This window comes from Pectobacterium versatile (assembly GCF_020166435.1).
GTDB lineage: Bacteria > Pseudomonadota > Gammaproteobacteria > Enterobacterales > Enterobacteriaceae > Pectobacterium > Pectobacterium versatile.
The window spans coordinates 1-90,719 of sequence record NZ_JAINZP010000013.1 but is presented as its reverse complement, the minus strand read 5'-3'; the positions used below and the strand labels follow the sequence as shown (position 1 = coordinate 90,719).

Sequence of the window (90,719 nt, the reverse complement as noted above, 5' to 3'; positions counted from 1 at the left end):
AACGGGCTGGCTACCGTCACGCTCACCAGCGCGGTCGTTGGCGATATCACCGTCACCGCCAGAGTAGAAAACAACGCTGCCGATACCGGTAAAAGCGCCACCGTCACCTTTAGCATGGACCCTAGTATTACGATCAATCAGGATCAGACAAAAGTTAAAGTAGGGGAATCAATAAGCGTTACATTAAAAGTCACACAATCTAATGGGGTTATCTTTCCTCAGCCCATACCTGTCAGTTTTTCCGTCATCTCCGCAACAAATCGGCAAAATGGGAACTGGGCTTCCAACGTGCTAATTAATGGCACTCCAGTTAGCGCTTACAACGGTCAAACCGATGCTAATGGTGAACTGACGGTAACCTTGACGGAACCGGATGGTAAGGGTGTTAAAACCCAACTTAAAGCCATAACAGACAAGGGTGATAGTGACTCAGTAGAAGCCACATTCACCGTTATCACCAGTCCTGACACTGACAAGGCAAATATGTGGGGACATATGCCTGATAACATAGTGGCAAATGGCGAAACGATACGCAGACCAGTATTGGTTGCCGAATATCCTTCAGCTGATTATTCCAGTGAATTGGCGAATGAAGAGTGGGCACTCATGAACTACTGGGAGGCAATCGGATATTGCGCACTACCAAGCTCTGCAAGTTTGGTCGCACTTTATCAGGCAAACGACCCTGTCGGTGTAAACCTAGGCTGGCCAGTGGATAATAAATACCGTAGCAGCACGATGGGAAGTGGCACTGATGATGGGCATAACAATGTTAGCCTCAGTAATGGCGAGGTAAATACAATAGGGGGCGATACGGTATCCTACCTGTACGTAGGCTGTAAAGGCTGATAACACGATACTACGCCACAAAAAAGCAGCGCAAATGCGCTGCTTTTTTATATCAACCAAATGTAAACATTAATCTCCAGGAGCTTTCAGGTATGGCAAGCTACCCAGAGCCAAGCTTGAACGCCGCTTACGTCGGCCCTTTAGGGCTGACGAATTCCCAGAAAAAGAGGCAGGCATAGAGTTTTATGATCTACCGATATTCGGTGAAATAATCAGTCTCTCTCAGCATGGTCAATACCACTTAATTAAGGCGTGATTTAGCGATTAAGGGGTGACACAAAAAATCCGTAATCTGTCAGGGATTACGGATTTTTTATATCGCTCAGCCAGTTAACGCTTATTAGCCCTATAGTTGGCTTGAAATCCGTACATCAGAACGCCGACAGCATATCAATATGCTGAATGCCGTCTTCGTCATATTCCTCGCCGGTTGCCACAAAGCCAAACACGCCGTAGAACGCTTGCAGATGAGCCTGCGCAGACAAGAAAAGATGCTTTTGCGGCCAGTGGCGCGCGCAGGCAATCAACGCGTGTTCCATCAACTGATGTCCCAAATGCTTTCCCCGAGCGTGAGGCGCAACAATCACCCGTCCAATCGTCACCACATTGTTATTTGGATGAGGAGCGAGCAGCCGGGCATAAGCGGCCAGCTTACCGTTGCAATACGCCGTGATGTGGCGATTGCCTTCCACCAGATCACGACCATCAATATCTAAATAGGGGCAGGTTTGCTCAACCACAAATACCTGGCTGCGCAGCGCCAATATGTCATGCAGTGAATACACATTAAGATCTGCCACATCCCAGTCATGCCATGTCAGACTCATATTTCCACCCTTCCCCTATAATATACCTGTCATACTTCAAGCTGTTTGTGCGTTGGCAATACTCGGCTTATCTCTGAATCTCGCCTTAAAGGAGCAACGCTTACGTTTTGTCATACAACTCAAATCATTTAGGACATGTATTTATTTTTTACCTGCGCCAATAACACGATCGCGGCGCTTAGCCAGAATCAACCATGCCCACAGCAGCGCAATTGCCAGAGCAAACAATGCACCAAAGCCAATCCCGATAGCGATAACCGACACGCCCAGTTTCACCACCAGAGAATAGAGCCCAAGCATTAGCAGCATAGCGCCGTTCTCACCCAAATTCTGTACGGCGATCGCATTACCCGCGCCAACACTCGCTTTCCCACGCTCCTGCAACAGCGCATTCAGCGGAACGATGAAGAACCCACCGAGCGCCCCCAGCAGAATCAGCAGGGAATAGGCACTAAAGAGGTTATACTGAAGCGTGAAAATCACCACCACCACGCCGATCAGGAAACCCGCCGGCAGGCAGCGTCGCACGCTATCCAGCGTAACCAGTCTGGCAGCAGCACCGGCCCCCAGCACGATCCCAACGGCGACCATGGCATTCAGCAGCGTCGGCGTTGCATTATCCGTAATACCGAGCGCATGCGGCACCCACAGCACCAGCAGAAAGCGCAGCGTCACACCCGCCCCCCAGAACATACTGGTGCCAATCAGCGAGAGCCGGGCATCACCATCGCGCCACAGCACCCGGCAGGCGGAAAAGAAGCTGCTCGCCATCTGCACCGGATGCCACGGCTGCCCCGGTCGTGCCGCGTTGAGACGAGGAATCAGCATATTCGCCCCCAGCGCCACGCCGTACGCCACTGCGCAAACCGACAGCGCCCCGTAAATGTTCCAGTCCGCCAACACCCCACCCGCCACAGATCCGGTCAAGATCGCTGCAATAGTCGAGGCCTCCATCAGCCCGTTGGCTTTGACCAGCTGATCGCCGCGCGTGATTTCACCCAAAATGCCGTATTTCGCCGGTGAATAAGCAGCAGCGCCAACCCCCACCAGCGTGTACCCCAGAAACGGATTCCCACCGACGCAAATCAGCAACGCGCCTGCCAGCTTCAAGGTATTAGCGAACATCATCACCTGCCCTTTGGCGAAGCTATCCGCAATTTGTCCGACAAACGGTGCCAGAATGATGTAGGCAGCGACAAAGCCCATCTGTAAAAACGGCTGACTCCAGTCGGGATACACCAGCTGTTTGATCAGCGCTAGCGTGGCAAACAGCAGCGCGTTATCGCCAAACGCGGAGAAGAACTGCGCGATAATCACCGCGCTCATACTGCGCGACAGCAAAGGCGTCGCGGGTTCAGTCTGTTGACTCATGCATTGTGCTCCGACGCGTTGGTTATGGACTCTTCGGCCATGTGGCGCAGCGTGACAAAGTCAGGCTTGCCGCTGCCGAGTAACGGTAAGGCTTTCACATAGCGAATATCGCGCGGCACAGCCAACTCCGGTACACCGCTGCTGCGTGCCTGTGCAAGCAATGCGTCACGGGTTATCTGGTTGTCCGTCGTAAACAGCACCAGCGCTTCGCCTTTGCTGCTGTCGCTTTTCGCACTCGCGGCATGCTGCGCTTCCGGCGATATCTTCACCGCCAGCTGTTCCACACTTTCCAGCGACACCATCTCCCCCGCCAGCTTGGCAAAGCGCTTCACGCGGCCGATGATGGTGCAGAAGCCTCTTTCGTCCAGTTCGACAATATCGCCGGTGTCATACCAGCCCTGCTGCAACTCGCCCTGTGCGTTTTCTGCCGCAGGCGCTTCGAGCACGCCGGGGTTTTCCACCCGCAGATAGCCTTTCATGATATTCGGCCCACGCAGTTGCAGACGGCCACCGCGCGTGATGCCCGGCACCGTAATCAAACGCGATTCGATTTCCGGCAACAACTTGCCGACAGAATGGATTTTCGTCGCCATCGGCACGTTGATCGCCACCACCGGCGCGCACTCGGTCACGCCGTATCCTTCCAAAATGCGGATACCAAATTTGTCCAGCCAAACCTGACGCGTGATTTCAGACAGTTTTTCCGCCCCCGCAACCACATAGCGCAGACGAGCAAAATCATACGGATGGGCAAAACGCGCGTAGTTGCCTAAGAACGTTGACGTCCCAAACAGCACGGTGCAGTTCTGGTCATAAACCAGCTCCGGCACAATGCGATAGTGCAGCGGGCTGGGATAGAGGAACACGCGAGCGCCCGTCATCAGCGGCGTTAACAGCCCCACCGTCAGACCAAACGCATGGAACAGCGGCAGCGCGGACATAAAGCGGTCGCGCGGCGTGAAATCCGCCACCGTGCGAATCTGCTCAACGTTCGCCAGCAGGCTGTCATGGGAATGCACGACGCCTTTCGGATTCCCCTCGGAACCGGAGGTAAACAGCACGATGGCCGCATCGTCAGGTTTCTGCGGCAGTATCGCGCGGGCAGGAAACAGCAGATGGAACAGGATCCACAGCTTATCCGTCAGCGTCACGGTGTCTTTCAAATCTTCCAGATAGACCCAGTTGGCCTCGCTAACCTGCTTCGGCAAATCCGTCAGCTTGCCCTTTTCAAGAAACTGGCGAGACGTGACGATGGTTTTGATCCCCGCCGCTTTCATTGCACTTTGTAGCCCTTTCGCACCCGCGGTGTAGTTCAGCATGGCAGGAACGCGGTTACGCAGCGATGCGCCCAAGATGGATGCGGCGGTGATGGTCGCATTGGGCAACAGCATGCCGACATGTTCATCGGCGCGGGTGAAGCGCTGCAAAATGCGCGACACGCCCAACGATTTTTTCAATAAACCCTGATAGCTGTCTTCGTTGAAGGAGATATCTGCAATGCTGGGAGAGTGCCGCCCGTAACGGGTTCTCGCGGCCAGAAAGGCCTGATACAGCGTGTGCTGCGGGCGCGTATCCATCCGCGCCTTCATCATAATCTGGTGCAAATGCTCACCGGCCAGCGCGCGGCGTTCTCTGGCACTGCTGGCTTCCGGCATCGGCAATGTGGTCGGAGGCAAATAGGTGATCGTAATCTGTGGGAGGCAGCGGCGTTTAAATACGCCCGCAAGACGACCAAAGGGCGTCAATTCTGCGCCATCAATGCGCACGGGGATGATCGTTGCACCGGATTTCGCCGCGACAAACGCCGCGCCGCTGTAAATCTTCATCAGCGATCCGGTGACGCTGATGCGCCCTTCCGGGAAAACCACGACGGGCTGGCCGCGTTCGATCACCTTGATCAGCCCTTTGATCGCCAGCGGCTTGGTGGGATCTAACGGTACGAAATCGATGTAAGGCTTCAGCCAGCGCATAAACCAGCGATCGGAAATGGAAGAGTACACGGCAAAGACGGGCTTTATCGGCAAGAATAACGCCAGCAAAACGCCATCAAGGAACGAGACGTGATTGGGGGTGATGAGCAATTTAGATTGCTGAAACTGGCTGCTGTCGCCCTCGATCCGGATGCGGTACAGACGCTGGAACACCCAACGTAACAGGGTATGAATCATGCCTTCTCCCAATAGACAGATAAACGGGCAGCTTGCTGAAACGCAAAAACCACCAAGCGGTACGTCAAAATACTACATATGCACCATACTTCAAGCGACGGGTACACGGCTAAACACGAAGATTGCCGACGGCACAGCATTCACATCGCATTAAAATGGCTGGAGATAACGAAAGCGGGAAATTCAGGCAAAAAAAAACCTACGCATCCGCGTAGGTTGGTGTAATCAAATGGTTTCAATGTACAGAGCACATCGATATATCACCAATCAATACCTCTGGGACTTGTAACTCTAAAGATCGCCGCTTCGCTTCACCAGCGATGAATCGAAAGAGTTATTCTATAAGTGCAACCAACTGTAAGATTCTGGTGAATCATGTAAGGCAGCCGCCCTCTCACTGATCAACGCCACGATTTTCCCCTTGGCACCTTCAACGCCATTTACCAATCACAGGCCGTATTCATCGGGAAATAGAGTAAGATAATCAGATCTGCATGATACAGATGGCAAATTTAATAAAAACCCAACAAAGGATGTGTAACGCACAATGAAGAACTACAAAATAGGGACTCGGTTATCTGGCGGCTTTGGTCTACTTGTTGCTCTTTCTCTGGTTATGTTGACCTGCGGCATTTATCAACTTAATCAATTGGCTAGCAATACACAACAGATGATGCAAGAGCCGCTCCGCAAAGAACGGCTGGTATCGGACTGGCATGCCACACTCATCGCGGGTATCCAACGCGGTGTGGCGATTGCACGCAGCAATGACGACTCGCTGGTTGAGCTATTTGCCGCCGAAAACACCCGTGCGACTCAAGAAAATAGCAAGCTACAGGCGCAATTTTCCAGCCTGATTTCCACTGCCGAAGAAAAAGCCCTATTCGACAAAGTCGGCGAATATCGTCAGGCCTACATCAAAAAACGCGATGAGATTATCGCGGAAAAAGGTGCGGGTAATTTCGATCGCGCCAGAACACTCTTCGACAACGAGTTCGTGCCCGCTTCCAATGGCTATCTGGCAAGTGTCGAAGCTCTGCGCGATCACCAGCGCGCCAGCATCGACCAAATGGGACAAGACATTAACACTGGCGCAAGCCGTGGCGATCTCATCCTTGCTATCACGGGCGTGCTGAGCGCCATCATCGGCGTCCTGATCGCTTGGGTACTCACCCGCAGTATTGTGCAGCCTCTGGCGCACGCCGTCCGAGCGACACAGGCCGTCGCGGCGGGCGATCTAACGCATAACGTGCAGCCTGAAGGACGTGATGAAGCAGCCCAGTTGCTGCACGCTCTGCAAGATATGACCGTGCGTCTGCGTTCTATCGTTGGTGAAGTTCGCCAAGGGTCTGAATCTATCGCAGGTGCTTCCTCACAGCTCGCCGCAGGCAATATCGACCTTTCCAGCCGCACGGAAGAGCAGGCCAGTGCGCTACAGGAAACCGCAGCATCGATTGAACAGTTAAGCTCGACGGTCAGGCAGAATGCCGATAACGCGCGTCAGGCCAACCAGTTGGCACAATCGACCACACAGCAAGCACAGTCGGGCGGGCAGTTAGTGACTGAAGTGGTGGAAACGATGGGGGCGATCGACGCGTCATCGAAAAAAATTGTCGATATAATCGGCGTCATCGACAGCATTGCGTTCCAGACCAACATTCTGGCACTGAATGCTGCTGTAGAAGCCGCGCGAGCGGGCGAGCAAGGTCGCGGTTTCGCCGTAGTCGCCGGTGAAGTACGCAGTCTGGCACAGCGCAGCGCCTCCGCTGCAAGAGAGATCAAGGAGTTGATCGATCGCTCCGTCCAAACCGTGGAAGCGGGCAACCGATTGGTGGTACAAGCCGGCGCGTCGATACAAGAGATCGTCAACGGCGTGCGTCAGGTCAGCGATTTAGTCGGGGAAATCAGCTCCGCCAGCAATGAACAGACGATGGGCATTGAGCAGGTGAACGTTGCGGTGAACCAGATGGAAGTGACGACCCAGCAGAATGCATCGCTGGTGAACGAGGCCTCGGCCGCGACGCAGTCTCTACAGCAGCAGGCCGCACAGTTGGCTGAAACGGTCAGCCAGTTTCGCTTAAGTAGCAGCCATCAGATTGCTCGTACGCTAACGGTGACCCCATCGTTACCCCTTAAACCTGCTCTGGCAGCACCGAGTAAGCGTGGTGCCTCAACGGGTGACGGGGATTGGACATCGTTCTGATACCCGCGATACTTCTCCCCGTCTGCTGTCTCTTAGTCATGTTTCTATGCAGACTAAGAGGCAGCCTACAGCGACTGGTGATACAGCCGCACGGCTTTGTCCGGGTAGTCCAGCCCGTCGCCGATATAACGCCAGCCGTGTTTTTCGTAATAGCCGCTAAACGTGGCGAACAGATAAAGATCGTCAAAGCCCTGACGGCGGCAGAAATCCAGTACGTGCTGTTGCAATGCGATGCCCAACCCTTTGTCACGCTGGCTTTCTTCCACGTACAGCGATGCCAGCCAGGGCGTCAGATCCTGTCGGCTGATTAAATCGCAGCGCCATAACCCCACCGTCCCGACTAGACGCTCGCCCTCCAGCGCAATAAACGTCAGTGGTAGTGCCGCCGGGTTCAGGCTATTGCGCACCACGCTGGCAAAGAATTCACGGCTGTTCTGGCTACCGAACGCCTGCCATATCCAGTCAATTACCTGCTCTTGATGCTGAGGATGATCCGCCAGATAAACAATCTTCACCTTAGTAAGGTCTGTCATCGTTACACCAGTTTTCCTTGAAAAATCGGTACAGAATCAAATAAATAGCCGTCAAATTCCGGAGCATCAGCGTCAGAAATTTCCATCAGCGTATTTTTGACGTTTTCGAGGTGCTGCCACATGGCCTGATAAGAGCCGGACACATCGCGACGCCGCAGCGCAGCCAGAATAGTCTGATGATCCGCCAGCCATTTCAGACGATAGCCCTGCGTTCCGACGTGGGTATAAAGCTGCTGCCAGAGCGCGTTATCATCACGACATTCCCAGATATTGCTGACCGTTTCCAGCAGCATCTGGTTTTGCGTCGCACCGGCAATTTGCAGATGGAACAGGCGATCGAAATCGCCACGGTAATCTTTTCCGGCAATCGCGGCCTGCTCTTGTTCCAGCGTCTTACGCAGGTTTTCGATATCCGCACGCGTTGCCATGCGGGCCGCAAACGCCGCAATATTGCTTTCCAGCAGTTGGCGAGCCTGTAGCATTTCAAACGCGCCGATATGGTTTTTGCCACCGTCTGCCGCGTCGTCTTCATCAGGAATACGCAAGACATAAACCCCGGAGCCTTGACGAATATCGACTGTGCCTTCCAGTTCAAGCATCAGTAGCGCTTCGCGTACTATCGTCCGGCTAACGCCATAGGTTTCCGCAATATTTCGTTCAGGAGGAAGGCGCGATCCGACGGGGTAATCCCCTGACTGAATCTTCTGACGCAAATCACAGCCGATTTCCTGATATTGCTTCTTCTCTTGCAGAACCACATCCTTCGCCACGCTTTCACCCTACATGCACTGTCGCCCTAAGTGCGGGCGTCAGGCCCGCTCTGATTTTGCCCGTCATACGTCAAGCTGCAACTTGAATGATGACGGGCACCTCTCCAGCCACGTACTGACGCTGCGGTGGGGCATTAGTTTACCAAACTCAGCGCCTGATCCAGTACTTTTGCGCCATTTAATGTGCCGTAGGCGACGGGGTCGATCACCGCGATAGGAATCTGGTAGCTGTCCGTCAGCTTTTTATTTTCGTTAAGTTTGAAGCGCACCTGCGGCCCCAGCAAAACCGCAATAATGTCGCCGCCGAACTCCTGCAACTCATCCCGCAAATTTTGCTCTGGGATCGCGTAGATCTTAAACGCCATTCCCCGTGTTTCCGCTTCCTTCTCCATCTTGGTGACCACCAGTGAGGTCGACATTCCTGCTGAACAGGCCAGTACGATTCTTTTCATATTCCGTTCCTCATTTTGGTTATCTGCACCTATTTCTCTTCATCATCCAGCGTCAATTCAAGCCGACGCGTGTCGTGTAGCTGACGAAACCAGGCGGCGGATTTTTTCGGCCGCCGTTGCCGACCCTGTTCCAGATCGATTTCGATCAATCCGTAGCGGTTTTTAAACGCGTTCATCGGCGAGACGTTGTCGGTAAACGCCCACAGCATGTAGCCGCGGCAGTTTGCCCCCTCTTCCTTCGCCTTCAGCGTCCAGTAAAGGTGCTCGGCAATAAATGCGATGCGGTAATCGTCCTGAATCACGCCCGCATCGTCTTTAAAGCGCGCTTCGTTCTCGATACCGATACCGTTTTCCGCCACAAACCACGGCGCATTGCCGTAGTCGCGCTCTATGCGTTTCGCCATGTCGTAAATGATTTTGGGATTGATCTCCCAGCCACGCGAGGTGTTCATCCGACGCCCCGGCAGCTCAAAGTGCTCGTAGTAATAGGCCGGGTGGAACGGTGTCTCCTTGTTCCATTCGCGGCTGGGCGCTTTGACCCGATGCGGGTAATACAGGTTGATCCCCACCTCATCGACCGTATTATCCCGAATGATCGCCAGCTCTTCTTCCGTGTAATCCCACTTCACCTGATGCTGTGCCAGTAATGCCATCAGTTCCGCCGGATATTCCCCTTTTAACGCCGGATCGAGGAAAACCCGGTTATAGAACAGATCGTAAAGGTGCGCCGCTTTCACATCGTGCGCCGCACGGGATCGCGGATACGTGACTTCGGGATTGAGGATCACGCCGATCGAGCCGCCATTCTGGTGATAGCCCTGCTGCCGAAACCGCTGCACCACTTTTGCCGTCGCTAGATTCTTATGGTGATTCCACTGCATCCAGGTGTGCGTGTTCTGCTCATAAGGGTAGCGTAGCGCGTCCAGATAAACGCGCGTCTGCACCACAATCGGCTCATTGAAGGTAAACCAGCGCTTCACTTTCCCGGCATAGCGGGCAAAAACCGCGTCGGCGTACAGCACAAACCACTCCACCACCTGCTTTGATGACCAGCCCTGATACTTCTCCAGCAGGCAAGCGGGCAGCTCGTAATGTTCAAGGCAGATCATCGGTTCGATTCCCTGCCGGTGCATTTCATCCAGCAGGTTATCGATGTAGGCCGCGTACTCTTCGTCGACGATGCCTTGCTCATAGTCCAGCATAAAGCGTGACCAGTTGATCGACGTACGATAGTGCGTCAGCCCTGCCAGCTTCATCAGCGCCACGTCTTCCCGATAGCGATTAAAGAAATCCGTCGCTTTCGCCGGGCCGTAGCCGTTATGCCAAACCTGACGATCCTGCTTGTACCAGAGATCCAGATAGGAATCCTGCCCGGCTTTCTTGCCGCTCCATCCTTCCGTTTGCCATGCCGATGCCGCTGCGCCCAGAATAAAATCCGGTGGAATAGTCAGTGCAACCTTACTCATGCGTTACCTCTCTTCTCGTCCGTTTCAGGCTTTTTCCGCTGCGGCCTGCTTTTCTGCTTCCAACTGCGCCAGTTCAGCACGACGGGACGCCACTTTGACAAACGGCAGATAGATCAGCATCGCGACGATGATGCATACGATCTGTGTAGCGACGGCTCCCATCGATCCCGCCGTCGACAGCCAGGCGTTAATGATCGGCGGTGTAGTCCACGGCACCATCACCACGGCTTTGCCCGCAAAGCCCATACTGGTGGCGAAATAACCAATCGTGCCCGTCACTAACGGTGTGATAATGAAGGGAATAGCCAGAATCGGGTTGAGCATAATCGGCATACCAAAAATTACCGGCTCATTAATATTGAACACGCTGGGGCCGAAAGAAATTTTGGCGATCTCTTTCATCTCTTTGCGCTTGGAGGCAATCATCACCGCCAGCAGCAGGCCAATGGTCAAGCCGGAACCGCCGATGCTCATGTACACATCCCAGAACGGCATAGTGATAATGTTCGGTATCTCATGCCCCTGTTCAAACGCGGTCATGTTGACGGCAATCGCCCCCAGCAGCAGCGGCTCACGAATCGGTTTAATCATCTGGTTGCCGTGAATCCCGATCACCCAGAACAGCTGAGCGACAAACATCAGTACCAGTAAACCGGGTAGGCTTTGCACTACGGATTCCAGCGGCTGCTGTACGATTTTATAAACGGCATCATATAGATACATGCCCGTCACGCGGTGAAACACAAACCCAAAGGTGGCAATCGCAACCACCGTGATGATGGAGGGAAACAGAGCAGAAAAAGAGGCGGCGACGTTGGGCGGCACGCTGTCCGGCATTTTAATCTGCAACCGATCAATATTTTGTAGCTTGGTATACATCTCGACAGACAGGATGGCGATGAACATCCCCAGAAACAGGCTTTTGGTATCGGAGAACTGTTTAGCCAGCACGTCTTTCACCACCATCATCTGCCCGTTGACGGCCATTTCGATCGTGGTTGGCGTGACGGCAATAAAGCAGATCACCGCAAGCAGGCCGGGAAACAGCCCGCGTGAACCGTTAATCTTCCCAAGCTCGATACCAATCAGGAAGACGGCACCGATAGTCAGAAAGCTGAGCGTGGCGTAGTTAATGCCACTCATAATCGGTTTAAGTTCAGCCAGAAACGAAAATAGGGGAAAACTGGCCAGACCATTTTTCGGGTCCATCACCATGTTGGAAATCAGAACGGAAAACGCCCCGACGATAATGACTGGCATCAGCGTAATAAAGGATGCCTTAATCGCCATAATGTAACGCAGACTGTTAAATTTATTGGCAAATGAGCCCAATGAATCAATCAGTTGGTCCTTAAATGACATAACACCACCTCTTTCATCATCATATTGTTATATCGCGTGTGACACGCGGGATGGCCGTTACGCGCAGGGTAAATGCAGGTACCGCGCTTTCGCGTTTGGCATACCAAAAATCAACCATAATGAATTATTTTTCTGTGACATGATTCTCACAAGACGATATTGGAATTCCAATATGATGAAAATGTGATTTTTGGCATACCATAAATTCTCAGCCACATAAGTTCTCAACCAACTTGGGCTGCTTTCCTGACTGCGATAAGGAAACCTACGATGAAAGACACAGAAAACATTCCTGCATTCGATATGGAACAAACCGTGATGGAACTGCTGATTAATGCGGGTGAAGCGCGCTCAAACGCCATGATGGCCATTCAGGCCGCGCGTCAGCGGGAGTGGCAACAGGCTGACGATCTGCTCGCGGCGTCACAAGAAGCGGCGCGTGCGGCTCACCGCGTTCAAACACGGCTGATCGGTCTGGACGAAGGGGAAGGCAAGGTGCCCGTCAACCTGATCATGGTGCATGCGCAGGATCATCTGATGACCGCCATGCTCTGCCGGGATTTGGCGGAAGAGATTGTCTTGCTACGCCGAGAAATGGCTGCATCACAAAATTGACAAAAATCTGATTGAGAAACGAACATCAGGCGTTAAATCCAACAATATGCCTGTGGTAACATGCCATATGATGTTCGTAACAGGGATGAATAGGCGTTTTTAGCCCGTCATCATACTCAATTAAGGTGCAGCGATGAAAACCATGCTTGAGGTGGCAAGACGTGCAGGCGTGTCTAAAGCGACCGTCTCCAGAGTGCTAAACGGCACGGGTCAGGTCAAACAGGCAACACGCGATGCCGTATTTCAGGCAATGGAGGAGCTAGGCTACCGTCCTAACTTTCTGGCGCGTTCGCTGGCTCGTCGTACTTCAAACAGCATTGGTCTCGTTATTTCCAATTTTGACGGCCCCTACTTTGGCCGCCTGTTGCGCCGTGCGGCGGATATCGCGGAAAGCAACGGTAAACACCTGATCGTCACCGACGGGCACGATACGCCGGAAGATGAGCAGCGTGCGGTGCAGCTTCTGTCTGACAGACAATGCGACGCCATTATCCTCTATACCCGCTATATGTCCGAATCGGACCTCATGACGCTGCTCGACACGCTGACTATTCCGATGATCGTGATGAATCGCGATCTGCCACAGGCGCGGGAACGCTGTATTTTCTTCCGCCAGCAGCAGGCCGCGTTTGACGTGGTGAATTACCTGATCGAACAGGGCCACCGAGAGATCGCCTGCATCACCGCACCGATGAAAACGCCGACGGCGCAGGCGCGGCTCGCGGGCTATCAGCAGGCATTAACCACCCACCAGATCGCGCTTGAACCACGTCGGGTGGCATATGGCACCAGCATGGTCGCCAGCGGCTATCAGGCTGCACGCCAGTTGCTGGACAGCGGCGTCAGCTTTAGCGCGCTGTTTGTCAGCAACGATCACATGGCGATTGGCGCGATGAAAGCGCTGTACGAGGCGGGAAAAAAATTACCGCAGGATGTCTCCGTCTTCGGTTTTGACGATGAGCCCTGCGCGACCTATCTGCACCCTTCACTTTCCACCGTCTACATGCCGATTGAAGAGATGGCCGCCACCGCGATTACGCAAGTACTGGATCTGATCGCGGGCAAAGACGTCAACCCGCTACAGCCCTTCACCGGAGAGCTAAAAATCCGCGAGTCGGTACAGAAAGGGCCGTACTACGCTAAGTAAAGCTCACCGTAAAACTGCGTCCCATGTAAGCAGCCTGCACGGGGTCACCTCTTTAGCCATGTTCAATCAACATCACCGCGCTCGTATCCGCTTCCAGCGCATCAAACAGGTGCGGGACATCCGCCGAATAGCTGATGTAATCCCCCGTGCTCAGTTCGACGGGCTGTGTGACAGGCCCGATTCTGGCGCGGCCGCTGCTCAGAATCACATGTTCTATCGTTCCGGGCATATGCGGTTGCGAGATTCTAGCCTCGCCCGGCTGCACCTTAAGCCGATAGATATCACGCTGCACGCCAGCCGGACAGGCAGCCAGCAGCGTCGCGGCATAGTTTGCCTGCTCCGAATAGGTGGCTGCGCCTTCATTAGCTCGAATCACCTGTACGTGCTGACGAGATTGGCCAATCAACTGGCTGACCTGCACGTCAAGTGCCATCGCCAATGCCCAGAGCGTTTCCAGGCTCGGGTTGCCGATCCCGGTTTCCAGCTGTGAAAGCGTTGATTTAGCCAGCCCCGCACGCTTTGCCAGCTCGGTGACTGACAGGTTTAACCGCTCACGTTCACGCCGAATAGCAACGGCCAGCCGTGCAATAGGCGTGATTTCCTGCACGCCATTTTCCTGATTATCGATCGTCATAGCGTTCACCATAATGTCCATTTGTTCGACTTGACGAACAAATGGTTTGTGTTCATTATTTTGTCCTGTTGTTCATTATAAAAAATTTCGTTCGCTATAGCAGCACACTTTTCACACTGACAGGCAGGAAAAAAAGATGACACCCCAGACTCGCGGCACGATAGAAATGACTATCGCGATGATCATTTCCGGTACGGTTGGCTGGTTCGTTTTAACGGCAGGACAGCCAGCCATGACGGCGGTCTTCTGGCGCTGCGCGTTCGGCGCATTGACGATGTTAATCGTCTGCGGGCTATTGGGATTGCTGCGGCGAGGTATCATTAGCAGAAAACAGGCTGGCATTGCCGTACTCGGTGGTCTGGCGCTGGTGCTCAACTGGACGCTGCTGTTCGGTGCTTACTCGCAGGCATCTATTGCCGTCGCCACTGTGGTTTATCACTCGCAGCCCTTTATGCTTGTGGGGCTAGGCGCGATCTTTTTCAGGGAAACGCTGACCCTCAACAAAACCAGCTGGTTACTGTGCGCCTTTGGCGGCATCGTCCTGATCGTCAGCGCTCAAACCGAGGCCGACAGCGATAGTAACGGTTATCTCTCTGGCGTACTGATGGCATTAGGTGCTGCGTTCTTTTATGCCATTGCAGCCGCGATAACGAAAAAACTGTCAGGAATTCCGCCGCATGTGCTCGTGCTGATACAGCTGCTCGTTGGCGTTGTGGTTCTTGCGCCCTTCGCGGCAATACCTGCTTCTCCTACGGCTTCACAGTGGGGAATGCTTGTGGCGATTGGCGTGATCCATACCGGGCTAATGTCGACGCTCTTGTACAGCGCGATCCAGAAGATCCCGACCGCGCTGGTTGGCGCACTGTCGTTTATCTATCCCGTTATCGCGGCGCTGGTAGACTGGGCGGCTTTTGGGCATCGGTTGGATGCCATGCAGCTTGCCGGGGCGGTCGCAATTCTGCTGTCCGCCGCCGGAATGACGTTCGGCTGGCGCATCACGTTCTGGGGGAAAAGCAGAGCGCTTCTCCCCTGATACCACCGAATAAAACCGATTAAAGCGCTTCCAGCGCCAGCAGCTCGTCCAGCGTCTGACGACGGCGAATCAGGCGCGGTTCGCCGTTTTCAAACAGCACTTCCGGCAGCAGCGGACGGCTGTTGTAGTTAGAAGACATGGATGCACCGTACGCACCGGTGTCATGGAATACCAGATAGTCGCCAACCTGCGCATCTGGCAGCGCGAACGTTTCCACGCCGCCGCCTGCCTGCTGGGTGAACACATCTCCGGATTCACACAGCGGACCGGCAATCACGCTGTCGCGCAGCGTGGACTGGCTGATATCGCGGCCATCGCCCGACAGCAGAGAAACATGGTGATAGCTGCCGTACATCGCCGGACGCATCAGATCGTTAAATCCGGCATCGACCAGCACAAAGTGGCGACTTCCCATCGATTTTATCGCCCGAACTTCCGCCACCAGCACGCCGGATTCGGCGACCAGAAAACGTCCCGGTTCGATTTCCAGCGTCACCGGATGGCCAAGGTGTGCAGCAATTTTCTCGCGCGCCGCGTTCCACAGCCCGTAGTAGTGTTCAGTATCAATCGCTTCTTCGCCGTGGCGATAGGGAATAGACAACCCGCCACCCGCTGAAATCGCCTCGATATCCTGACCCAGCTCAACGACCTGCTGCACCATCGCCTCGCACACTTGTTCCAGATGGCCGTAATCGACGCCAGAACCAATGTGCATGTGGATCCCTACCAGCTTCAGCTGATAGCGCTGAATATGCGCCAGCGCCAGCGGCAAATCGCCGTACCAGATACCGTGCTTGCTGTTCTCGCCGCCGGTGTTGGTTTTCTGGCTGTGACCATGACCAAATCCTGGATTCACACGCAGCCACACCGGATGTCCCGGTGACTGCTGCCCGAGCTGTTCCAGCATATCGACTGAACCGGCGTTCACCGGAATGTTCAGTTCGGAAACGCGTTGTAGCGTCGGGCGATCCAGCAGATCGGCGGTAAACACGATCTCATGCGCGTCGGTGCCCGGTACAAACCCCGCAATCAGCGCACGCTCGATCTCCCCCAGCGATACCGAATCCACTTTCACACCCTGCTCACGCATCAGGCGCAAAATATGCGTGTTGGAACACGCCTTCTGCGCGAAGCGAATGGTGTCGAACTGGCGCAGTTGGGCAATGCGGTTAACGATGGTCTGCGCATCATAGGCCCAAACCGGACAACCAAAGCGGGCAGGCAGTTCACGCAGGCTTTGTGCGTTCAGAGCATGTGTTACGTCATTCAGATCGTGTGGCATAAAAAGTTACCAATTACGGGTTAATCGTGGTTGAGAAGCACTATAAAAATTACCTCCCTGGTAAACAAATATCGTTTTAGGCAGACTCTATTCATTTCTGATATGGTTTATCAAACTGATGGTTTATAAAAATAAATCAAGGAGGCGACATGGCGGCAGTATCCCTGCGACACATCGAGATTTTCCATGCAGTCATGACCACTGGCAATCTGACAGAAGCGGCGGACCTGCTGAACACCTCGCAGCCGACCGTCAGTCGTGAGCTGGCCCGCTTCGAGAAACTGATTCAGATGACGCTGTTCGAGCGGCTACGCGGCAGGCTTTACCCCACCGCGCAGGGACTACAGCTGTTTGAAGAAGTGCAGCGCTCTTACTATGGACTGGATCGGATCATCAACGCCGCCAGCGATATTCGCCGTTTTCAGCAGGCGCAGCTTTCTATTACCTGTCTGCCCGTGTTTTCACAGTCACTGCTACCTGATGTCTGCAAGCCGCTGCTGGCGCGTTATCCACTGCTTAATCTGCACATCATTCCGCAGGAATCGCCGCTGCTGGAAGAGTGGCTGTCTGCCCAGCGCCACGATTTGGGCCTAACGGAAAACAGCCTCACGCCAGCCGGTACCGAGCGGCAAACGCTGATGTTACTCAATGAAGTGTGCGTGCTGCCTGCCGGGCATCCGCTGGCGCAAAAAGCGGTGCTCACGCCGCAGGATTTTGCCGATGAACCCTTCATCAGCCTGTCGAGCGCCGACAGCTATCGCCAGTTGCTGGACAAGCTATTTCAGGAACAAGGTGTGTCGCGCCGGATGGTGCTGGAAACACACAGCGCGGCGTCAATGTGTGCGATGGTGCGGGCGGGCATCGGGCTGTCCATCGTTAACCCGCTCACCGCCTTGGATTATGCCGCCTCCGGCGTGGTCGTGCGGCCTTTCAGCATCGATGTACCTTTTACGGTCAGCCTGATTCGTCCGTTGCACCGCCCCGCTTCAGCACTAGTCGATACCGTGATTGATCAACTCAAGCAGTATGCCGCGGGCGTGCCTTCACGTCTGGAGCAGGTCTTGCGGCAGTAATACTCCGGCCTTGGTTCGGCTCACTTCACCGATTACAGCGCTAACGCCCGCCAGCGAGGATCGTGAGCAAACCATTCCACCAGAAAATCCAGCAGGGTACGCAGCGCGGCGGGCATCTGGCGGCGCGAGGTGTAAATACCATAAATCCCCATCGCCTGCGGACGGTATTCCGGCAACAGCGCTACCAGTTGTCCGTTAGCGAGATAAGACGCCACAGAATAGCGCGGTTGCAGGGCGATGCCGGCTCCTTCCAACGCACCGGCCAGCAGCACCAGCGACTCATTGCCGCTCAGGTTACCGCTAACGGGAATCGTAAACTTTTCATCACCGCGGGAAAAATGCCACAGGCTTTTGCCGAAATAGGTGTAGGTCAGGCAGTTATGAATCGAAAGATCGGTTAGCTGTCGTGGAATACCGTGCTCATTCAGATAAGAGGGCGACGCACACAGCACCGACTCACAGCTTGAAAGCGGTCGGGCGATCAAATTAGGATCCAGTTCATTGGTGATACGCAACGCCAGATCGATACGTTCCTCAACCAGATTCACCGTTCGGTTATTCATTTGCAGGTCGATAGCGACCCGAGGATGCCGCCGCAGGAAAGCCGTTATCGCCATACCGAGCGCCCCCTGCGCCAGCGACTGCGAACAGCCGATGCGCAGCAAACCGCTTAACGTGGCATCGTCGGTATCGGCCTCGACGCGCATATCCGCCGTCAGCGCCAGCATCTCCCGACAGCGCGCCAGCGTTTTTTCACCGGCATCCGTCAGACTCAGCTTGCGCGTGGTGCGGTGCAATAACCGCGCCCCCGCCCACGTTTCCATCTCCGCCAGATAGCGCGTCACCATTGCCCGAGACATATCCAGCGTGTCCGCCGCCGCGATCATGCTACCGCGGTCTACAATAGTCACAAACACTTCGGCTGCCGTTATACGATCCATAAACTAGTCCGTTTTATGCAACAAACAATTGCCATTTTTGCGGTTTTTCGTACGATTAATGCAACATAACATGAACCCACTTTCTGTCATACCTGTGGAGTATCACCATGTCTAAATCTATCGCTTTTACCGTATCTTTACTCGCTGCATCGCTGGGCCTGGCTTCTGCTGCTAACGCCGCCGAGTTAAAAATCGACGTGTTTAATCCAGGTGAAGCCAGTGTATTCCCTGTTTCCTCTGAAATTATCAGCGGCGATAAAGAAGTCGCCCTGATTGATGCGCAGTTCCAGCGTAACGATGCTCAAACGCTGGTTGATCGCATCAAAGCCACCGGAAAAAAGCTGACCACCGTTTATATCAGCCACTCCGATCCTGACTACTATTTCGGTCTGGACGTGATTAAAGCCGCGTTCCCAGACGCTAAAATCGTTGCGACCCAAGCCACCATCGATGCGATTAACGCCAGCAAAGACGGCAAAGTGGCACACTGGGGCCCAGTTCTGAAAGAAAACGCGCCGAAAGAGATCGTCGTTCCTCAAGCACTGGAAGGCGATAGCTTTACTGTTGACGGTAAAAAACTGGAAGTGAAAGGTCTGAAAGGGCCAACGCCGGATCGCACGTACGTCTGGATCCCTTCGCTGAAAGCTGTAGTAGGCGGTATTCCGGTGTCTGCCAACATCCACGTTTGGCTTGCCGATACCCAAACGCCAGAATCTCGCGTTCACTGGCGTGAAACGCTGAAATCCATTGAAGCGCTGAAGCCAACCACCGTCGTGCCGGGTCACTTTATCGCGCCAACGGATTACACCTTGAAAAACGTGACCTTTACGCTGCAATATCTGGATACGGTGGAAAAAGAGCTGGCAAAAGCAAAAGATTCTGCCGAACTGATCGCAGCAATGAAAAAACACTACCCGACGCTAAAAGAAGAATCGGGTCTTGAACTGAGTGCCAAAGTCCTGAAAGGTGAAATGAAGTGGCCACAGTAAGACTGCATTACATTTACGATCCGTTGTGTGGCTGGTGCTACGGCGCCGCCCCACTCGCACTGGCCGCGCAGGAGATTGACGGGATGGATCTGATCCTCCACGGCGGCGGTATGATGACGGGCAGCAATAGCCGCACCATCACCCCAGAGTGGCACGATTATGTGATCCCTCACGATCGCCGCATTGCGCAAATGACCGGGCAGACCTTCGGGGAAGCGTATTACGAAGGGCTGTTGCGCGACACCAGCGTCGTGCTGGATTCCGCACCGCCAACAGCTGCCGTACTCGCTGCGGAAGCGATGGCAGACAAAGGTATGGTGATGCTGCACGAGATCGAACGTGCACACTACGTTTCTGGGCTCAAAATCGTAGACGCCGCCGTACTGCGTCAATGCGCTGAAGCGATCGGTTTGGATGGCGACGCCTTCAGCACCGAGTGCACCTTTACTCAGGCAGAAACGCTGTCAACACACATCAGCGCCAGCCGAGAATTACTGGCGAAAGTGCGCGGACAAGGTTTCCCCACGTTTGCACTGGAAGACGGCAACGGGAATTTCCAGCAAATCCCGGCAGCAAACTACCTCGGTCAGGTAGACGCGTGGCGTAAGGTGCTGACACAGATGGTCAGCCACGCCACCGTATAATCCTTCATAAGGGAGCAGAGCACACAGCCTGCTCCTTTTTTTTGTTCCCGATACTGTCTGTATCTCGCCCCCTTAAACCGTTAAAGTATCCCCTTCTCGATAAACCAGTACACGGCGGCGTTATAAACGTTATGGTTTATTTATTGCGTCGTAACAGGCGCTTTTTATTATTAAAAATGTGAAGGATTGCACATGAAATTTATTTCATTACTTTTTGTCATCGCACTCTCACTTGTCCTGCCAACGGCACACGCCGTAGCCAGCGACGTTGAGAATAAAACACTCGCAGAAATGCAGCAGCTAGCGAACAACGGTAATGTGGACGCACAGTTGGCGCTGGGCGACATGTACTATGACGGTGACGGCATAGAAGAAGATTACGCGCAAGCCAAAACGTGGTACATGAAAGCGGCAGGGCAAGGCAATGCCTACGCACAATTGATGTTGGGTGACATGTACTATAACGGTGACGGCGTAGAGAAAGATTATGCGCAAGCAAAAGCGTGGTACACAAAATCCGCAGAGCAAGGCAGTGCTGACGCGCAATATGAACTTGGCACCATGTATTTTGACGAAAAAGAGTTTGCTAAAGCGATCTCGTGGTTTAAAAAATCGGCAGATCAAGGCATACCTGATGCACATTTCGACCTGGCGGTAATGTATCTAAATGGAGTGGGTACTCCGGTAAATGCCAGAACGGCGTTTACGCATTTTAAAAACGCAGCAGAACAAAATATGCAAAAAGCACAGTTCATGACTTCAGCAATGTACGCTGACGGCATTGGTGTTAAGAAGAATGACTCTCAAGCCTATTTTTGGTTCTCGGTATTCAATCGAAACGAGAAAGATCTGGAATGGGGCTCAATTCCAGATATCCAAAAAGCCACTCAGATGCATGAGAAAAGAATACAAGAAATTGAGAAAAACATGTCGCAAAGTGAGCTTCAGGAGTCTAAACGCTTACAGGACAAATTTATAAAAAAACAGCATAATAACAATCAGTAACGTTGTGTTTTTGTGATAAAAAAGGGATGCAACGGGATAATCATCAAGCAATTTTGACGTAATTAAATTGCCAATTCCCCATCGTTTCATCAACCAAACGGCCATCAGGCCGTTTGGTTGATTGATTTTGCTCTGGCGACACGTGACACAGTCGTGTTCATGTCTTTCCAAGACCAGATACTACAAACGCCTCTGGACTGATGCTCATACCCTACTCAACGTTTACCTCCAGAGCGACTTTTTGTTGACCCAGATAAGTATCAGAACAGGGACCTCGAAGCAGCAGCTCAAAGAGCAAAACGATGTAGAACCTTTGCTAATTTTTAATCGTTCTTTGAAAGACAAAGCGTTATTAAAGACAGGATAATGAAAATTAAAATTAGTTGGAGAGGTAAATATGGTAGTGTTCAATGATTCTAGTTTAATTAATAGATTACAGGAATGTAATTCAAATACAAAAAAACAACCCAAAGGTATAAACGCCTTTCTTTTAAATTTAAAGATTGTTAAAAACAGTAATCTTGGTAAAGCGCACACTTCCTCTCACAACGAGAATAAGCAGTTAAGCCAGACAGTAAAGTACCAAGACCAACCATGTCAGTTGCAATCAGATAAAAACTTGGAAATTAAAGGTTTTCCAGTGCCTCCTGAAATGCTTGATAAGTTAAAAATAATAATGAAAGGTTTACCAGTGTCCTCTGAAACGGCTGGAGCGAAATCGATTCCAGACAAGGACAGCACTAGCGAACAAGTAAGCCAAATAAAAAGGCGGCAGGCCCCCCCACCTCCGGCAAAGCCGGAACTGCCCCTGAAGTCAAAACTAGCAAAGCCGGAACTGCCCCCGAAGCCAAAACTGGCAAAGCCGGAACTACCCCCGAAGCCAAAACTGGCAAAGCCGGAACTACCCCCGAAGCCAAAACTGGCAAAGCCGGAACTACCCCCGAAGCCAAAACTGGCAAAGCCGGAACTACCCCCGAAGCCAAGACTGGCAAAGCCGGAACTACCCCCGAAGCCAAGACTGGCAATGAGAGACGTTCAACAGAACCCTGAAATGGCAAAAGTGAATAAGCCTTTTTTTTACCCCACGTCGCACAAGGCTGTTAACCACTAAACAGGTGGGCACTTTATTCTGGCCGACACATGCTCGCAGCTTCAATACGTTAAATAGTCCGCTTCTGCTGTCTTCAGGTCAGCAGGAGCAAAGTTGTTACGGCAACGTAACGAAATCAGCAATGCCTTTCTCATCCATCCGATAGCGGATCCACTCATCCTGCGGCTGTGCACCAATGCTTTTATAGAAATCGATCGCGGGTTGATTCCAGTCCAGCACGCTCCATTCCAAACGGCCACACTGCCTTTCTTGTGCGAGGCGCGCGACCTGTTTCAACAGCGCTTTACCCGCTCCCGCTTGACGATACGCCTGCGCAATGTAGAGATCTTCCAGATAGATGCCATATTTCCCCAGCCAAGTTGAGTAGCTCATGAAGAAAATCGCATAGCCGACGGGCTTGCCATCAATCTCGCAAATCAGCGTTTCAGCCGTCGCCCTTTCGCCAAATAACGAGCGCTCAATATCGTCGAGCGATGCTAACACTTCATGGCGCGCCTTCTCATACACGGCAAGTTCGATGATTAAATCCAGAATCACGCTCGCATCTGATTTCTGCGCGGAGCGGATAACTATGTTCATAAATTCTGGTTCCATAAGGGCTGAGTTCATAAAGTCTCTCTTCTCTGGTGCTAATTTTCCAGTGCTAACCATAACCAAAGCTTGCCATGCTACCGGATTAAAATACTGTATGAACTGCATTTCTACAGCGACTGATGAATACCAGACGGAACGCCGTCGTATCGATTTAAATCACTGGTGGGTGTCTAACCACGTGTACCAGCATCGATCCATGGCTACAGCGGCAAAAGAGCCGCCGATATGCTCTGCGTTGTTATTTGGGTCGAACCCTAAGAGCATCAGCAGCCTGCTCGCTTTCCGCTTTGGAAAAGTTGGCATAGATAAGCGCATCGAGTAACGCAGTGCAATCGATCGTCGGATAGATCTCTGGACTCAGCAAAAGCGAACCGATTTCCTGAACCGTCAACTGAGGGTAGACGGCGTGTGATGCCACGGCGATGTCACGAGCGGCATAACCCAGTTTGCGTAAAATCACTGCAATCTGCTGGTGTGCTATCGCATCCTGATACACGGTATAGAGCACATCGGCAATTAATGTCGATGTCAAAACGGAAATACGGGACACATCACCAGCTCGGCTTCCCAATGCCTGAAGGATGTGTTCGACGGCCTGTTCTGGCGTTTTTCCCTGCGCCTGTTGTGAAGCCAGTACGGAAACCAATTTATTTTTTATTTCATCATTTGCCATCGTTCGGTTCCTTCATACATTGATTACAGATGTAACTTTAGTATAAGCACGCTACCTGTCATGGCAGTAATGAGCAAATAAAATCATGCGGCGGTACCCTTCAATAGGTACAAAAAGACATCAATCGACTTCGAGGTGTATAATAACGCCCATCTTTAGGAAACGCGGGTTTGCCCTCACCACGAAAGCCACGCGAAGAAAGATAGCTTGAAGTATGACAGGGATAAAACACAGTTTGATACAACTCCGCACACATCGTTCCACCCTCTTTTTTCCTGGAATGCGATAATCCTCCGATAAAAATCGTATTTTCGTTTATGCCCAATCATTTTCATCACCTCAAAAGACCATGTAAAATGAAAGGCTTAGTGAGCAAGAAGGCTATAAGTCATGATCACCACCGACGGTAATAACGCAGTCGCCTCTGTGGCCTGGCGAACCAATGAAGTCATCGCCATCTACCCGATTACGCCCAGTTCCAGCATGGCTGAACACGCGGCCGCTTGGTCGAGCGATGGCGGGCTGAATATATGGGGAGATACGCCCCGCGTTGTTGAAATGCAATCGGAAGGCGGCGCGATCGCTACCGTCCACGGCGCATTGCAGACGGGCACACTCGCCACCACGTTTACCTCATCGCAGGGTCTGCTGCTGATGATCCCCACGCTGTATAAGCTGGCCGGTGAGCTAACCCCCTTCGTCCTGCATGTCGCTGCCCGTACGGTTGCGACGCATGCGCTTTCCATCTTCTGCGATCATTCGGACGTCATGGCCGTGCGCCAGACGGGTTGTGCCATGCTGTGCGCCAGCAATGTGCAAGAAGCCCAAGACTTTGCGCTGATTTCGCAAATCGCTAGCCTGAACAGCCGTCTGCCGTTTATCCATTTCTTCGACGGTTTCCGTACCTCACACGAAATCAATAAGATTGAGCCGCTGAGCGATGACGTAATCCGTCAGCTTCTGCCACAGAAATCCATTGATGCACACCGTGAGCGAGCGCTCACACCGGAACGTCCGGTGATTCGTGGTACCGCCTCTAACCCGGATACCTTCTTCCAGGCGCGCGAAGCAACCAACCGTTGGTATGACGCGGCTTATGAGCACGTTGAGCAGGCGATGAACGATTTCGCCGCCGCGACAGGACGCCAGTACCAGCCGTTTGAATACTACGGCCACCCGGAGGCGACCAAAATCGTCGTTCTGATGGGTTCCGGCGTCGGCACCTGCGAAGAAGTGATCGATACGCTGCTGACGCGCGGCGAGAAAGTCGGCGTGGTGAAAATCCGCCTGTATCGTCCGTTCTCTGCCAAGCATCTGCTGGCCGTCATTCCGCAAACGGCGAAGAGCATCGCGGTGCTAGACCGCACGAAAGAGCCGGGTGCGCTGGCAGAACCGCTGTATCTCGATGTGATGACCGCGCTGGCCGAGGCGTTCTCCGCAGGTGAGCGTTCACTTATGCCACGGGTGATTGGCGGTCGTTACGGACTGTCTTCCAAAGAATTTACCCCGCAGTGCATACAGGCGATCTTTAATGAGTTAGCACTTGCTAACCCACGACCGCGCTTCACTGTCGGGATTTATGACGATGTCACCAACCTGTCGCTGCCACTGCCGGAACAGCATTTTCCCAGCAGCGCGTCGCTCGAAGCTCTGTTCTACGGTCTGGGCAGTGACGGCACCGTTTCTGCGACCAAGAACGCGATCAAAATCGTCGGTGAAACCACCCCGATGTTTGTGCAGGGTTACTTTGTCTATGACTCGAAGAAAGCCGGTAGCCTGACCGTTTCCCACATGCGTGTTGGCCCGCACCCGATCAACTCAGCCTATCTGATTGATCAAGCCGATTTCGTCGCCTGCCATCAGTGGCAGTTTATCGACAAGTACAGCATGGTCGAACGACTGAAGCCCGGCGGCGTTTTCCTGATCAACTCGCCGTATACCAGCGAGGATCTGTGGCACCGTTTGCCGCAGGAAGTGCAGGCGGGGCTGAATCAGCGCAACGCCCGCGTTTACTGCATCAATGCCGCCAAGATTGCCCGCGAATGTCATCTGGGCGCACGTATTAATACCGTCATGCAGATGGCGTTCTTCCACCTGTCACAGATTCTGCCGGCCGATGTGGCGGTAGAAAAACTGCGTACCGCCATTGCCAAGAGCTACGGCAGTAAAGGTCAGGAACTGGTTGAGCGTAACTGGCAGGCGCTGAGCGCCACGCTGGAAGCGCTGGCAGAAGTGCCGCTGGAAGCCGTCAACCCAGACAGCCCACAGTGGCCGCCTGTCGTTTCCGACGCCGCCCCCGATTTCGTCAAGACTGTCACGGCCGCGATGCTGGCTGGGCTGGGCGATACGCTGCCCGTTTCTGCCCTGCCGCCCGATGGCACCTGGCCGACTGGCACCACCAAGTGGGAAAAACGCAATATCGCGGAAGAGATTCCGCTGTGGCAGCCGCAGCTTTGTACGCAGTGTAACCACTGTGTAGCCGCCTGCCCGCACTCAGCTATCCGCGCCAAAGTCGTTCAGCCAGACGCAATGGAAAATGCACCAGCCTCACTGCAATCGCTGGATGTGAAAGCGCGTGATATGCGCGGTCAGAAATACGTGTTGCAGGTCGCCCCTGAAGACTGCACCGGTTGTAATCTGTGTGTGGAAGTCTGTCCGGCCAAAGACCGTCAGAACCCAGAAATCAAAGCCATCAATATGGAATCCCGTCTGGATAATCTGACGGCGGAAAAAGAGAACTTCGATTTCTTCCTGCAACTGCCGGAAATCGACAAATCCACGCTGGAACGTATCGATATCCGTACTTCCCAGCTGATTTCGCCGCTGTTTGAATACTCCGGCGCCTGCTCCGGCTGTGGCGAAACGCCGTACATCAAGCTGCTAACACAGCTCTATGGCGATCGTCTGCTGGTCGCGAATGCGACAGGTTGCTCGTCTATTTATGGCGGTAACCTGCCCACCACGCCGTGGACGACTGATGCCAACGGCCGCGGTCCGGCCTGGGCTAACTCGCTGTTCGAGGATAACGCCGAATTCGGTCTGGGCTTCCGCCTGAGCGTCGATCAACACCGTCAGCGTGCCGTGCGCCTGCTCAACAAGCTGGCACCGCAACTGCCGCCGGATCTGGTTAACGCGTTGCAGGAAGAATCCATCGCCCCCGATCTACGCCGTCAGCAGATTGAACAGCTGCGTGGATTGCTGTCAGCCATCAATGATACCGACGCCACCGTGCTAGCGAATGAAGCCGACCACTTTGTCGATAAATCCATCTGGCTTATCGGCGGGGACGGCTGGGCGTACGACATCGGCTACGGCGGGCTGGATCACGTCATGAGCCTGAGCGAAAACGTCAACGTGCTGGTGCTGGATACCCAGTGTTATTCCAACACCGGTGGACAGCAGTCCAAAGCGACACCCCTGGGCGCCGTCACCAAATTTGGCGAGAAAGGCAAACGCAAAGCGCGTAAAGATCTCGGCATCAACGTCATGATGTACGGTCACGTGTATGTCGCGCAGATCTCACTGGGCGCACAGCTGAACCAGACGGTGAAAGCGATTCAGGAAGCCGAAGCCTGGCCGGGCCCGTCGCTGATTATCGCGTACAGTCCGTGTGAAGAGCACGGCTACGATCTGGCATTCAGCCACGATCAGATGCGTCAATTGACGGCAACGGGCTTCTGGCCGCTCTACCGCTTCGATCCACGTCGCGCCGAGGAAGGTAAACCTGCACTGGTGACGGATTCTCGTCCACCATCCAGCAGCCTGAGCGAAACGCTGCTGAAAGAGCAACGCTTCCGCCGCCTGAATAGCATGATGCCGGAAGAAACCGCACAGCTCTATGAAGAAGCGGAACTGGATCTGCGCCGCCGCTTTGACTTCCTGACCATGATGGCAGGCAAGGCAGAGAAAAACCCGCAGGAATAACGTTCTCCCTCAAACCGGCTTCGGCCGGTTTTTTTATGGCGTGCCATCCCTGGCCGCCACCCTTACGGGCCGTTGCTGATGCAACGTTAAAAATTTCTCCCGGTAATTTTTTATGGCGTGCCATCCCTGGCCGCCACCCTTACGGGCCGTTGCATCTTTTCTCTATCCGAACGAGGTTGAATACCGAAGAATCCAGCGTCGATAACCCAGTTTGTCAGGCACGGTAAAGAAGGGCTGACAAGGAGCAAGTTACCTTATACTTTATGGGATTATTCGCTCGTTACAGTGTCAAACCGCTCTCAACGTCGCAGAGGACAAAACATGAAAGGAAAGTTCGCACCATCGCAGATTGCATTGCACTGGCTGGTTTTTCTGTTGCTCGTTGTGACCTATGCCACGATAGAACTACGCGGATTGGCTGAACGCGGTTCGCTGCTGCGCACCGTGATGATGGTGACACATTTTAGCTGTGGCGTAGCCATACTGGTTCTTATGCTGGCTCGCTTGTTCTTACGCCATCGCCATACCTCACCGGCTATTACGCCACCGCCGTCCCGCTGGCAAAGTGCGCTGGGCTCACTCACTCACGCCGTCATTTACCTACTATTTATCACGCTGCCGATACTGGGCGTTGCCTCGCGCTACTATAGCGGTCGGGACTGGATGCTTTTTGGGATCGGTATGCCAACCTCCGCTACACCGAATTTTGACCTGACTGAAACGCTGATCGGCTGGCATGAAACGCTGGCACCGCTAGGGTACTGGCTCATCGCGCTGCATACCGCAGCCGCCCTGTTCCACCACTATGTCATGAAAGACAACACGCTGCTGCGCATGATGCCAGCCAAACGCGATTAATCGGGCAACGAAGGAGCAAGCATGAAAGTCGCACTGGGACAATTCGCCGTAGACCGCGAGTGGCAACAAAACGCCGCGACCATTACTGAGTTTATGTCGGCAGCACAGCAAAACGGTGCCGACCTGCTGGTGCTGCCTGAAGGCGTGCTGGCTCGCGATATCACCAACCCCAACATGGTGCTCACTGCTGCTCAGCCGCTTGATGGCCCGTTTGTGTCGCAACTGCTGGAAGCCAGCAAAGGCAACAACCTGACGACCATGCTGTGTGTGCATATCCCGAATGGCGAAGGGAAAGTTTGGAATACGCTGCTGGCGCTGCGCAATGGTGAGATCGTCGCACAATACCGGAAGCTGCATCTGTACGATGCGTTTTCCGTACAGGAATCGGAGAACGTGCTGGCAGGCGAAGCGATTCCACCGTTGTTGACCATCGCCGGGCTTAACGTCGGGCTGATGACCTGCTATGACATCCGCTTCCCTGAGCTTGCTCGCCGTCTGGTACTGGACGGTGCTGACGTACTTGTTCTTCCGTCCGCCTGGATCAAAGGGCCGCTGAAAGAAGCGCATTGGGAGCTACTGGTGCGCGCAAGAGCGCTGGAAAACACCACTTATCTCGTTGCCGTTGGCGAATGCGGCGTCAAAAATATCGGCAACAGCATGGTGGTCGATCCTTTAGGCGTTGTCGTAGTTCAGGCACCGGAAACACCGGCCCTCGTCTATGCCGACATTGACCCAGAACGACTGGCGTATGCCCGTCAGATTCTTCCGGTACTGGCTAATCGCCGCTTTAACAAACCCACATTGGAAGAGGAAAATTGAGTCGCGGTTCACTCTACGCTGCTTTCTTTCTCATTCGGGCGCCAAAAAGTGTGATTAGTTACACATGTTGTTTCCCTCTGAGGCCGTTCTGCACATATAATGCGCATCCGGTCGCATGGCGACCCTAGCAGACCAGCCTCCTGATTCGGGGGGTGCATTCACCACTCAAATAAAGAAATGAAAATGAGTATTCGCGCGATCTTTACTTTAGTTTTTGCAGCAGCCGCATTCAGCCAGGCTGCTTTTGCCGTTGTTTATCCTCTGCCTGCGGCTAACAGCCGACTGATAGGCGAGAATATCGACATCACCGTACCGGAAGACAGCACACAGCCGTTGGAACATTTTGCATCACAGTTCCAAATGGGTCTGAGCAACCTGATGGAAGCCAACCCAGATGCGGATGTTTACCTGCCTATTCCCGGCAGCAAAATGGTCATTCCTCATCAGTTGATTCTGCCAGATGCACCGCGTGAAGGCATTGTCATCAACAGTGCAGAAATGCGTCTGTACTATTACCCGAAAGGCTCCAAGACCGTGGTCGTGCTGCCAATCGGGATTGGCGAGTTAGGTAAAGATACGCCGATTAACTGGACAACCTCCGTTCAGCGCAAGAAAGCGGGCCCAACCTGGACGCCAACCGCGAAGATGCACGCAGAATATGCGGCACGCGGCGAAACCCTGCAAAAAGTTTTCCCGGCTGGCCCAGATAACCCAATGGGGCTGTATGCGCTGTACATCGGTAACCTGTACGCGATCCACGGCACCAATGCCAACTTCGGTATTGGCCTGCGTGTAAGCCACGGCTGCGTCCGTCTGCGCGCCGATGATATCAAGTATCTGTTCAACAACGTTCCGGTCGGTACTCGTGTTCAGTTCATCAATGAGCCAGTGAAAGCCACCGTTGAGCCAGATGGTTCACGCTATGTTGAAGTTCACAATCCGCTGTCTCGCACGGTAGAAGAATTCCATTCTGATTCTCCGGCACCGATCAGCATGACGCCAAAAGTGAGCAAAGTTCTGGCCGACGCCAGCGTGAACACCAGCGAAGTTGATCAGGCAATCCAGAGACGTTCTGGTATGCCGACCAAAATCAATGGTCTGATCGAACAAGCCACGCCAGCCATTCCGGTTGAATCTGTTGCGGCACCTGTTGCACCAGAAGCACAGCCGCAAGATAGCCTCAATGCCGTGCAAAATGCCGCACCGGTTGAAGCACAGACGACGACCGCAGCAGACGCTAACCGTTCGTAATCGCCTATGACGCGTTGGAAATCAGAATCGGTTTCCAACGCGTTTCTCTACTATCCCTACCGTTTACTTTTTCTGTGAGGCTTCCAGCGCCTGCGCTACATCAGCGATGATGTCGTCAATGTGCTCAATGCCGACCGAAATTCTGACCAGATCCTCACTTACTCCCGCTTTCGCCAGCTCTTCCGCATTCAACTGCCGATGCGTGGTACTTGCAGGATGGCACGCAAGCGATTTGGCATCGCCAATATTCACTAGTCGTAAAATCATCTTCAGCGCATCAATAAAATGCCCCCCTGATGCTTTCCCGCCTTTAATGCCAAAACTGATAATCCCAGATGCCTTACCCGAGGTAATTTTGTCGCAGTTTGCTTTATAGGGGCTATCCGGCAACGCGCCATAGTTCACCCAGGTAACCAGTGGGTGCTGATTCAGGTAGCCAGCCAGCGCTTCGGCATTGCTGCAATGGCGTTCGATGCGCAGGCTGAGCGTTTCCAGCCCCTGCAACAGCAAGAACGTGCTGTGCGGAGAAAGCGCCGCACCGGTATTACGCAACGGCACCACGCGGCAGCGCCCAATATAAGCCGCCGGACCGAAAGCGTCGGTATACACCACGCCGTGGTAAGAAGGATCGGGCTCATTCAGTAACGGGAAACGCGCTTTATTCGCGACCCAGTCAAACTTGCCGGAATCGATAATCGCACCGCCGATTGTGGTGCCATGACCGCCGATATATTTGGTCAGTGAATGGACGACGATATCTGCGCCGTGCTCAAAAGGTCGGCACAGCACGGGCGTCGCCACCGTGTTATCAACGATCACCGGAACGCCGTGGCGATGCGCAATCTCCGCGATTTTGGCAATATCAACGATATTTCCCGCCGGATTCCCGATAGATTCACAAAAAACGGCACGAGTGCGTTCATCAATCAGCGATTCCAGCATCGTAAAATCATCGAAAGAGGCCATCCGCACTTCGACACCCTGACGTGGCAAAGTATGGGCAAACAGGTTATAGGTACCGCCATACAGTTGGCTGGTGCTGACGATATTATCCCCAACCTGCGTGAGCGCCTGAAGCGAATAGGTAATTGCCGCCATACCGGATGAAAGCACCAGCGCACCAATGCCGCCCTCAATAGCTGCCAACCGCTGTTCCAGCACCGCATTCGTCGGGTTCATGATACGGCTATAGATATTGCCCGCCACCTTCAAATCAAACAGATCGGCACCGTGCTGCGTGTCGTCAAATGTGTAAGAGGTCGTCTGGTAAATCGGCACGGCGGCGGACTTCGTTGTCGCTTCAGATTCATAACCATGATGTAGCGCGAGGGATTCAAGTTTCATCTTACGGACCTTTTTGGTGATCGTTGGAGTGAGGAAAATATCCAGACAAAATAGCAGACTGCGATTGGGAAAGGCACTTGATGATGTAGAAGAAATGGAGATAAGTTAGTAAAAACAAGACTAAATTTCAGCGTTACATTATTACACTGACGCGCCCTCACAAAACCGAGCTCTGCTGCTGAAACGAATCTGAAAAAACGATAAAATTTGTGCAGAGAAAAAAACGTGCGCACCGTAACCTATCTGCGCGTCACGTATTGCACCGCCTGCAAATCACAGCTACTTTTAACGTTATAAATCCCCCCATCCGAAGCGCAATAAATGACTGATACAATAAAAAATATCGCTACTTGCGAACTGCCCACCAGCGTCCAATTCCCCCACTACGATCGTAAGGCGTTGAAGCCGCGCATCGTCCATATCGGTTTTGGTGCTTTTCATCGCGCTCATCAGGCACTGCTCACCGATCGCGTGCTGAATATGGTGGGAGGAGACTGGGGTATTTGTGAAGTCGTGCTGTTCAGCGACGACACCATGATCAATGCGCTGCGCCAGCAGGATCATCTGTTTACCGTGTTGGAAAAAGCAGCGACGGAAAATCAGCCGATTGTGGTCGGTGCCGTGTGTGAATCGTTACATGCCAGAATAGAAGGTATCGGCGCGATTATTGAGAAACTTGCCGCACCAGAAACCGCCATCGTTTCCCTGACGATTACCGAAAAAGGCTATTGCATGGACGGGACGAGTGGCAAGCTGGATCGGACCAATAAGCTGATTCAGCAGGATCTCAGCGATCCTCGTCATCCCGCTTCGGTACCGGGGTTGCTGGCGGAAGCGCTGCGCTTGCGTCACGAACGCGGGATTGCGCCGTTCACCGTCCTCTCATGCGATAACGTGCCGGAAAATGGCAAAACAGCCAAAGCCGCCGTGCTAGGATCTGCTGGGCTCAATGATCAGAGTCTGATCGATTGGATCGAGGCCAAGGTTTCTTTCCCGAATACGATGGTGGATCGCATTGTCCCTGCCGCGACGCCGGAAGCGTTGCAGGAAATTGCCGAGCACCTCGGCGTCGCCGATCCCTGTGCGATAGCCTGCGAGCCCTTTATTCAATGGGTGATCGAAGATCATTTCACTGCCGGACGCCCTGAGTGGGAAAAAGCGGGCGTGCAGCTGGTGCATGACGTACTGCCGTTTGAAGAAATGAAACTGCGCATGCTGAACGGCAGCCACTCGTTTTTAGCCTATCTGGGCTATCTCGCCGGTTATGATCACGTCAGCGACTGTATAAATGACGAGAACTATCGCCGTGCAGTGTCTCATCTCATGCTGCTGGAGCAGGCACCGACACTCAGCGTCGTGGATATCGACCTGAAAGACTATGCTGTTCAGCTGCTTATCCGTTTTTCCAACCCAGCGCTCAAGCACCGAACCTGGCAAATCGCGATGGATGGTTCACAAAAGCTGCCCCAGCGCATGCTGGAATCGCTACGCTGGCATCTGCGTAATGGTGGAGACTATCGCTGTCTGGCATTAGGGGTCGCTGGCTGGATGCGTTATGTCAGCGGAAAAGACGATGCAGGCAACCCTATCGAAATCCGCGACCCGCTAGCAGACCAGCTCAGACTGGTCGTTGCGGAAACGTCAGATAATGCCGAACGGGTCAGTGCGTTTCTCAATATTCGTTCTATTTTCGGCGAGGATCTGTCAGCAAACCACGATGTCTTCAACGCTATCGCACAGGCTTATCTGAAGCTGCGCGATCACGGTGCGAAGAACACCGTGGCCGCACTGGTACAAGACTTTAAATAACGATAAATCCAAGCAGCGCAAGATATACCGCACTCTGCGCACCCAGCGACAGAGTGCGGCCTTTACCTTTTGTTTCATCCAGCCACGGCAGCGATGACCAACTCATTCCCGCACCAATAACTGCGATCACCAGCATCGCTGCGGCAACCAGCCAGACGAGTTTATCCAGCAGCGAATTGGGAAACAAAATTTGCATTGCGGAAACGACGAGAAACAGCGTAACGCAACGCAATACCCCGACCAAAATACCCGCACGATCTCTCAGCCCACGCGGTGCGGAAGACGGTAACCAGGCCTGAAAAGCAAACAACCCAACTACGGCAATAAAAATCACATAAATAATGGCATAGACCAGCAAATGACTCACGTTACGGCTCCTGATGAGGGAATACGATAAAGTAAACTGGGCGGGATGATGACGACATTTCCTCTCTGCGGTCAATGCGTTATTTCACATCATGCTATCGATTTGTGGGACAGCGCCCACTATCGCCTCGCCGCCAATCTGCACGTATAATGCTTTCTCGTAATAAATTTACATACTTTGTAAATTAAGAACATAAACACAAGATCAAATAATTATAAAAAGCAAATTAAAATATCTTATTTCATGATCTGTCTGACAGATCATCATTAAAAGCCCCCTAAAGCGTGATCGCCAGTTTACTTTCTTTTCAATAGAGCAAATGATAAAGAAATGATAGTTCAATAGAACTGAAATATTGTTTCATCTTTGTAATTAGGCTGATCATGAATAAACCAATCTCTTTTAAACACACGTTCTGCTACGGCAGCGCGAACCTGCTTGGCAGTGGCGCGCTTGCTATCAGCGGCGCATGGCTGATGTACTTTTACACCACATTCTGTGGGTTAACATTGGTTCAGGCTGCTGCTATCTTCTCCGTTGCCAGCATCATCGATGCGGTCAGTAACCCCATCATGGGATACATCAGCGACAACTTCTACAACACCCGCGTTGGTCGCCGATTTGGCCGCCGCCGCTTCTTTATTTTGCTGGGTGTCCCGCTGGTTCTGGTCTACCCCATGCTATGGGTTGAAGGCTTTGGCTTCTGGTACTATCTGGCGACCTACGTACTGTTCGAGCTGATTTACACCTCGATCATGGTGCCGTATGAGACGCTGGCTACCGAAATGACCTCTGACTTTAAACTGCGCTCTAAGCTGACAGGTTCTAAAGCCATTTTCGGTAAAATCGCCAACTTCCTGGCGGCGTTCATTCCTGGGCAGTTTATTGCTATCTACGGTAAAGACTCCGCAACGCCATTCTTCTACACCGGCCTGGTCTACGGCGCCATTATGTGTGGGGCGATGATCGCGCTGTACATGACATCCTGGGAACGTCCGGTCAACGAAATCGTCCGTGAAAGCACATCCAGCCTGTGGCAAGCGATGAAAAAGCTGAGCGTGGATATGGTTTCCACCTTCCGTTTGCGTATTTTCCGCAAACATCTGGGGATGTACCTGTTTGGCTTTGGCGCTGAGTGGCTTTTCGCTTCCGCGTTTACCTACTTCATCGTCTTTGGTCTGAAGCAGAACACGGCACTGGTATCACACCTCAATAGCTTCAGTTCGATTATGCAGCTCATTTCTACCGCAGCCTTTATCGGTATCTGCGTCAAAATGGGCTTTGCGCGGCCGTTCCGTCTGGCCTTGATGGTAGTGATTGTCAGCGTAATAGCCTATGCCGCACTCTATTTCGCTAACTGGTCAGAAGACATGACCATCTTTGTTCTGTTCGCCATTACTGCCGTATTTGGCCTGAGCACGGGCGGTATCTACTACATCCCCTGGACGGTTTATACTTTCCTGGCCGATGTGGATGAAGTACTGACTGGGCGTCGCCGTGAAGGTATTTACGCTGGTGCCATGACGTTCGCCGGTAAAATGGTTCGCTCTGTGATTGTCTTCGCGATGGGCTGGACACTGAGCCAATTCGGCTTTGTTTCCGGGCAGTCAGTGCAGCCGGAATCTGCCGTACAGGCGATTGTTGGCGTGTTCTCGCTGGGTGTTATCGGTCTTGCGCTGGTTGCGATTTACTACACCACTCAGATGAAGCTGGATCGTAAAAACCACGCCATTCTGCTGGAAGAGATTGCACGTATCAAAGCGGGCGGCGCCATTGCCGATGTACCAGCTCATGCTCGTGCTGTCGCAGAAGAACTGACGGGCTGGGAATATGAGAAGTGCTGGGGTAACAACCCGTTAGGCGTTCAGTCAGAAGAGGCTAAACCGCAGGTTGCGACTGCACAGCATTAATTGAAGACGTTCGTTTATTGGAAACAAGCATCGATTGAAAACAGGCATCAATTAACTGTTATCAACTAAAAACAATCAGCCCAATCTTGTATTGGACTGACTCAGAATGTTGACGAACCTTTTTGCCGAACGAAAACGGGAGTAACGGAATAGAAGAGTAAAGCGTTTGCGCCAAGGATGGCGCAATCCGAGCGCACAGGGAAGTGTTCACAGCGTCTTTACGATCTATCCGTTACTACCGCTCGGCGGCCTTTGTCAGCAACCTCAATCAGCCAAATCTCGTATTGGGCTGATTCATTTAGGCCTGCGTTTGCTGATTAACAGAACGGGTAGGATAGGCAGACGATCGCATCAATCGCCTGCCAAAATGCAGGATTAAATCAACGAAGCTTCTTTCAATTCGCTTTTCAGGTAAGCGTAGTATATCGGGGCCGCAATCACACCGGACAAGCCAAACGCTGCTTCAAACACCAACATCGCCAGCAGGATTTCCCACGCGTGCGCTTTGATCCTCGTCCCAACGATTTGTGCATTCAGGAAGTACTCAAACTTGTGAATCAGCATCAAATACACCAGCGCAACCAGCGCAATCGGCAACGAAAGCGATAAGCCAGACAGGAAAACGATCGAATTGGAGATCAGGTTACCAATCACTGGCAGCAGACCGAAAACGAAAGTAAGCACCACCAGCGTTTTGGCAAACGGCAGATGGATACCACATAGTGGCAGAGCACCAAGAATGAAAATGGCAGACAGTACCGTGTTAACCGCAGAGATTTTCACCTGAGCGAAAACAATATTGCGGAACGATGCCGACAACAGCGAAACTCGACGCAGTAGCTCCGCTTTGAGTAACGGTTTTTCCGTGTCTTTATCGACGTTATAAAGCGAGACAATCGCGCCCAGCACCATACCAATCAGCATCGTCACAAAACCATGTAGAAAACTTTTCCCCATATTCTGCAACATCACAATATGCGCCTGAATCCATTGCAGCAGCTCGTGCTGGAGCTCTTCAATACTGACCGGCAGATACCCCGGTAAGTAGTGGACGATCTGCTGCTGGATGTCATTGAGGATGTAGCCAATGCGCACATTAAACGCGGCGGTATCCTTCATTTCCTGCATCAACAGCCCGACCAGGCTGCCAAACAATAGACTCAGCAGGCTAACGACCAGCGTGCTGATCACCGCGACAACAATCCAGCGGGCGCGCTTACCGCTGATGACCCGTTGGAAATAGGGCGTCAGTAAATTCACAATTTCATACACCAAAAAACCGGCGATAAAGCAGGCCAGCAGGCGTAAAGGCAGCAATATAAGCAGGCCACCCATAATAAAGAAAAAGCTCAACAGGCGAGCTTGTTTCAGATTCAGTAACTGCATGATGACATCCCGTATGAAGAGGCAACGCCGAGGATACTCTTTGTGGAGTATGCTACGCCTTTTTCGGTACCAACAGATTGATATATATGCGCCAGATTTACGTCTATTCTGCGAGTGATACAAACGGGGGATATTTTTGGTGTTTTATCAGCGAAATACCAGCAGTGTTTTAGCTCGGTCGGATATCCACCCACCAGGAGAAACGCCGGGTCACCTTCACTGGCAGCGTCCGGGCAACAGCCTCAAGCAGGCGATCGGTTTCATGTAGCGGAAAAACGCCCGAAATCCGTAGCGTCGTCACCGCAGAATCAACATGAAAATAACCATTGTGATAGCGGGCAATTTCATTAACAAACTGTCCTAGCGGCATGTTATCCGCGACCAGTTGTCCTTTGCGCCAGCTCTGTCGGAAATTCTCAACGGGTGCGGGTTCACTGCTCCTGTCGCGGGTAAAGATAACCTGTTGCCCTGCCGTCACCCGCTGCGCAGCGGGTACCGCCGTTTGTAGCAAGACCTCACCGCTAAAAACGGAAAGGACGCTGTGGGCAGACGTATAGCGCAGCGCTAATTGACAGGAATGCGCGGAAGCCGCGAGATCGCCATGGGGCGTGGTCAACCGGGCTGCGTGGGCCGTTTGGTTGTCCAGCATCAATTCGCCTTTGATCAATTGGAAGGTCAGCGGTTGAGACAATGCAGGGTTGCCCTGCTGATTCAGTGCCGAATCCGTATTGAGCCAGACGGTCATTCCCGTTTCGATGTTGAGCTCACGCGTTTCCCCCGTCCCCGTGTGGTAATCGGCCGCATAGCTTTCCCACGGCAGACTAAAACCCACACCTCCGGTAAGGCTGGCAATCGCCAACAATTTGAGCATGCGCCGACGTTCCCCACCCCGCTTGCTCAGCACCGAAGAAGCTAATTGACTGTCTACCGCATGGAAACGGGCGTGAATCTGTTCAACCTGCTGCCAGGCAAGTCGGTGGGTTTCATCCTGATGTAACCATCGTTGCCATGCCTGACGCTCGAGTTCGGAGCAGTCTTCGTCATACAGCGTGGCATACCACTCGGAGGCGGCATAAAGAACATCTTTCGGAATAGAAGAAGTAATAGAGGAAATCATAAGTCCTGACACAATAGACAATTCAGCATTGCCTGTGCCATATATTTTTTCACCATCCGCTCGGAAACGGCTAATTTTTCAGCAACCTGCCGATAGGTCAAGCCATCAAGATGCACGAACAAGAATGCCTGACGCACTTTGCCCGGCAGCGTCGCCAGCATCTGGTCGATGGCCATCAATGCATCAACCACCATAACCTGCTGTTCCAGCGAGGGAGCAAAAGTAAACTCCTGCTCTGCCAACACCTGAAGATAGGCATTCTCGATGTCTTTACGTCGCCAGTGATTGACCGCCAGCCCGTGGGCGACAGTCGTCAGCCAGGCGCGTGGTTCACGGATGCGATCGGCCTGATGCAGGCAGATCAAACGTAGAAACGTATCCTGAGCCAGATCCGCAGCCTGCTGTGAACACCCCAAACGTCGAAGCAGCCACGCCTGTAACCAGGCATGATGGTCATGATAAATCTGCTGAACATTTAAGGTTTCAGGCTGATGGAGGCAGACAGCGGCGGGACTCTTCACGGTATTCGCTCAATGTGACAGCAATGAAATGATTTTCATTATCATTAAAAGCAAAGTCAACGACTATTCACATTTATCATGTCGATTACGCTAAAAAGGAGGAGGCCGCATGGCGTGCATGCAAAAAGAAAGAAGCCCGAGAGCTTCTCAGGCCGTTGACAAACCTATCTGTCAAACGAAAACGGGAGTAACGGAATAGAAGAGTAAAGCGTCCGCGCCAAGGATGGCGCGGCTCGAGCTTACATGGACGTACTTGCAGCGTCTTTACGATCTATCCGTTACTCCCGCTCTACGGACTTTGTTAGCAACCTCAGAAGCCAAGGGCTTCTTTCAGAGAGCGTCGAGAAGATTACCAACGATAGCTGACGTTCGCGCTAACGTTACGGCCTTCACCGTAGTAGCACCAGTAGTTACAGGCGCTGACATACTCACGGTTGGTCAGGTTGGTTGCATTAACCTGCAAACGCCAATCTTTGCTGAAATCATAGGCGATCATCGCATCCCACAGTGTATAAGCAGGAACCTTCATGTCCGCTGAATTGGCAATGTCACCGTAAGAGCTGCCCACATAGCGCACACCGCTGCCGATACTTAATCCTTCCAGCTTGCCGTTAAAGGCATAAGTCGCCCAGCCAGACACGATATGTTCAGGCAGGCCCGGCAGGCGTTTACCCACTTCACCGACGGTACCTGATTTGGTCGTCTCCACTTCGTTGTATGTGTAGTTTGCCGTAAGCGTCAGACCGGTATAAACCTCACCGTTCAATTCCAGCTCGAGGCCGCGTGAACGGGCCTCACCCGCCTGAATAGTTAGACTCGGGTTTTTAGGATCCGTCGTTTTGACGTTTTTCTGTTCCAGATTAAACAGGGCAGCAGAGGCATAACCGTTAAAGCCTTCCGGCGTATATTTCACGCCAACTTCCGTCTGCTGGCCTTCTTCCGGCACATAAGGACGTTCATAACCATCGCGACCCGACACCGGAAGGAATGATTCCGAATAGCTGACGTAAGGGGAAATGCCGTTATCAAACAGGTACATTACCCCAGCAGTCTTGGTAAATTTGGTATCGTCGGTGCGAGTATCCGCGCCTGATGAGAAATTACGGTCGCGAGACTTCGCCACGTCGTAGCGTCCACCCAGCAAGAAGATCAGATGCTCGTCATACTTAATCTGGTTCTGAACATAATAACCCGTCTGATGGCGGCCAGAACGGTGATCGAACAGTTGGCTGTCTGGCGATGTATAGTTGCCGTAAACTGGGTTAAAAATATCGATAGGACTGCCAAAGGCGTACAGATTTCCATCGCGGCTTTGTGTATTGGCACGGCGGTAATCGAACCCGAGCAACAGCGTGTTTTCAATATCTTCCCACTGCCATTCACCCACTAACCGATTGTCCGTAGCCCAGTTTTGCGCAAAGCCGTCACGGTAGGTCAGCCCACGATTAGCCTGACGATCATTAGCCATACTCAGCGCATAAGCATTGCGTAGATCCAAATTCAGGTAGGTGTAGTTCACATTCTGGTGGAACGTCCAAGTATCATTCAGATGATGCGTGAACTCATAGCCCAGACTGAACTGTCGGGTATCGTGGCGGTTCATACCTGGTTCGCCTAGCGATGTTTTATAGCCGACTTTGCCAAACGGCGTGCCATGTAATGTGCCGTACGGCAGCTTAAAGCCGTTGGTTGTGTCGGATTTCGTCTCCATGTAGCTGGCTAACACGGTCAGTTCCGTGTCTTCTCCGAGGAACGTGACGCTCGGTGCCAGATAAAGGCGCTTGCTCTTCGAGAAATCCATCTCACCCGAGGTATCACGCGCCAGCGCAACAACCCGATACAGCACCGATCCGTCATCGTTTAATGGACCCGCACTGTCAACGGCCAGATGGCGATAGTCGTTAGAGCCGTATTCCAGCTCCACTTTTCCCTGCGGCAAACGCGTTGGCCGTTTGGTGATGACGTTAACCAGACCGCCTGGCGGATTTTGCCCATACAGAACGGAGGCAGGGCCTTTCAGAACTTCGATACGCTCGACGCCGAACGGCTCAATCTGCTGGCCGTAGAATCCATCTTCATTCAGCGTAGCCAGGCCATTCTGGAACCGAGACTGATCGCTAAATCCACGAATAGTCACCCATTCGGCTTTATTGTCCGGCCCGTATGGCGTTGCCAGAATACCGCTGCTATAGCGCAGTGCCTGATCGATCTTTTGCGCACCGCGCTCTTCGATCTGCTGCTCTGTCACAACCGAAACCGCACGTGGCGTCTCTGAAATCGGCACATCCAGCTTCATCGCGGTATTCGGTGGAGCGGTGACGACGATCCGATCGTTTTTAGCGACAACAGGCGCAGAAACAGGAACTGGCTCACTCGCCGTACGCTGCACCAGCGTCACGCTGCCATCGACACTGTACTGTGTGCTTAGGCCGCTGTTGCTGAGGATCTGCTGAAAACCCTGCTCAACGCTGTAGTTCCCCTGCAACCCCGCACCGCGCTTACCCGCCACAACTGCCGGATCGTAAGAAAGTAATACGCCAGCCTGTTGGGCAAATTGATTGAGCACCTGATTGAGCGGGCCGGATGGCACTGCATATTGTTGGACAGGTACAGTAGATGCAGCATAGACCACCGCTATTGGCAGCACTGAGGCAAACGATGCCCCAAGTACCCCAGCACGTAAAGTACGAGCCAACAAGTGGGTACTGAATTTAACCATTATTTATCCCCCTATCGCATAAGAAATGCTTGTTTTCAGAAGCAATGCCAATTGAGGGAGTAAAAAGGGGAACCAAAAATCAGAAAATAATTGAGATAATGTGCGATGAATAAGAATTATTACGTAGAAATGTTATCAATATGAGGAAATCCATACGCGAAAAATACTATTACAAGTAAAAAAATTTGACGCTATTTTTGCCAAAAAGTGCTGTATGGTGATGAGCACAATATTGGCTTAACATTATCAATAATTAGACGGGAGTCTAGTTATTCATTTGTCATCCTTTTGGATTCCAAACGCTAAAAATCCAGAAAATTTTCGGAGCTTATTATCTATGTTTAATAAGCAGAAAGCTTCAAGGGATAGCCCATGAATACACAGAAAGAAAAGGGGAATAGGTAAGAAAAAAACAGAATGGTATCGAAACGTTTCGCGATTTATTTAGAAAGAAGCATATTAGATGCAATAAAATTGCATAGAATACATAACTCTCTATTTTTTCTTAATTTTTAACAGTTACATGAGCAATAAAGAACGTCTTTTATTCTCCATTAATGAAAAATCGGTGCTATTTTAGCATTCCATTGGCAAAAAGTGCGCGTCAAGGAATAATCAACGCAATCGATTGCTATTGAGAATAGTGAAAACAGATTAGCAATAGCAATGTTAATAACAAAAATTTTTCTTTTGTCGCTACTTTCTACTGAGGAATATCCCCTCTTGCTCTTCAAGCCAGATAATCTCAGCTTATTCAAGCTTAGGAGGCTAAATTTGTCGAAGGCTCGACAACATCCTGATTAAGGATCAGCAAGGAGAGCACTCGGTTTTCAACGTTCAGCTTAGAAAAAGACAGCGTACTTAACTGCTTCTTGGTAAAGCCATCCGACAGCAGATCCGAGACCACACGTGTACTCAACACGTTGGAATTCGTCATAAAGTCGTGATAGGCAAACTTCACGTTGATAGGTAGTACATCATCAATTGAGACGGGCGTATTCATTTCAGCACGCAATCCAAAATGGGCGTTGAAGGCAGAATTCGCGCAAACGACCTTACACTTCTCGTCAATCACCGCCACAGCACGCCGATCGTTCTGAACTGGTTGAGAAAGCATGCCTAAAATCTCATTCCGGCCAAATATCAGACTCATTGTTTCCTCTGCATCATGCTATGTAAAAAGATATCTCACAGCGCACCATGACTACATGGCACTCCATTGATAAGCAATCAACCTACCGGAATTTAAAAGGCTTCCGGATTAATAGTGTTCTCCCCCTCCAGAAAATCACCTAACGAAAAGGGTGAATTTCGCTAACCTAAACCGCTACGTGTTTTCAGGCTATTGGAGCTCAAACACCTGCCGACGTACTCAGCGTCAGTGATGTTGGGTATATCTACGTTATTTATTTTTGGAAACCAGATATTTCTGAATAAGAAAAAATAACACTTTATCTTTTTTTTTGTCAGCTACTAGCCACTGCATCTTTACCGTTTTTAAGAAGCCTCATGCAGTGCTATGGAACCAACCTAAAGTGTAGATTATTCACACTTATTTGCTCGTTGCTAATCAGATAAATCTATTTCATTAATAGCCTACATATAATTAACAATTAGAACAAAAAATCAACACATAAAACATCGTTAAACACGCTAAATAACTGGCTCACGTAGAAATATACTCTGAACAGGATTTTTACTATCGGCTGAATAAGCGGGATCTTTATGCCTTTTGATCGTAAAGGGCGATCAAAAACTTGATAACAATAGATATAATCTATTGAAAACAATGAATTGATCGTTAATGGCATTATAACAGCGTCGATAACTCTGCTGACTTTCATATTGTGACGTACATCACTTATTGTGATTCAGCTACTGCAAAAAAGCTGCCTGCTTTATGAACTGAAAGACTATCTTTTAAGTAACACTTCATTGCTTTTCCTACATTGCGTGATCAATCGCGCAAAAAAGAAACAAAGACAACTCGTTAACTACAATTAACGATCATTTGACATAGCATTAACATGTTTAAGGAGAAGCGATATGACACAACATAATAAACACACCATTCCCGCCGCAATTGCGGAAAATGCACTGATAAATGCCCAGCAATACGAGAATATGTATCGGCTGTCCGTTGACGATCCCACTACCTTTTGGGGTGAGCAGGGAAAGATCGTCGATTGGATTAAACCCTATGAAACGATCAAAAATACCTCATTTGACCCTGGACACATCCGTATTCGCTGGTTTGAAGACGGTACACTAAATGTGGCAGCAAACTGCCTGGATCGTCATCTGGCCGAGCGTGGCGATCAGACCGCCATCATTTGGGAAGGCGATGATGCGACACAAAGTAAAAAAGTCACCTACCGTGAACTACATCAGTCCGTGTGCCGCTTCGCTAATGTGCTGAAGTCACAGGGCGTCAAAAAAGGCGATGTCGTTGCTATTTATATGCCAATGGTGCCAGAAGCAGCCGTGGCAATGCTGGCCTGTGCCAGAATTGGAGCGATTCATTCGGTGATCTTCGGAGGCTTCTCCCCCGAAGCGATTTCCGGGCGTATCATCGATTCCAGCGCCAAACTGGTCATTACCGCCGATGAAGGCGTACGCGCCGGACGTGTGATTCCGCTGAAGAAGAATATTGATGAGGCGTTAAAGAACCCGAACGTCACCACCATTTCCAGCGTTATCGTTTTCCGCCGCACGGGTAAAATCAATGAATGGCAGGACGGACGCGACCTGTGGTGGCACGAGCTGGTTGAAAAAGCAGACGATCATTGCCCGCCAGAAGAGATGAATGCGGAGGATCCGCTGTTTATCCTTTATACGTCAGGTTCGACGGGGAAACCCAAAGGCGTGTTGCACACCACTGGCGGCTATCTGGTTTATGCTGCACTGACCTTCAAATATGTCTTCGACTATCATCCTGGCGACATTTACTGGTGTACGGCAGATGTTGGCTGGGTCACGGGGCATAGCTACCTGCTTTATGGTCCGTTGGCATGCGGGGCCATTACGCTAATGTTCGAAGGTGTACCAACCTGGCCGGACGCCAGCCGTATGGCACAAGTGGTCGATAAGCATAAAGTTAACATTCTCTATACCGCTCCTACTGCGATTCGCGCATTGATGGCTGAAGGTGATAAAGCGATCGAGGGCACATCGCGTGAGTCGCTCAGGATCATGGGTTCCGTCGGCGAGCCTATCAACCCAGAAGCCTGGGAATGGTATTTCAACAAAATCGGCAATGGTAAATGTCCTATCGTCGATACCTGGTGGCAAACGGAAACAGGCGGCTTCATGATCACCCCTCTGCCTGGCGCGATCGAAGCTAAGGCCGGCTCCGCGACGCGTCCGTTCTTTGGTGTACAGCCTGCGTTAGTCGATAATCTCGGCAACCCACAGGAAGGCATTTGTGAAGGCAATCTGGTGATCGTGGATTCGTGGCCAGGTCAGGCAAGAACGCTGTTTGGCGATCACGATCGCTTCGAGCAAACCTACTTTTCCACTTTTAAAGGCATGTACTTCAGTGGTGACGGCGCACGCCGTGACGAAGATGGCTATTACTGGATCACGGGCCGCGTTGACGACGTGCTGAACGTTTCCGGGCATCGTCTGGGGACGGCGGAAATCGAATCTGCGCTCGTGGCGCACCCCAAAATTGCCGAAGCGGCCGTGGTCGGCATTCCGCACCATATGAAAGGACAGGCCATTTATGCCTATATCACGCTAAACCACGGGGAAGAACCGTCCAGCGAGCTCTACACGGAAGTTCGCAACTGGGTGCGTAAGGAAATAGGTCCGATTGCCACACCGGACATCCTGCACTGGACTGACTCTTTACCAAAAACGCGATCCGGCAAAATCATGCGTCGTATCTTGCGTAAAATCGCCGCCGGTGACACCAGCAATCTGGGGGATACCTCAACGCTGGCCGATCCTGGCGTCGTCGAAAAACTGCTCGAAGAAAAGCAGGCCATGAGTACCGCCTCTCAATAACCCCTGACCCACCGCACTCTTCATTCCCGTAAGCCATGACGTGGCTTGCGGGGATGCGGCTGGCGATAAATCAGGCGGTAACGTCGCGGCAAGACTCAACCCTACAGATTACTGGAGACTTACGATGAATGATGCCATTTATCAACGGATTGAAAGTCACCCCTTATTCAGAGAACTGGTCAACAAGCGACAGCGTTTTGCCGCTTTTCTTTCACTGATCATGCTGGTGCTTTATGTCGGCTTTATTCTGCTCATCGCCTTTGCACCTGGCTGGCTGGGAACGCCGATTGCTCTAGGTTCCAGCATTACCCGTGGTATTCCAATTGGCGTGGGATTGATTGCGATTTCCTTCATTCTGACAGGCGTTTATGTGTATCGCGCTAACGGTGAATTTGATCGTCTGACCAAGCAGTTACTGGATGAGGTAAAGCAATGAAAATACGCTTTATGATACTGTTCGGACTTTTGACGCTGCCAATGCTTGCATGGGCAGCAGATGCACTCACGGGGGATGTCCAGCGCCAGCCGTTGAATATTCAGGCTATCGTGATGTTTCTGCTGTTCGTTGGCGGCACGCTGTATATCACTTACTGGGCATCGAAGAAAACGCGTTCACGCAGTGATTACTACACGGCAGGCGGCAACATCACCGGTTTCCAGAACGGACTGGCGATTGCAGGTGACTACATGTCCGCTGCATCCTTCCTCGGTATTTCTGCGCTGGTCTACACCTCCGGTTACGACGGCCTGATTTATTCACTCGGCTTTTTAGTTGGCTGGCCGATTATTCTGTTTCTGATCGCAGAGCGGCTACGTAACCTCGGGCGCTACACCTTTGCTGACGTCGCATCTTACCGTTTGCAACAGCGCCCGATCCGCAGCCTCTCCGCCTGTGGTTCGCTGGTGGTTGTGGCTCTGTACCTCATTGCGCAGATGGTGGGCGCGGGGAAACTCATCGAGCTGCTGTTCGGCCTCAACTACCATGTCGCGGTGGTGCTGGTCGGGATTCTGATGGTGATGTACGTAATGTTTGGCGGTATGCTCGCCACCACATGGGTACAAATTATCAAAGCGGTCCTGCTGCTGTTCGGTGCCACCTTCATGGCCGTCATGGTGATGAAATCCGTGGGGTTCAGCTTTGACGAGCTGTTCAAACAGGCGGTAGCAGTTCACCCAAAAGGGGCAGCAATTATGCGTCCTGGAGGACTGGTTTCTGATCCGATATCCGCGCTGTCTCTCGGGCTGGGCCTAATGTTCGGTACGGCCGGTCTGCCGCATATTCTGATGCGTTTCTTCACCGTCAGCGATGCGAAAGAAGCACGAAAAAGCGTGTTCTACGCCACGGGGTTCATGGGCTATTTCTACTTCCTGACCTTCATCATCGGCTTCGGCGCTATTCTGCTGGTCAGCGCCAATCCAGCGTTTAAAGACGCGACAGGCGCGCTCATCGGTGGGAATAACATGGCAGCTGTGCATTTGGCCGATGCCGTCGGCGGCAACTTCTTCCTCGGCTTTATCTCTGCCGTGGCCTTTGCCACCATTCTGGCCGTCGTTGCTGGGCTGACACTAGCAGGTGCGTCTGCCGTGTCCCACGATCTCTACTCTAACGTGTTCAAGAGAGGAAAAGCGACGGAGCGCAATGAGCTGAGAGTCTCAAAAATCACCGTACTGGTACTGGGTGTGGTGGCTATTTCGCTCGGTATCCTGTTTGAGAACCAAAACATCGCCTTCATGGTTGGGTTAGCGTTCTCCATCGCTGCGAGCTGTAACTTCCCAATTATTATCATCTCCATGTACTGGTCTAAGTTGACTACACGCGGAGCGATGATTGGCGGTTGGGCGGGTCTGTTGACGGCTGTAATTTTGATGATATTGGGGCCGACGATCTGGGTGAAAATCCTCGGTCATGCCACCCCTATTTATCCCTATGATTATCCAGCATTGTTCTCCATGCTGGTCGCGTTTATCGGTATCTGGTTCTTCTCCATCACCGATCGCTCCGAAGCCGGACAGCAGGAACGCGCACGCTTCCATGCGCAGTTTGTCCGCTCACAAACCGGCGTCGGCGCATCACGCAGCAGTTCCCACTAGATTCCCTCTCACTGGCCCGTACAATACGGGTCAGTTTTTTTCTGAAAAAAATCATTTATATCATTGAAATTTAAGCCAATTATTTTTAACCACTCGCTAATAGATAACTCAAATTAAGGCATATAAATAGTCTGAAGCCAACCGCATACCCTTACTTCAAAATAAACAAACGCTGTAATTCTCGCCGATTACTAGCACCCGTTTTGCGGTAGAGATTTTTCAAATGCGTTCTAATCGTGTTGACGCTCAAATTGAGTTGTTCACCCATGTTTTCATTACTCATGCCAAGCCCTACTAACCTGGCGACCGATTGTTCCGCAGGTGTGATATTTTTTGCTCCCACACAAGGAATCGATTGAGGCGGCATCATCTTGGATAATTTTAGCGGCGATGTGTATAACATTCGGGCAAAAATACGAGTTTGTTCTAACTGGGCCTTAAGACTGATACTTTCATTTACTTGATTCTTGCTGGATTGCTGGATCCCCCATACTGCCACAGGCAATCCCAGAGAACGAATCACAGACACCATTGTCACCCCACCAACCCCGACCAGACGTGGCGTAACACTTAATTCTTTCTCGATAGCATCCGAGAGGATACGAATTACCGGTGAGTGTCCGGAAGTAATCGGTGCCTCTGGCGTGATCTCTATAGGAGAAAAGGTGAACAAAACCCTTTCCTGTTTTTCAATAAGGCGAGCTAATTGCTGTAGGTCATTCATCACCGATTCCAGCCTACAATTTGGCATCAGGCGAATATCAAGGTAAAACACAAAATTGGCAGGGACATGGTTCAGCCCCGTACTGTTGGTTTCAGAATGTGTTGGGGTTATCGTTGATGTGGGAGGGAAGAAGAATGGGTCAGGGCAAGCATAACGACGACGTACGTGCTTCAAGCGGGAAATAAAGCGAGCAGCTGCCTCAAAACAGTTTGGCCCCTCACTAAACCCAGCATGATATGCTCGGCCTTTGACATCAATACGCACCCAAGCATTGCACTTTTCGCCAATTTCAATAATGCTGCCGTTCTCATTGCCATAATCGGGTGCCACAATCAGATCATCAGCCCGAAATAACTGTGGGATTTTATTCAAAACATGGCTGATACCTTTCGTGTAATCAATAATACTAGCACTGGTAAAAATAATCCCAATCCCCATTGGCGGCGTTATCTTCAGTTGCTTTATGGCATCCAGCAATAATAAGGCCGAGACAATTCCCTGATTGTTATCCTCTACGCCCCTGCCATACAATCTATCACCATCAATACGCAAGATGAACGGATCGCTCATCCAATGTTCCAGTGGCCCCGGAGCGGCAATATCCATATGCGTAACTAACCATAGCGTGTGCTTGCACCCCGCAGGAAGAAAATGCGCCACCAAATTGGGTCTTAATTTATTATTCGCCTGAACGTCCAACGCATCCATACGCTGAACGCGGCAAAGACCATTTTGATATAGCCACTCCTCTATCCACCTTGCCTTTATTTCTTCTCCTTCACCACCATGTTCAGGATTAATAGCAGGACGACGAACCAATTCCCGATGAAAATTGATCGCTTCGCCTTCTCGCTGCGCAATAAAATTTAATAATTCATTCATAATAATGAACCAGGTAGCTAATGGAATAGTTTTAATACTAATAATTACTTCATCTGAATCACTGTATATACTGTGATTTTTCTCACTCTGTAAATATAAAAATTAACATCACCCCCTCTTTTCATAAAAAATTCTGTTCATGGGGGTGAAGTGGTAACAAAAAAATAAAAACAAATGTAAAACAATAAATTACCCCCCCCTACGAGGGGTGAGTCAGACATAGAATAATCAAGCCTTAGTAATAAAACCACATTTAAATGCAAATTTATACAGTAAAAACACAGGGGGTTTTATTAGGGGTGAAAAATTAATCAGAAAAAGGGTGATGCCAAATGAGCTACTTTCGAATAATCTAGATATGTGTAAACGTCATTTACGCATATCCATGGGAATAGCAATAGCGCTGTACAATATCTCCTGCAACATTCAGAGTGCGAGAATAGTCATGGCAAAAAACACGTCTTTAAGCAGTATTATTACCGCTTTAGCTAAATCAATGGCACAGGCACAAGATGATGTTGCCGAAGCGCAATCGCTAAATATTCTACGTTTTTTTAAAAAAAAACGTAGAAAAGATCCCGATCTGTCTGTCAGCGATGAAAAAAATATGCTGCCAGGAATTTTCCCACGCAGATTGAAAATCGGTCTTCCTTCTCGTCGCGAAGGTGCAACAGATGATGATATTGATTACTATTGCGTTCCCTTTATTAATCTGGTTCCACTCAGTAGCGTGCGGATTGAAAAAGCCTCCGCCGAATTTGAAGTAGGGCTCACCAATCTTGATGAGTTCGAACCAGGTCATAATAATGAACAGATAAAGCTATTCGCTAATGATGTTCAAGACAAACCCGAACTATTAGAGGAGCAACCATCTCTGCAAGTAGATCTTGGTAGTGGAATCATAAAAAACAAAAATAGCCTATTAGCCAAGATAAAAATAGAAATTGTTCATCAGGACACACCTGAAGGTGTCTCCAGAATGGTGAACGAACTGATAAACAATGCTCAAGGTTATTTTTATACGGGAAAAAAACAGGGAAAGAACAACCGTAATGATGATTTATCAAAGTGATTCCACATAAAAAAAGCCAAAAAATAATTAATTAAATACATCATTCACAATGAATTAACCCACAGCTGAAGGAATCACAATCATGGCAAATGAAATCGCGAATCAATTTAATGGTCTTCCGATGAATGCACTCATCGGTGCGCCACTGCAGGCAGCATGTGAGGCTCAGGTTATGATGGCAAAGGCCACTGTGGATTTTATCAATGAAATCGGTTTTATTACGACTTACAAAGATGGTAATGAAAATATTATTGATAAAAAAGAAGTGAGAAATATTAAATTTGAATACCAACAGAACATTCCACAACAAACCAATGAAGGAATCATCAATATCCTTCAAGATATGGAAATTAATGTCCCGTTGCTTTCTATTGTCAATATACCTGCATTGTCGGTAAAGAAAGTCGATATTACTTTCGATATGGAAGTAAAATCAGCCGTAGAAGAAAAAAAATCATCAGATGAAAGCACAGGACTCAATGCAGGCGGTGGGTTATTTGGCTGGGGTGTGAAAATAAAAGGTAATGTCAGTGCCCATCAGGAAAGCACCAGAAAGACGGATAATTCGGCAAAATACCATATTGAAGTCCATGCTGCTGATGAAGGTATGCCTGAAGGCCTTTCTCGTGTGCTTGATATTATGCAGACCATCATTCAACCTGTCGCCAAACCTCAAGCTAACACGAACAAAGACGCCGACAGCAAGTAGACTATACCCTAAATAATTCGAGTTTCAGGACAAAACGTTAACGTTTTGAACAACAAAAAGCGTTGGCTCTTTAGGGCGAGGCACATGGAAGGGCCGAGTAATACAGCCAACGCACATGCAACTTGAAGTATGACGGATATATAAACTCAGGGTAAGATCTCTTCTTACCCTATATCTATCAACTTGTTGGTAAGGAGAAATTGAATGACATCACAGGTTTTTGACCTCTCAGGCATTCGATTTGTAAAGCGCATTGCTATCGGTAACCCAACCCCCTCTGTTCCTTACTCGGAAGAAGATGCTCTGCGGGCGACAGATCTAGTAAATCGCTGTCTTTCGGAATCTCCGAAGGGACGAATCATTGGTATTGAGAAAAACTTTATCTTACTCAATATGGGAGAACATCAGGTGATACAACAATGGTTGGTTTATCACATTGATTTTGAACGTAAGCCATTATGGATTGATTGATCATGCGCATATCTATCATACAGATAGCCGACAATATTTATCGATCGCACCAACATGCGCAGCGTAAGATTGATCATGATATGGCGCATCAGTATGTGAACCGACTTATTGATCTCAGTTGGCGTACCCAGCAACCACTAAATAACCTTCTGCCTGTTCTGGACTGTCATTGTTACCAAAGCACGCTACACATTTCCTTTTTTGCATACAGTTTAAAATGCCAGCCAGATATATTATATGTCGGAAAACCTGGCATTCTGACACGATGGTTTAGGCATTGTGAAAAAAAGGTTATTAATATCAAAATTCCTGACAGAAATTCAGATCCCCATACACAGTATCTTATTTTTTTAATGGAATTCAGGTAGTGACAGCCCCCATAATTAAAGACAATGGTTCACCGACTAATTACCAATTTTAACGTTTATATATGGAGTTTGCTATGGAAAACGTACCGCATAAAATCGGCCAACCAGGTTTAGAACTGATAAAAACATTTGAAGGGCTCAGACTTAAAAAATATCAGGATGTGGTTGGGAAATGGACGATTGGCTATGGACATCTGCTCCTACCAGGAGAACATTTTCCTGAAGAATTATCGAATAATCAAGCGGAGGATTTGTTACACGAAGACCTTAAATGTTTTGAACGTGATATTAATACTATTGTTACCGTACCTCTTAATCAAAACCAATTTGATGCGTTGGTCAGCCTCGCTTTTAATATCGGTATTGAGAATGTACGAAAATCAACATTATTAAAGTACCTGAATCAAGGTAATTATACACTTGCAGCCACTGAGTTTTCAAAATGGGATCACGCTGGTGGGAAAGAAATACCAGGGCTTGCACACCGTAGAAAAATGGAAAGAGATCTCTTTGTAACAGCATAAAAATATTATCACCCAGCGCCCCTAGCATCTATAAACCTAGGGACGCAGGTGAAATCATTAGCTTTCTGCTTGCTGATTTAACAACACTTCGCACTGGCTTTGAACGCATCACCAAACTCAGAGTTTCCCAGTTCTCTAGGCCAATATTTCATATTGTAAAAACCGAGTTTACTCTTCGCTTAACGTCACCACGTCATACATCACGCTGCCGCCTTTTAATTGCAGCGTGATTGTGTTGTTGCCGTTTTTCAGAAAGCGGGATGACACAGGGATGCGGGCGATGTGATAACGACCACTCTGTAGCGCTCCGCGATAAATGGCTTTGTCGTTTTCGTAAGTCAGCGTTTCCAACGTGCTGCCGTTCACTGCTATCGCCAGCTGTGGCATGGTCGGCTCGCTCATGCCGCTGTTGCTCGCTGCCGCCAGTGCGATATTCAGGAAATAGTTTTTTTTCTCAGGTTGCAGGGCAAAACGGATATCCCATTTTCCCGGTTTGGTCTGCGCGTAATACCAGTCGTGCTGATAGTCGCTGCGGCCAATATCGAACGTCAGGTTTGCAGGAACCTCATGCTGCCAGCGGGTGTTGCGGGCCTCATTGCCAAAGCGGAATTCACTCGCCTGCCGATTGGCCTGCCCAATCGCCCAAACAACCGGTTCGGCTTTCGGTAGGGTTATCACAGGCAGCACTTGCTTATCACCGGAAACGGACAGCGTTTGTTCTGCTAATATTCCCGGCTGCGTACCGCTGTTGGCGTATACCGCCAGATGGTAATTGCCCGGGCGAACATGAGGGATTACAAAATTCCCCTGCGTGTCTGTCGTTGCCTGATACGAATAGCCACGGGTTTGCACATCGAACGGTTCATCCAGCGATGACGAAAGCACGATGGTCACCGGCTGCTGGCTGGCAATGCGTCCGCTCACCTGCGTGCGATCGCGCGCATAGCGGGAATCGTTGACCCAGTTGTACGGCCAACCGACAGCTTCCGTCAGCGCCTGGCGCTGAGCATCCGCCAGCATTTGTTCGGTATCGCCCTGATTGATATACAGCAGCCACGGACCGTAGAATTTTTTCCAGCCCGGCGGGGCGACCATATCCGGCGTACCAAAGTGCGAGCCCGTCATGTAGTTCAGGATGATCGCATCCTGATGCACCAGCAGATCCTGCTTGAGCGCATCGCCGGAGAAATACTCCCGATTGCCGTGAATCAGCCACGCGCCCACACCATTACCGAAAACGCCCCAGAAAGGCGCAGCACGCATGTAACTGGCAAAATCATATTTGGAATAAATGCTGCCATCCGGCAATCGCCAGGTTTCATCCTGCACCTTCGGCGACGCTTCAAGCTGGCTGTAGAGCAGCGGCTTACCCTGACGATCGCCGTTGTAAAGATGATCTAACCGGGCGGGATCGAAGCGATAGACGTTACGCAATTCACTGACTTTAACGTCCTGACTTCCGCTATTCTCAGCAACGACATAGCTATAAAGCCCGCTAACGCCGCGACGCATAATCAGGTGATATTCAAGTCGTAACAGCCCGTCCCGGTCGTCGATATAGGCCACATGCGCTATATCTCGATCGTTGCGCAGCACCTCTACCCGCTCGGGGACAAAATCTTTGACGCCTTTAGCATGAGCATCGTTAATATAGTAATCGAGATAAGCGCTACGCGTTTTACTCGGGTCGCGCACCGCGCCGGACAGGTTAGTGACGATATTTTTGCCTCCCGTCACCATGCTTACCGCGCTGCCATCCTCCCCAAACGCGACTTTTAGCAAGCCATTATCCAGAATGGTATTCAAACCAGAAACGGATAACGACACCGCATTATCCTGCGCGCTATAGCCATAGGGTGCCAGCATGGCCCCCACCAACAACAAGACAGATCGCTTCACAGTCAGCCCTCTTGTGTTCAGTCAGTTAAATCATAATTTTCATCGCGGCGGTTCAAGGTAACGGTCAATGCCAGATATTAGGGGAAACACGGTGATGAGGTTCCCGCAGGGACACCTCGCACCGTGGTAGCCCCGTGTATCTCGATGTCACGTCGCAGCCTTGCCACTAATGTAAAAAAATCAGCTATTTTAAACAGATAGAATGGAGATAACAGGAACAACATAATCGAGGGGATAAGCCCCCTCCTTCACGCCACTGCCAGCAACAACAAGAATCTGGCAATAGCAGGAAGAAAGTCAGGATCGACATCGCAGAAATTAAAACTGATCAGAATGACAGCTCGCGAATCAGTACGGCGGACACCACTTTCCAGCCGCGAATCAGCAGGCTTTGCGCCTCACCGTCCATCACCACCGTGCCACGCAGCACCTGCGGCTGGGCACGATAATCGTCAGGCAGACTGAGCAACACGCGATAAACGGCCTGTTCAGGATGCAGCTTGCGCTGTGCGTCGCTCAACGTGGCAATATCGCCGCCGTAAATCGATGCCAACTCCGGCGCGGCGTTCAGATCGCGGGTTGCCGTGCTGGCAATCTCCACAATAGTGAGCGGCAGCGACGAGCGGTTCACGTCCTGTAAATAAAACGTCCCCTTTGCGCCCGTGCGGAGCCGCTGCCAGTCTTTTTCCGACACGAACGCTTCCACCAGCCCGCCGGTTGGCTTGGTGACGACCGCCAGCCATTCCCCCTGCCCCAGCCACTCACCCGTTTCCAGCGGTGTCGCCATGTCTGCCACCACGCCGTCTATCGGCGCACGCACCGTCAGTTGTTCAGATTGGCGCTGCAATACCTGTAATTTTTGCAGCGCCGCTTCGTGTTCCTGCTTTACTCGCTGGTGATCGCCAGCCGCTTCCTTGTTAAATACCTGAAAGGTGCTTTGCCAGTTCAGCGTAGCGATTTGTCGTTCCAGCTGTTGCCGTTCGTGCGCCAGCGCGTCAGACGACAGCGTAAACAGCGTCTGCCCGGCGTGCACGGGCTGACCAACCTGTACGTCAATGCGCTGAATCATCGCAGGTACGGGCATATACAGGCTGCTTTGCTGTTCCGCCCGCAGCAGCGCTGGGGCGTACACGCCACGCTGCCAGGGAATCATCAGCAAGAGCAGAATCACAGCGCTCACAGTCAGCGTTGTCGTCATATTACGGTTCATACGATAATCCTTACGGCGTTTACTCCACTCGCGTACTTCATTCACCACCGGCATCACCACGAAGTAGCCGATTTCAATCGCGAAAAGCAGCATCCCCAGCAGTTTGAATGTCATGTGGTAAACCAGAATCGCGATACCGGTAAACAGGAAGAAACGGTATATCCACACCGCAAAGGCATAGCCCACCAGCGTACGTTGCAGCCAGCGGGGAAAGTGCTCCGGCGGGGCATCGCCTAAGCCGAACAGCCATTCCCGCATCTGCCAGCGGCCGATAGCAAAGCCTCGGTTTTGCAGGTTCGGCATCTGTAATCCATCGGAAAGCAGGAAATAGCCGTCGAAGCGCATCAGCGGGCTGAGGTTAATCGCCAGCGTCATAATCCAGGTTGTCGTCGCCAGCATAAACGCGGCGCTGCGCAGCATGCCGTCTGGCAAGAAGCTCCATGCCAGCGTCGCCCACGCCGCCAGCACCAGCTCGGTCATCATGCCCGCTGCGCCAATCGCCATCCGCTCCCGACGGCGGGTAAGTTTCCACGAGCCAGACGTATCGGTGTACAGCACCGGCATCATCACCAGAAACGCGACGCCCATCGTAGCAACCCGCGCACCAAAGCGCTTGCAGGTGTAGGCATGGCCGAACTCATGCAGAATCTTGGTAAAACACAGCGTCAGCCCTGCCAGCACTGCGCCTTCCAGCGTGAAGAAATGCAGAAACGTATGCTTGAACGTTTCCCACTGGCGTCCGGCGAGGAATAGCCCCAGCACGGCCACCAGCAGCGTCAGCTTGAGAAAAGTCCGGCTGAAAAACGGCTCGATCCACGGTAAGGTCGCGCCCAGAAAGCGATCGGGGTGCCACAAGGGAATGCGAAAAAATAGATAGTTCTTCAACAGCTTGCGCCAGATCGAAACGCGCGACTGTTCCACCTGACGGGAAAACTGCGCCATTGCCTCATCGCCAGAAACCCGCGTCAGGCTGTTGGCCTGCAAGAAACGGTTGAAATACTGCACATCGCTGTCATCGAGCGTCAGTGCAGAAGTCTGGTTAACCTCGGCCACGATCTGCGCCGCGTTCCCCATCGACCAGCGCGATAGCATCGCCATTTCCGCCCAGCCGATACGAAAATAGAGGCCACGTAGCGGATCTTCCAGCGTCCAGCTAGGCGATCCGTCACGGTTAGCGGGGCCAGCGTGCAGGATCAGTTCATCGCGCAGCGGGCTGAGCCCAGCGGCCGACGTCGCACCTCCGGCCATCGTTAGACACCCAACCAGACGCGCAGTGACGCCAGCGGTTTACGCAGCAGGTAAACGAACAGCACCGTGCGTTTACCGTACAGCTTGGCGGTTCCTTTCAGGCCCACGCGCAGTTGCGGATCATCCTGTGTAAAGCGTGCCCGCAACCGATAGGCCATCACATTGTCCGGCGTCGGCGCGGCGCGATAGCCAATCTGCTCCAGCCGCGCGTCCTGTGCCGAATTCGGCGCTACATTGAGGAACAGGCGCACATCCGCGCCGTTTTCCAACGCAATCGCATCCGCCGCGGGCAACTGGATCTCCAGCTCAACATCGTGCGGATCGGCGATCATCATGATACGTTCTCCCACCGCCACCGAGCGCCCAATCCAGTCGCTGCTATCGTCAAAAATCGCCACGCCGTCGCGCGGGGAAGCGAGCTGCATGCGTTCCTGCTGACGTTGCAGAAAGTCCATCTCGCTCTGCGCCTGTTCACGGCGGCTTTGCAGCACGGCCAGACTGGCCTTGCTATTGGCATCGAACAGCGCCTGCTGCTGTGCCTGACGATACTGAGCATCAGCGGTAGCAAAAGCCTGTCGGGCCGATTCCAGCCGGTTTTCCAGTTCGCGCACGTCCAGTCGCACCAGCGGCTGATTGGCGCTAACGGCCTGATTAGGCCGTACCAGAATGTCATCCACCACGCCCGCCACGGGGGCGCGCACCATCACCGGACGATGCGCGACGATCTCAGCCGGAGCCAGCACCGACTGGCGAACGGGGATCAATAAGATCAGCGCCAGCAGCACGATCCCAGCCAGAATCAAACGACGCTTCTTCGGGCTGGTATTCGTCTGCCGCCGACGTTTTTTCTGCAAACTCGCCCACGCGTGAGCATACGCGTCCGCCAGTTTTTCCAGCAGCACGATCTCGGCTGGCAGCCACGCGCTGTCCCGTGCTAACACCAGCACCAGCGGCGTATCGCCCTGCGCTAAACGCAGCGGTAGCCAGAGTAAAAATTCCGGCAGATGCTCCTGCCACAAAATCTGATCATCAGCAGGCAGCTCGCGGCATTGCAGCGCCTGCGTTTGACGCCCCTCTTCCTGCCACTGACGGCACAGGCGGCTAAATTCGGTACAAAACGGCGCGTTGTGATCGAGCGAGGCCAGCCCGGAAGCCGCCTGCAAGCGCCGTTTATCACAGTCCCACAGCAGCGCCTGCCGATACTTCACTAAATTATGCGTCTCGTTGACGATGAAAAACGCCAGCTCATCCAGCGTTTCACGCGCTCTGGCACGGCTTTGCAGCTGCAACAGCTCGGCCAGCAGTGCCAGCCGGGTATCCTGTTCAGTTTGTGCTGCTGTCGTGTTCCGTTCGGTCATGGCGACACGCTACCGGCATCAGGCGGCACTGTCTGTGCTACGTCACTAATTTGCGCTACGCCACTCATCCCCGGCAGTAATCCAGCGGTGGATTGGGTAATCCGACCAAAGACTTTTACCGACTGGCTGACCGGATCGATCGCCGAAGAAAGGCGGCTGATTTCCGCCGGATAGCTCAGACCAGTTTCATCCAGCGTGACCTGAAAGGCGCTGCCCTGTTTTAGCCACACCAGCCAGCGCGATGGCACGATCATTTCCAGCTCAAACGCGCTGTCATCATAAATCGCCAACAGCTCTTTGCCTTCCGGCACGGATTCCCAACGCTTCACCTTGGTTTCCGTTACGCGACCAGAGAACGGGGCTTTGATGGCACAGCGTTGCAGCATGGCGCGATTGACGCCGCTTTCGGCCTGCGCCATCGACACCGACGATCGCGCCTGATCGACATCCGACAGGCTGATCGAATTGAGCTTATCCAGCCGATCGGCAATCGCCAGCTTCTTACGCGCGGCATTCTCTGCGGCGTTTGAGTAGTTCAGTTTTTCGCGCAGCACGGTGCAGTCAAATGTCACCAGCGTATCGCCCTGCTTGAAGTGTTCACCCTCTTTCACCGCAATATCCGTCACTTTCCCCGCAATTTCGCTGGATAACACGGTATAGCGCTGTGCGCTAAGCTGTACGCGAATGTCTCCCGTTGTCGCAGCCTGCCCCAACAGGGGCAGACCTAACACACTGGCCAGCAATAGCGGACGCATCATGCCGAAAGCCATTAACGCGAACCTCCCGCCTGTAGGGATTGCAGGTTATCCCACATATCCGTGTTCACCACGCGATAAGGCTTACCCGCGCCAGCCGACGATGTCGCAGCAGACGATGCCGTCGTCGACGAGGCAACCGGCTTCACTACAGGTGCTGCGGATGGAGTGGATGCTGTTTTAGCCGAAGCCGTCGTGGTGGCAGGCGTAGCTGGTGTTGACAGGGACAGACGTGGCACCGCAACGCCGCCTTTCTCAAGGTTACCCGTGGTGCGGGCAATTGAGCTGCTCAGCGCCGCCAGACTGACATCGTTCACGTTATCCGGCAGCACATCCAGCCCAGCAGCCTGATACACCGCGCCCAGCGCGTTCTGCACATCGGCAAAGCTGCGGTCACGCGCGCGGGTCGTCAGAATGGTTTCCGTGCTGACGCGCACCTGTTCCATCTGCGTTTCGGCACGATGCTGTACGCTGAGCGTGGTCTGATTAAGGATGCCGCGCTGAATCCGCGCCAGTTCCTGATAGCGGCCAAACATCTGCGTACTCTGCTGATATTCCTGCCAGGCGACGTTCACCTGCGTCAGCACCGCCATGCGCAGCGCCTGACGACGAACTTCTGCCAGATCTTCATTCGCCTGTCCGGCTCGTTTCACCGATGACCACGACAGCACGTTCAGCAGGTTACCACTGACCTGAACGCCCGCGTTCGCCCACTGGTGATTAACCAGATAGCTGTTGCTGTCACCGTTAATACCGGCAAACAGCGACACGCCCGGCAGCAGACGCAGCAGCGATTTACGGGTTTCCAGTACGCTATTGCGGGCCAGATAACTCTCTTCACGCACTTCCGGGCGCTTAACCATCGAGAAGTTTTCCAAATCGTCGAGCGAGTAGGCCATCTTCGGCGCGACCAGGCTGCTTTCGCTCGGCACAACGACGTCATATTTGCTCGACGGTGGCAGGTTCATCAGCGCCGCCAGACGGGATTTCGCCACCACCAGATCGCTGTCGACAATCTCCAACTGGCGCACCATCTCCAGCATGTTCTTCTGGAAACGCAGCGCTTCAACCGGTGCCAATAGGCGTTGCTGTTCCGTCTGACGCGCATATTCCAGTGCCTGACGCGCCTGCGTCAGCGCGGTGGTCACTTCCGGCTGCAAACGCTGTGCCGTGGCCGCTTCCCAATAAGCGGTACGCACCTGACGGGTAATATCGGCCACCACGCGACGACGACGCTCTTCCGCCGCCAGCGATTTGTTCGCCTGTACTTTGGCGTTGAAATAGCTAATACCGAAGTCCAGCACGTTCCAGCTCATCGTTAGATCGGCGGTGCGCATGGTCTGATCCTGACTGGTGGACGCTTCCAGCGACTGCCGTCCAGTGGTGACCGACTGGCTGCTGGAACCGGCCACGTTATCGCGGGTTTGTAACCCAGCGCGTGCGGTCAGTTTCGGTAACAGCATATCCAGATTCTGTACGCCCAACAGGTCATCTTCCATCGCCTGTTCCATCAGCGCGACCCGCTGTTGCAGGTTATATTTCAGCGCACGGGCAATCGCCTCATCCAGCGTGATCGTACCGCGTACTGGTTCCTGATTAGCGAACATCTGCGTTCTGTCGCTCAGCGCCTGTGCGACCTGCTGTTCGATCGTAACCGGTTCAGGTTTGACGGCACAGCCAGCCAGCCCCAGACAGGCAAGAGCTACTGCGATCCGTAACGCCCGAGAACCCGCGGTGCGTGGTGTAGCCTCGTGTTGAACGTTCTGCTGCTGACTGTCGTGTTGCTGGCTATCCCAGAAATGCGCTATGTGCTGATTCACCCGGGTTCTCCCCATCTTCTATTTGTCTGTTCCCTTCATCTTGCAGGCGGTGGGTTGGTTACCGCCTGCAAGCGCCCGGGTTAGTGGTTATACCCGTCATACTTCAAGCTGCTTGTGCGTTGGCTGCCCTTACTCACCCCAGTCACTTACCTGTGTAAGCTCCTGGGGATTCGTGCAGTTGCCGCCTTCACGCAACTCGAATTATTTAGGGTATAAGTAAATAAAATCTCGTCTTAATATTCAGCCTACGTGTGCTATGTACGCAGGCTGCTCAGTTCACTGAGCGCCGCCAGCAGCGCATCCTGTTCAGGCTGATGCTGACGCAACTGTTCGGTAAAGGCGGTTTTACCTGCTGGCGCTAACCGTTCTGCATTCCGGTTTTCAGCCGGGTCTGCGGCAGTGGGAACAACAGAGTGTGCGGGTAATTGCATCGCGCCACGGTCAGTCACCCTCTCTGCGCCATCGCCCTGTCCGGTTTGCAGCGTAATCGGTACGATTCGGCTGGTGCCGTCTGCGGCCTGCGCTTTCAGCGCCAGTTGGATCTGATTAACCTGCACTGCACTGGCATCGGTAATGCGCACCACACTGTTGTGGGCATCGAACTGCACCCACGCAGGCAGCGGACGCCCGTTCGCCAGTTGCAGCGTCAGCGTGGCATTACCTTCACGTACGCTGAACATGCGCTGCGGCAGGCTAAAAGCGAGTGTGCCAGAGGCATCCGGCTGTAACGCGCCCTGCACGCTGCTGAAAGCCGATTCCAGCGACGTTGTCTGACCGCGCACACTCAGGAACAGATTGGAATCAGCCGAACGCAGCGCGGCGTTATCGCGAAGGGACGCCTCAGCGCGTGAAGAGAAATTGACCTGCTCCAGCGTCGGCATCAGCGATGACATGACGGGATCGAGCACCCAAGGGGCATCCGACTGGCGTGACGTATCGGCATCACGCTGGCGTACAGGTTCGGTGACGATGTTGCTTGGTAGCGGTTGTGCTTCCGGGCGAGACAGATCGGCGACAATCGCGCCCAGCGGCTGTTCGCGTTCTCTGTCACTCGAATCAACGGACAGGTTTGCGCCCTGCTGCACCAGTATCACCGGTGCCGCTGTCACGGTGTTATCGGGGTTCACTGGCTCTGTTGGTGTACCGGGATCGACTGGTGTGCCAGGATCGACCGGCGTCGAGGCGGCATTGATCGTCAGCACCACATTGAGTGCAGTCGCGTTACCCGCGCTGTCTCTGGCGGTAATCGTCAGGTTGAACGTTCCCGCCGTTGACGGCGTGCCGCTGAGCGTCCGTGTTGCACTATCAAAACGCACGCCTTCTGGCAGTTGCGCATCATCAACGGTAAACGTCAGCGCATTATTTTCAGGATCGGTAAATAGCGTACTCGGTAAGGTATAAGACCAGTTGGTGCCAGCCTGTGCCGTTGGCGGTGTGAACTGCTCTGCATGACCAACTGGCGGCAGGTTCACCTCTCTCGACAGCGTAACGTCGAGCGCCTGCGCCGCAGAATCGGCTACGCCGTCATTAAGCATCAACGTCAGCGATGTCGCGCTCCCCGTCAGCGGTGCGTTCGTCGCCCAGCTAATCTGACGTGCCAGCACCGTCGCATCCGCACGAGAAAGGGCAGCAGTGAAGGTCACGGTGAGCTTGCCATCCGCCTGCGTGAAGATGGCTACCGCTTGCCCGTCTTTACTAATGACGCCATTCGCTAAGGTAAAACCGTTACCCGCAGTAAAATCGAAGCGATCGCTTGTTGAGGCCGTTTCACCGCGCTGTAGCGTGATGGAGGCACCCTGATAATTTCCCGCCCCGCCGTTCAGTGCATCCAGTTCTGCATCACTGAGAACGATAGAAGGCGCGACAATCACCGCCGGGCCATCAACGCGATAAACCGGCAGGCGAGAAGCTTCATCCAGCACCGACACACCGTTGCCGAGCGTAATCAGACCACCGTCAACTGGCAGCAGATGAGTGAAGCCTGTACCCTCGTTTTTCAGCGTATCGAGTTTTGTCAGCGTCTCGCCGTTCAATACATAGCGAGTGAGCGCACCGTCGCTTTGCGTGACGTACAGCACCCGCGCATCCGCAGCAAGGGCGATATGATTCACCGTGCCTTCTGCCGCAACGCGAGCAAGGTGCGTAAAGGTTCCCGTAGCGGTATCCAGCGAGAAGGCATCGATCTGCCCTGCACTGGCAACAAAGATGCTGCGGCCATCGGCGCTGACCGTGAGTTGCTCCAGCCCTGAAAGTTCTACGGTATTGTCTGCGGCATCGGTAAAGCTGCGGATGTTCCCCAATAGCGTCGGCTTGCCGTCGTCACCACGCGTATACACAATCAGTGATGAGCCACTGCTGGTGTTCGTCGTCACAAATAGCAGATTACCGCGGCTGACTACCTCACTCGATTGCCACAGGTAAGGCTCACTCCACATCCCGCCCTCGACCAGCCCAACATAATCAAGCTTGCCTGTTGCCGTGTCGCGGGTAAACCAGAGAAGGTTGTAGTTGTTGATGACATACAACGTCTTGCCATCATCAGACAGGGTGATCCCTTTGATGTCGTAAAGGTTGCTGTTGTGTATCTCGTAGACATCAACGATGGTTTCTTTATGTTCCAGATTGCCTTCACCATTCCGGCTAAACCAGACAATCGCATTGCCGTCAGCACGCAACGCATACACGCTGTTGCCATCGGCAGAAACCTGTAGCTGGCTTATTCCTGTCACGCCCTCTGCCGCCGCGAAGGTGCGCACATAGGTCAATTCGCCACTGTTCGCATCACGCTGGAATAAGGCAATCGCGCCTTTATCATCGCTGACATACAAAGACAGCCCATCGATCGTACGAGCAGCCGCCGTCAACGTGCCCAGCCCGCTAATCGCGGTGTAGGTATTCACCAAACGCAGTTCATCGGCAGAAAGCACCGGATCGTTCGCCACGACAGGCGTGTCGTTGATCGCGGTAATCGCTACCGACAAGGCCGTGGCTTGAGACTCCAGATAGCGGTCGGACAGCGTCACCGTCACCGCAACCTGGGCGGCTGGCGTACGACTGTCGCTGGCGTAGGTAATCTGGCGCAGCGTATTCTGCACGTCTTCCGTGGTCGGGATTGTGCCTGCATTCGCGTTGAAGCGAATCGTCAGTACGCCATCCTGATTACTAACCTGACCAATAGTGACGCCGTCTTTCTGAAGCGTATTGCCGGATAACGTCAGACCATTTTCAGCACTTTTTGCAGCACTAAAGCCCAGCTTATCCAGCGCCGTTTTACCGTCGCCCAGCGTAATCTTCAGCGTCGCGCCGTCGTAGTTGCCCTTGCCACCATTGAGTTTGTCCATCTGCGCATCAGACACCGTTGCGTCCGGTGCCAGCACGATAGGGTCAGCGCGTTCGGTATACGTCGGCGTCGTCCCTGGAACCGTGATAATCGGTGCGGTATTGGTTTCTGCCGCAGGCACCAGCGTCAGCGTAATCGCCTGTTCCAGCGTAGTTTCCGGTGCGGTTCCGTTATAACTATTTTCCTTGATCATCAGGGTGACATGGCGTTCACCGCTGGGGGCGCTGCCCAGATAGTTGTAGCCGATGCTGTCAATAATCTCGGCGGTTCCACTCGCGTCTCTCCCGACATACAGGAGGACCGTCGCTTTACCGTCCTTCACATCAACAGAATATTGCAAGCCGCTGGCGGTGCGTGGAACACCGTTGGATTTTTCGAGCACAATCGTGCTGCCATCCACGCTAATCGTTTCGTTAGGCCCTGAGACATCAAACGTTAACACGACCTGCCAGAGGGTTTGTCCGCTCTCGATGGTGTCAATCTGGGTATCTTTAAACAGCTTAACGAATTCACCGTTGCCCGGAACCTGTGGGTTGAGCACCGTTGTATTCAATATCGCCGGATCGTTCACGCCAACGAGATTGACGGTGATATCCATGTTAGCGGTGTTATTGTCACCGTCATTAATACTGAAGGTGAAGGTCGGCGACGATCCTGCTTGTTCAGGATCCTGACTGGTGTTCTGGTAAGTAATCTGGCGCAGCACATTCTGCGCCTCGGCTTTGGTTACCGCTGCGATAAATTTAATCGTCAGCGCCCCATCCACTTGAGTAAAGGTCGCGATTACAGAGCCATCTTTTATGATGTTGTTGCCATCAAGCGTTAAACCGTTTTCGGCCTTAAAGCCAAAAGTGTCTTCCGGTAGACCACCATTTTCCCGACCAACGGTGATACTGGCACCGCGATAATCACCCACACCGTTATTTAACGCATCGAGCTGCGGATCGGACAGACGACCAGACGGCAGCAGCACTGTGGCATCGTTACCTTCGGTATAGCTTGCACCGGCAATGCCAACATTCAGAACATGGACCTTATCGCCACCAATCAGGTAGAGCTGCTTGCCATCGGCACTCAGTTCCACCTTTTGCAGATCGGAGAAAGAAATGCCAATCGGGCTATCCCAACCACCGCTAAGGGTGGCTTTCAGCGTCAGGCTGCCATCGTCCGCGCGGGAGAATACAGAAATGTTCTTACCGATCACGAACAGGGCCGTACCATCGGCAGAAACGACCAGATCGGTCGCTAACGCCTCACCGGAATCGCCGCCGTCATCGGTGATTGCCGTTGTTTCTGCCAGCGTCAGCGCCCCATCAGCTCCCACCGTGATGGTATTCAGCGTGTGACTTTCCCCATCGGAATTAATCGCATAGAGGGTTTTACCGTCAGGAGAAAGAGCCAGCGAGCGGATGTAGTACAGGTTGTCACCTTCAGCACGAATCTGGGAAAGCTGGCTCAGTTTGCCTTCTACATCGATGCTGAACGCGGTGACGCCGACCGCATCCCCAGCGCCGGCAACAAACAAATAACGCCCGGTTGGATCCAGCACAAGACGGCTCGCACCAATCAGATTATCGGTTTGGGAAACGGCAGACAGCATGCCGTCTGCACCGCGTTTAAACACCAGCACGCTGCGGCCGTCAGTATCGCTGTTGGACTGGGCGGCCGTTACATAGAGGTAATCGCCTTGCGAAACAATGTGGGAACGCACGTCCAACGAACGCCCGCCCAACGCCGCTTGGTCAAGGATACCGGCTTGCGTCAGTTCACCGTCGCTGCCAACGCGGAAAAGGGCCACTGCGTTGCCTTCACTGCCCACCACATACAGGTACTGTCCATCAGAAGACAGAATCACATCTGACGCACCGGCCAATCCGGCATTGTCTACCACGTTATCGTTTTGCTCTGTCTCATTGTTATAGACGGAGCGGTAGTTGAAGAAGGTTTGCGACAGGGTGAATTTCCCTTCCGCATTGCGCACAAAGACGCTCAGTACCGCTGACCCACTATCAGGTGAGCTCACGACATAGAGCGTTTTGCCATCCGCGGACAGTTGGCTGTCTTTTACGCCTGTCAGCACATCCACATAATTATTGGAGTCATAGCCATCAAGGGCATAGTCATTCTGAAGAGAGCTGGACTCACCGCCGAGCGCCGGCATTTGTGCAGGATCGGAGGCAATAGTCAGCGTAATCGTCTGCTCCGCCTGTTCACCCGATGCATCGGTCGCCACGACGGTAATAGAGAAGCTTCCCGCACCATTGAGTGCTGGCGTACCGGAAATCGTGCGTGTGTCTGAATCGAAGGTTAAACCAGCCGGAAGGCCATTGACCTGTAGCGTCAGCGCACCATTTTCAGGATCGCGGAACAGATCGTCAGGAAGCGTTTGTTCGTAATGCTGTCCAGCCACGCCAGACGGCGGGGTATACGCATCGTTATCCACCACTGGTGGTTTATTCTGCACCAGCGTCAATAGCAGACTCGTCTCCTTACCGCCGTCGCTAAGGGTGATATTCAGTGGAATCGATGCACCCGCCGCATCACCATCATTACGGTAAGTCACCTGATGCAGAACCTGATTGGCGACCGTTTTAGTCACGCTGTCGGTAAAGACAATCTTCGCCGTGCCTTCGCTCACGCTAAAAGTGGCGATTGTCGCGCCCTGATACTGAATGTCGCTACCGGACAGCGTCAGGTCGCCTCCGCTCTGGAAAGCAAAATGGTCATTTGCCGATGCGTCGCCATTACGACTAATCGCAATCGTCGCGCCATTGTAGTCATCGGCAGCATCCAGTTCTCGGTCTGACAGCGTGACGCTCGTGGTAAACGGCATGTCCGCTGTCTGGCTATAAGGTGCATTTGCTGCCGCAGTGAGCACATTCAGCCCGGCAAAGAAAGTGCTCACCCCAGCATAGATATTCTTACCATCCGCACTGACGGCGAGATGGTTGACAGTGTTAACGGAGAGCTCAACGCTATTGCGGTAGGTTAACGCGCCGGAATCGCTATCGCGGCTCAGTACCAGTAGCGACTTACTGCCGAACGCTGCGACATACAGCGCCGAACCATCTTCGGAAATCACCAGTTCACGTAACGCCAGCGCGTTCGCAGGAATATGGCCTGCACTATACAGATTCAACGTCCCGGCGTAGGTCAACGCCCCTGTATCTGCATCACGGCTGAAAATCGACACAGTGCCCTGCGAGTTTGATGACACATACACAAAACGGTTATCCGGTGAGATAACGATATCCTGCAACCCCTCAAGGTAGCGGTCGTTTTGCGGAATCTCCGCGCTGTTCACATCAGCCGCTATGGTGCTTTTATTGATCGTGGTGACGTAATCCAGAGAACCCGACTCCGCATCGCGCGACAGCACGGTAATACTGTGATTCCCTAGGTTAGAGAGATAGGCCGATGTGCCATCGCTGGACAGCACAATACCGCTTGGGCTTTTCAGCGGAATGGTATCGCTACCAACCAGTGAACCGACAAACGTCAGCGCACCGGAGGTGGTATCGCGCGAGAAGAAAACAACGGCGTTTTTAGTGGTCGCACCATCGACTGGCGTCACGCCGTTAATGGCATACAGCGACGTGCCATCATCGGACAGCACAATCTCAGACACTGCCGCATCCAGACCGCTAACACCATTCACGCCCTGCGTAGCGACAATCCCGACATAGCTCAGTTGGCCTGTCGTGGTATCGCGGCTAAATTGCACCAGCGAGTAGGCGCTTCCGCTTCCTCCCGCGACATACACGCTGGAGCCATCTTTCGACTGCGTCAGCGTAGTGATGGTGTTCAGACCATTAACCTCAATCGCAGGGGTGGACGGATCGTCCTGTTCGCCCTGCGTGAAGCTTTGTAGCAACGTCAATTCGCCGGTTTCTGCATCACGGGCGTAAACGCGTAGATAAGTCTTGCCGCTGTTATTGTTCCCTTCGCTACCGGTGACCAGCAGGGTTTTACCATCCTGAGAGACACTGATCGCCGAAACGCGCTCGTTGTAACCGCTTAGCGTACCCGCGTTGTAAAACAGCGTGGCGTCAGGGGAATAGATTGCATCAACCGCAGGCGCATCGTTTAAGGCCAGATTGATGCTGCTGGAGATCGCCAGCGTCGCGGTGTCGCTCCCGCCATTGGCAGTGCCGCCGTTATCCTGCAACTCGGTTAGCGTAATGGTACGCAAGCCGCTGGCGCTGGTACTCTCTTTGCCAGCCGAATAGCTCAGACCGTCGACCAGCGTCATCATCGCCATGCTGCTAATGCCCTGAACGCTGCTCAGCACCAGTGAAGACTCACCGCTCAGGGCGTTATAGGTGTAGGTATACTGGTAACCGCTAGCCGTGGTGCCCGCGCTGTCCTTACTCAGATCGATGACTGTGCCATCCACCGTCAGGTACTCCTGATTCGGGTTGTTTAGGCCATCAATACCGATCGACAATTTTGTCAGCGCCTGTCCAGCTTCCCCAGTGTTAATCGCGGTGTCTTTGAATAGCGTGACGGAGGAGCCGCGCGTATCCAGCGTCAGATTGCTTCCACCCTGACTAACCAGCGTTGGCACACTGTTAGCGGTCAGCAGCAGCGCGACCGTGGTTACCGTGCTGTTCAGCTCGCCATCGTTCGCGGTCACCGTCAGCGCGACGGTTTCGGTGGCGCTCTGGTTGCTGACGTTGCGGTAGGTAATTTGTTTCAGGACTGCATTGGCAGTTTCTTTCGTCACCTCGGTGGTAAACGTCACGCTGAGTACGCCCTGATTCTGCGTGAATGTCCCAATCTCCGTGCCTAATTGCAGAACTTTTCCATCCTGCAGCGTCAGATTGTTACCTGCACTTAGGCCAAATCTATCGTCTGCGGAAGGCGTTTCACGCCCAATGGTCAACGTGGCACCTTTATAGTTGCCTGCACCGCCGTTTAACACATCCAGATTGCTATCGGAAAGCGCGATATGGTCGGCAAAGGGTAATTCGCTGCCATAGAGATAAGTTCGTAATGCGCTAAAGCGCTGGATGGCCTCACCAGCGATCAAGAGTGATTGTCCATCGGGTGACAACACCATGCCACGCGTATCGCCAATATTCTGAATCTGGCCGCCTTCCTTCAGCGCCCCTGTCGACGTGCTTACACTATAAATCTGCAACTCGCCTTCGCTGCTCAGCGCATAAAGCTGGCTACCGTCGGCGTTAAGATAGAGCGCGTTAACGCCTTCCAGCGTTTTCGTGTCCGTGTGGACCAGCGTTTTTCCTTCAGCACCGTCACGCAGTTGGTAGACGCTGATTTCTCCGCTGTCAGGATCGGCAACATAGATGAACTGCTGATCCTTCGAGATCGCTAATTGGTAGTCTACTGCGCCATAACCTTCCCCAGACGTTTCCAGCGTGGCGACAGACGTTAATGTCCCGTTCTCACTCCGCTGGAAAACCGATAGCGTATGCTTCGCCCCCATCCCAACCGTGACAACATAGTCACCGCGACTTGCCACAATACCGCTACGATCAATCCCGCTGTCACTCACGCGCTGAAGGAACGTCAGCCCCCCTGTCGTCGTATCGCGAGTAAAGATGACCATGCCGTTCCACTGTGTGGCAACATAAACTTGGGTACCGTCACTGGAGACAGCCAGCCCGGTGATATTGCCGTTTTGCGAAGCAATCGTCTGGGTATATACCGGCTGCTCGTCGCTGCCGCTGAGCCGAACCACCTGCCCATTGTCGTCGAGGCTCAGCGCAACAATATTGCTATTACCAGTGATAGCGTACAGAGAACGGTTGTCAGCACTCAGTGCGACTTCTTTCACATCCTTGAGTGCGCTTATGCCGCTCAGCGTCTGGCTCGACGTCAGCTTGCCATGGTCGCCGACGGTAAAGACCCCCAGCGTGCCATCGCTTCCTATGGCATAGGCATAATTACCATTACTGGAATAGCGCACGTCCTGTGGGGATTCCATACCAGGCACGATGATTAATTCAGCCAGTTCCGGCGCATCTGATGCGGATACCACCGGAGCCACATTGATCTTGCTGTCGATAGTGACTGTAGCGTGAATATTCAGATCGGCAGTATCGGTATCATCGCCGCCCTCATCGCTCAAGCTTTTCAGCGTCACCACCACGTCACCGCCGGCCACGGTTTTATCCAGCGGCTGGTAGGCGATACTGTCAATCATCGCCCTTGTATCCGCGAGGTTATTGGTGAAACCGTCGATATTAACGGTCACCGTCGTGGTTTCTCCGCTCACTGCCACGCGGTATGAAAAACCATCCCCTTCCGCGCGCGTCGTCCCACTCCCTGATTCCAGCGTAATACTTTTACCGTCGATGACTAATGCCTGATTCGCGCCCGTACGGTTAACGGTGATCACTAAATCTTTCAGCTCTTGTCCGCCGTTATCCGCCGACACGCTAACGTTGCTGAACAGATCGACCGGTTGGAAGCTGTCGCTGCTGTCGGTGATGGTGACCGTCGCCTTAACCGGCGTGGCATCAACGCCGGGCGCGGTATCCGTTGCCGCGACGTGCGCAGCCACATCTACCGCGGTGACCACGGCAGCGGCGTCAAACATCATGCGCGGTTCCAATACCCACGCCTGACGCGGTGTGCGCGTTAAGCCTGAACCAGATTTTGAGCGGGAAAAAGTCATCGTGTCATGTCCTGTAATGAAAGGGGCAAATCGCGTCATTCCTGGCTACCTTCAGCGGTCATTCAACCAACCGAACATAGCCGCCCTCGGTTTCGATCTGGCCGGCAATACGATTCAACCGTTGAATCAATTGATCCTCAACGCCCTCTGCGCCAAAGCCTGCACCATCGATAAAGCTCATGCGTTTTTCACCTTCGGTGCAAATCAGCAGGCCCGGCGTCGCTTCGGCGTCAAACAGGTTGCGGCCAAAATCCTCTGGGTCGCCGGGGCGAATGCCGACAAAATAAAATTTGATATTGCGCGCACGGAAGCTGGAACACAGGTCGCGGAAGCGCTGCGCAGCAAAGGTACGGGCGGGATCCGTGCCGGTTTGACCACTAAATGCATTGCGGTTGAAGTTGTAGCTGTCGGTGTCGAACCAGTTACCAATCGTGTTAGCCATCATCACGATCACCTTTTGCCCGTCACCGTTGCCGTCCAGATTGAAATCTAGCGGCAACGTGGCATCGCCCCAGCCGTCTGAACCGCGCATGTTGGGTGACAGCGCCGCGCCCGCCCATGACATGCCGATGGCGTAATTCGTGTTGAAACGGGCAGAAAACTGTTCGATACGCTGATTCAGCCTGCTTTCTTCATTGGTCAGCGGCATCAGCGCGGCGTTCGGGCACCCTTTGTCTGCCACGATCCAGCGGGTATCTACCGCATTGGTATCGTCAAAATCGGGATTCGGGCCGCGCCAGGAGATAGGTGGTGCGCCGGGACTGCCGTTTTGCGGCAAATCGTGGCGGTAATAGACCTTGAATTGGCCGACGGGCGGTTCATCCCAGAAGAAGTTTTCTTCCCGACCCAGCCCACGATACATGCACAGCAGGTTAGCGCGACGATCAGGAAAACGGCGGTCGGCCATGCTACTCACCACGCCACTGGCAAACAGCGAGCGCAGTTCTGGCGGGTTCAACGCACCCGGTGCAGCCCAGCGCCGAATGCGGTTGGCGTCTTCCGCATCGTATACGCTAACCGACTGACTGTACGGCACCAGCGATAGCCACAGGTTGTCACGTTTGCCGTCTGCGCTGCTCAGCATGCGCTCAACGAAACTGCGGCTAACGCTTTTCAGCGAACGGATATCCCCCTCACTCATATCCCCCGTCACCGGCATGACAAAGGCAATTTCGGTCGGGCGGTTGATGACTTCGGCGGTCGAATACACTTCTTGCTTCCTCGCACCGAGGCTCAGCAAACTGGGTTTGGTTTCGAAGGCGACGGTGACGGTATAGGTTTTACGCGTCTCGCTGTTGCGCCCTTCCGTGACGGACACGTCACCTGCTGCCAGTTTTTCACTCAGAGCACTATTCATCCCCAGATTGTTTTTGACGTAGTCATACGCCAGCTTATTGGTCTCTTCCTGACTGTATTCTTCGCCATTAATAGTCGCCTGATGCCCGACGGCCAACGCAGCGGCATCCGTCGCACGTTTGATTTGCGTCGCGTCGCCGGTTGCCGTGGAGGTATCGACAATAAAAGCCGCCGTCACCAATAACGCCATTGCACCCAGCGTATAGAATGCCGTGCCCGCACCTTTTTCCTGCTGAATAAAGGCAGATAGGCGTTCACGCCAGAACAGAGTGATTCCGGTAGCGTCTTTTTTTACTCTTCTGTTCTGTAAGGTTTTTTTCATTCCTTCCTATCCTGTATTCCTGGATTCAGCGCGTACTCAACCCGCCCATAAAGCGGGAAAATAAAAACGACATTGCTCATATGCCTATAGATTTTTTAATCGTTTCGTTATTCCGGTAACGAGAAGCTCGCTGCCGTTTGCGGTCTATTTGCCGCTTCTGTGTCTTATATAAAGCCCGTCGTTATTGCTCTTCTTCTTCCAAACCGGCCTCTTTTCTGAGTACCTCATCAAGCTCAACCACGTCGATAGCGACCCGGTTGACTGACGATGCATGCAGCAGGCCACCCAGTGACAGGCCGCCCAGCAGACCCACATCCTTTCCCTGACGGCAGATCTCAACCACGATCATGGAGATATTCTTGCTGCCCTCTTCGCGGTCTCTTTCCGGTAATTCAGGAAGATATTCTTCACCCGGCAGCGTTTCACTTTCCGTACACAGCGCTTCTGCCGTGCCTCTGCTCAACTGCCAGTGCAGCTCACCGGTCTGACGCACGTTGCTGATTAACAGCTGGTAATTTCCTGCACCTTCCGTTGGCAACATCGTATCGAGTAGCCCTTGTAGACCTTTCTCATCCAGCTTCTGCTGCATCGCTAATATTGACGAAATAGCGCCCGCACGCTGTTCCATGCGCGTACGTTCAAGCCCGACGGTGTAGATATCCGCGCACAGCGACCCAATCGCCAACACAATGGGGAACGCTAACGCCGTTTCTACCGCCGTGGAGGCACGGTGAGAAAACCAGAAGCGGCGTATCACGCTCAGGAAACGGCTGGTTTTCGATACACGACTGGTTTTCAGTAACCGATCAGTCATTGCGCAGTTCCGTCCCAAATACATGTTTGTACTGATAGCGGAAGGTGTCACCCAGCGTTAACACTTCCGGCAACGGCGTAATAAACGCCTTTTTAATCTGCACCGTCACGGACCACACCGGCAGCGTCGTCGTTTCCTCGCCATTGGGGTTGTCCTGACTGCCATTTCCGTTCGTCAGCCCGCCAAGCTGGCTCAGATTGTCGAAGTGCAACACGCTGACGGTTAAATCGTCTTCTTTGAGGTAGCCGTATCCCGCTTCAACCATGCGCGCCTTTAGACGGGTTCCCATCTGCTCCGCGCTGTCCGAGGCGAGGTTATCAAGGCGGAAAGCCTGCACGGCTTTATCCAGCGCGGCGCTGCCGGCAGCGATCACCAGCCCGATACGCGCCAGTTCAAACAGCATCATCACCCCGACCAGCACCACCGGCACCAGAAACGCCACTTCCGTCGCAATCACGCCGCGCGTGCTGCGCCAGTGGCGTTCATGGCGCGGCACGATGCATTGCACTCTGCCTTGCACTATGCCCTTATCACGCCACGGGCCGAGATTACGAAGCCATGCCATTACTCAGGCATACTCAATTGCAGGCGTTGACGGCTGGATAACAACAGCGCTTCACCGCGGGATTTATCCTGCTGCATCTGCTGTAAACGCTGATTCAGCTCGTCGATCAGGCCATCGATACGCTGTGGCTGGGCAATGGTTGCCAGCGCTGCACGCGCGTCGTCGTCTCTGCCGCTAGAGAGATAGGACAGCGCCAGATTCAGTCTGCCAGTTGCATTACTCTCATCCACCGAACGCAGCAGAGAAATCGCCTTGTCTGCGTTGCCACTTGCCAGCCATGAGAGCGCCAGATTGTTGAGTGCCGCGACATCTGCCGGGTTTATCTGCAACGCTTTTTCAAACAGCTGACGCGCTTCTGCGTGTTTGCCTGAGGCATCCATCACCACGCCCATGCCATTGAGTGCGCCCGCGTCATTCGGCTGTGCTTTCAGTGCACAGGCAAAGTCGGTTTGCGCCATCGCATTACGTCCCAATGCCAGCTGCGAACGGCCCATTCCCAGACACACCGCCAGCGCTTCTTCCTGCGTCATTTTATTGGTATCGCCACCCAGCGCCTGACGTGCGCGTCCGTACAGCTCCAGCGTTTGCTGCGGTGAACGCGCCAGAGCCGCAACGCTGGCATACTCCAGCATCTCTGCGCCTTTCAGCGCATCACGGCTGTCGAGGCGCGCGTACACTTCCGTCGCTGCTTCAACACGGCCCTGATCGCGCAGCAAGCGTGCCAAACGCAGGCCTTCATCTTTACTGCCTTTAATCGCCATCGAGCTGCTGCATCCCGCCAGCACGGTACTGACAATCAGCAGTGCCAACATGGGCGCGCCGCGCTTAAGTTTTGCTACCAGATCGACCATCTTCGTAACTCCATCGGTTGTAACTCTGGTGATTTCCGGCTGATACCGGGAATCAATGTTTTTAAAGTCAATGCTTTTAAAATCAATGCTTTTAAAATCAATGCCCTGAAAATAACAAGCTACTGCGCCAGCAGGCGGATCACTCGCACCAGTGCAGGCGATGCCATAATGGCGATAATCGGTGGCAGGATCAGCGCCATCAATGGCACGCTCAGCTGCGCAGGCAATTTACCCGCCTTCTCTTCCAGCCCCAGAATCAGCGTCTTGCGGCTTTCATCCGCAATCGTGCGCAGCGCCTGAGACAGCGGTGTGCCGTAGCGCTCCGCCTGAATCAGCGTCGCCACCATGCTTTCGATCTCGCTGACGCGGGTACGCTCCGCCAGATGCTTCATCGCCAGCGTACGATCCGACAGGATCTGTAATTCGGCGGCGGTGTAGTGCAGTTCATCCGCCATTTCCGGTGAAGACAGCCCCAGCTCTTTCGATACCACCTGCAACACGCGTCCGATAGGCAGACCGGCTTCGGCGCAGACCACCATCAGATCCAGCGCATCCGGCACCGCACGCGCCAGCTTTTCACCCCGGCTTGCCGCGCGCCATTTCAGCCACCACTCGGGCACCATCGAACCGACAAAGAAGCCAATCAGCCCCGCAGCTACGCCCGTCAGGCCCGCACGGTCAGCAGGTGGCAACCATCCCCACACCAGCGCGATAGCGAACAGCGCCCCGGCGGCAAATTTTCCCATGACCAGCCAGCCTACCGCTTCGCTGTGGCGGATCCCGGCCAGATCCAGCAGGCGGCGCAGATTGCGGCGATCGCGATCCGATCCCGACAAACGCTCGCCCTGCGTGGCAATCGGCTGCAACAGCTTTTCCAGCAGGGGAGAGAGTGTTGCTCCCTGGCCTCTCAGGATATTTTCCTGAGAGGCCGCCTCTATAGAGGCGACGGGCAGATGCCCACGCATGCGAATTTCCAACTGCTTGTATTGCTGCGCTTTATGCTGCGTACGTGCAAGGTAAATCCCGGCCACCATCAGCACGAGCGCCAGCAGCAGTAAGGGATCGTCAAAAACAGTCATGAATGGCTCTCCCTTTACCCTATCCGTTTAACCATAACGTGCGTGATCAACATACCGACCGAGACGCTGCACAAGGCGTAAATCAGTACCGTCGTCCCCACCGGATCGGAGAACAAGAAACTGAAATCCTCCGGTGATTTCATGTACAGATAAGCCAGACAGCCGGGGAACAGCGCGGCGACAATCTTGGCAGACGCGCGCGCTTCCGACGTTTTGGATTGCACTTTCAGTTGCAGTTCCCGACGTTCACGCAGCGTAGCGGACAGACGCTCCAGCGTTTCCCCCAGTCGCCCACCCGCTTCCTGATTGATGATCAGAATCACCACGAAAAAGCGGTATTCGGACATCGGCACCCGTGTCGCCGAGGCCTGGATCACCTGACGCAGCGGAATCCCCAGCCGCAGCCAGTGATCGATCGTCTTGAATTCATTCGCCAGCGGCCCGGTCAGGTGCTCAGCGACAATCGAGAAAGTATTCGCCACGGGCACACCGGCACGGCAGCTGCGGGTAATGGCATCAATGGCTTCCGGCAGGCTCTCGCGCAGCGCTTTCAGGTGTTTTTGCAGCGTCGAACGGAATAACAACATGCCGATACTGATAAACAGCACCAGCGTAAATATCAGCCCCATCGTGAGCGGCAACAGGGTGCGTTGCCCCAGAATCATGCCGAGAATCAGGCTCACCGCCGCCAGCGAAAGAGAACGCTGAAGCAAGTTCTTTTTCCAGCCAATGAACGTCATCTGCGCCCAGAGGATCGCCAGCCAGCGCCCAATCACCGGGACACCCATCAGCGGCGTGGCGATCTCGTCACGCAGAATGGAATCAGACGCCACGGCGGCAGCCGATGGGCTGACCTCGTTCAAAATCTGCTGCCAGCGTTGTTCACGCTGCATACGCTGCTGCCGTGATTTTCTCCAGGCGTTGACCGCCAACAGCAGCATCAGCACGCTGCCAAACACCAGCAGCGTGATCAGATTCAGGCGTAAATCACTCATCGCGTCTCCTCAGCCCGTCACTGCGCATCGAACAGATGCGCTTTATCGCTGTAGAACTGCGGGCGCTGAATGTGCTGAACATATTCACCCGTCAACAGACCTTGTCCATCCATCCCCTGAATGTTGAAGCTGAACAGATCCTGAAGCTGGATCACCTCGTTCTCCATGCCACACACTTCGGTAATGGACACCACGCGGCGCATGCCGTCACGCATACGTTCGATCTGCACGATCAGGTGCACCGCGCTGGCGATCTGACGGCGGATCGCCATCAGCGGCAGCTGCATGTTGGCCATCATCACCATGTTTTCCAGACGCTGTATCGCGTCCCGCGAGGTATTGGCGTGCACCGTACACAGCGAACCGTCGTGACCCGTGTTCATTGCCTGCAACATGTCGAAGCTCTCGCCGCCGCGCACCTCACCCAGAATGATGCGATCGGGGCGCATACGCAGGGCGTTACGCATCAGATCGCGCTGGTCGACGCGGCCAGTGCCTTCGGCGCTGACAGGACGGGTTTCCAGCCTCACCACGTGTTCTTGCTGCAATTGCAGTTCGGCGGCATCTTCAATGGTGATGATGCGATCGGTGATGCCGATTTTCTGCGACAGCGCATTCAGTAAGGTGGTTTTACCCGCCCCCGTTCCGCCGGAGACGATCACGTTAACGCGCGCCTGCATCGCTTTATTCAAGACATCTGCCATCGCGTAGGACATGCAGCGGCGCTCTGCCAGCATTTCCAACGACAGGTTGCGGCGCATAAATTTACGGATTGAGATCGTGGTGCCGTCGATCGCCAGCGGATAGGTGATGACGTTGACGCGGCTACCGTCCGGCAGACGCGCATCCACCATCGGGCTGGCTTCGTCGATACGACGCCCCACCGCGGCGGCAATACGCTGCGCGGTGTTAAACACATGCTCTTCATCAATGAAGGTAATCGGCGACAGTTCCAGCTTGCCAAAACGCTCGACAAACACCTGACCAGCACCGTTGACCAAAATATCGTTGACCGTCTCATCCGACAGCAGCGGCTGGATCGGCCCGATCCCGGTCATCTCATCCAGCATTTCGGCGGCGATAGCTTCTTCTTCCTGCCGCGAAAGCTGTAAGCGCTGCTCATCACAGATCCGGCGGATCACCGTTTCGATCTGCACTAACAGCTTGTCACGCCCCATCATCGCCGCTTTACCCGCGTCGATCTGATCGTAGAGCTGTGCGCGGATAATCCGACGCTGGCTGTTTCGGTTGTCCGTCTGGCGGGCAGCCGGTGCAGATCCAGAAGACGTGTTCGCCGCAGGCTGTGTGCGGTTCTCCGCAGCCGGACGCGTTTTCAGTTCTGCCACGTTGGCAGCAGGCGCAGGCTGAGGCGTACTTTTTCCTGCTTCACTTTTTTGCAGGTTATTCTTGCGAATCAACATAATCCTTAACCCCAAAAAACAGTCCGTAACCCTTTGAAAAACGGTGCACGCTGAACATCATCACGCGCGTTTTAACCAACGTGAGAACCAGCGTTTTTCCGCCGGTCTGGCACGTACGCCGCAGGCCAGATCGACCAGTTGGCGTAATCCCTGCTGGAAGGCAGGTGCCGCAGCCAGATTCAGCGCGCCGAGCGTCAGGCTCTGCGACAGCGCGTGGCCCGCATTCGGCAGCACGACATCAATCTTCCGACCGGTAAATTGCTCGAACTGATCGCGGCTTAACGGCGCGGTCGTAGCAAAACGGCTCTGGTTATGCACCAGCAGCAGGCGTTGCCCTTCGCTTTCATCGCCGATCTCATTCAGTACGCGCCGCACATTACGCGCATCCTGAAGCGTCAATTCCGTCACGATGATGCGCAGATCCGCGTAAGTCAGCACGTCCAGCGCACCGGTTGGGTAGCTGCTAGGCAGATCCCAAATCACCTGATTGAACATGCGGCACAGCGCACCGCCGAGGTTCAGCACGTTATCCACGTCAACCGGAGCCAATTCCCCTAGTTCCGGCTTCTGTGCCAGCAGGTGCAGACGGGTATCCACGCGCAGCATGGCACGCTGTAATAGTCGGGTATCCAGTTCCTGCGTCCCCAACACCGCCGCCAGACCCGCGTCATCGGTTTGCCCCTGCAACAGCAGTTGGTCGCCGTTACGACGGTCAAAATCCACCAGTGCCACAGGCAAGTGGCGTTCGCCGGACAGCAGGCGACTCAGCCCCATCGCCACAGTACTTGCGCCGCTTCCGCCGCTGGCGCCGACGATAGCAATCGTTCTGCCCATGCGGGCATATTCTGGCCCAGCCTGTTGGCCTTCACACTTCGCCAGCGTTGCCGCCAGCAGATCCAGCGTGAGCGGCTTCACCAGATAGTCCACCACGCCCGCCTGAAGCAGTGCGCGATACAAACCGACATCCTGCTCTTTGCCTATCGCAATCACCTGGCTGGTGGGGCCGCAAACGCTCAGCAGTTCTTCCAGTGCCGGAAGTGGCCAGTGCGCCCCTTCCAGATCCACCAGTAAAATACGCGGCGGTACATTCAGCTCGCACCATTGGCGCGCCGCGGCGATGCCGCCAGACATCACCGGAACATCCGGCTGTTTCAGACGGGTGAAGAGATCGCTGAGGTCAGCGACATCGCGTACGTCATTGGCGAATGCCACCAGCGGTAGCGCCAGCTCTTCACCATCGTTAGGGGTAATTTCACTCATGGAATGTCACGCCCTTAATCTTCTTCAAAGTTAATGTCGATGAGCTCTTTCACTTCATCTTTGTGATAGCGTTCGATGCTATTGACCGCCGCCACGCCATCCGCACTGTCCAGCGCTTTCGCCTGAATCAGATCGCGTGGTTCGGCGACCATCATCGCCAGATTGTTTTGCGTAGCGCAGCCGAGAGAACCAATCGCCTCATAGGGCTTCACCATCAGCTGATTGGGGTCATTGATCGTGCAGCGGGTGGTTTTGACCACCAGCGCTTCGGAGATCACTTCCAAATCGCCATTCTGTCCACTCGCCGTAGAACGGCGCATCTGCTTCACATTCTGTGGATTAGCACCGGCGTTTTTCAGCACGGTAGCCAGTCGCCCTGCCATTTGCTCGCCGCTCGCGCTATGCGGGATAAGCGTTAGCGTCTGTGCGGAGAGCCGTCCCTGATCTTTCAGCATGATATTGAGTTGTCTCAGGGATTCAGGAAGGAACCCGCGCCCGTTCGGTGCAACCAGTAACGGCACGGACACCGATGAAGGCTGGACAGCAATGGGTTGAAGCCCTGGCTGATCAAAGCGCTGCATACGTACGTCGTTAATCGGCTTATTCCATCCGCAGCCTGCCAGTAGAACAACGGCGGTAAGCACAGCCGCACGCATGGGCAGTGGGCGGAGCAGAGGGTGACGGTTGTTGATCGTTTTCATGTTTTATTGCCCCTCGCGGACTCAGTAGAGATAGCCGATAGATGCAGAACGCGGCATAGACGAATCCAGCATTTTTACGCCTTGTCCCGGCGTCTGGAGATCGCCCGCGTTAACGGGCTCAACGACATAGGCGGTCGCGATAATCACCAATTCTGTTTCTTCCTGACTGGTGGATTCGCTTTCAAACAGGCGGCCAAACATCGGGACACTACTTAATCCCGGCACGCCGTTGATCGTCTGGCTACCGGCGCTACGCAGCATGCCCGCCAGTGCAAAGCTCTGTCCGCTGGCCAGCTCTACCGTGGTATCCGCACGACGTACCGTTAATGCTGGAATACGCGATCCGCCTTCCAACTGTACGGAACCGACGTCGGTCAGCTCACTGACTTCCGGTGCAATGTGCAGGCTGATGCGATTGGCAGAGAGCAGCGTTGGCGTCATGCGCAGAATCACACCGTAGGATTTGTAATCAATGCTGACGCTGTTATTGGTGATCAGGACGATTGGTACTTCACCACCCGCGGCAAACGCAGCGGTTTCCCCTGACATCGCCGTCAGGTTAGGTTCAGCCAATACGGTCGCCATGCCCTGTTGGTTCATGGCGGTTAACAATCCGCTCAGTCTGGAGCGACCAAAGTTCAGGAAGCCCGCATCCGTTGGGTTAGCAAATCTCCCCGTCGTGGCGTTGAACAGATTAAGACGCGAACCGCTGCCTGCGGTCATGTTGCCGCTACCGGTGCTCAGCGATGCCGCCCAGTTGAAGCCCAGTTCGCTGGTTAACTTGCGGGACACTTCCACCACGCGCACCTGAATATTGATTTGCGAAGGCGTTTTGATTTTGAGCTGGTTGATCACTTTGCCGGAGGATTCGCTGGAGCCTGGCAGTCTTTCGCCTCCACCACCCTGCCCGCCGCCGCCGGAGGACGCGCTGATATAAGCCTGTATGCTGTCGATCACGCGCTTGGCATCCTGCGGGGTATCGACGCTGCCGCGCACAATCACGCCGCTGGGAATCGAGGCTTCCAGTTGGATATCCGCACCGGGGAATTCACGCTTCATGCGTTCACCCAGTGCTTTCAAATCATGCTCGGACACCAGACGAATGGCGTTGATCACATTGCCATTTTCATCCATCGCGTAGAGCGTGGTGGTACCGACGCTTTTAGCGTAGACAAACAGATTACCCGGTGAAGGCAGTTCAAAACTGGCAATATTCGGATCGGCCACCAGCACGCTGTCCGGCAGCGCATTGAGGTGCAGTAACCGTCCCTGATTCACGGTCAGTCGCACCTCATCGGTGACTGGTGCTACCGATACACCGGCAGCCAGCGTGGTCGCAGGCAACATCATCGTCGTCAGCGTGACAGGCAATACTGCATTAAACAGGCCAGCGGCCAGCAATCGTTTGCACGTACCCCGAAAGTCCGATTTCAAAAACAGCGAAAACATCGTCATTTACTTAATTCCGTAATGGGCTTCATTTTTCCATGAGCAACTTGCGGCACCCCGCAGGCTGTCAGATTGCGTGTTCTTCCTATCGGGAGGGGAACGTCACCACGTCTTTTTGCTCAGCGCGATAGATTTTCACTTTGTGTCCGCCGGATCCGGCAGATAGCGCTCCGTAGATATCGGTCGCCAGCGGAACCGTGGTCACGTGTGGTCGCCCTGTGGCCGGATCGACCGCGTCATCCAGATCGGCACTGCGCAGTGCCAAATGCAGAATGCCCAGTTCTTTGGCAACCGCCAGCGCTTCAGCCTGCTGAGGCGTCACTTCCAGCGTCACGGTTTGATAGGTCGCAGGACGAGAACGCACGGCAGACTCACGGCTTTTGGCGGTGGCATCAAGCACCGTACCGTCTTCCGCGGTATCAAAGCGTGGGTATACCGGTGTACCGGTTTTATCGTTCAGCGCCAATACGCGTAAATCGCGCACGATCGTTTGTGATGCCAGCAGTGGCATCACAACAGGCTGATTACGACTTGCAGGTAGCTCTGACTGATCGTCTCGTTTCATACTGAGGATCACATCAACACGATCGCCAGCGGACACTAACCCGGCATTGCTCGCAATAGCGCTTGTAGGAACGGAGATAGCACGCATCCCTTTACGCAGCACCGCAGCAACAAAGCCCGGCTCATTGGGATTCACAACAACATTACTGCTTAGCCACGAGCCTTCCTTCACCGTTTCACGCAGGGTCGCGCCCAATAGCAGGGACTGCTTGTCCTGACCGCGAACGAAGTTAAACGCACGGGAAACCGATTCATCCGTGGTCTGCCAACGCAGCGAGCTAGAATCAATGAAATCACCGGGATGCAGATCTTTCGCGGCCACCAAAACAGCAGTTTTTTCCGGCGCTTTAACCACGACCGGAGGCGGCGCAGGGGGTTCAGAAGAGAGATGGCTACGCACCATCAGCGCAACAATGCCTGCCAGCACGAGCGCGCCTGACAGTACGTATGTAGAGTTCACTTTCATTTCAACTTGCCTACCCTAGCGTGTGTGTCTTAAAGCTGCGACAGAATTAAAACAAGGGAAAAATCAGGACATACATCGCGCCGAACGCAATGGCGACGCCGTAAGGTATGCCTTGAGAAAGATCGGCGGGCAACGCGGGTGGCATAGGCAACCGACTCTTGAATATCCGGTTGGTGGTTTGAATGCCCATCGCAACCGCTGTGGGTACGGTATTCAACAACGGCAGACTGAGCGCCAGAACACCGCCCGCCAGCGCCGTCACCATGACGAAAACGATCTGGTGTCCTTGCCCAACCCACAGGCACAGCACACTCATCAGCTTGACATCCCCGGCGCCTAATCTGCCGGTGAGGAAAAGCACAAATCCCACAACCAGTACTGCCGCCGCGCCAGGCAGCGCCCAGAGCGTTTTCCGTAGTGCCAACATATCTAACGCACCGGATTGCAGGACATGTGAAGCGCTGAAAAACAGCCAGCCCAGCAATAAAATCAGTACCGCCTGATTCGTAATTTTGCGTACTAACAGGTCGGTACTGATACACCACAGCAGACACCCCATCAGCAGTGCCGTCTGCGGCCAGTGCGCGTAATCCGCCATCTCGCGCTTATTTCGCGGCGCCGGATGTACCGCCGCTGGTGCCCGTACCAGTAATTTGATCGGCGATTTGGGTGAATTTCTCATTCAGCGCTTTCACGAAGATACCGTCGCCGCCGAAAATAGCGCCGATGGCTGCTGCCATTGCCGCTGCAAGAATGCCGTATTCGATAGCCGTTACACCGCTCTCGTCACGCAGGAAAGAACGCAGTTTTGCTTTCATATTTTTCATGGGAAGACTCTCTAATCCGCAGGCAAAGAAATCATGGCCTACTCGGGAATTCGGGGGATGCCATGATGATAATAAGATTAATAATGAGACTTATTATCAAGAGCCGCAAGCAGTAGAACATTAATATTCGTTAATCTTTCCATGCAAAAAATTATCAATATAAATCAATAATTAACACACTTTACATTGCAGGAAAAATTAATAAATATTCATGTTTTTTGCAGGGATATTCATAAACGCTCAAGAGAAAATGATCGTGGTAAGCAGGGAAAACCCACTTACCGCGCGTCGTATTCATCGCGGAAAAAGAGGATTAGCAGCGATTAAGGCACAGGTAAACGTTCAGACCCGGCTCTGAGGAGTCCAGATAGAGCTTGCCACCGTGCAGGTCGGTAATCGCCTGCACCAGAGATAATCCCAGCCCATAGCCGGACTGAAACCAGGTATCCAGCCGCTGAAAGCGTTGTAACGCTTTGGCATGCAGCGCAGGCGGAATGCCCGGACCGCGGTCAGCAACGCTCAGGGCGATCCAGCCGCGATACAGCGTCACGCTCAACGTGATGTATTTTCCCTGCGCCGCGTATTTCAGCGCGTTCTCCACCAGATTGGCCAGCGCCTGAAACAGCAACGCCCGGTCGCCAAAGAGTTGGATACCGGCTTTAATTTCAATTTTCAGACGACAGCCGCGCTCTTCCGCCAGCGGCTGATAATATTCGGCAATTTCTTCCAGCAGCTGGCGCGCTTCAATGTTTTCAAATTGGTGCACACAGCGCCCGCTTTCGATTTCACCGATACGCATCACGGTACGGAATAGCCCGAGGATTTTATGCACCTCGTCCACCGCCAGATTCAACTCATCACGAATGTCGTTATCCAGCCCTGCGCGTTCCGTCAGGTTGAACAAGCGATTTTGCAGATGCGTCAGCGGCGTACGCAGTTCATGCGCGACATGGCTGGAGGTGCTGCGCACCTGTTCCATCAGGCGCTCAATGCGTTCCAGATTCTGGTTAATATCGGCACTCAGGCTGTCAAAATCATCGTCGTAAGGCGACAGCGGCATACGCACCTGTTGCTCACCGCTGCTGTAGCGATGCAGCGCCGCACGGATTTTCTCCACGCTGCGCAGGCTGCGTAAGCTGAAATGACGGCTGACAAACAGGCAGAAAAGCAGCACGACAAACAGTCCCGCCCCCGCCACGAGCGGGATGGTCCTCACCCGTTCTAACATGGGCCGAATGTTGTAAGCGGTAAACAGCACGCCCCCGTCATCCAACATCACGGACAAACCGATCAGATTGGGGTCGTCAGGGCTGGAAATTTCGGCTTTAAGACAGCTGACATCCATCTGGCAATCGGTATGCTGTCGCATTTCCAGAGGGTGTGAATTTGCAGTATGGGGGGTTAAAAGATGCGTTCTTAAAGGATGATTGTGATACAAAATATCACCGTGTTTATCCATTACCAAAAACAGCGGTAATTCATCCCCTTTCGCTCGATTATCCTGCCGTAATTGCGTAATCAGACTATCGGCATTCGTTAAACGCGACTGCATCGAGTAATCGTAAATATTACCCAGAATAACTTCGCGGACATGCGTTCTAATCAGCGTTTCACTTAATGAACTGAAGCCGACAATACACATCAGCATCATCAATAAGAACAGAAAAACAATGGTTATTGCCTGGCGAAAATTAGAGGTGCATAAAAAGCCTGGGTATTGGCTTGCCCCCAGTAATTGCCAGTGTTTTATTTTTACCTGCCAGCGCTGCCCGAGCTTCTTTATTTTTATTTTATTCAGCGTGGCTGCCAACATCGGTTTTGTCCTTATCTACCGCGCCTAATGCGTAGCCCATCGCTCTCAGCGTTTTAATTAATGGACGCGGGAATCCTTTATCAATTTTTGCCCGCAGTTTTGACATATGAACGTCGATCAGATTGGTCTGCGGATCAAAATTGTAGCCCCATACGCGCTCTAACAGCATCGTACGCGTAATCGCCTGACCCGGATTTTCCATTAATATAATCAGTAACTTGATTTCTTTATCTGTCAAATCGATACGCTTGCCGCCGCGCCATGCAACGCGCTGCATACGGTCAAGTTGCAGATCTTCAAAGCTCAGCATGGAAGGATTATCAACATGGCGTTTACCGCGCCGCGCCATAATATCCAGACGTAATCTAAGCTCATTAAAATTAAAAGGCTTGCCGAGATAATCTTCCGCACCAAGCTCTAGGCCCATCACCCGATCGACATCACGATCCAGGGCAGAGAGCAGCATAATAGGCGGATGACGTGAGCCTTGTAATTCACGTAATACCGTAAATCCATCCATGATGGGTAACATTCTGTCCAGCAGAACGACATCATAAACTTCATCCTTGATTGCTTTTAATGCGTGTGCGCCATCGTGCACCATTCGGCAAGAATGGCCGTGGGAATGTAATTTAGACCCCAGCCAATGGCACAGCACAGAATCATCATCAACCACTAATACACGCATAATTTTCCCCTATAAACGTGGCTTATTACCTAATTAATTCAGGGTTAATGTCCGTTTATTTTTATCTGGTCCTTCAAACAGCCATTCACCCCACACGATGTTGATACCGTGCAGGCCGTTTTTTGCTTCTCGTTTTTTTACTTTTCTGTTTTTTACTTCTCTACTTTTCACTTATGAGAAAAGTCCTACGGATAATAACAATCATTATCATTTAGTGACAAGCAGTTTACAATCGCCTGACGTCGTTCTTAGACTGGACGCATAAAAAACATCCCCATCGCTTACGCCATGGGGATGCAGAGGAAGAAAAGAGAAGAGAAAGAAATCAACGCGGTAATGGGGATCGTCTCACCGCGTCTTACTCATTTTCGATCAGAAGCGCTTCCATCAGATCGAGGTCGCGCAGCATTTTTTGCAACGTCTCATTGCTGATTTGCTGCGTGGCACGCAGGTGATACAGCTCCGCACGTTCAGAATTCAGTGCGGTCAGACGAAAACGCCGCTCCAGATTCTCAATCAGCAGGCCGTTTTCAGGATCGTCTTTATCAATGAGCCGTCGGCGCAGATTACCGATGACGCGTGCGCTGACTTCTTTCAGCACCTGCTCATCAATGTTTTCCTCCCGATCGGCGGCCAGACGCTCCTCCATTTTGTGCATACTTTTGATCGCCACCTCTGCCACCGCCATACGCGCCATGCGAATTTCTTTGGCATGCGCGGCCTTGTCTGCGACCACCACACCACGCAGCAGAAACGGCAACGCCAGCACGCCACACAGCAGAGAAAACAAAATAACGCCCGTGGCGATAAACACCAGCTGATAGCGTGATGGGAACGCGGTGCCGTCAGTCAGCAGCAGCGGAATGGATAACACGCCCGCCAGCGTAATCGCCCCTCGTACGCCAGCAAAGGACGCGATCCACAGCTCGCGCGTGGAAAACTCAGCAAAGATCATCGGGCGCTTTTTCTGGATGTGCATGCTGTATCTTTTCATCACCCACAGCCAGCTGAAACGCAGCAGCAGTAGAGCACCATAGATGATCACGATATCGGTAAACAGCATCCAGGTTTCAACCGTTGGATCCAGCTCTGCCTGCGTCACCGAGGTTTCCAGAATATCCGGCAATTGCAGGCCCAGCATGATGAACACCATGCCGTTAAACACGAATTCCAACATCGACCACACGCCGTTTGCACGCAACCGCATCGCAAGCGGTGCGCTACGAATCACGCCCGACTGGCCGATAGTCATCCCCGCCGCTACCGCAGCCAGAATACCCGACACACCGATGTGTTCTGCAATCAGGTACGATGCAAAGGGCAACAGCAACAGCAGTACAATTTGCGTAGCGGCATCATCACCGCTCCAACGACTGATAGCACGCAGCGATTTACCGAATACCCAGGTCACACCGACGCCCGCCAGCAGCCCGCCCAGCGCCACCTGCATGAATTCCAGCGTCGCACCGGAAACCGTAAACACCATCGTGCCCATCGCAATCGCGACCGCAAACTTCAGCGACACCAGACCGGACGCATCGTTCATCAACGCTTCGCCCTGCAAAATGCCCATCAGCTTTTTCGGAATACGATCTTCACCGACGATACCAGACAGCGCGACGGCATCCGTTGGCGACAGCACGGCGGCCAGCGCAAAGGCCGCAATCAGCGGCATACCCGGCACCATCCAGTAGATGAAATAGCCGATGCCCACCACGGTAATCAGAACCAGAACCAGCGCCAGACCAATAATTTCCCGACCGTGTTTCAGGAACTCACGCGTCGGCGTTTTCCAGCCGTCGGCAAACAGTAGCGGCGGAATGAAGAGCACCATAAACAGCTCGGGATTGAAATCAACGTGTAAACCAAACTGAGGCCAGGCAAGGATGGCACCCAGCGCGATTTGCATTAAAGGCAGAGGGATTTGAAAAGGTAAAATGCGGGTAATCACCCCGGACAGGGATACAACCAGGGTCAAAATAAGAATCGTAAAAAATATTTCCATGCTTTCCTTAGACGTACTCCTAAATCAAAAAAACTCTACCTGTTAGCGAGCAAACGGCTCTTCCATATTTAACGCATTTAGCTCGGTATGAAAATGGATTTCTGGGTGGAGAAGAGAGGTTTTATCCTAAATAATTCAAGTTGCAAGAAGGCGGCGACACAGCGAATCCCCTGGAGCTTACACCAGTAAGTGACTGGGGTGAGCGAGGACAAATTGGCTTAGCCAATTTGAACGCCGCTTGCGGCGGCCCGTCAGGGCGAGGCTCAGCGATGAGCCGAGTATTGCCAACGCACGTGCAGCTTGAAGTATGACGGATAATTACTTTATTGATTATCACACAAGTAACATCAACCCAAAGCCAATAAAAGGGCACATAAAATCGCGTTTGGCGTGGGAAATGATAAGGAAGGGAAAGAAGAAGGAAAGCCCGAGGAATGACAGACCTTCTGGACGGTGCCAGAAGGTCTGTTGGGAAGAATTACAGCGCCCAACCGCCAGCGTAGAACACCACCAGCGCGACAGCAATCACCACGGTGCCGATGTTCAGTTTACGCCATTCGCCGGAGAAGATGCGGCCTAATACCAGCGCGCCAAAGCCCAGCATGATACCGGTCACGATGTTACAGGTCAGCACGATGAATACGGCGCACACCAGACCGGACATGGCATCCACGAAGTCATCAAAGTTCAGTTTGGAGACGTTGCCCAGCATCAGCAGGCCGACGTACATCAGCGCAGGTGCAGTGGCATAGCCAGGCACCAGATACGCTAACGGAGACACAAACAGCAGCAGCAGGAACAGCACACCTACTACGGTTGCCGTTAAGCCCGTTTTACCACCGGCTGCCGTACCCGCTGCGGATTCGATGTAAACCGCTGCCGGAGACGTCCCGACCAGACTGGAGAAAATGCTGCTCACGGAGTCTGCGGTCAGGGCTTTACCACCGTTGATGATTTGCCCGTCTTTATCCAGCAGGTTCGCCTGTCCGGCTACAGCGCGGATCGTACCAGTGGCATCGAACACGGCAGTCATCACCAGCGCCAGTACGCTCGGCAGAACCATCGGCTGCAATGCGCCCATGATATCCAGACTGAAGATCAGCGATGAACCGTCAGCCGCTGTCAGGCTCGGCAACGCAAAGAAGCCAGCGTATTTTACATTCGGGTCAAAAATCAGCCCCAGAATAGAGATCGCGATGATAACCAGCAGAATACCGCCCGGCACGCGACGCTTCTCTAAACCGATAGTCGCCGCCAGCCCCAGCAGGGACATAATGACAGGGAAAGAAGTGAAATCGCCCAGCGCGACTGGCAGACCGTCAATCGGGTTTTTTACCACCAGACCCACACCGTTGGCGGCAATAATCAGCAGGAACAGACCGATACCAATCCCCGTACCATGCGCCACGCCCATCGGCAGGTTGCGCAAGATCCAAGAGCGGATGCCCGTGACGGAAATGATGGTGAACAGCACACCCATCAGGAAGATCGCCCCCAATGCCACAGGAATACTGATTTGTTGCCCCAGCACCAGACTGAACGCGGTGAATGCCGTCAGCGAAATCGCGCAACCAATCGCCATTGGCAGATTGGCCCACAATCCCATCAGCAGCGACCCCAGCCCGGCAACCAGACAGGTTGCAACGAACACGGCGGTAGGCGGGAAGCCAGCCTTGCCCAGCATACTCGGAACCACAATGACGGAGTAAACCATCGCCAGAAACGTCGTCAGGCCAGCTAACACTTCCTGACGCACGTTACTGCCGCGCTGTGTAATTTTGAAAAAAGCATCAAGCGAGCCCTGCGAGCCTGCCTGACGGGTGGTGTTTGACATGGTGGTATCCCCTGAAATGTCATTATTATTTAAGATTAATTCTGAGCAGTTCCCGCAGCCTTGCCCCGCGAACACATCTGCACACTCATTCGTAATGCACATAACGCGCCATGAGCCCTATGGCTCCGCACGCAAACGATTAACTCGCTGAATGCGAAACCGGAAAACGTTGTCGTATCAAGATATTGACGTATAAAACACTGCTGTATTAAACGGGCGGCACTAAAACAAGCTGGACAAAACGGCACCAGGCAATAGAAGCGCGTGATTATCCCGCTTCACCCGCGCTTATTTCAACTGCTAATCGAGACAATTTACCTATCTCACTTCATCTGTCCGGTAAGGAAGCGCCCAGCCCGTACAGGTAATGCTCAATCAGGTAACTCGCTGAAAGTGGGTCAGTATGAAGAAAAAGCAGAAAGGGTTCTTAGACGGAAATCAAAACAGCGGTTTACTCCTCACAAACTGATCGTTCATTTTTTTGTGATTCACATCACAAAAAAGTTGACCATCCGTATCAGTGCGAGTATTCTTAAAAACGTGAACAGCATCACAGAAAAAAATCAACTAACAACGAGGAAATGACCATGAAACTGCTGAACAAAATCATCGCTATGTTTGAAAACATCAACATCAACTTTGGTACTTTCAACCAATAATTATTTAAGAATCGTGGGGATAAAAAAGATGCGCGTTGTCCGCAAAATCAATCAAATATTAAAAGCGTTGGGCAAAACCTATCGCGGTGTTAACCCCCACGCTATCTTCCGTTAATCGTACTTAAGTACGTTAACCACCATAAAATGGCTGCCATCTGGCG

68 protein-coding genes are annotated in these 90,719 nt (G+C 52.9%); 23 read left to right on the top strand and 45 right to left on the bottom strand.

The features are described from left to right. A partial coding sequence (locus K7X24_RS15245) for an adhesion domain-containing protein (protein WP_224555630.1) occupies positions 1-849 on the top strand: 849 nt, incomplete at its 5' end. A 371-nt stretch (positions 850-1,220) separates the two neighbouring features. On the opposite strand, the gene K7X24_RS15240 is transcribed toward K7X24_RS15245, so the two are convergent. The 3 genes from K7X24_RS15240 to aas form a co-directional block, all read right to left on the bottom strand. Beyond that, entirely contained in the window at positions 1,221-1,676 is a 456-nt protein-coding gene (locus tag K7X24_RS15240; protein WP_224555629.1) for a GNAT family N-acetyltransferase, read from the bottom strand. A gap of 141 nt (positions 1,677-1,817) precedes the next feature. Then, positions 1,818-3,047, bottom strand: coding sequence for a lysophospholipid transporter LplT (gene lplT / locus K7X24_RS15235; RefSeq protein WP_224555627.1), 1,230 nt, complete (start codon positions 3,045-3,047; stop codon positions 1,818-1,820). Beyond that, the gene (aas, locus tag K7X24_RS15230; RefSeq protein ID WP_224555625.1) at positions 3,044-5,215 is read right to left on the bottom strand and encodes a bifunctional acyl-ACP--phospholipid O-acyltransferase/long-chain-fatty-acid--ACP ligase; all 2,172 of its coding nucleotides are present in this window, start codon (positions 5,213-5,215) and stop codon (positions 3,044-3,046) included. The genes lplT and aas overlap by 4 nt, the downstream gene beginning before the upstream one ends. A gap of 547 nt (positions 5,216-5,762) precedes the next feature. On the opposite strand from aas, the gene K7X24_RS15225 reads away from it, so the two are divergent. Continuing rightward, positions 5,763-7,418, top strand: a complete 1,656-nt coding sequence (locus K7X24_RS15225; protein ID WP_224555622.1) for a methyl-accepting chemotaxis protein — start codon at positions 5,763-5,765, stop codon at positions 7,416-7,418. A 65-nt stretch (positions 7,419-7,483) separates the two neighbouring features. Here the strand turns inward: K7X24_RS15225 and K7X24_RS15220 are convergent, their stop codons facing one another. From K7X24_RS15220 to K7X24_RS15200, 5 genes are all read right to left on the bottom strand, one after another. Beyond that, positions 7,484-7,951 carry a GNAT family N-acetyltransferase gene (locus K7X24_RS15220; RefSeq protein ID WP_224555620.1) on the bottom strand — a complete coding sequence of 156 codons (468 nt, stop codon included), beginning with the start codon at positions 7,949-7,951 and terminating at the stop codon, positions 7,484-7,486. Between the two features lie 2 nt (positions 7,952-7,953). Further along, complete coding sequence (locus K7X24_RS15215) at positions 7,954-8,721, bottom strand: FCD domain-containing protein (RefSeq protein WP_224555618.1); 768 nt, start codon at positions 8,719-8,721, stop codon at positions 7,954-7,956. 134 nt (positions 8,722-8,855) lie between these two features. Continuing rightward, the gene (locus K7X24_RS15210) at positions 8,856-9,173 is read right to left on the bottom strand and encodes a PTS sugar transporter subunit IIB (RefSeq protein WP_103861779.1); all 318 of its coding nucleotides are present in this window, start codon (positions 9,171-9,173) and stop codon (positions 8,856-8,858) included. 29 nt (positions 9,174-9,202) lie between these two features. Further along, complete coding sequence (locus tag K7X24_RS15205) at positions 9,203-10,639, bottom strand: glycoside hydrolase family 1 protein (RefSeq protein ID WP_224555616.1); 1,437 nt, start codon at positions 10,637-10,639, stop codon at positions 9,203-9,205. 24 nt (positions 10,640-10,663) lie between these two features. Continuing rightward, positions 10,664-12,001: a PTS sugar transporter subunit IIC gene (locus K7X24_RS15200; RefSeq protein ID WP_224555614.1), complete on the bottom strand. Its 1,338-nt coding sequence runs from the start codon at positions 11,999-12,001 to the stop codon at positions 10,664-10,666. Between the two features lie 270 nt (positions 12,002-12,271). Here K7X24_RS15200 and K7X24_RS15195 point away from each other — a divergent pair, with 270 nt between their 5' ends. Then, positions 12,272-12,616, top strand: a complete 345-nt coding sequence (locus K7X24_RS15195) for a PTS lactose/cellobiose transporter subunit IIA (protein ID WP_039488009.1) — start codon at positions 12,272-12,274, stop codon at positions 12,614-12,616. A gap of 133 nt (positions 12,617-12,749) precedes the next feature. Continuing rightward, positions 12,750-13,763: a LacI family DNA-binding transcriptional regulator gene (locus tag K7X24_RS15190; protein ID WP_224555613.1), complete on the top strand. Its 1,014-nt coding sequence runs from the start codon at positions 12,750-12,752 to the stop codon at positions 13,761-13,763. A gap of 52 nt (positions 13,764-13,815) precedes the next feature. Here the strand turns inward: K7X24_RS15190 and K7X24_RS15185 are convergent, their stop codons facing one another. After that, positions 13,816-14,397 (bottom strand): helix-turn-helix domain-containing protein, encoded by a 582-nt coding sequence (locus K7X24_RS15185; RefSeq protein ID WP_223878576.1) that lies wholly within the window; start codon positions 14,395-14,397, stop codon positions 13,816-13,818. A 136-nt stretch (positions 14,398-14,533) separates the two neighbouring features. On the opposite strand from K7X24_RS15185, the gene K7X24_RS15180 reads away from it, so the two are divergent. Then, positions 14,534-15,430 (top strand): DMT family transporter, encoded by an 897-nt coding sequence (locus K7X24_RS15180; protein WP_224555612.1) that lies wholly within the window; start codon positions 14,534-14,536, stop codon positions 15,428-15,430. Positions 15,431-15,449: 19 nt separating this feature from the next. Here K7X24_RS15180 and lysA read toward each other — a convergent pair whose 3' ends face one another. Next, positions 15,450-16,712: a diaminopimelate decarboxylase gene (gene lysA, locus K7X24_RS15175; RefSeq protein WP_039507068.1), complete on the bottom strand. Its 1,263-nt coding sequence runs from the start codon at positions 16,710-16,712 to the stop codon at positions 15,450-15,452. Positions 16,713-16,861: 149 nt separating this feature from the next. Here lysA and K7X24_RS15170 point away from each other — a divergent pair, with 149 nt between their 5' ends. Beyond that, a complete protein-coding gene (locus K7X24_RS15170) occupies positions 16,862-17,785 on the top strand; it encodes a LysR family transcriptional regulator (RefSeq protein WP_224555611.1) in 924 nt (307 codons plus the stop codon). 32 nt (positions 17,786-17,817) lie between these two features. Here the strand turns inward: K7X24_RS15170 and K7X24_RS15165 are convergent, their stop codons facing one another. After that, positions 17,818-18,726 carry a LysR family transcriptional regulator gene (locus tag K7X24_RS15165; protein ID WP_224555610.1) on the bottom strand — a complete coding sequence of 303 codons (909 nt, stop codon included), beginning with the start codon at positions 18,724-18,726 and terminating at the stop codon, positions 17,818-17,820. A 107-nt stretch (positions 18,727-18,833) separates the two neighbouring features. Between K7X24_RS15165 and K7X24_RS15160 the strand changes: the two genes are divergently transcribed. The 4 genes from K7X24_RS15160 (at position 18,834) to K7X24_RS15145 (ending at position 22,475) form a co-directional block, all read left to right on the top strand. Then, positions 18,834-19,715, top strand: coding sequence for an MBL fold metallo-hydrolase (locus tag K7X24_RS15160; protein WP_039545662.1), 882 nt, complete (start codon positions 18,834-18,836; stop codon positions 19,713-19,715). Continuing rightward, positions 19,703-20,359: a DsbA family protein gene (locus K7X24_RS15155; RefSeq protein ID WP_224555609.1), complete on the top strand. Its 657-nt coding sequence runs from the start codon at positions 19,703-19,705 to the stop codon at positions 20,357-20,359. The genes K7X24_RS15160 and K7X24_RS15155 overlap by 13 nt, the downstream gene beginning before the upstream one ends. A gap of 192 nt (positions 20,360-20,551) precedes the next feature. Then, positions 20,552-21,364 (top strand): tetratricopeptide repeat protein, encoded by an 813-nt coding sequence (locus tag K7X24_RS15150; RefSeq protein WP_224555608.1) that lies wholly within the window; start codon positions 20,552-20,554, stop codon positions 21,362-21,364. 397 nt (positions 21,365-21,761) lie between these two features. Continuing rightward, positions 21,762-22,475 carry a hypothetical protein gene (locus tag K7X24_RS15145; protein ID WP_224555607.1) on the top strand — a complete coding sequence of 238 codons (714 nt, stop codon included), beginning with the start codon at positions 21,762-21,764 and terminating at the stop codon, positions 22,473-22,475. Between the two features lie 96 nt (positions 22,476-22,571). On the opposite strand, the gene K7X24_RS15140 is transcribed toward K7X24_RS15145, so the two are convergent. Then, complete coding sequence (locus K7X24_RS15140; RefSeq protein WP_224555606.1) at positions 22,572-23,054, bottom strand: GNAT family N-acetyltransferase; 483 nt, start codon at positions 23,052-23,054, stop codon at positions 22,572-22,574. Positions 23,055-23,307: 253 nt separating this feature from the next. Then, positions 23,308-23,742, bottom strand: coding sequence for a hypothetical protein (locus K7X24_RS15135; protein ID WP_224555605.1), 435 nt, complete (start codon positions 23,740-23,742; stop codon positions 23,308-23,310). A 390-nt stretch (positions 23,743-24,132) separates the two neighbouring features. Between K7X24_RS15135 and nifJ the strand changes: the two genes are divergently transcribed. The 4 genes from nifJ (at position 24,133) to K7X24_RS15115 (ending at position 30,594) form a co-directional block, all read left to right on the top strand. After that, the gene (gene nifJ / locus K7X24_RS15130; protein ID WP_107332339.1) at positions 24,133-27,666 is read left to right on the top strand and encodes a pyruvate:ferredoxin (flavodoxin) oxidoreductase; all 3,534 of its coding nucleotides are present in this window, start codon (positions 24,133-24,135) and stop codon (positions 27,664-27,666) included. Between the two features lie 321 nt (positions 27,667-27,987). Further along, entirely contained in the window at positions 27,988-28,524 is a 537-nt protein-coding gene (cybB, locus tag K7X24_RS15125) for a cytochrome b561 (protein ID WP_224555604.1), read from the top strand. Between the two features lie 21 nt (positions 28,525-28,545). Further along, positions 28,546-29,343, top strand: coding sequence for a deaminated glutathione amidase (locus K7X24_RS15120; RefSeq protein ID WP_224555603.1), 798 nt, complete (start codon positions 28,546-28,548; stop codon positions 29,341-29,343). Positions 29,344-29,526: 183 nt separating this feature from the next. Further along, complete coding sequence (locus K7X24_RS15115) at positions 29,527-30,594, top strand: L,D-transpeptidase family protein (RefSeq protein ID WP_010295777.1); 1,068 nt, start codon at positions 29,527-29,529, stop codon at positions 30,592-30,594. Between the two features lie 63 nt (positions 30,595-30,657). Here K7X24_RS15115 and K7X24_RS15110 read toward each other — a convergent pair whose 3' ends face one another. Further along, positions 30,658-31,938, bottom strand: coding sequence for an O-acetylhomoserine aminocarboxypropyltransferase/cysteine synthase family protein (locus K7X24_RS15110; RefSeq protein WP_224555602.1), 1,281 nt, complete (start codon positions 31,936-31,938; stop codon positions 30,658-30,660). Positions 31,939-32,259: 321 nt separating this feature from the next. Here K7X24_RS15110 and K7X24_RS15105 point away from each other — a divergent pair, with 321 nt between their 5' ends. Next, entirely contained in the window at positions 32,260-33,747 is a 1,488-nt protein-coding gene (locus K7X24_RS15105) for a mannitol dehydrogenase family protein (protein ID WP_224555601.1), read from the top strand. On the opposite strand, the gene K7X24_RS15100 is transcribed toward K7X24_RS15105, so the two are convergent. Further along, positions 33,740-34,114 carry a hypothetical protein gene (locus K7X24_RS15100; protein ID WP_203470393.1) on the bottom strand — a complete coding sequence of 125 codons (375 nt, stop codon included), beginning with the start codon at positions 34,112-34,114 and terminating at the stop codon, positions 33,740-33,742. The genes K7X24_RS15105 and K7X24_RS15100 overlap by 8 nt on opposite strands. Positions 34,115-34,497: 383 nt before the next feature. Between K7X24_RS15100 and K7X24_RS15095 the strand changes: the two genes are divergently transcribed. Then, entirely contained in the window at positions 34,498-36,024 is a 1,527-nt protein-coding gene (locus K7X24_RS15095; RefSeq protein WP_224555600.1) for an MFS transporter, read from the top strand. 375 nt (positions 36,025-36,399) lie between these two features. On the opposite strand, the gene K7X24_RS15090 is transcribed toward K7X24_RS15095, so the two are convergent. The 5 genes from K7X24_RS15090 to K7X24_RS15070 all read right to left on the bottom strand — a co-directional run bounded on the left by K7X24_RS15090 (position 36,400) and on the right by K7X24_RS15070 (position 42,920). Beyond that, positions 36,400-37,410, bottom strand: coding sequence for an AI-2E family transporter (locus K7X24_RS15090; protein WP_224555599.1), 1,011 nt, complete (start codon positions 37,408-37,410; stop codon positions 36,400-36,402). Between the two features lie 169 nt (positions 37,411-37,579). Continuing rightward, positions 37,580-38,527, bottom strand: coding sequence for a FecR domain-containing protein (locus K7X24_RS15085; RefSeq protein ID WP_130621934.1), 948 nt, complete (start codon positions 38,525-38,527; stop codon positions 37,580-37,582). Next, positions 38,524-39,048 (bottom strand): sigma-70 family RNA polymerase sigma factor, encoded by a 525-nt coding sequence (locus K7X24_RS15080; protein WP_224555598.1) that lies wholly within the window; start codon positions 39,046-39,048, stop codon positions 38,524-38,526. The genes K7X24_RS15085 and K7X24_RS15080 overlap by 4 nt, the downstream gene beginning before the upstream one ends. A 349-nt stretch (positions 39,049-39,397) precedes the next feature. Continuing rightward, positions 39,398-41,767, bottom strand: a complete 2,370-nt coding sequence (locus K7X24_RS15075) for a TonB-dependent siderophore receptor (protein WP_224555597.1) — start codon at positions 41,765-41,767, stop codon at positions 39,398-39,400. Between the two features lie 760 nt (positions 41,768-42,527). Further along, entirely contained in the window at positions 42,528-42,920 is a 393-nt protein-coding gene (locus K7X24_RS15070; protein WP_318012701.1) for a transcriptional regulator, read from the bottom strand. 893 nt (positions 42,921-43,813) lie between these two features. Here K7X24_RS15070 and acs point away from each other — a divergent pair. From acs to actP, 3 genes are all read left to right on the top strand, one after another. Continuing rightward, positions 43,814-45,775 carry an acetate--CoA ligase gene (acs, locus tag K7X24_RS15065; RefSeq protein WP_224555595.1) on the top strand — a complete coding sequence of 654 codons (1,962 nt, stop codon included), beginning with the start codon at positions 43,814-43,816 and terminating at the stop codon, positions 45,773-45,775. 124 nt (positions 45,776-45,899) lie between these two features. Further along, positions 45,900-46,211, top strand: a complete 312-nt coding sequence (locus K7X24_RS15060) for a DUF485 domain-containing protein (RefSeq protein WP_224555594.1) — start codon at positions 45,900-45,902, stop codon at positions 46,209-46,211. Further along, positions 46,208-47,866 carry a cation/acetate symporter ActP gene (gene actP, locus K7X24_RS15055; protein ID WP_224555593.1) on the top strand — a complete coding sequence of 553 codons (1,659 nt, stop codon included), beginning with the start codon at positions 46,208-46,210 and terminating at the stop codon, positions 47,864-47,866. Before K7X24_RS15060 ends, actP begins: the two co-directional genes overlap by 4 nt. A 151-nt stretch (positions 47,867-48,017) precedes the next feature. Here the strand turns inward: actP and K7X24_RS15050 are convergent, their stop codons facing one another. After that, a complete protein-coding gene (locus K7X24_RS15050) occupies positions 48,018-49,472 on the bottom strand; it encodes a M20 family metallo-hydrolase (protein WP_224555592.1) in 1,455 nt (484 codons plus the stop codon). A 445-nt stretch (positions 49,473-49,917) separates the two neighbouring features. Between K7X24_RS15050 and K7X24_RS15045 the strand changes: the two genes are divergently transcribed. From K7X24_RS15045 to K7X24_RS15030, 4 genes are all read left to right on the top strand, one after another. Then, positions 49,918-50,544 (top strand): DUF2589 domain-containing protein, encoded by a 627-nt coding sequence (locus K7X24_RS15045; protein ID WP_224555591.1) that lies wholly within the window; start codon positions 49,918-49,920, stop codon positions 50,542-50,544. Positions 50,545-50,626: 82 nt separating this feature from the next. Beyond that, positions 50,627-51,253, top strand: coding sequence for a DUF2589 domain-containing protein (locus K7X24_RS15040; RefSeq protein WP_224555590.1), 627 nt, complete (start codon positions 50,627-50,629; stop codon positions 51,251-51,253). Positions 51,254-51,457: 204 nt separating this feature from the next. Next, positions 51,458-51,724 carry a hypothetical protein gene (locus tag K7X24_RS15035; RefSeq protein WP_224555589.1) on the top strand — a complete coding sequence of 89 codons (267 nt, stop codon included), beginning with the start codon at positions 51,458-51,460 and terminating at the stop codon, positions 51,722-51,724. A gap of 442 nt (positions 51,725-52,166) precedes the next feature. Next, a complete protein-coding gene (locus K7X24_RS15030; RefSeq protein WP_224555588.1) occupies positions 52,167-52,616 on the top strand; it encodes a lysozyme in 450 nt (149 codons plus the stop codon). A 168-nt stretch (positions 52,617-52,784) separates the two neighbouring features. Here K7X24_RS15030 and K7X24_RS15025 read toward each other — a convergent pair whose 3' ends face one another. From K7X24_RS15025 to K7X24_RS14910, 24 genes are all read right to left on the bottom strand, one after another. Next, positions 52,785-54,515, bottom strand: coding sequence for a polysaccharide lyase family protein (locus K7X24_RS15025; protein ID WP_224555587.1), 1,731 nt, complete (start codon positions 54,513-54,515; stop codon positions 52,785-52,787). Between the two features lie 328 nt (positions 54,516-54,843). Next, positions 54,844-56,973, bottom strand: a complete 2,130-nt coding sequence (locus tag K7X24_RS15020) for an HlyD family efflux transporter periplasmic adaptor subunit (RefSeq protein ID WP_224555586.1) — start codon at positions 56,971-56,973, stop codon at positions 54,844-54,846. Positions 56,974-56,975: 2 nt separating this feature from the next. Further along, positions 56,976-58,331, bottom strand: coding sequence for an efflux RND transporter periplasmic adaptor subunit (locus tag K7X24_RS15015; RefSeq protein ID WP_224555585.1), 1,356 nt, complete (start codon positions 58,329-58,331; stop codon positions 56,976-56,978). Further along, positions 58,328-59,101 (bottom strand): efflux RND transporter periplasmic adaptor subunit, encoded by a 774-nt coding sequence (locus K7X24_RS15010; RefSeq protein ID WP_127031594.1) that lies wholly within the window; start codon positions 59,099-59,101, stop codon positions 58,328-58,330. The genes K7X24_RS15015 and K7X24_RS15010 overlap by 4 nt, the downstream gene beginning before the upstream one ends. Further along, positions 59,101-60,906 carry a TolC family protein gene (locus tag K7X24_RS15005; protein ID WP_224555584.1) on the bottom strand — a complete coding sequence of 602 codons (1,806 nt, stop codon included), beginning with the start codon at positions 60,904-60,906 and terminating at the stop codon, positions 59,101-59,103. Before K7X24_RS15005 ends, K7X24_RS15010 begins: the two co-directional genes overlap by 1 nt. 254 nt (positions 60,907-61,160) lie before the next feature. Continuing rightward, the gene (locus K7X24_RS15000; RefSeq protein WP_224555583.1) at positions 61,161-70,889 is read right to left on the bottom strand and encodes a beta-propeller fold lactonase family protein; all 9,729 of its coding nucleotides are present in this window, start codon (positions 70,887-70,889) and stop codon (positions 61,161-61,163) included. A gap of 58 nt (positions 70,890-70,947) precedes the next feature. Continuing rightward, positions 70,948-72,567, bottom strand: coding sequence for a Tad domain-containing protein (locus K7X24_RS14995; protein WP_224555581.1), 1,620 nt, complete (start codon positions 72,565-72,567; stop codon positions 70,948-70,950). Between the two features lie 181 nt (positions 72,568-72,748). After that, the gene (locus tag K7X24_RS14990; protein ID WP_039470882.1) at positions 72,749-73,381 is read right to left on the bottom strand and encodes a TadE/TadG family type IV pilus assembly protein; all 633 of its coding nucleotides are present in this window, start codon (positions 73,379-73,381) and stop codon (positions 72,749-72,751) included. Further along, on the bottom strand, positions 73,374-73,946 hold the full coding sequence (locus tag K7X24_RS14985) for a hypothetical protein (RefSeq protein WP_116361866.1): 573 nt from the start codon (positions 73,944-73,946) through the stop codon (positions 73,374-73,376). The genes K7X24_RS14990 and K7X24_RS14985 overlap by 8 nt, the downstream gene beginning before the upstream one ends. Beyond that, a complete protein-coding gene (locus tag K7X24_RS14980; protein WP_224555579.1) occupies positions 73,946-74,797 on the bottom strand; it encodes a tetratricopeptide repeat protein in 852 nt (283 codons plus the stop codon). The genes K7X24_RS14985 and K7X24_RS14980 overlap by 1 nt, the downstream gene beginning before the upstream one ends. A 119-nt stretch (positions 74,798-74,916) precedes the next feature. Continuing rightward, complete coding sequence (locus tag K7X24_RS14975; protein WP_224555577.1) at positions 74,917-75,876, bottom strand: type II secretion system F family protein; 960 nt, start codon at positions 75,874-75,876, stop codon at positions 74,917-74,919. A gap of 14 nt (positions 75,877-75,890) precedes the next feature. Beyond that, positions 75,891-76,871 (bottom strand): type II secretion system F family protein, encoded by a 981-nt coding sequence (locus K7X24_RS14970; RefSeq protein ID WP_039470877.1) that lies wholly within the window; start codon positions 76,869-76,871, stop codon positions 75,891-75,893. A 17-nt stretch (positions 76,872-76,888) separates the two neighbouring features. Continuing rightward, a complete protein-coding gene (locus K7X24_RS14965) occupies positions 76,889-78,292 on the bottom strand; it encodes a CpaF family protein (protein WP_109225331.1) in 1,404 nt (467 codons plus the stop codon). Between the two features lie 60 nt (positions 78,293-78,352). Next, complete coding sequence (locus K7X24_RS14960; RefSeq protein WP_039470873.1) at positions 78,353-79,552, bottom strand: histidine kinase; 1,200 nt, start codon at positions 79,550-79,552, stop codon at positions 78,353-78,355. 14 nt (positions 79,553-79,566) lie between these two features. Further along, a complete protein-coding gene (locus tag K7X24_RS14955; RefSeq protein ID WP_224555575.1) occupies positions 79,567-80,253 on the bottom strand; it encodes a CpaD family pilus assembly protein in 687 nt (228 codons plus the stop codon). A 21-nt stretch (positions 80,254-80,274) separates the two neighbouring features. Next, the gene (locus K7X24_RS14950) at positions 80,275-81,708 is read right to left on the bottom strand and encodes a type II and III secretion system protein family protein (protein ID WP_180782216.1); all 1,434 of its coding nucleotides are present in this window, start codon (positions 81,706-81,708) and stop codon (positions 80,275-80,277) included. Between the two features lie 79 nt (positions 81,709-81,787). Next, a complete protein-coding gene (cpaB, locus tag K7X24_RS14945) occupies positions 81,788-82,732 on the bottom strand; it encodes a Flp pilus assembly protein CpaB (protein WP_039534633.1) in 945 nt (314 codons plus the stop codon). Between the two features lie 46 nt (positions 82,733-82,778). Continuing rightward, entirely contained in the window at positions 82,779-83,330 is a 552-nt protein-coding gene (locus K7X24_RS14940; RefSeq protein WP_039470866.1) for a prepilin peptidase, read from the bottom strand. A gap of 7 nt (positions 83,331-83,337) precedes the next feature. Next, on the bottom strand, positions 83,338-83,559 hold the full coding sequence (locus tag K7X24_RS14935) for a Flp family type IVb pilin (RefSeq protein ID WP_010295686.1): 222 nt from the start codon (positions 83,557-83,559) through the stop codon (positions 83,338-83,340). A gap of 313 nt (positions 83,560-83,872) precedes the next feature. Continuing rightward, positions 83,873-85,372 (bottom strand): sensor histidine kinase, encoded by a 1,500-nt coding sequence (locus K7X24_RS14930; protein ID WP_039470864.1) that lies wholly within the window; start codon positions 85,370-85,372, stop codon positions 83,873-83,875. Then, a complete protein-coding gene (locus tag K7X24_RS14925; protein ID WP_010295681.1) occupies positions 85,350-86,060 on the bottom strand; it encodes a response regulator transcription factor in 711 nt (236 codons plus the stop codon). Before K7X24_RS14925 ends, K7X24_RS14930 begins: the two co-directional genes overlap by 23 nt. A 33-nt stretch (positions 86,061-86,093) precedes the next feature. Then, a complete protein-coding gene (locus K7X24_RS14920; protein ID WP_224555573.1) occupies positions 86,094-86,231 on the bottom strand; it encodes a hypothetical protein in 138 nt (45 codons plus the stop codon). Positions 86,232-86,418: 187 nt separating this feature from the next. Next, positions 86,419-88,065, bottom strand: a complete 1,647-nt coding sequence (locus tag K7X24_RS14915) for a Na+/H+ antiporter (RefSeq protein WP_161508827.1) — start codon at positions 88,063-88,065, stop codon at positions 86,419-86,421. Positions 88,066-88,543: 478 nt separating this feature from the next. After that, entirely contained in the window at positions 88,544-89,899 is a 1,356-nt protein-coding gene (locus tag K7X24_RS14910) for an NCS2 family permease (protein WP_105879143.1), read from the bottom strand. Positions 89,900-90,719 lie beyond the last annotated feature (820 nt).

Excerpts from the sequence above, each read along its gene's own strand:
- K7X24_RS15240 (WP_224555629.1), bottom strand. The coding sequence starts at position 1,676 with ATGAGTCTGACATGGCATGACTGGGATGTGGCAGATCTTAATGTGTAT.
- lplT (WP_224555627.1), bottom strand. The coding sequence starts at position 3,047 with ATGAGTCAACAGACTGAACCCGCGACGCCTTTGCTGTCGCGCAGTATG.
- aas (WP_224555625.1), bottom strand. The coding sequence starts at position 5,215 with ATGATTCATACCCTGTTACGTTGGGTGTTCCAGCGTCTGTACCGCATC.
- K7X24_RS15225 (WP_224555622.1), top strand. The coding sequence starts at position 5,763 with ATGAAGAACTACAAAATAGGGACTCGGTTATCTGGCGGCTTTGGTCTA.
- K7X24_RS15220 (WP_224555620.1), bottom strand. The coding sequence starts at position 7,951 with ATGACAGACCTTACTAAGGTGAAGATTGTTTATCTGGCGGATCATCCT.
- K7X24_RS15210 (WP_103861779.1), bottom strand. The coding sequence starts at position 9,173 with ATGAAAAGAATCGTACTGGCCTGTTCAGCAGGAATGTCGACCTCACTG.
- K7X24_RS15205 (WP_224555616.1), bottom strand. The coding sequence starts at position 10,639 with ATGAGTAAGGTTGCACTGACTATTCCACCGGATTTTATTCTGGGCGCA.
- K7X24_RS15200 (WP_224555614.1), bottom strand. The coding sequence starts at position 12,001 with ATGTCATTTAAGGACCAACTGATTGATTCATTGGGCTCATTTGCCAAT.
- K7X24_RS15195 (WP_039488009.1), top strand. The coding sequence starts at position 12,272 with ATGAAAGACACAGAAAACATTCCTGCATTCGATATGGAACAAACCGTG.
- K7X24_RS15190 (WP_224555613.1), top strand. The coding sequence starts at position 12,750 with ATGAAAACCATGCTTGAGGTGGCAAGACGTGCAGGCGTGTCTAAAGCG.
- K7X24_RS15185 (WP_223878576.1), bottom strand. The coding sequence starts at position 14,397 with ATGACGATCGATAATCAGGAAAATGGCGTGCAGGAAATCACGCCTATT.
- K7X24_RS15180 (WP_224555612.1), top strand. The coding sequence starts at position 14,534 with ATGACACCCCAGACTCGCGGCACGATAGAAATGACTATCGCGATGATC.
- lysA (WP_039507068.1), bottom strand. The coding sequence starts at position 16,712 with ATGCCACACGATCTGAATGACGTAACACATGCTCTGAACGCACAAAGC.
- K7X24_RS15170 (WP_224555611.1), top strand. The coding sequence starts at position 16,862 with ATGGCGGCAGTATCCCTGCGACACATCGAGATTTTCCATGCAGTCATG.
- K7X24_RS15165 (WP_224555610.1), bottom strand. The coding sequence starts at position 18,726 with ATGGATCGTATAACGGCAGCCGAAGTGTTTGTGACTATTGTAGACCGC.
- K7X24_RS15160 (WP_039545662.1), top strand. The coding sequence starts at position 18,834 with ATGTCTAAATCTATCGCTTTTACCGTATCTTTACTCGCTGCATCGCTG.
- K7X24_RS15150 (WP_224555608.1), top strand. The coding sequence starts at position 20,552 with ATGAAATTTATTTCATTACTTTTTGTCATCGCACTCTCACTTGTCCTG.
- K7X24_RS15145 (WP_224555607.1), top strand. The coding sequence starts at position 21,762 with ATGGTAGTGTTCAATGATTCTAGTTTAATTAATAGATTACAGGAATGT.
- K7X24_RS15140 (WP_224555606.1), bottom strand. The coding sequence starts at position 23,054 with ATGAACATAGTTATCCGCTCCGCGCAGAAATCAGATGCGAGCGTGATT.
- K7X24_RS15135 (WP_224555605.1), bottom strand. The coding sequence starts at position 23,742 with ATGGCAAATGATGAAATAAAAAATAAATTGGTTTCCGTACTGGCTTCA.
- nifJ (WP_107332339.1), top strand. The coding sequence starts at position 24,133 with ATGATCACCACCGACGGTAATAACGCAGTCGCCTCTGTGGCCTGGCGA.
- cybB (WP_224555604.1), top strand. The coding sequence starts at position 27,988 with ATGAAAGGAAAGTTCGCACCATCGCAGATTGCATTGCACTGGCTGGTT.
- K7X24_RS15120 (WP_224555603.1), top strand. The coding sequence starts at position 28,546 with ATGAAAGTCGCACTGGGACAATTCGCCGTAGACCGCGAGTGGCAACAA.
- K7X24_RS15115 (WP_010295777.1), top strand. The coding sequence starts at position 29,527 with ATGAGTATTCGCGCGATCTTTACTTTAGTTTTTGCAGCAGCCGCATTC.
- K7X24_RS15110 (WP_224555602.1), bottom strand. The coding sequence starts at position 31,938 with ATGAAACTTGAATCCCTCGCGCTACATCATGGTTATGAATCTGAAGCG.
- K7X24_RS15105 (WP_224555601.1), top strand. The coding sequence starts at position 32,260 with ATGACTGATACAATAAAAAATATCGCTACTTGCGAACTGCCCACCAGC.
- K7X24_RS15095 (WP_224555600.1), top strand. The coding sequence starts at position 34,498 with ATGAATAAACCAATCTCTTTTAAACACACGTTCTGCTACGGCAGCGCG.
- K7X24_RS15090 (WP_224555599.1), bottom strand. The coding sequence starts at position 37,410 with ATGCAGTTACTGAATCTGAAACAAGCTCGCCTGTTGAGCTTTTTCTTT.
- K7X24_RS15085 (WP_130621934.1), bottom strand. The coding sequence starts at position 38,527 with ATGATTTCCTCTATTACTTCTTCTATTCCGAAAGATGTTCTTTATGCC.
- K7X24_RS15075 (WP_224555597.1), bottom strand. The coding sequence starts at position 41,767 with ATGGTTAAATTCAGTACCCACTTGTTGGCTCGTACTTTACGTGCTGGG.
- K7X24_RS15070 (WP_318012701.1), bottom strand. The coding sequence starts at position 42,920 with ATGAGTCTGATATTTGGCCGGAATGAGATTTTAGGCATGCTTTCTCAA.
- acs (WP_224555595.1), top strand. The coding sequence starts at position 43,814 with ATGACACAACATAATAAACACACCATTCCCGCCGCAATTGCGGAAAAT.
- K7X24_RS15060 (WP_224555594.1), top strand. The coding sequence starts at position 45,900 with ATGAATGATGCCATTTATCAACGGATTGAAAGTCACCCCTTATTCAGA.
- actP (WP_224555593.1), top strand. The coding sequence starts at position 46,208 with ATGAAAATACGCTTTATGATACTGTTCGGACTTTTGACGCTGCCAATG.
- K7X24_RS15050 (WP_224555592.1), bottom strand. The coding sequence starts at position 49,472 with ATGAATGAATTATTAAATTTTATTGCGCAGCGAGAAGGCGAAGCGATC.
- K7X24_RS15045 (WP_224555591.1), top strand. The coding sequence starts at position 49,918 with ATGGCAAAAAACACGTCTTTAAGCAGTATTATTACCGCTTTAGCTAAA.
- K7X24_RS15040 (WP_224555590.1), top strand. The coding sequence starts at position 50,627 with ATGGCAAATGAAATCGCGAATCAATTTAATGGTCTTCCGATGAATGCA.
- K7X24_RS15035 (WP_224555589.1), top strand. The coding sequence starts at position 51,458 with ATGACATCACAGGTTTTTGACCTCTCAGGCATTCGATTTGTAAAGCGC.
- K7X24_RS15030 (WP_224555588.1), top strand. The coding sequence starts at position 52,167 with ATGGAAAACGTACCGCATAAAATCGGCCAACCAGGTTTAGAACTGATA.
- K7X24_RS15020 (WP_224555586.1), bottom strand. The coding sequence starts at position 56,973 with ATGGCCGGAGGTGCGACGTCGGCCGCTGGGCTCAGCCCGCTGCGCGAT.
- K7X24_RS15015 (WP_224555585.1), bottom strand. The coding sequence starts at position 58,331 with ATGACCGAACGGAACACGACAGCAGCACAAACTGAACAGGATACCCGG.
- K7X24_RS15010 (WP_127031594.1), bottom strand. The coding sequence starts at position 59,101 with ATGGCTTTCGGCATGATGCGTCCGCTATTGCTGGCCAGTGTGTTAGGT.
- K7X24_RS15000 (WP_224555583.1), bottom strand. The coding sequence starts at position 70,889 with ATGACTTTTTCCCGCTCAAAATCTGGTTCAGGCTTAACGCGCACACCG.
- K7X24_RS14995 (WP_224555581.1), bottom strand. The coding sequence starts at position 72,567 with ATGAAAAAAACCTTACAGAACAGAAGAGTAAAAAAAGACGCTACCGGA.
- K7X24_RS14990 (WP_039470882.1), bottom strand. The coding sequence starts at position 73,381 with ATGACTGATCGGTTACTGAAAACCAGTCGTGTATCGAAAACCAGCCGT.
- K7X24_RS14985 (WP_116361866.1), bottom strand. The coding sequence starts at position 73,946 with ATGGCATGGCTTCGTAATCTCGGCCCGTGGCGTGATAAGGGCATAGTG.
- K7X24_RS14980 (WP_224555579.1), bottom strand. The coding sequence starts at position 74,797 with ATGGTCGATCTGGTAGCAAAACTTAAGCGCGGCGCGCCCATGTTGGCA.
- K7X24_RS14975 (WP_224555577.1), bottom strand. The coding sequence starts at position 75,876 with ATGACTGTTTTTGACGATCCCTTACTGCTGCTGGCGCTCGTGCTGATG.
- K7X24_RS14970 (WP_039470877.1), bottom strand. The coding sequence starts at position 76,871 with ATGAGTGATTTACGCCTGAATCTGATCACGCTGCTGGTGTTTGGCAGC.
- K7X24_RS14965 (WP_109225331.1), bottom strand. The coding sequence starts at position 78,292 with ATGTTGATTCGCAAGAATAACCTGCAAAAAAGTGAAGCAGGAAAAAGT.
- K7X24_RS14960 (WP_039470873.1), bottom strand. The coding sequence starts at position 79,552 with ATGAGTGAAATTACCCCTAACGATGGTGAAGAGCTGGCGCTACCGCTG.
- K7X24_RS14955 (WP_224555575.1), bottom strand. The coding sequence starts at position 80,253 with ATGAAAACGATCAACAACCGTCACCCTCTGCTCCGCCCACTGCCCATG.
- K7X24_RS14950 (WP_180782216.1), bottom strand. The coding sequence starts at position 81,708 with ATGACGATGTTTTCGCTGTTTTTGAAATCGGACTTTCGGGGTACGTGC.
- cpaB (WP_039534633.1), bottom strand. The coding sequence starts at position 82,732 with ATGAAAGTGAACTCTACATACGTACTGTCAGGCGCGCTCGTGCTGGCA.
- K7X24_RS14940 (WP_039470866.1), bottom strand. The coding sequence starts at position 83,330 with ATGGCGGATTACGCGCACTGGCCGCAGACGGCACTGCTGATGGGGTGT.
- K7X24_RS14935 (WP_010295686.1), bottom strand. The coding sequence starts at position 83,559 with ATGAAAAATATGAAAGCAAAACTGCGTTCTTTCCTGCGTGACGAGAGC.
- K7X24_RS14930 (WP_039470864.1), bottom strand. The coding sequence starts at position 85,372 with ATGTTGGCAGCCACGCTGAATAAAATAAAAATAAAGAAGCTCGGGCAG.
- K7X24_RS14925 (WP_010295681.1), bottom strand. The coding sequence starts at position 86,060 with ATGCGTGTATTAGTGGTTGATGATGATTCTGTGCTGTGCCATTGGCTG.
- K7X24_RS14915 (WP_161508827.1), bottom strand. The coding sequence starts at position 88,065 with ATGGAAATATTTTTTACGATTCTTATTTTGACCCTGGTTGTATCCCTG.
- K7X24_RS14910 (WP_105879143.1), bottom strand. The coding sequence starts at position 89,899 with ATGTCAAACACCACCCGTCAGGCAGGCTCGCAGGGCTCGCTTGATGCT.